Below are 115,343 nucleotides of genomic sequence, written 5' to 3' on the forward strand. Positions count from 1 at the left end.
TTAACAGAATTATATCAAGCAGTAGATAAACATCCGAAGATAAAAAAATCTTTTATTGGTAGTGGAATTCGACACGATATGTTAGTGCCAGAATTCAACAAAAATGCAGATCCAAAAGAATTGGATGCATACACAGAAGAGGTAATGACCAAACACGTTTCTGGACGTTTAAAAGTAGCTCCAGAACACACTTCTGATCCTGTTTTAAAATTGATGCGTAAACCTTCTTTTACTTATTTTCATAAATTTAAAGAACGTTTTGATAGAATAAACGTCAAGAAGAAATTGAACCTACAATTGATTCCGTATTTTATTTCTAGTCACCCAGCAAGTGAAGTAGAAGATATGGCTAATTTGGCTGCTGAAACTAAAAATATGGGCTTTCAGTTAGAGCAAGTACAAGGTTTTACACCCACTCCAATGACGGTTGCAACTGTAATTTATTATTCCGGCTATCATCCTTATACGTTAAAACCAACAAAAACTCCGAAGACAAAAAAGGAGAAAGAAGATCAGCATAAATTTTTCTTTTGGTATAAAAAAGAAAACAAAGATTGGATTAAAAACACTTTAAACAAAGTGGGTAGACAAGATTTGCTAAAAGTACTTTTACCAGAAAACAATTCTTGGCAAAAAAACAAAAAAGCAAAAACTGCTAAAAATACATTTGATGATGCTGTGCCTTTTAACAGAAGAAAGAAAAAAGTAACTAGAAGTTCTTCTAAAAAGAGAAGGAGGTAGGTTTATTTAATGTTTTTGTTCTCAAATTCAAAAACTATAGAATCTAGTTTTAGAATGTCTTCTTTTTTATATTTATTTTCTTGGCTTACATCATTCAGAATGCTCATGACATCGTAGAACTGATTATTAGTAGTTATTTTACCTCTTTCAAGAATTTTATCAATCCTATTATAGAAAGATTTGAAAATATCAATATCATAATTAGTTTTTTCTTTTAAGTAAGTATTGAATTTAAAATCCTTGGTTTCAATTGGCATTTCAGTAAAATCTCTAAACCATTGCTTTAATTTTGTTAATCGACCTCTTTTAAAATGTAATTCAATTTCTTTTTTCCATAGTAAACAATCCCTATCTGAAATAATATTTTCTATTGTATAAAACTCTTCATAATAATCTAATGTTGCTAATGTCAACTTTCGAAATTTAATGAGTTCGATTTGTTTTTCTTCTTTTGTCATATGCTTAAATTATAAATCAATTTATGATTTCTAACTTCAAGTTATTGTATTGGTTTCTGTTTAGTTCCTCTAAAATTAATAATTTCAATTAGTTGATTTTTATAGTCAGTTCGATAAATGATATAATTATTTTTATCAACTAAACCCTTGTGTAAGTTTTTATGTTTTGAAGTTGTAGGGCAGATTTTAGGATAAACACTGATTTTAGTTAAAAGGTTTTTTAAATTATTTTCAAGCTTTAGAATTTCTAAAATTGTCCATTCTTCTTCTAAATATTCTAAAACTTTTTCTAAGCCTTCATCAGCTTTCGGTGTCCAAAGAATTTTTAGTGCCATTTTTTAAAACGATTCATTACTTTGTCGTTTTTAATAAGATTACCTTTGTTAGCTTGGTCTAAACCTATTTTAATATCTTTTTTTTCTTCTTTTGATAATTCTAACCACCAATCTTGCGTTTCTTCTGAAGTATTGTTTTGGTAAGACATTTTCTCTGTTATTGTTTCTGAAACCATAGCCGTTTTTTTGTTGTCTAGTATGTATTCTTTGCTCTGAGCTAAGTTTTCTATTTGTTCAATAATTTTTATTTCATCTTTATTAAACTTACTTAATAAAAGAAGAAATTTATCGTAAGCTTCATCTTTGATATTTAATTGAATTCTTTTCATAAAACCGAATTTATCAAATATACGAAAAGCATTTAATTTGTTTTTTAGGAATAAAAACAAAAAGAAGTTAATATAAATACGTTTTTATTCAGGTAAAACTGTTAAATAAATTTTTAGAATACTTTCGTTAACATAATCTGCATCAGCAGTAAATGCTTTGATAATTAACATTGTATTTTGACCAATAAATTCTTTGTCAATCTTAAAGTTAAAACGATTAGAATCTTGTTTTATCTTTAGTTTACCAGTAAAGTGAGCCAGTTGGTATTCAATTTTTCTGTCTTTTGGATCATTAGCTTCTATCAATAATTCGTAATCATCACCAACTTTTAAAACAGGTTTTATCTTGTTATTTGCATCAGATTTTATCCACGAGTTGCCTAGATTATCAGAAATTTTTTGAATAGAGATAAAATATTCGTCGACTAAATTTTCTTTATTGTTGTAGATGGTAATTGCATTTTTTAAATCCATTACAATACCAGAAAGTAAATTTTCTTGACTTTGTATCAATTCATTTCCGCTATTGATTATTTTTCTAAAATGACTAACTTCTTTAAAAAATACTTGAAACCTTTTTTTATCAAACAAAACAGGTAAAAATTCTTTCCAGTTCTGTTCTATAATTAAAGCTAAATCTTCGAAATTGGCGTAAAAAATTAACCTTTTTTCAAATAAAAAGCCATCATTGTTCTTTTTTGCGTTGGTTCTTTTTGCAAACCATTTTTCTGTTATTTCTTTAGAAATGTTATAGTCACTTTTATCGTCATCACCAAGAACATCAATAATTAATTGTTTTAACGTATTTTCATATTGTTTTATCATTGCTTCTGATTAAAGGTAACTTATATAGCGAAGTTAATTTTTTAAAAGTTGATAAACAAATTAAAGGTCTTTTACAGACAAATTACTAAAGATATGTGCTTTTTAATTACTGTATTGTTTTTATTTTTTCGTTTTCTAAACTATAACAAAGTTCTGCTTTTTTTAACCCAAAAACTCTACCTTCTTTAGCTTCATAATTTGCGTACAAACTACCATTTTTTCTATAGGCTTGCTGTAATCCTTGTTCTTTCCCCATATTTAAATTCATTTTTTTAAATATTTCTCCTGTTACATACCATTTTTTTTGTTCTCCATGAGGTTTTCCAGAAACGAATTTATAATGTGCAACTAATGTATGCTTAATATCAGAAGACCAAATTTTTTTATCACCATGAATTTTACCATTTTTATATGCTGTTATTCGTTTGTAATGCCCATCAGCATACCATTGAATGTCTAAATTATGTTTTTTGCCTTTAAGGATGCCGATTTTTTCTTTAGGGAGTTTATTATCATAAAAATCTACTAAATAACCTGAGTATAAATTATTGTTTAGTGTCCAAGCAGATTTTGTTGCATCATAAAATAGTTTAGATTTAATGGTATAGATATTTGGAATTGATAAATTTTTATTTGATAATTCTTTCTTATCAATCCCATTTTTATTGGTGGTTTTTAAACAACCAAAAAACAAAAAAACAACGATTAAAATCAATAAAATTTTTTGATTCATTTTTAAATTTTAGAATAATTAGAACCAACTATAACTTGATTTGATAAATCAAGCTGTAGAGGTTCTTTTGTTTTTAAATAGCTTTATTATTTTATAAAATGGTATTTGGAGAGCCTTGTAAGTAGCCTGCAAAAAGAGTAATAACATTGCCAAAATAATATTCATTTATAATGTGATAGTGGTAAATTTCTACCCCATTACTATGAGGGGTTGCTCCATAATGACCTCCTGAAGCATCCAAATCACTAGGATAGGTTCCATCCATTTCTTTTCTACCATATATCAAAAACCCGTCAGCCATAATACCAACAAGTTGTTCGTCATTGTGAGAAAGAACAGTATTTTCTGTAACATCCATAGCCTCTATATGGTAATGATAACCACTTGGACCATTATGAGCTCCTGCATAGTCGAATGTTTCTGCAATTACTTCTTCTATTGGGTTGTTATTTCCTTCTTGATCATTAAAAATAGGCGCACCTGTTACAGCAATACCAATAGCGCCCAAACCTGTGGCTGTGCTTGTTGCTGCTAATTCAGGAGCTGCATCAACAGTTAAAGTATAACTTCGGTTGTCACTTATTCTACCAGGAGTTAGGGCAATTGCAACCACAGGTTCTATATACAAAGGACTAGTTTCTTCCCAATAAGGAGAAGTGTGATTTGGAACACCATTAGATTCTATTGTAATATTATCACCATCAAATGATATGGTGACTGAGTCTGAATTGAATTCTTCGAATGCAGAAATAGGAGTTGAAATTGCCTCAGATGTCTCTTCTTCATCGTCATCAGGTAAGGTAGTTTCGTCTTTGCTACAAGACATAAAAAATGTAATTACAATTAAATACAAGAGTGTTGTTAAATTGAATTTTTTCATAAAGTTTGAGTTAAACAAATTAAAAAGAAAAGTTGTTTACGATTCTTCTATTTGTTTGACCTTCAATTTCATCAATAGTTTTAATAATTAATTTTTTATTTAGAAATTACTATTCATTACTGCTTTTTTAAACTGTATTTAAGCTTACTTCTGCAGTACAATCATCATATGAGGACTAAAAGGCAATAAATACTCATCATTTTGAGTCAAATTTTGCAATGCTTTTAAAGTTTTAGATTTCTTTTTATCGAGCATATTTGCAAAATATTCATTGTCTAACCAAATCATTCCTTCAACAGCAAAAAGATTGATAAATTCTAAATCTTGCTCTAGAAATTCATTTTTTAATTCTTGAGGTTTATGATAAAAAGCGTCTGCTAGTAAAAATGGAAAATCTTTTGGTGCATTATGTATTCCAGTAGTTAATTCTTCTTTGCACATTTCAAAAAATGAATTGGCGTGAATCATTCCATTCATTAAACCAACTACAGTAGAAGCTGTAGAATTTATTGCAAAACCTAATATAATTCCTCCTTTTTTTAAAACTCGTTTTGCTTCATTTATAGCAGCAATTCTATCTTCTCTTTTTTGTAAATGATATAAAGGCCCGTGTAAAATTACCAAATCTGCAGTATCATTTTTATAAGGCAAGTTTTGGGCTATTCCTTTGGTTACCGAAAATGGATGTTCCAGTTTTTTTGATCTTTTTTCGGCTAATTTTATATGCTTTGCTACAGGTTCTATTAAGTGTATTTTATGGTTCTGTTGTGCTAACCATTCTGAGTATTTTCCTGTACCACCACCAACATCAATAATGGTTGAATTTGGCTTAGAAATATGCATTTTAATGAGTTCTTTAATACGCTCAAACTCAAAAATTCCCATTCCTTTTTCTAGTCTGGTTTCTTCTGAAGCTTTGTTGTAAAAGTCTTCTAGCTCTTTATTGATAAGCGGTTTGTTTTTCATCAAAAAAATAAATGTGTTTTATTAGCTAAAATTAGCAAAAGTGTCAAAGATAGAAATTACGTAATTACTTTTGTAGATAGTTTTTACTTCCGATTAAATTCTAGAGGTAATTATAAATTTTCTTTTAAAGAATATTATCTACATCTTGTTTTCCAATGATAGTCATTATTTCTACCATATTTTCGTTTATTTTAAAGAAAATACTATCAGAACCACAAACACAACGTCTGTATCCTTTTTTTATAAAATCTACTGATTCAAAAGAAAAAGGTCTTTGTGCAATAATTTCGAAATATTCGAAAAAAGAATTAAAGTATTTATCAGCTTGTTTTACTCCGAATTTTTGAACTCCAAAATGATGAATTCTAATCAAATCTTCTTTTGCTGTGTTGCTGATTCTAAAATTAGCCATTCAGTAAATCCTTAGATTGTTTTAGGATTTGTGCTTTAGTATCAGAAGTAAACCCACTTTTTTCAGCTTTTTCTAATTTGTTTTTTATCCAATCTATTTGCACTTGTTGATTTCTAGCTTGCCTAATTAAGTCGTTTACTAACTCACTTTTACTTGAGTATTCTTTATTATGAACTTGGTTTTTTAACCACTCATCATTTGGTTGTGTTAAAGAAATGCTTTGTCTTGCCATAAAATTATAATTTGATGTAAATTTACACCAAATACGAGTCGGTTACAAATTTATTTAAAATGATTAGAGTTAGAATGTAAATTTAAAGTCTTTCAATTTTTTTATTTGTTAATGTTCTATTTAAATGATGAATAGGTATGTTAAATAAAACCAACATAAGCAATTAATTATTATTTTAGTGCAACTAACCTTTTGCAGTATTATGAAAATTATCAAACACTTTTTTGCATTTCTCTTTACAATTACATTATTACAGAATTTAGAGGCTCAAGATTATTATTTTAAAGATAAAGCACCTTTTAATTCCGAAATTCCTACTCCAGAACAATTTTTGGGTTATGGAATAGGAGAGCATCACACAAGGCACGATTTAATTGTAGCATATCTTACAAAATTGGCTGAAGTTTCAGACAGAGCATCCATAGAAATTTATGGTAAAACCTATGAAAAAAGAAAACTGGTAATGTTTGCAGTTTCATCACCTAAAAACTTACAAAATTTAGATGCCATAAAAAGTGAACATTTAAAATTTGTAGATACAGAAACAACTGTTAAAAATTATGATGAGGTACCTGTAATTATTCAATTAGGGTATAATGTGCATGGAAACGAACCTTCGAGTTCAGAAGCGGCATTATTAACGGCTTATACTTTGGTGGCATCTAACAGTCCAGAAGTTTTAAACTACTTAGAAAAATCGGTTATTTTTATAGATCCAACTATTAATCCTGATGGAAGAGATAGGCACACACAATGGGCGAATCAATATCAAGCAAAAAATTTGGTTTCTGATAATATTGATGCAGAACATACAGAAGGTTGGCCAAGAGGAAGAACAAATCATTATTGGTTCGATTTAAATAGAGATTGGTTATTGGCTGTGCATCCAGAGAGCAAAGCAAAATTAAAATGGTTGCATTCTTGGTACCCAAATGTAGTGACTGATTTTCACGAAATGGGCACAAATAGTCATCACTTTTTCGAGCCAATGAAACCAATTGGTTCTTGGGATCCTATTATGCCAAAAGAAAATTATGAGGATTTAAACAATTTATTTGCGCCTTATTTTGCAACTGCTTTAGACAAAGTTGGTTCTTTATATTATACTAAAGAATCTTTTGATGGTACATATCCTGGTTATGGATCTTCGTATCCAGATTTACAAGGTGGTTTGGCTTTGTTGTTTGAGCAAGCAAGTTCTAGAGGTCATGTACAAGATACAGATTATGGAAAAATTACGTTTCCTTTTACCATCAGAAATCAATACATATCTACTTTTGCAACGATTACAGCAGCAGTAGAAAATAAAGGTTTTTTAAGAAAATATCAGCAAGAATTTTTTAAATCTGCAGTTACTAAAAAAGCAAAATCTGGTTTGGCAGGTTATGAATTTACTGTAGAAAATGATAAAAACAGAGAAAAAGCTTTTGTAGATCAGTTGCTTACTCATAAGATTAAAGTTTACAAAAAAGGAGATACGTATACAGTGCCTTTAAAACAGCCTCAACATAGAATGGTACAAACTATGTTCGAAACGTATAGCAAGTTTAGAGATAGTGTTTTTTATGATGCTTCAGCTTGGAGTTTAGCCAATTTTTATAACATAAAATACCAAGGTAAAAAAACGGTTAGTTTAGGAAATGAAATTACATCCACAGAAAATTTAATACAAAATTCTAAAATCAAAAAATCGAGTTATGCTTATATCATTGATTGGGATGATTATAACTCACCAGCTGCATTGTATTATATGCAAAGCAAAGGCTTAACTGTTGCTGCTGCTTTTAAACCATTTTCGATTAACACATCAGCAGGTGATAAAAGTTTTAATTATGGTAGTTTGTTGATACCTGTTAGTAAACAAAAAAAATCAAGTAACGAAGTTTTTAAAATTATAACTGAAGCTCAAGAAAAATTTGAAATTCCTGTTTTTGGAACAAATAGCGGATTTAGTTTAAAAGGAATTGATTTAGGAAGCAATAATTTTAGAGCTTTAGAAAAACCAAAAGTGGCAATGTTAATTGGTGAAGGAACAAATTCTTATGAAGCTGGAGAAGTTTGGCATTTATTAGATACTAGAATTCAGATGCCAATTACTAAAATTAGAATGTCTAATTACGGAAGAGCAAATTTAGATAAATACAATACTTTGGTAATGGTTTCTGGGAGTTATAGTGCATTAGATTCTATCCAAAGAAATAAATTAAAAGATTGGGCAGCTAAAGGAAATACTTTAATAACAATTGCAGGTGGTTCTAAATGGTTGATTGATAAAAAAATGGTGAAAGAAAGTTTAACGAAAAAGCCAAAGTCTAAAGAAAAAGACAAAAAAGAAATCAAAAGAATGCCTTATGTTGATGCTTCTGAAAATTCTGGAAGAGAAAGAGTAGGAGGTGCAATTTTTGAGGTAGATTTAGATGTAACTCATCCTTTAGGATTTGGATACAGATCTTCTAAATTACCAGTTTATAAAAATAATATGGTGTTTTTAGCGCCAAGTAAAAGTGCGTATGCTACAGTTGCAAAATATACAGAAAATCCACATATAGATGGATTTGTATCTAAAAATAACCTAGACAATTTTATTAAGCCATCAGCATCATTATTGGTAAGTCCTTTGGGTAGAGGTAGAGCAATATTATTTGCAGATAATCCTAATTTTAGAGGTGCTTGGTATGGAACAAATAAATTATTTTTAAATGCTTTGTTTTTAGGTAGTGAAATTAGAGTTCCTAGATAGAAAGCATTAACAATGAAACTTGAAATTAAAAATCCATACTGGTTATTTTTAAGCTCAATTCCATTTATTCTTTTAATAGGATTTATGGATAAACAAATTATGAGTGTTTCTATTCACAATGATTATTATGTTTTCTCAATAAGTGATTTTTCTGTTTTAATTTCTTATTTATTTGGTATCGTAGGTTTTGGTTATCTTATGATGAAAATATATAATAAGAAATTAATCAAATGGTTGAATTGGATGCATATTATTGTAAGTATTTCAGGAGCGTCAATACTTTTTATAGTACCCTATTTATATACTGAAAATGATTTGGTAACACCAAATACCATATTAATTTTAACAGGATTAGTTGTAATTTTTAGCCAACTATTTTATTTGATAAATATAATTATTTCAATATTTAGAAAAGATAAAAGTTTTAATTAACCTATTATAATATTTATCAATATTAATAATTAGTGTCACCTTGAGCGCAGTCGAAAGGTCTATTTTTAGGTTTCTCGACTGTGCTTTAAATGACTGAAATAGTTGTTATGATTTCAAATACTTATTAAAAAAAGCAATAGTTCTTTTCCAAGATAAATCTGCAGCGTCTTTATCAAATCTTGGAGTTGTATTGTTGTGAAATCCGTGGTTTGCATTTGGATAAAAATGAGCTGTATGTTCAATTTTATTTTCTTTTAAAACTTTTTCAAAAGCAGGCCAACCCGCATTTACTCTTTTGTCTAATTCACCATATTGTAATAATAATGGCGCTTTAATTTGTGCAGCCATTTCATCATTGGGTTGTCTACCATAATAAGGAACTGCAGCTCCTAAATCAGGTACTTGAACAGCCATCATATTAGAAATCCAACCACCAAAACAAAAACCTACAACACCAACTTTACCTGTACAGTTTTTATGATTTTTCACATAATTATAAGCAGCAATAAAGTCTTCTAACATTTCTAAACGATCTCGCTTTTTTTGCATTGTTCTTCCTTCATCATCATTTCCAGGATAACCACCTAAAGGTGTTAATGCATCTGGAGCCAAAGAAATAAAACCTTCTAAAGCAGTTCTTTTACCAACGTCTTTTATATACGGATTTAAACCTCGGTTTTCGTGAACTACAATAACTCCAGGAAGTTTACCCTTTGTTTCAGATGGCATAGAAAGTAATCCATCAATTTTTAATCCACCTTTAGGCGAATCATAAGTAATCATTTTAGAATCTATTCTTGGATCATCATCTTGAACTATAATAGAATCGATATAATTTGGAGACACAAAACTCAACAAAGCAGGCAAAGTAATTGCGCCAACTGCATATAAAGATAGTTTTTCTAAAAATTGTTTTCGTGTTAGTTTGTTGTGTGCATAATCATCATATAAATCAAAGACTTCTTGACTTATATCTTCTTTTTTTAGTTCAATCATGATAGAGAATTGTTTGTTAGAAATTTATCCCTCTAAGATAATTAAAAACTGATGATTTACTTTGTTAAATTAGTTACAAACTTTGCAATCTTCTTTTTCTTGAATTTCTCCAACTAAGTTGCCTTCTTTATTCATTACAAATCCACAGCAATCCATAAATCCTTGAGCAATTAATTTTCTTGCACGTTGAATTTGCGATTTTGTAGTAGATAAACTTTGTTTTAATTGATCAGCTACTTCTTGTTGTTTTAATCCTTTAATGTCTGATAAAAATAAAGGATCTCTATACTTTTTAGGTAGGTGTTTTAAAATACCTCTTAAACAATCTTGTTCTGTATGGGTATTTTCTGATATGGGTGTTTCAGCTTCAAAATTGGCAATTTCAAAGGTTTGATTGGTATTTTTCCAGTAATCTAAAATCGAATTTCTGGCTACAGTAAAACACCAAGATTTTAATTTAGTAATATCTTTTAAAGTATGAAGTTTGGTGTGGATTTTAATAAAAGTATCCTGTAAAATATCTTCAGCAATGGTTTTGTCTTTTACTTTGCTGATGATAAATCGTTTTAAATCTTCTGAATAAGAGGTCCAAACTTGTTTGGTAGTCATTGTTTTTATATTAAAAATGTTATTTCGACTTTAAGAGATAACTAATATTTACGGTTCTTTATAAAGTCGAAATAACAATGTAAAACTAACAGTTACAATTAGTACATGTACAGTTTGTGCAAGTACAATTTTTACAATTTCCGGTTGCACATCCTTCACAATTACACGTACATTCGTTTTTATTTTTCATCATATTTGTTTTTTATGTTCATATAATAGACTAAGAATGGTTTAAAAAGATGCATTAAATTAAAAATATTTTTTTAATTCTTTTCTAATGCTCATTGTTTTTAGTGGCGAAACATTAGAACCTCCAGTATTTCCTTTTGGAACCCAAATTTTTGTAAATAGAAGAGATGCTATAATTCTTGTTATTTGTCCGATTATTTCTTTAGCATTTTTAGTTTTTAATCCATAAACTAACATCCAATAATGACTTAAAGTATGTCTTTTTAAATGTTGCTGACCTAAAATATGTGCGTTTTCTAAATGATAAAAAGAAACTTTAAAATGGTGTTGTTTTAAGGCTATTTTGCCTAATTTTAATTGATGATAAAATGCTTTTTTTAAGTTATTTTGATGCATATTTTTTTAAAATAGACATCATTTCATCAAAAAAGATGCATTACTTAGATCTTGAACCCACAAACTGGTCTGATTTTACTTTAAACAAAACATTAAAAGTAGTTAAACTTCCATAAATTCTGGTGATGTATTGTTGCAAGTCTACTTTATCTTGATCGTCTAAAGTTTTGCTCGAATTTATCTTTTGTTCCATCACTCGAATTTTGTCTCTTACCATTACAATTTTATGAAAAAAAGTATCAATTGGTATTTCTTTATCAGCTAAATTAGCATCTGCAGGTCTAAAAATTAAGGTTCCATTTTTCCATCTGTCTGCTATGGTTGCAATTTGGGTTACATCGCTCCATTTTTGTAATAAATTTTTAAGTGATTTTTCAACTTCGTAAAAACTAATCGTGTCAACTTCGTCTTCTACAGCTTCAATTACTTCAAAATCACTATCGATATCAATAGTTTCTAAACCGTCTTTTATAAAAGTTACCCAATAATGTTTGCTAGTTACATTGGTTACTACACCTAAACCATATGTTGAGTGTTCTATTCTTGATCCTATTCCTAATAATTTCATTGTTTTTTTAATTTTAAACGAAAGATAAATAACTTATCAATGATATTAAATTATTTTATTTTCAATAATTATTGAAAGTTTAGAAATAAAGCGTATATTTGTTGTATGGAATTAGAAGCAGCAAAATTAAAATACATTCATACTTGGGGAAGTTTAGCTACTTCTTGGGGCGTAAATAAAACAATGGCTCAAGTACACGCTTTATTATTGGTGTCTACCAAACCTTTGTCTGCAGAAGATATTATGGAAACTTTACAGATTTCTAGAGGTAATGTAAATATGAATGTTAGAGCTTTAATTGACTGGGGAATTGTGCAAAAAGAATTGGTAATTGGTGAGCGAAAAGAGTTTTTTGTGGCTACTAAAGATATCTGGGAATTATTCAAACAGATTACCAAAGAGCGCAAAAGAAGAGAGGTAGAACCAGTATTAAAAGTATTGGCAGAATTACAAGAGATAAAAGATGATTCTGAAGAAGCTATGGAGTTTAAAAAGGTTTTAAACGATTTATCTAAAGTAACCACAACTGTAAATAATATTTTAGATAAAACAATAAAAGCTGATGAACACTGGCTTTTATCAAACTTTACCAAAATTGTAAAAAAGTAAAAAAATTTGACCATAAACTTTCAATTATTTCTGAAAGTTTTAAAAATAAATTATATTATGAAAACAAATATCTCAATAATGATTTGGATTAATAGGATTTTAATGTTTCCTTTTTTAATCTCTCTTATAATTTCAATTCTAGATTCAAGCTACCTATTCTATTCATTATATATTGCTTTTGCATTAGGTTGCTTTCAGGTTTTTTCGTCATTAATTACATTGTTTTACCATAAGAAATTAAAGAATTTTAAGCTTATACTTAAATATTTATTATCTGTTGTATTATATTTTTTTGGTGTTTTTTTGTTTTTTGAGTTAGAAAGTCACATTCCAATTAAAAATATAGTTATTATATTTTTTTGGATTTCTCCAATTCCTTTATCAATATTTTGGACATATATTTTAGAATCCATAAAAAAAGAATTATGAACCAATTCACTTACATATTCTATATTTTAATATCTAGTTGTATTGTAATTTATGTAGGGAATTTCTGCTACAAAAATGGAAAAATATACATTCTAAATTATTTTCCAGATGATATAAATTTTGGAAATGGAATCAATAAATTATTAAGAATAGCATACTATTTATTAAACATTGGTTTGGCAATTTGGAGCTTACATTCAATGCGTGAAATTTATAATTCAAAAGAAATGATTATAGAGGTTTCAGCAAGGTTAAGTTACATTTTATTAATAATTGGATCTCTTCATTTTCTTAATATTTATGTTGTGTATTTAATTCATAAACATTTAAAAAATCAATCAAAAACATCAATAAAGAATAACTAAAATTTTATTAATTAATATTAAATTCAACAATTATGAGCACTTCATTAGAATTAATCGCGTACATCATTTATTTGCCAATTGCAATAGGTTTAACAACAATGGTATCAGAGCATTTGTTTAAAAATAGTAAGATTTTTATGTTGGATATTTTTGGTCAGAAAATAGAAATTGCTATGGCTACAAATAAATTATTTAAAATAGGTTTTTATCTATTAAATATCGGGTTTGCATTGAGAATTATAAAAATTTCTGGATTGATAGATTATAAAGATTTAGTAGAAACTTTAAGTGGCAAAATTGGAGGTTTTTCTATTTATTTAGGAATTGTTATGATTGCTTTTATATTATTCTTTTTGAAGGGTAGAAAAGCGAGTAAAGAGAATAATAGAAAGATGGAAAAAGAAATGGTTTAACAACAAACCCCCTCAGGTTTTCAAAACCTGAAGGGGTAATTTATGTTATTATTTTGGAAGTAATGAGTCTTTCAAAATGTCATCAACATTTCCAAACTTAACACTATAATCTTTAAATTTCTCTGTTTTTAAATATTGATTAAAAGAAATCATAGAGTTGATTTCTATTTGTCTAATTAAAAAACAGTGATAATCATCAATGATTAAGTCTAATTTTTTAATATTTCTATTGAAGTACAAAAAAGTATCTATATCAATTAATGTTAAAGGTTTTATTCTATTTTTAAAGTTAAGATCTTTAGTTTCGTTATCAAAGTATTCATTTAATAATTTATTAAAACCAATAGATGAAAGAGTTTTATCTGTTACAACTAAAATAGGGTAAAATCTTAAATTTTCATACTTTTTTAAATCATCAAAAAAAGCATATTTTTTTTTAATAGTATTAGTAATATAACCAACAAGTTGTTTTATAGCTTTCTTTCTATTTTTATTTTTGTAAAATTTTTCTATTATTTCGTTTTCTATAATATTGAAATTTAAGTTAATTTTATTTGCATTAGAAAGGAAAGAGTTCTTAAATTCAAATAGCATAACTTTATTTCCATTTCTTATGTAATAATCAGGTATGCTTAAACTTTCAATTTTATTACCTTTTTCTTTGATTTTCTTTTCAGAAAATTGGATATAAGAATTTCTAAAAGTCGATTTTAACGCACTCTCTAGCAAATATTCCTCAGCAAATTCCTTACTGTATTTTTGATGAAAATTAATTTTAATTTCCTTACTGATTTTTATTAAATCGTGATAGACACCTGAGAAAAATTTATCAATTAAAAAAGTGTTGTCTAATATTAAATATTCTTCTAAATTTAATTTATAAATAGGATTAGATTTTAAGGAAATTAATTCATCCCAAGTATTTTTTTCAGTTCTTTTAGATAGGTATTCTAGTATAGTTTCTAAATCCTGGTTTTCAGAAGACCGAATGTAGTTTTCATTAATAGAAAATTTACTTAAATGGAATAATTTGTTAAAGTATTCATAGAGACTTTTTTCTTCTATTTTATTTAAAAAAATATTAACTAACTCAGAAAATTCATCTGATTTTCTAATCCATTTTTCAAAAATTAGTAATTTCAAGATTTCAGAAAAGAGTCTACTGAAAACTAAATTATCAGGCTCATATATAGACGTTAGACCTAAATAAAGGTGAAGTCTTATTTTATCAGTTTTAAACCATTTTTTAAAAACTAAGTTTTGTCTTTCATTAATTTCGTCATTTACTATTAAGTAAAGTTTGAATAAGTTTTCAAAGCTTACAGAATCCTTAATACTTTCTTGTTTTTTGTCAGTTTTTGTGAGTAATATTTGAATAGTTCTTAATGTTGCAAGTTTATTTATTATTCTAACACTACTAAAATCTATTTTTTTGATTTTAAGATCTTTATTTGAAAGATGCTTGCTGTACTCATCTAATATTTTATTCTTAAAGTTTTCATCTGATTGTATTAACCATTCTTTCAGTATAAATTTTATTTCAAAACCATCTTTGTCAGAGAATTTATAATTAAATAAATTTATATGAGAGAGTGTTTTTAAACCATCTTGGAAATTTATTTTTAATAGTAAATCCTTAACCTTAGGCTTGTCATTAAAAATATTTGAATAAGATAATTTTGTAATTATTTGTGTTGGCAATTTTTATTTAAAGTTATAAAAAAATCCACACAATTTGTGCGGATTTTATTTATAATTTATCAAAAGCCATTGCCTTCTACATATTTCGACGATACTGCCCACCAACTTTAAACAAAGCATCAGTAATTTGTCCTAAGGAACAAACTTTAGTAGCTTCCATTAATTTATCAAATAAATTTTCGTTTTGAATAGCAGCTTCTTGTAAAATACTTAATTGATGCTCAACTTCTGTTTTATGAATCGCATTCAGGTTTTCTTTGGTTTTAATTTGATGCTGCTTTTCTGTTTCAGTGGCACGAATAACCTCTGCAGGTAAAACAGTAGGCGAACCTTTAGAACTTAAAAAGGTATTTACACCAATAATAGGGAAATCTCCATTGTGTTTTAAGGTTTCATAATATAAACTTTCTTCCTGTATTTTAGAACGCTGATACATCGTTTCCATAGCACCTAAAACACCACCTCTTTCTGTAATTCTATCAAACTCTTCTAAAACTTCAGCTTCAACTAAATCTGTTAATTCTTCAATAATAAATGCACCTTGAATCGGGTTTTCGTTTTTAGCTAAACCCAATTCTTTATTAATGATTAACTGAATAGCCATTGCTCTTCTAACTGATTCTTCAGTGGGTGTGGTTATGGCTTCATCATAAGCATTGGTGTGTAGAGAATTGCAATTATCGTAAATAGCATACAAGGCTTGCAAGGTTGTTCTAATATCGTTAAAATCAATTTCTTGAGCGTGTAAAGAACGCCCTGAAGTCTGAATATGATATTTTAACATTTGTGCTCTCGGATTTGCTCCGTATTTATTTTTCATCGCTTTTGCCCAAATTTTACGAGCAACTCTACCAATAACAGCATATTCAGGATCAATTCCGTTAGAAAAGAAGAATGATAAGTTTGGCCCAAATTTGTTGATGTCCATTCCACGACTTAAATAATACTCAACATAAGTAAATCCATTAGATAAAGTCAATGCTAATTGGGTTATAGGATTTGCACCAGCTTCTGCAATATGATATCCAGAAATAGAAACAGAATAGAAATTACGAACCTGTTTTTCAATAAAATATTCTTGTACATCACCCATTAAACGCAAAGCGAATTCCGTAGAAAAAATACAAGTATTTTGTGCTTGATCTTCTTTTAAAATATCCGCTTGTACAGTTCCTCTAACTTGTGCTAACGTGTCTTTTTTTATCTGTTGATAAACTTCAGATGGTAAAACCAAATCTCCAGTTAAACCTAAAAGTAGTAAACCTAAACCATTATTACCTTCTGGTAAATCTCCTTGATATTTTGGTCTTTCTAAACCTTTATCATCATAAATTGCTGCAAATTTTGCTTCAACATCAGCCTCAAGATTGTTTTCTTTGATGTATTTTTCACAATTCTGATCAATAGCAGCATTCATAAAGAAACCTAATAACATGGGTGCAGGTCCATTTATGGTCATAGAAACTGATGTCATATGATGACTTAAATCGAAACCAGAATAGAGTTTTTTGGCATCATCTAAACAACAAATAGAAACCCCAGCATTACCGATTTTACCATAAATATCTGGTCTTACATCTGGATCATTACCATAAAGTGTAACAGAATCAAAAGCGGTAGAAAGTCTTTTTGCATCCATTCCTAAACTAACATAATGAAAACGTCTGTTGGTTCTTTCTGGGCCACCTTCGCCAGCAAACATTCTTGTTGGGTCTTCGCCTGTTCTTTTAAACGGATACAAACCTGCTGTGTAAGGGAACTCTCCAGGAACATTTTCTTGTAAATTCCAACGTAATACATCTCCCCAAGCTTGGTATTTTGGTAAAGCTATTTTTGGGATATCAGATTGCGAAAGTGATTTACTGTGTGTTTTTATGTTAATTTCTTTGTCACGAACTTTAAATGTGTAAACTGGTTTTTTGTATTTCTGAACTTTTTCTTGCCAATTTAAAATGATTTCCCAATGATGGGGATTTAAATTCATTTTTACTTTTTCGAATTGTGATATTAGCAGTTTAACAAATTGCTGATCGTCATCCTGAACTCCTGTACTGAGCGAAGTCGAAGTATGTTTCAGGATCATATCATTATCAAGTCCAGATTTCGTTAAAAGAGACTTCTCGACTGCGCTCGAAGTGACATTTGTTACTGACAAAATCGTTTGGTAAATTCCATATAATTTTTGAGCAACAATTACTTGCTCATCTACTTTATTATCATACGCTCTGTTACTTTCGGCTATTTCAGACAAATAACGAACTCTTTTTGGCGGAATTACAAATATTTTCTCAGACATGGCTGAGGTAATTTCCATTTTTGATTTTAAATCAGCTCCAGTTTTTTCAACTAATTTATCCATAATACTTTTGTACAAAGTATTCATTCCAGGATCATTAAATTGCGATGCTATTGTGCCGTAAACAGGTAAATCTTCTTGATTAATATGCCACAAATTATTGTTACGCATATATTGCTTTTTTACATCTCTAACAGCATCTAAAGCACCTCTTTTATCAAATTTATTAATGGCTACTAAATCAGCAAAATCTAACATATCAATTTTTTCTAACTGAGTTGCAGCTCCAAATTCAGGCGTCATAACATATAATGAAGTATCAGAATGTTCTATGATTTCTGTATCAGATTGTCCTATTCCAGAAGTTTCTAAAATAATTAAATCAAATTCAGCAGCTTTTAAAACTTCAACAGCTTCGTTTACGTGTTTAGATAATGCCAAATTAGATTGACGAGTTGCCAAAGAGCGCATATAAACACGAGGATTATTTATGGCATTCATTCTAATTCTATCGCCTAAAAGAGCACCACCTGTTTTACGTTTTGATGGATCTACAGAAATAATTCCAATAGTTTTTTCAGGAAAATCGATTAAAAAACGACGAACTAATTCATCAACTAAAGAAGATTTTCCTGCTCCACCAGTACCTGTAATTCCTAGAACTGGGTTAGAAGCCTCTACCAACCTCTCCAAAGGAGAGGAGTTCCAATCTTTGTTGAATATTTTTTGGAAATCTTCGTGATTGTTCTCTGCAAGTGATATTAATCTTGCAATTGTATTAACGTCTTTGTTTTTTAAATTTTCTAAAACTTTATCACTTCCTAATTCTAATAACCAATCTCCGTCTTCATTACAAACTTTCCCAATACTTTTTGAATCAGATTGGAGTTCCTTCCCTTTGGGAAGGCTAGGATGGGCTTCCGCTTTTATTACCAAATCATTTATCATTCCTTGTAAACCTAATTCTCTTCCATCATCAGGAGAATATATTCTTGTAATTCCATAATCCATCAAATCTTTAATTTCTTCTGGAAGAATTACACCACCTCCACCACCAAAAATTTTGATATGACCTGCACCTTTTTCTTGCAATAAATCGTACATATATTTAAAGTACTCATTATGACCTCCTTGATAAGAAGTCATTGCAATGGCATTTACATCTTCTTGAATTGCACAATTAACCACTTCTTCTACAGATCTATCATGGCCTAAATGAATAACTTCAACTCCTGTAGATTGTATAATTCTACGCATAATATTTATGGCAGCATCATGACCATCAAAAAGAGAAGCAGCAGTTACAATACGTACTTTATGTTTAGGTTTATAAGGAATTGTTTGTTTCATTCGTAATAAATGTTTATTTTTTGTGTTGCAATTTAAGGAATTTTCAAAATAAAGTTTAATTTTATGAATATTTAATTAAATTATTGCTTTTTGTTGCTGTGCATCATCAATTTGGCACATTTTTTGATAAATTATTGTTAAATTTAATATTATGAAAACTGTAAAATTATTATCATTATTTCTTCTAGTAGGTTTATATTCTTGTAATACAGTAAAGGTGGTTACTGATTATGATACGAAAGTAGATTTTAACCAATATAAAACCTTCGCATTTTATAAAACAGGAATTGACAAAGCTGATATTTCTAGTTTAGATAAAAAAAGAGTTTTACGTGCAATTGAATCTGAATTACTAGCTCAGGGTTTTACAAAATCTGAAAATCCAGACATGTTAGTGAGTATTTTTACAAAATCTAGAAGAAAAGTAAATATTAACCAAAATAACACTTGGGGTTATGGCTTTGGCTGGGGATGGAATCCTTATATGTGGAATGGTATGAACAATAATATTAATGTAAACGAATATACAGAAGGTACGTTGTTTATCGATTTTATAGACAAAGAAAAGAAAGAATTAGTGTGGCAAGGAATTGGTACAGGCGCTTTAAAATTAAGTAATGTAGAGAAAAAAGAAGAAAGAATTAAGCTGTTTGTAAAAGAGATAGTTTCAAGATTTCCTCCAGGACAAGAGAAAAAGTAAATGACTTTAAATCTATAAATAAAAAACTCCGAAATTTAAATTTCGGAGTTTTTATTTTTGTATCGTTTATTACTTAAAATCTAGCTAATATCTGCAGATTTAACAGTCTTAATAATTCTTCCTGCAATTTTGTAAGGATCACCATTAGAAGCTGGTCTTCTATCTTCTAACCAACCTTTCCAACCTTTCTCTACAGCAATAATTGGAATTCTAATTGATGCACCTCTATCAGAAACTCCCCAAGAGAAATCAGTAATAGCAGCAGTTTCGTGTAAACCAGTTAAACGTTGGTCGTTAAACTCACCATAAACAGCAATATGCTCGTCTACAACAGGTCTAAAAGCTTCACAAATTTTTCCATAAGTCTCTTCAGAACCACAAGTTCTTAAAACTGAGTTAGAGAAGTTTGCGTGCATACCAGAACCATTCCAGTCCATATCTTTACCTAATGGTTTTGGATGATAATCTATATAGTATCCATATTTTTCAGTTAATCTGTCTAATAAATAACGAGCAATCCAAATTTCATCACCAGCTTTTTTAGCTCCTTTTGCAAACAATTGAAACTCCCATTGTCCAGAAGCAACTTCTTGATTAATACCTTCGAAGTTTAAACCAGCATCAATACATAAATCTGCATGCTCTTCTACTAAATCTCTACCATGAGTATTTCTACCACCTACAGAACAGTAATACATTCCTTGTGGAGCAGGATAACCACCAACAGGGAAACCTAAAGGCAATTGAGTCTTTTTATCCATAATGAAATATTCTTGCTCAAAACCAAACCAGAAATCATTATCATCATCATCAATAGTAGCTCTACCATTAGAAACGTGAGGTGTACCATCTGCATTTAAAACCTCTGTCATTACTAAGTAACCATTAATTCTTGCAGGATCTGGATAGATTGCAACTGGTTTTAATAAACAGTCAGATGAACCTCCTGATGCTTGTTTAGTCGATGAACCATCAAAAGACCACATTCCTAGTTCTTCAACTGTTCCTTTGAAATCTTCATGCTCTTCTACTTTGGTTTTACTTCTCATGTTCTGAGTTGGAAAATACCCATCTAACCAAATGTATTCTAATTTAATTTTTGCCATAATTATTTATTGTGTGTGATGTTAATGATACAAAAATGGCTTTTTTTGTATTGATATCAAAAAAAATGGGGGTTAAAAATTGAAAATGAAGAGAAAATAATTTTATCCCTATTTTTTATGGGGTATATTTGTTTAAAAAATAAAAATTACCCTTTAAAAATCATATTATGTCAACAATTAGGTTTTCTGCGTTGCAAGAAATATTGAACAGAACTGCTAAAAAAGTGCTAGAAAATGAAAAAAGATCCGTTTTGTTTGGCAAAAATGTATTTAATAAACACGCTATGCAACAGTATCTTACAAGAACTGCATACGAAAGTGTAATGAATGCAATAGAAAAAGGGACAAGAATTGACCGTAAAATAGCAGATCAAGTTGCAGTGAGTATGAAAGATTGGGCAATCTCTAAAGGTGCTACTCATTATACACATTGGTTTCAGCCTTTAACAGGTGCAACAGCAGAAAAACACGATGCTTTTTTCGAATCTATAAACGGTAGTTTAGCCATAGAAAAGTTTGATGGTGAGCAATTAGTGCAACAAGAACCAGATGCCTCTAGTTTTCCAAATGGCGGAATTAGAAATACTTTCGAGGCTAGAGGTTATACAGCTTGGGACCCAACATCACCTGCATTTATTTACGAAACCACTTTATGTATTCCAACAATTTTTGTGGCATATACTGGTGAAGCATTAGATAATAAAACGCCTTTATTAAGAGCTTTACAAGCCATAGATATACACGCAACTGCAGTTTGTAAATATTTTGATAAAAATGCTACAAAAGTAAACGCAACTTTAGGTTGGGAGCAAGAATATTTTTTAATTGATGATGCACTTGCTTATTCAAGACCAGATATTTTAATGACAGGTAGAACTTTGTTAGGTCATATACCCGCAAAAGGTCAGCAGTTAGATGATCATTATTTTGGCAGCATACCAGCAAGAGCAATGAGTTTTATGCAAGATTTAGAGCAAGAATGTATGTTGTTGGGTATTCCTGTTAAAACAAGACATAACGAAGTTGCACCAAATCAGTTTGAATTAGCACCAATTTTTGAAGAAGCAAATTTAGCTGTAGATCATAATTCTTTATTAATGGATGTGATGCATAAAATCTCTAGACGCCATCATTTTAAAGTGCTTTTTCACGAGAAGCCATTTGTGGGTATAAATGGTTCTGGTAAACATAATAATTGGTCTTTATCAACCTCTGATGGTACAAATTTGTTAAGTCCGGGTAAAACACCAATGAAAAATTTACAATTCTTAACCTTTTTTGTAAACACCATAAAAGCGGTTCAAGAAAATGAAGAATTGTTAAGAGGTTCTATAGCCTCTGCGAGTAACGATCATAGGTTGGGAGCAAACGAAGCGCCACCTGCAATTATGTCTGTTTTTATTGGTAGTCAGTTATCTAGAGTTTTAGATGAGCTAGAAAATGTAACTATAGGTAAACTTTCACCGCAAGAAAAAACGGATTTAAAACTAAATATTATTGGTAAAATTCCTTTAATTTTATTAGACAATACAGACAGAAATAGAACATCTCCTTTTGCGTTTACTGGTAATAAATTCGAGTTTAGAGCAGTAGGTTCTTCACTTAACTGTGCAATACCTATGACTGTTTTAAACACCATTGTTGCCAAACAATTAAAAGAATTTAAATTAGAGGTAGATGCTTTAATAGAAGATAAAAATTTAAAAAAGGATGAAGCTGTTTTTAATGTATTAAGAGAATACATTAAAGCATCAAAAAACATTCGTTTCGAAGGTGATGGTTATGGAAATGCTTGGGAAAAAGAAGCAAAAAAACGAAAACTAAGTAATAATAAAACCACACCAGAAGCATTACAAGTAAAAATTTCTAAGAAAACAGTTGCTTTGTTCGAGGAAATGAATGTGATGAATAGTATAGAGCTAGAAGCAAGATATGAAATTCGCTTACAAGAATACACAAAACGTTTACAAATAGAAAGTAGAGTTTTAGGAGATATTGCCAGAAATCATATTGTGCCAACAGCCATTAATTATCAAAATACTTTATTAGAGAATACTAAGAATTTAAAAGAAATTTTTGGTGAAGAATATAAGAATATTGCCAAAGAGCAAATCGAATTGATTATGATTATCTCTAATCATATTACAGAAATTAATGCGTTAACCAACAAAATGATAGATGAACGCAGAAAAGCAAATAAGTTACAAGGATTAAAATCTGCACAAGCCTATTGTAATAAAGTAAAGCCGTTTTTCGATGATATTAGATATCATTGTGACAAGTTAGAAACAATGGTAGACGATAATTTGTGGCCTTTAACAAAATACAGAGAATTATTATTTACAAGATAAAATACTTTAAAGAGTCAAGTTTATAAGGTTTTGGGCGTTTTTACGGGCTTTCATTACTCGCTTTTTTCGATTTCGATTTTCATCAAATCTAAAAAGAGCTCAAACAAACCATTCAATCCCTAACGCAAATTGATAACTCAAAAGCCTGTTCTTTAAATAAACGAATAGAAACAGCAAACCTCACAGCACTAAAAACTGTGAGGTTTGTCAATAATTTATTATGTGTTTTTAATGTTTTTAGATAGTTAAAACTTTTAAAGACAAACTCATATTATTTTCAATCAAAAACCTAAATTTGCAATTCACAACACAACAAGTATGAGTCAAGAAGTTTCTAAAAGATACGCACAAAGAGGTGTTTCTGCATCAAAAGAAGATGTACACAATGCAATTAAGAATATAGACAAAGGTTTGTTTCCGAAAGCATTTTGTAAAATAGTACCAGATTATTTAACAAATGATGAAGATTATTGTTTAATAATGCACGCAGATGGTGCAGGTACAAAATCTTCTTTAGCTTATATGTATTGGAAAGAAACTGGAGATATTTCTGTATGGAAAGGCATTGCACAAGATGCTTTAATAATGAATGTTGACGATTTATTATGTGTTGGTGCAACAGATAATATTATGTTATCATCAACCATTGGTCGTAATAAAAGTAAAATTCCTGGCGAAGTTTTATCAGCAATTATAAACGGAACAGAAGAACTTATAGAAGATTTAAAAGGTTTTGGAGTTACCATACATTCAACAGGAGGAGAAACTGCTGATGTTGGTGATTTAGTACGCACAATAATTGTAGATTCTACAGTAACTGCAAGAATGAAACGTGCCGATGTAATTGATAATGCAAACATAAAAGCTGGTGATGTAATTGTTGGTTTAGAATCTTTTGGACAAGCAACTTACGAAACAGAATATAATGGAGGAATGGGTTCTAACGGATTAACATCTGCAAGACATGATGTTTTTCATAAATATTTAGCAGAAAAATATCCAGAAAGTTTTGATTCTGCTGTACCCAATGATTTGGTGTATTCTGGAAACACAAAATTAACAGATAAGGTTGCAGATTCTCCTATAGATGCTGGTAAATTAGTATTATCTCCAACAAGAACGTATGCACCAATCATCAAAGAAATTTTAAATAATTTTTCTTCGGATAAAGTACATGGAATGATTCATTGTTCTGGAGGCGCACAAACCAAAATTTTACATTTTGTAGATAATTTACACATTGTAAAAGACAATATGTTTCCAATTCCGCCATTATTTAAATTGATACAAGAACAATCAAAAACAGATTGGAAAGAAATGTATCAAGTATTTAACTGTGGTCATAGAATGGAAGTATATGTTTCTCCAGAAATTGCAGAAGACATTATTTCTATTTCAAAATCGTTTCATGTTGATGCTAAAATTGTAGGTAGGGTAGAAGCGTCAGAAACAAAAAAGTTAACGATTAAAAGTGAGTTTGGTGTTTTTGAGTATTAAAAAAATCAAACTTTAAAATATTTAAAAACCTCTAAATTATATCAATTTAGAGGTTTTTTTATGTGAAATAATTCTTAATTAGTTTTTTTGATAAGCTCCAGAAGAATAAGTTAACTCGTAACTGTGAGTGTAAATTTCAAAAACAATTCCAAAAGGATCTTCTACATAACACATTTTAAAAGGCTTATCTTTTGGGTAATATTCTCTAATTGGCATTCTTTGTTTACCACCATAAACCACAATTTTATCAATTAAATCTTCAATATTTGGGTCTTGAATACAAAAATGAAACAAACCAGTATTAAAAGGATTAAACTCTGGTGCTTCTTTAATTCCATGAGGAAAACAAAATAACTCAACTCCAACACCATCAGAAGTTGCTAAATGTGCAATTTCAAACTCTTGCCAATCGTTACCAAAAACATCAATACACATTTGGCCAATTGCAGTTTCAGCTTCTTTTTTAATAGTAGAGGGTTCCATAATAATATACCAACCCATAACTTCTGAGTAAAACTTTACAGCTTCTTTTATGTTTGGCACTGTTAAACCAATATGTGAAAATGATTTCGGGTAATTCTTATTTGTTGTCATAATATATAAATTAGATTACAAAATTAAATTATATTTACCTGTTGGGCAATAACTTACTAAAAAGTAGTATAGTTACCTAAATGAGTAAAATAATGATTATCAATAAAATAAATAATAAAAATTGAATACAAAAATTAAATGTCCTTTAAATTATACAATGAATTTAATAGGTACAAAATGGAAGCCATTAATATTGTTTCATTTATTAAAAGGTGATTTACGTTCTGGAGTTTTACAAAAACATATAGAAGGGATCTCTAATAAAATGTTTACGCAAACTGTTAGAGAATTAGAAAAAGATAAACTGGTTTTTAGAAAAGTGTATCCTGTAGTGCCTCCAAAAGTTGAATATGGTTTAACAAAAAGAGGTAAATCTTTAGAAAAAATTTTAAGAAATTTAGATAAATGGGGTTTAGAAGATTGTAAAAATCACGATTAGATTTAATTGTAGCTTACCTTTTTAAAGAGTTTTTAATTTTAATAGTATTTAGATTGCTGTTTCTTAAAAATTCAATTTACTTGTTAACTTTTAAGTGTTAATAAGTTTGTAACTTGCTGTAAATCATTGTTGTGTTGGTTTTTTTTGAAAACTTTATGACATTTATCATCTTTTAGGTTTTGTTTTTTGATGACTTTTATTTCTTCAAAATCAAATTAATCTACCTAAAACAATGAAATCTAAAACTGTAATTTCTCATCAAAAAACTTACTCAAGAGAGGAGGCTTTAAAAGCTGCTAACACCTATTTTAAAGGAGACGAATTAGCGGCTTCTGTTTGGTTAAATAAATATGCTTTAAAAGATTCTTTAGATAATATCTATGAAAAATCTCCTGATGATATGCATCAAAGAATTGCAAAAGAAATTGCAAGAATAGAACAGAAATATAAAAATCCATTAACAGAAAAAGAAATTTTCGAAGTCATTAAAAATTTCAAATATATAGTGCCACAAGGAAGCCCTATGGCCGGAATTGGAAATCCTTTTCAAATTGCTTCTTTATCCAATTGTTTTGTAATTGGTAATAATGGCGAATCAGATTCTTATGGTGGAATCATGAAAATAGACCAAGAACAAGTACAGTTAATGAAACGTAGAGGTGGAGTAGGTCACGATTTATCTCACATTCGTCCAAAAGGTTCACCAGTAAAAAATTCAGCATTAACATCAACAGGAATTGTTCCTTTTATGGAGCGTTATTCTAACTCAACCAGAGAAGTTGCGCAAGATGGTAGAAGAGGTGCTTTAATGTTATCGGTTTCTATCAATCATCCAGATGCAGAAGATTTTATTGATGCAAAATTAGAACAAGGTAAAGTTACTGGTGCAAATGTTTCTGTAAGAATAGACGATGCTTTTATGAAAGCTGTAAAAAGGGATGAAAAATACACTCAATTATATCCTACGTTTAGTAAAAATCCTTTGTATTCAAAAGAGATTGAGGCTACTAAAATTTGGAAAAAAATTGTACATAATGCTTGGAAATCTGCAGAACCAGGAATTTTATTTTGGGATACTATAATCAACGAATCTGTACCTGATTGTTATGCAGATTTAGGTTACAAAACGGTTTCTACAAATCCTTGTGGCGAAATCCCTTTATGTCCTTACGATTCTTGTAGATTATTGGCAATGAACTTGTTTTCTTATGTAGAAAATCCTTTTACTGATAAGGCTGAATTCAATTTTGAATTATTCAAAAAACATATTGTCATTGCTCAAAAAATGATGGATGACATCATTGATTTAGAATTAGAAAAAATTGATGGAATTTTAGTCAAAATTGATGCAGATCCAGAAACAGATAATGTAAAAGCAACAGAAAGAAATCTTTGGTTAAACATCAGAAAAAAAGCTTACGAAGGCAGAAGAACAGGAATAGGAATTACTGCAGAAGGAGATATGTTAGCAGCCTTAGGTATTCGTTATGGTAGCGATAAAGGAAATGAATTTTCTACAGAAGTTCATAAAATATTAGGTGTAGAAACTTACAGAGCATCAGTAAATTTAGCAAAAGAAAGAGGCGCATTTTCAATTTTTGATTCAGACAGAGAAAAAGACAATCCGTTTATTTTAAGATTAAAAGAAGCAGATAGTAAATTGTATTACGAAATGCTAGAATATGGTCGTAGAAATATTGCTTTATTAACCATTGCACCAACAGGAACAACAAGTTTAATGACCCAAACTTCTTCTGGAATTGAGCCTGTTTTTATGCCAGTTTACAAGCGTAGAAAAAAGGTAAACCCTAATGATAAAGGTGTACGCGTAGATTTTGTTGATGAAGTTGGTGATTCTTGGGAAGAGTATGTTGTTTTTCATCATCGTTTTAAACAATGGATGCAAGTAAATAATATAGATACCACTAAAAATTTTACGCAAAAAGAGATTGATGAATTGGTGAAAAAATCGCCTTATTACAAAGCTACATCAAACGATATTAATTGGGTAAGTAAAGTAACTATGCAAGGCGCAATTCAAAAATGGGTAGATCATTCCATAAGTGTAACTGTAAATTTACCAAATGATGTTACAGAAGATTTGGTTGGTGAATTGTATTTAAAAGCTTGGGAAGTTGGTTGTAAAGGTGTTACTGTTTATAGAGATGGTTCGCGTTCTGGAGTTTTAATTTCTGCGGATGACAAAAGTGATGAAAAAACAATAAATTCAGGGTTTCCTAAAAAAAGGCCTACTGAATTAGAAGCAGATGTTGTTCGTTTTCAAAATCAAAAAGAAAAATGGATTGCTTTTGTGGGTATTTTTGATAATAAACCCTACGAAATTTTTACAGGTTTAGTAGATGATGAAGATGGAATTTTAATTCCACGTTCAGTAGAAAATGGATTGATTATTAAAAGTAAAGATGAAAAAGGAGTTTCTCGTTACGATTTTCAATATAAAAATAAAAGAGGTTATAAAACTACCATAGAAGGCTTGTCTCATAAATTTAACCCAGAGTTCTGGAACTATGCAAAATTAATTTCAGGAACGTTAAGACATGGAATGCCTATTGATAAAGTAATAGATTTAATACAAAGTTTACAGCTAAATTCAGAGTCTATTAATACATGGAAAAATGGAGTGCAAAGGGCTTTAAAACGTTATGTAGAAGATGGCACAAAAGCCAAAGGACAAACTTGCGATAATTGTAATTCTACAGATTTAATTTATCAAGAGGGCTGTTTAACTTGCCAAGAATGTGGTTCTTCAAAATGTGGATAATCATTGATTATAAAAAAAACTTCAAATATTCATAATATTTGGAGTTTTTTATTGCAAAATGAAATAATTTAAAGCTTAAAATCGATTTAAAAATAAAGATTTAATTTGTTTTTATAATATTGTATCTTAGTAGATAATAATAGGTTACAAAAAAAAGGCGATTTTATGAGTAGTATAACTTCAAATGAGAAAGGAAATGAGGATTTTGAAAAACAAGAAGCAAATAAGATAATTCAACGTCAACTACGTTTTCAAAATTTATTAATTAGTATTTCTACAAAATATATTAATTCAGATTTATCAAATATCGATGAATTGGTGAATACTTCTTTAAAACAAATAGGCGAGTTTGTTCAAGCAGACAGAAGTTATGTTTTTTCTTATGATTTTATAAATAATACTTCTAGTAATACTTATGAATGGTGTGCAAAAGGTATTATTCCAGAAATTGAGAACTTACAAAATCTTTCTATAGAATATATTACACATTGGTTAGATGCACACAGAAAAGGACAGGCTTTTTATGTAGAAGATGTAAGTAAATTGCCTAAAGATGGTGATTTAGGTTTGCGAGCTATTTTAGAGCCTCAAGGCATACAAAGTTTAATAACGATACCTAAAATTAAAAACAATGAATTAATTGGTTTTATAGGTTTCGATTCTGTAAGAAAAATTAATAAGTATACAGAAAACGAACAAGAAATACTTTTTGTTTATGCCAATATGTTGGTTAATGTAATTCAACGAAAAGAACATGAAGAGGTTATTAGAAAACAAGAAGAGAAAAAAGAAGAGTTGTTAAAAAGCCTTTCCCATCAAAACGATGAGTTAAATAAATATGCGCATGCAGTATCTCATGATTTAAAAGCACCTTTAATCAATGTTCAGACCTTAATAGATTGGTTTATAGAAGATCATAAAGATACTATACAAGAAGATTTTTCTGAGCTTTTAAAAGAAATTTCTCTAAATGTAGAGAAAATGAATTTGCTAATTAAAGGGATTTTAGATTATTCAACAATAGATCGATTAGAAAACGACGACAGAGATATCGATTTTAATTCACTGTTAAATGGTGTTTTAAAAAGTCTTAAAATTCCAGAACATATTACCATTAAAGTTCATGAAAACTTACCAACTGTATATGGTAACATTTGGCGGTTTAAGCAAGTTTTTGTCAATTTAATAGATAATGCAATTAAATACAGTAATAAAGAAAAAGGAATAATAGAAGTTGGTGTAACAGATAAAAATGAATACTATGAGTTCTTTGTAAAAGACAATGGAATTGGCATTAATTCTGATTATTTTGATAGAATATTTAAGGTATTTACCAAGTTAGAAAGTACCAGTTTATCTTCTGGTGTAGGCTTATCTATTGTTAAAAAAATAGTAAATTATTACAATGGTAAAATTTGGATTGAAAGTGAATTAGGCTCAGGAACAACTTTTTATTTTACAATTTTAAAGTAATAACAGTTGTATTTTTAAAAAGAATTTTTAGTCTTTTCAAAAATAAAATCAATTCTAAAATCTTCAGCAGAAACAGAAGCTTTTAACTGTTTGTTGTCTAAAATGTATTTTATTCTATTAGGGAATTCATTTTTCGGGTTTTCGCAAACAAAAGAAGTGTCTGTCTGTTCTGTAAATTTAAATAAAGTTGGTTTTTCATTTACACCTTTAACCTCTAAATACAAAGTGTCTTTAATGGTTATAATACTCAAAATTTCTTGAAAAGACCTTTTTTTACCTTTCATTGTATAACCCATTCCTACTAAATTAGTATTCCACATTTCATAAGTTTGGCTACCAGGTTTATCATTTAAACGTTTCCATTCACCAATTAAAAAAGTAGGTTTTTGTGTTTTGTTGATATTACTATTACAAGAAAATATCAATAAAAACGAACATAAAATAAGTAGCTTTTTCATAAAAAAAAGATAGGTTTTTTCAAATATACCTATAAAAATTGTAAATTCGCAATCCAAGAAAAGAGGACAAGATGTTAGATAAATTAAGAATTGTAAAACAACGTTATGATGAGGTTTCTGATTTAATTATTCAGCCAGAAATCATTATGGATCAAAAACGTTATGCACAATTAATGAAAGAGTATAAAGATTTAGGTGATGTTGTTAAGAAAGGTGATGAATACAATACTCTAATGAACAACATAGAAGAAGCAAAAGAAATTATTGCTGATGGTTCTGATGCTGAAATGTCAGAAATGGCAAAAATAGAGATTGATGAAGCTAATACTCGAATTCCGCAATTAGAAGAAGAAATTAAATTCTTGTTAATACCTAAAGATCCAGAAGATTCTAAAAATGCAGTTGTAGAATTACGTGCAGGTACAGGTGGTGATGAAGCTAGTATTTTTGCAGGAGATTTATTTAGAATGTACACAAAATATTGCGAAGGTAGAGGTTGGAAAGTTTCTACTGTAGATTATTCTGAAGGTACAAATGGTGGTTTTAAAGAAATTCAATTTGAAGTAAATGGAGATGACGTTTACGGAATTTTAAAATTCGAAGCTGGCGTGCATCGTGTACAAAGAGTACCACAAACAGAAACACAAGGTCGTGTGCATACTTCTGCAGCAACTTGTATGGTTTTTCCAGAGGCAGAAGAATTTGATGTAGAGATTAATCCAAAAGAAGTAAGAATCGATTTTTTCTGTTCTTCAGGACCTGGAGGTCAGTCTGTAAATACTACATATTCTGCTGTTCGTTTAACGCATATTCCTACAGGTTTAGTGGCTCAGTGTCAAGATCAAAAATCGCAACATAAAAATAAAGAAAAAGCATTTAAGGTTTTACGTTCTCGTTTATACGATTTAGAATTGGCTAAAAAACAAGCAGAAGATGCTTTAAAACGTGGTTCTATGGTTTCTTCTGGAGATAGAAGTGCAAAAATTAGAACGTACAATTATGCACAAGGTCGTGTTACAGATCACAGAATTGGATTGTCTTTATACGATTTGCCTAATATTATGAATGGCGATATTCAGAAAATTATTGATGAATTAATGTTAGCAGAAAACACAGAAAAATTAAAAGAATTAGGAGACGGAATTTAATCTTCCTTTTCTTTCAAAATATCTAAAATCTCAAAATGAAAAATTTTGAGATTTTTTATTTGAGTTAATTTTTAATTGATATGAATCAATAAAGATTGCACCTTCCTTGTACTTTTGAAGTAACAAAAAAATAAATTATGATTGCTACAAAAATATTAGGACTTACTGCTGCAGTAAGTAAAAGTAAAAAACTAAAAATTGCTTTATTATTAGCTGAAGTAGCATTATTTGCCTTCGCTCTTAGAAAAGATAAAGATATAGATAAAAAAATGCTTGAAAAAAACTAAATTGCTAAAAGAAATTAAAAATTAATTATTTACGATTCCCCCTGTTATTATATTAAGATATTAATTAAACATGTAAATCATTAATTTATTACGAACAATATGGCTTCAAATTATTCTGAAAAGATATTTTGAGGCTATATTTTTGTTAAGAATACTCAGAAGTTAACTCATCTGTGATAAAACCATCTTCTAAGGTTTGTATAACGCCTAAAGCAGCTCTTTCTCCAGAAATTATTGCAGCGTTTAATGAACCATTTAAAAGTTGATCTCCAGCTAAAAATAAGGTAGATTTTAACTTGGTTTCTGAACTCGAAATTTCGTATTGTAAATTAGTTGTTGCTGGTAAAGCTTTCTTAATTTTATAGTGTTTGATAAACTTTTTTACATCTATGCCACAAAGTATTTTTAAATCTTCGGTTACTTTTAAAATTAAATCTAAATCATTTAATGAATGATTTTTTACTACGGTTACAGAAAGTAAATCTTTATCAGTTTTGTTTGATGAAGGTAAACTTGTATAATAAAAAATATTATTAATAAGTGCATTTTCATCAGCAATTAAACCAATTAAAGGTTTTTTTATAACTCTTTCATTAGTCTCAAAATATAAGGTGTCACAACTTGTCCAAGTAGTTTCTTGGTTTTTTAAGTTGCTAACTAATGGACTAGCATCAGTGGCGATAATGGTAATATGACTTTCAATTTTATCACCATTGTCTAAGATAATTTCTTTGTCCTTTACTTCTTTTACAAATGTATTAAACTTAAACGTTGTGTTTTTTAATTTGGCTTTTAACTGATTAGGGATTTCTTGAATTCCGTTTTTAGGTACAGCTGCAAATCCATTACCAAACATTTTATAAACAAATTCAAACATCCTGCTAGGAGTTGCTAAATCTGGTTCAAGGAAAATTCCGCTAAAAAAAGGTTTAAAAAAATCATTGATAATTTCTTTAGAAAAACCAAAACTTTGCAAATATTTTAAAGTCGATGTTTCATCAGTATTAAATATTTCATGAATGGTTTTCTTTTTTAAAATTGTGTTTAATTTTAAGATTTTTGTTTTGTCAGAAAAATTACCAATAGATGAAAAAAGCGTAGGAATTAACAAAGAAAAATTTCTTAAAGGATCTCCAATTGTTTGCGATTTACCATCTTTAAAAATTGCAGCACCAGGTAAAAACTTTTGTAAATCTAAAGCATCGTAATTCAAATATTTTTTTGCAGCTGGATAAGAAGTTAATAATACTTGAAATCCTAAATCTAAATTATGACCTTTAATCATTTCAGATTTTACACGCCCACCAACAGAATCTGAAGCTTCTAAAATTGTAGGATGATATCCGTGATTTTCTAAAATCTGAGCCGCAATTAAACCACTAATTCCTGCACCAATTATATTTATTTTATACGCTGATTTTTTCATTTTCTTTTTTCTTTAAATAAGAACCAATTATTCTCTGAATATCTCTGTTGTCTTTTTGGGGTTGTACAAAAAACTGATAATCTTCTGGATTAGTTAATTGTTTGGCTTGATCAATATCGACATAGCCAAAACCTTTGTATATTCCGTCTAAAATTAAGGCAAAACCAACTTCATTTTCAGTTCTTCCAGTTTCTTTAATTACCAAATTTTCGGCTCCAATTCCAATAGATTTTATCGCTTCTTTTACGCGTAAGTTATAATCTTCTACAGACTCTTTATCGCAACAAATACCTTTACATTCTTTAATTTGATAATGAAAACAAGTAGTAACATTGGTTTGTAAATGACAATATTTTGGACACAATTCAAATTCTTTACACAGATATTCTAAATGATTTCTAACTTCAGAAACATTGTAATATTTGGTTAACGCATTTGGCACTAGTTTTAAACGATTATAAGCCAAGTGTAAAATTCCTTTTTTGTCTTCGTAAGAAAATAAGCCTATAGCTTCTCCAGATTTTCTCTGAGCTCTATTGTATTTTGGGTAAATATGTTTTATTTCTGATGATTCATACAAAAGTGCTAGTAATTCACTGCCAGTTTCTACGTAAGAAATATCTGCAGTTTCTATACACATATTCTGTTCTTTCTTTTTTTTATCGTAAAAATGACTGATAACTCTCTGTTTTATATTATTAGCCTTACCAACATAAATAACTTCTTTGGCTAAATTTTTAAAATAATAAACGCCAAAAGTTTCGGGTAAATTGTCAACTACTTTTTTGTCTAAAAGTGGAGGTAAAGTAGCTTGTCGCGAACGCGGATTTAAAAAAGAATTGATAATAAAATTATCATCTCTTTCAATTAATCTTCTAAACAATTCTGTAGTAGCTTCAGCATCTCCTTTTGCTCTGTGTCTACCATTAATTTCAATGTTTTCATCAGTACAAATATTACCTAAACTATAAGAATTTAAACCAGGTATTATTTTTCTTGATAAACGAACTGTACAGAGTTTTTTGCGCTTAAAATCGAAACCTAAACTTTTGAATTCTGCCTGAATAATATTATAATCGAAGTTTACATTATGAGCTACAAAAATGGTGTTTTCTGTAATTTCTGCTACTTTTTTTGCTATCTCATAAAACTTAGGTGCATTTCTAACCATTGCATTTGTAATGCCAGTTAGATTGGTAATAAAAGGAGGTATATTTTGCTCTGGATTTACTAAGGATGTAAACTCATCTACCACAACTTTGCCATCAAAAACAAAAATGGATATTTCAGTTATTTTCTGACCTTTATATCCATTTCCTGTGGTTTCTATGTCTACGACTGTGTATAGCAATTATGCAATTATATTTTTTAAATCTGCAATAGTTTCTGTTGGGTTTTCTGCTCCAAAAACATAACTACCAGCCACTAAAACATTAGCGCCAGCTTCTATTAATTTGTTTGCGTTTTTGTTGGTAACCCCACCATCTATTTCTATTTGGCAAGAAGACTCTGTAAACTCAATTAAGTGTCTTAATTGACTCACTTTTTTATAAGTATTTTCTATAAATGATTGTCCGCCAAAACCTGGATTTACACTCATAATACAAACTAAGTCTAAATCTGCAATAATGTCTTCTAAAACTGCAATTGGTGTATGCGGATTTAAAGCAACTCCTGCTTTCATTCCTGCAGCTTTTATGGCTTGTATTGTTCTATGTAAATGTGTACAAGCTTCATAATGTACAGTTAAAATATCGGCACCTAAATCTGAAAAAGTTTGTATGTATTGGTCTGGATTTACAATCATTAAATGTACATCAATTGTTTTTGTAGCGTGCTTGTTTATTGCTTTTAAAACTGGCATTCCAAAAGAAATGTTTGGTACAAAAACGCCATCCATAATATCAATATGAAACCAATCTGCTTCACTATTGTTTACCATTTCTATGTCTTTTTGCAAATTGGCAAAATCTGCCGCTAAAATTGAAGGTGCAATTAAATTACTCATTAGTTTATTACTGTTTTTTGCAAAGATAATTAATTAGTTAATGAACTTAGTTTGAATTAAATCAAAATCTTTAGCAAACAAGTTTAGCCCTGATTGAACGATTTGTTTGAGCTCTTTTTGTTTTTTTACAAAAAAGCGAGTAGTGAAAGCAGGAAATAGCTTCAAATAAAAAAAAACTCCCAAAAATGAATTTGAGAGTTTTAAATTTTATAAATTTTTAATGATTAACCTAAGTAAGTCATTAAAATTTTAGATCTAGAAGTATGTTTTAATCTTCTAATTGCTTTTTCTTTAATTTGACGAACACGTTCTCTTGTTAAATCGAAAGTTTCACCAATTTCTTCTAATGTCATTGGTTGGTGTTCACCTAAACCAAAGTATAATTTTACAACATCTGCTTCTCTAGGAGTTAATGTTTCTAAAGCTCTGTTAATTTCAATTCTTAAAGATTCGTGTAATAAAACACGATCTGGATTTGGAGACTCACCAGAGTTTAAAACATCGTATAAATTAGAATCTTCACCTTCAATTAATGGTGCATCCATAGATACGTGACGTCCAGAATTTTTCATAGATTCTTTTACGTCATTAACAGTCATGTCTAATTTCTTAGCAATTTCTTCTGCAGAAGGAGGACGCTCGTTTTCTTGTTCTAAGAAAGCGTACATTTTGTTAATTTTATTAATAGAACCAATTTTGTTTAAAGGTAAACGTACAATTCTAGATTGTTCTGCTAAGGCTTGTAATATAGATTGACGAATCCACCAAACAGCATAAGATATAAATTTAAAACCACGAGTTTCATCGAAACGTTTTGCAGCTTTAATTAAACCTAAATTACCTTCATTAATTAAATCTGGTAAAGTTAATCCTTGATTTTGATATTGTTTTGCAACAGATACAACAAATCTTAAATTGGCTTTGGTTAATTTTTCTAATGCTCTTTGATCACCAGCTTTAATTAACTGTGCCAATTCTACTTCTTCATCTGCAGTAATTAAATCTACTTTACCTATTTCTTGTAAATATTTGTCTAGGGATGCAGTTTCTCTATTAGTAACCTGCTTGGTAATTTTAAGTTGTCTCATCTAATTCTCTCTGACTTTTTAAAGGATTAATGTATTGCTACAACTTATTATACGTAACAACTTATATAAATGTTACAAAATGCTTCATTTTTTTTTAAAAGATTAAAAAGATACATTCAACGTGTTAAAATTACTGATTAGCTTTTTTTTAAAAATTCTTGTGACTTATTACTTTCTTTTGTGTCTTAAAGATAATCAATATTGAAAACAAGTACTTTAGATAAGTTAACAGACGAAGAATTGGTCTTTAAAATAGTAGAAACAAACAACTCGCAATTGTTTGCTCTCTTATATGATAGATTTTCTAAAGTAGTTTATAATAAGTGTTATGGTTTTGCTAAAAGTAAAGAAGAGGCAGAAGATTTAACTCACGATGTTTTTATTCGATTATTTATTAAGTTAAAAACATTTAAAGGAAACTCTAAGTTTTCTACTTGGTTATATTCCTTTACGTATAATTTTTGTGTGAATTATGTGCAAAGAAATAATCATAAAAAACAAGAAAAAGTAACTGTAGTTACTGATGTTATTAAAGACGATGAAGTATCTCAAGAAATTGATGATGCTGCATTATTTGAATTAAAGTCAGATAAATTAGCCAAGGCTCTAGATTTAATGGAGCCCAAAGATAAGATGATTCTTTTAATGAAATATCAAGATGATATGAGTATTAAAGAAATTAAAGAGGCTTTAGATATTGGTGAAAGTGCAGTAAAAATGCGTATTAAAAGAGCTAAACAAAAAGTGGTAAGTATTTACGGCGAATTATAAAATATGGGGAATCCCTTTAAGAAAATATTGCATCATTATGAAGTGCCAGAAGTACTCAAAGAAAAAGTGCTGAATGACATTAATATGATAAAGCTAACAATTGATGTTGCTGATTTGTTTTTGGTGAAATACCCAAATACAATTGGCGATATTTTGGGTGCTAATAATCCCAAAAAAGAAGATAACTAACTAATAATACAGCAAAATGAATTCTCTATTAATTTCACTACAATCAGACTTTGATTTTAGTTTCTTGCAAAATCTGTGGTATGATTTTGTTAATTTTTTACCTCAATTATTAAAAGGACTTGCTTTTTTAATAATTGGTTGGCTTTTTATTAAATTTATTCTTTACATCATAAAAAAAGCTTTAGGCCTAACAAATATAGATGCCTTACCAGAAAAATTAAATGTCGATGAAATTTTTGGAAGTAACTCTGTAAAAATTCAGCCTACAAAAATTATTATTACAACTATAAAATGGATTTTAATTTTTGTTTTTGTAATTGTAGCTTCTGAATTATTAGGTTTAAAAATGGTTTCTGAGCAATTAAGTAACTTAATTGCCTATTTACCTAAACTAATAAGTGCATTAATTATTTTTGCAGTAGGTATTTATTTAGCAAATTTGGTTAAAAAGGCAGTAGCAAGTATGTTTGCTTCTTTAGAGTTAACAGGAGGCAGTTTAGTTGGTAACATTGTTTTTTACTTAATTGCAGTAATAGTAAGTGTTACAGCGTTAAATCAAGCAGGTATTAACACAGATTTGATTACTAATAATTTATCTATTATATTTGCGTCGATTTTAGCAGCTTTTACCATTTCTTTTGGCTTAGGATCTAGAGATATAATAAAGAGACTTTTGTTTGGATATTACTCTAGAAAGAACTTACAAGTAGGAAATAAAATAAAAACTAAAAATTATGAAGGAATTATACAGTCAATTGATAATATTTCAGTAATTTTAAAGGTCGAAAATAAAACAATTATTATTCCTGTAAAGGAAATCGTAGATAACGAGATTGAAGTGTTGCATTAGCAAGACTTAAAATCTGATAGAAAGTTGGGGGACTATCTATCATGCGTGAGTTAATCACAAAAAAAGAGACCGTTTTTTAACGGTCTCTTTCCTTTTATATAATACTATATTCTATTTAGTTTTCTTAAAAAAGACCATTTATTTGTGCATCAATTCTGTCAATAATATATCCTAAATCTTCTTGATTAGAAACAAAATCTAAATTATCTACATCTATTACTAATAGTTTACCTTTTGTGTAAGTAGAAATCCAAGCTTCATAACGCTCATTAAGTCTACTTAAATAATCGATGCTTATAGAGTTTTCGTAATCTCTACCACGTTTATGAATTTGCCCAACTAAGGTAGAAATATCTGCTCTTAAATAAATTAACAAATCTGGTGGTTGTACTAAGTTTTCCATCAACTCAAATAAAGAACTATAATTACCATAATCTCTATTGGTCATTAAACCCATTGCGTGTAAATTTGGTGCAAAAATATGAGCATCTTCGTAAATGGTTCTGTCTTGTATAATGTTTTTACCAGTTTCTCTTAATTCTAAAATTTGTCTAAAACGACTGTTTAAAAAGTAAACCTGTAAATTAAACGACCAGCGTTCCATTTCTCCATAAAAATCATCTAAGTAAGGGTTTTCATCTACAGACTCAAAATGGGGTTTCCAATTAAAATGTTTGGCTAAAAGTTTGGTTAGGGTGGTTTTGCCAGCACCAATATTTCCCGCAATTGCAACGTGCATATACTAAAATTATAAAAATTGAATAGAACTGCTAAATTATAAAAATTAAAGTTTTAAATAGTTAACAAATCAATTTATATCCAAAACCTCTAACATTTAAAATTTGAATGTTGGTGTCTTTCTTTAATTTTTTTCTGAGTTTACTTATAAAAACATCCATACTTCTGGCATTAAAAAAGTCGTTATTACCCCATAATTTGTTTAGAATAAAAGTTCTATCTAAAACTTCGTTTTTCTTTTCAAAGAGATAAAAAAGTAATTGAGCTTCTCTGTGAGTTAAGGTCTCTACAGCATTAGAATGTGCTAATGTTTGTTTGGTGAAATTAAAAATATATTCGCCAATTTTAATTGTTTCAACATTTGTTTTTAATTCAATTCTATTGAGAAGCGCTTTAATTCTAACAATTAGCTCTTCCATAGAGAATGGTTTTTTTAAATAATCATTACCACCAAGATTAAAACCATCTAAAACATCGCTAGTTTGCGATTTTGCTGTTAAAAAAATAATAGGAATTCCTTTGTTTTCTTGCCTTATTTCTTTGGCTAAAGTAAAACCATCTTTTTTAGGCATCATTACATCTAACACTAAAATGTCTGGTTTTTCTGTTTGATAAATTTTGTAAGCTTCTTCGCCATTTTCTGCGTGAAAAACTGTAAAATCTCTAGTTTCTAAGCTTTCTTTTACAATCATTCCTAAACTAGCTTCATCTTCTGCTAAAAGTACTTTTATTTTAGACATTGGGTATGGTTGTTTTAAAAATGGTTTGGTTTTTATCCGAAGAAAGAAAAATACTCCCAAAATGTTTTTCGATGATTTTTTTACAGTAATATAATCCAATTCCAAAACCTTTTACATCGTGCGTATTTCCTTTTGGTACTCTGTAGAATTTATCAAAAATCTTTTCTTGCTGATTTTTTTCAATGCCATTTCCATCATCAGCAATTGTTATTTCTGTTGAGTTTAAAATTGAATTTATATTGATGTCTATTGTGTTTCCACCATATTTTATGGCATTATCAATAAGGTTAGAAATTACATTTTCAAAATGAAAAACATCTACATTTAAATAAATAGGTTGCAAGTTCCATGAAAAGTTAAGTGTTTTTTTGTTTGCTAGTAATTGATGTTTATGCACTAATTTCTCTGTCATTTCTACCACATCAATAGTTTCTTTTTTTAAGAGTAATTGTTCGCTATCTAAAGTTGCGGTTTCTAACAATTTTTCTACCATTTGATGTAATTTTTTTAACTGAATTGATGACATAGAAAGGTATTTTTTTGTTTTTTCTTTATCTTCTAAAACATTAAAATTTTCTATGGCTTCTATGGCTGTAGAAACTGTGGCAATTGGTGTTTTAAATTCGTGTGTAATATTGCTGATTAAGTCGTTTTTTATGGTTGCTAACTCTTTTTGTTGATTAATGGTTTTTAACAAATAGAACAGGCAAGAAATAATTAAAAGAGATAAAATTAACGATAGAAAAATACCGCCAAAACTTCTTTTTAAAGCTTCGTAACTTGGGTTGCTGTAATATAATTTATATGCTTGATTGTCTTTTAAATAAGTAGATTTTGAGTTTACAGAAAAATTTTCATCAACCAAAGTAGTATCTTTTGTTCTTTTAAAAATAGTGTCTTTTTTTAAATGATAAAAGCTCGTTTTTAAGTTGATGCCTTTTGTACTTAATTGATTTTCTATTAAAGAATCAATTTTATGATAATCTAAAGATTGGTCTAAAAAAGAAATAAATATTGGTTTTAGGTTGGTCATTAGCTTTAAACTATCTGCAGCAGCTTTTCCTTTGTAGTATTTTACAGAAGATTTTTTGCCACTTTCATCAAAATGAACTCCGTTTTTATTATCGGTAAATTGGGTAAATGATTTAATTTTATCTGTGTTGCTTTGTGATAGTTTAATAGAATCTTGCTTATTATTTAATTCAGTTATCAATTCTTTGGTGTCTAGCATCATAGAATCTATTTTTTCTTGAGAAAAATTTTCATCCGAAGAAATTTGAATACTATTAATGGTAAATTTTGCTTGGTCTGTTTTAGTTCTGCTTTTTTTTAGTTTTTTAATGATAGAGTCAAAAGAATTATCAACAGAAACTTTTACATCCTTGTCGTTATTGTTAGACTTTATTATGGTAAGAAAATCGTTTTTTGCCAAAGTTGAAAAATATTCTTCTACAGCATTGTCTAAACTTAATTGAATTTCATTAGCAACGCGTTGTTTGTTTTCTTCGTAGTTTTTATAATTCCAATAGCATTGAACTGCAATTGTTGTAATAATTGTGGTGGTTATAAAATAAAAAATCCATTTGTGTTTCTGGGTATTCATAGTTCAAAGATAATCAGTAAAAATTATAAAATCAGTGGGTTAACACTCGTTAACATTCGTTAACCTAAATAACAATATTTCAATTGCATCTTTGTGGTGTAGTTATAAATCATCAAAAACAAATAAATTATGAAAACTATTATTATAATTCTTACAATATGTTTTGCTTTTTCTTTAAATGCACAAAATTTTACAGGTAAAGCAATTTATAAAACAAGCAGAAAATCGAATTTTAAAATCAATAATGAAAAAGGTGTAGATGATAAAATGCAAGAGGAATTAAGAAAAAGAATGCAGAAAATGAATCAGAAAACATTCACTTTAGAGTTTAATAAAACAGCATCTATATATAAAGAAGAAGTAAAATTAGATGCACCAAAACCGCAAGTTGGTGGTAATCAAATTGTGGTAATGTCTTTTGGAGGCTCTGGTAGTGGTAGTGTGTATTATAAAAATATTCAAGAAAAGCGCTATGTTAATCAAACAGAAATACAAGGAAAACGTTTTTTAATAAAAGATTCTTTACCAAATTACAATTGGCAATTAACTTCAGAAACTAAAAACATAGGTAATTACACTTGCTACAAAGCTATTTACACAAGAGAGCAAGAAAGTACAAGTATGAGCTTTATAAATGGAGAAACTAAAGAAGAGAAAAAAACAGAAACTATTGTTACAACAGCTTGGTATACACAACAAGTACCAATAAGTAATGGACCAGATGATTACCAAGGTTTACCTGGTTTAATTTTAGAGATTAATGATGGAAAGAGAATGATTGTTTGTACTGAAATTGTTTTAAATCCATCAGAAGAAATAAATTTACAAGAACCAGAAAAAGGTAAAGTTGTAGATCAAAAAAAGTTTGATGAGATTCAAGAACAGAAATCTAAAGAGATGATGGAGAAGTTTAAAAGCAGAAATGGTTTTGATATGGGCAATGGAGTTAGAGTAAAAATAGGAGGGTAGAGTTGTTAAAGTTTTCCCAATGCTTTTAAACTTTTAAACCTTTTTTAAGTCATACTGACCATATAACCGATATTTTTACAAAAAAATAGAAATGATGAAATCAGTATTTACTTTCGTATTAGTTTTAGCAACTAATATTTTATTTTCTCAAAACGACTTTCAGGGTAAAGCAACTTATATGTCTAAAACCACTATGGATATGAGTAGGTTTGAAGGAAGAAGTGAGCAAGAGAAAAAACAGATTATGGCTCGTATGAAAAACTTTTTAGAAAAAACCTACACCCTAAGTTTTAATAAAACAGAATCTGAATTTAAAGAAAATATAAAATTAGATGCTCCTGGAGGATCTTCTGGTCGAAGATGGGGTGCAAGTAATGGTAAAGGCTCTATTTACAAAAATTTAAAAGAGAAAGAAATGATTGAAGACGTAGAAATGTTTAGTAAACGTTTTCTTGTTGTTGAAGAAATGGAACAACCGAAATGGGAATTAAGTACAGAAACTAAAAAAATTGGACAATATACTTGTTATAAAGCAACTTTAGTAAAAGTAGATACAAGTGTAGATTTTGGAAGCATTTTTGGTAGAAGAGGTAGAGGTGGAGCTCCAAAGAGCGATAATAAAGAAGAGGAAAAAGAACCAGAAGTTAGAACTTTAGCAGTTACTGCTTGGTATACACCACAAATACCTGTTAGTTCTGGGCCAGACTCTTACTATGGTTTGCCAGGTTTAATTTTAGAATTAAATACGGGCAAAACTACAATGTTGTGTACAGAAATTGTATTAAATCCTTCTGAAGATTTAGAAATTGATAAGCCTAAAAAAGGTAAAAAAGTTAACAGAGAGGAGTATAATAAAATTATTAAAGTAAAAACAGACGAATTAAAAGAGCGCTTTCAAGGTGGTAATAGAGGTGGAGGTAGAAGATTCTAAAATTCTATAACTAACTTTTTTTAATTAAATTCAAACAAATCAAACATGAAAAAAATATTACTATTCACCATTTTAATGGTGTCATGGGTTTCTACTGCCCAAATTACTTTAAAAGGTGTTGTTAAAGATTCTATTGGTGAACCATTAGAAATGGCAAATGTTATTGCCTTAGATACAGTTGCAAAAACAATTAGCTCTTTTGGTTTTACAGATGCCAATGGTAACTTTAAATTAGATTTAAAACGAAATACTACTTACAATATAAAAATTAGTTATGTAGGTTTTAAAGAAATTAGCGAGTTTATTAAAACCAAAGAAACTAATATTACAAAGAACTATACAATGTTCGAAGACAATATGTTAGATGGTATTAATATTGTTGCAAAAATGCCAGTAACTATTAAAGGAGATACTATTGTATATAATGCAGATTCTTTTAAAAATGGTTCAGAAAGAAAGTTGAAAGACGTTTTAGATAAATTACCTGGAGTAGAAATTAACGATGATGGGCAAATAGAAGTAGAAGGTAAAGCTGTAGAAAAAATAATGGTAGATGGTAAAGAATTTTTTAGTGGAGATACTAAATTAGCCACAGAAAACATCCCTTCTAATGCAGTTGATAAAATTCAGGTTTTAAGAAATTATGGTGATGTTAGCCAATTAAGTGGGGTACAAAATAACCAAGATAGAGTTGCTATTAACATTAAATTAAAAGAGGGTAAAAAGAACTTTTGGTTTGGAGATGTTTTAGCGGGTGCAGGAGATTCGCCAGATACAGGTTTGTATTTATTTCAGCCTAAATTATTCTATTACACACCTAAATATACCATCAATATTATTGGTGATGTAAATAATATGGGCGAGGTTGTAATTAGTAGAAGAGATGCAAGAAGCTTTGGTGGTAGTTTTCAAAGTCAAAGTCCATCTAATGGAACCAACATTAATATTGCAGATGCAGGTATTGGTTTCTTAAACGCAAGTACCAGAAATGCAAATAGAATAGAAACTAAATTAGGAGCTTTTAACTTTACCTACTCTCCAAATCCAAAATTAGATTTAAGCGGATTTTTAATTTGGTCTGGTAATTCTAACGGTCAAAGAAATATAAATACTATCGATTATGTAGATCCAGATACTCCAGATGATATTGTAGATAATTCTACAGATCAAACTAGTAACACAGGTTTATTTAGATTTAGTACTATTTATAAAAAGAACATTAATAACCAATTAAACTATAATGTTTCTGGACGTTTTTCTAATGAATTTAGAACAGATAATGTAAACTCATTTGTTTTAAGTGATATTACAGAAACCGAAAAAGCAACACCATATACTATAAATCAGGATTTTAGCTATTTTTATACCGCTAGTGAAAAAAGTATTTTTGCTTTAGAAGTACAACACTTATTACAAGATGAAGATCCTTTTTACTTGGCTTCTTTAGAGAACGATCCTTTTAATAATAACCCAACTAACGATCCTGCTTTAGAAGATTCAGAAGATGGTTTTGATGACACTGCTGTTACATTAGGTTTAGATACTTCTAATATGTATTATAATTTAGAACAAGACAGACGAGTAAAATCGAATCAGTTAGATGCTAAATTTGATTATTATTATATTTTAAATGATAAAAGTAATTTAAATTTTGTTGCAGGTACAATATTAAGTTCACAGAATTACGATTCACGTTTTTTTCAAATTCTAGACAATGGAACTGAGTTTGAACCTAATCCATCAATTTCTGGAATTAATAGTTCAGAAACTACAAACGATACAGAATATAATTTTACAGACTTGTATGCAGGTTTAAGATACCGTTTAAAAACAGGAATTTTTACAATAACTCCAGGTTTTACAATGCACTCTTATAACTCTAATAATACACAATATGGTACAGAAACTTTTAAAGATACCTTCTTTAAAATTTTACCAGAATTCGAAACTATTGCTCAGTTTAAAAAAAGTGAGAGTTTAACTTTTACTTATAAACAAGAGGTTAATTTTACAGACGTAAACCAAATTGCAAGAGGTATTGTTGCCAATAGTTATAGTTCTTTTTATGCAGGTAATGCAGAGTTAATAAACGCAAGTTTTCATAATGTTAGTTTATTTTACAGAAGCTTTAACTTATTTAATAATAGTAGTGTTTTTGCAAGAGCAAATTACAGAAAAACAATAGATCAAGTAAATTCTAATACAATCTTCGAAGACAATTCTGTAGTTTCTAGTAGTACAAGCATAAACTCACCATTCGATAACGAAAACTTTACTGCTTTTGCAAGATTGAGTAAAACAATCAGAAAAATTACGGCTAGAGTTGGTGGTAACTTCTCTTATAACAAAAGTTATCAATTTATAAATTCTTTAGAAAATACTAATAAAAATATTTCAAGAGGGTTAAATACACAAATTGGTACCAATTTTAGGAAAGCACCAAATGTTAACTTATCTTATAACGTAACATTTAACGATCAAGCAAACAGTGCAAGAACAGAAGATATTAATACAGTAACTCATGCCCCAGCAATTAATTTTGATGCTTATATCTGGAACTCTTTAACGCTAACTTCAGATTTTACATTTAATGAGGTAAGACAAGAAGGTAGCAAACAAAGTTCTTTTAATATTTGGAATGCCAAAGTAGCATATAGAAAAGATAAAGATGCTAAAATGGAATATGAATTAGTGGGTAGTAACTTATTAGGTACTGGTTCAGAAACTTCTGTTGGGCAAAGTATTATTTCATTTAATGTAAATGAAAGATTTATTATGCCAAGATTTATCAGTTTAAGATTGCGTTACCAACTATAACAAAATATTTTTATTTATTTTTAAATGGCTCTTTTTTAGAGCCATTTTTTATTTAGTTTATTTACTTTTACAGTATGAGTTTATTAGCAACAAAATCATCTTTATACGCTACTTTTAAAAGCTTAGGATTGCTGTATTTATTTATTGCCTATGGTCTTTTTTTAGACGGTTTTTACATTTATAACATTACAGATAATGCACAGTTATATGCAAATATTAGTATGCTTTTGGTTTTTCCAATTATCTATTTTAAGGTAAATAAAAGATCTAAAGAACACTTAATTGCTGGAGTTTTAATCGGTTTTTTTGGTGAGTATCTTTTCTCTGTTTTACTAGGGATGTATACCTACAGATTAGAAAATGTACCACATTATATTCCTTTTGGGCACGCTTTAGTTTATTTGGCGGTTTTGTATTTTTCTAAGGCAGCTTCCATAATTAAACACAGAAAAAAGATTGAAGTATTTCTTGCCATTTTTATCTTTATTTATGCAAGCGTTTTTCTAATTTTTAAGTTTGATGTTTTTGGTTTTGTAATGACAATGGCAACCTTATATATTTTAAGAAACAAGCCAAGAGAACGTTTGTTTTATTTAACAATGTACGTTTCTGTTGCCTATTTAGAAATTATTGGTACAAGTCTTTTATGTTGGGAATGGCCACCAATTGCTTGGGATGTTATTCCGTTTTTACCAAGCCATAACCCACCAAGTGGAATTAGTTTGTTTTATTTTTTGCTAGATTTAGGTTGTTTGTGGGTGTATAAAAAACGTCATAAAATATCTTGGTTAAGAATGAAGAGTATTCGAAAAATACGTGAGCATAAAACTGTAGTTACAAACTAAAATAATAGTAAATTCGTTACATATAATAAACAAAAGCTAGATGTCAGGTTGAGCGTAGTCGAAACCTAAAAAGAAATAACAATTATATATGTCTATAAAAGTAGCATCAATAACAAAAACATATAAAACTCAAAAAGCATTAAATAATATTTCTTTTTCTGCGGATAAAGGTCAGATTATTGGTTTTTTAGGTCCAAATGGAGCAGGGAAATCAACAATGATGAAAATTTTAACGGGTTTTGTAAAACCAAATTCTGGTGAAGTTTTGGTTGATGATATAGATGTTTTACAAAATCCATTAGCTGCACAAAAAACAATTGGTTATTTGCCAGAACACAACCCTTTGTATTCAGATATGTATGTGCGTGAATATTTACAGTTTCAAGCAGCAATTTTTAAGGTTGATAAAAACCAAATAGAAGCTTGTATAAAAAAAGTTGGTTTAACTGCAGAAGCACATAAAAAAATACATCAATTATCTAAAGGTTATCAACAAAGAGTAGGTTTGGCTGCAGCAATTTTACACAATCCTTCAGTTTTAATTTTAGATGAGCCAACAACAGGTTTAGATCCTAATCAATTGATAGAAATTAGAGCTTTAATTTCTGAATTAGGTAAAGAAAAAACAGTACTATTCTCTACACATATTATGCAAGAAGTAGAAGCTGTTTGCGATAGAGTTATCATCATAAAAAAAGGAGAAATTTTAGTTGATAAAAACCTCGCTGATTTAAAAGAAAACAAGCAACAAACTATTATTGTAACTTTCGATTATAAGATAGAAGAACAATTTATAAATCGATTACCAAATGTGGTTTCTTATAAAAATAATTACGACAACACTTGGTACATCACCTTTGAAAGTGAAGAAGATATGAGATCCAAAATCTTTGATTTTGCTCAAGAAAATGGCTTGAAAATATTAGGTTTAAATACCGAGAATAAGAATTTAGAAACCTTGTTTAGAGAAGTAACTCAGTAGTTATTTTACTAAATATTGATAAGCTTCTAACAAAGTAGGGAAAACCAAAATACTACCAGCTTCTCTTAATTCTGCTTCAGAATATTGAGTTAGAATTCCTATAGGCTTCATTCCTGCAGCCTTTGCAGCCTTTGTGCCAGTTAAACTGTCTTCAAAAACCCAAAGATCTTTAAAATCTTTTTCTTTAAACCCTAAGGCTTTAGCTAAAGTTTTATAAGCTTCAGGATCTGGTTTTGGCTTTTCGTAATCTTGTACACCAAAAACAGTTGTAAAATTTAAGTTTAAATGGTGAATGCTGTTCTTTAAAAATTGTTTGGTAGCATTACTTGCAATACCATAAGGAATCTTTTCTTCGGATAATAAATCTGTAAATTCACGAACGCCAGGTAATAATTCAGGAACCGTAAAATATTGGTCTAAATGCTCATCTTTTAAATGATATAATTCTTCAGTTTGATGTTCTTTACCAATTACACTACAAAAATATTCAGCGATAATTAAAGGTGTTTTACCTGTATGACTTTTAGGAAAAGGAGCAATTTCTTCATTAAATAATTCTTTAAAAGCAGAAGTCCAAGCAGAATAATGACTGTTAAAACTATCTACAATAACTCCATCAAAATCAAATAAAAAACCTTTAGGCAGCAGTTTCATTTACAAGTGTTTTAGCGGCCACTAATTTAGTTAAATATGGATTTAAAAACTTGTTAGTTGGGTCTAATTTTTCACGGATTTCTTTAAATGCTCCCCACTTTGGATAAACCTTAGATAGTTGAATATCTTTAGCAGAAAAACGTTTGCCCCAATGAGGTCTTCCTCCGTGTTTTAAAAATATTTTTTCGATACTTTTAAATGCTTCATAAGTATCTGCAGTTGCTGCATTTCTAGAAACGCAACCCATTGTTACTGTATCTTGTTTATAAGCATAGCTTAGCCAACTATTATCTTGATAAACAAAACGCACATCCATAGGTATATGTATAAAAGATTTGTTACTCCACTTGTTAATTTCTGTTTTTAATTCATTAAAAACTTCTGGAAATTTATCTAAAGCAATTGTCCATTCTGCCAATTCTAAAGTAGAACCTCTAGATTTCGTGACTGTAGCCTGATATAAAGTACCTTTATGCTCTTTTTTAGAACTGAAAAATGCTTTTGCTAAAATTTTGTTTGCGATTGCAGTTATCCAGGGAAATTTGTGAGAATATTTATATAAAAATTTAGAAGTATTTCTTCTGTGTTTTAAATAATTTGGTCCTTTATTTTCTGTAATTTCTTTTTCTGGGTCAATTTTATCACCAGTAATAACATAGCCTTTGTTTGTATGTGGCAGCCATAAGATTCTTAAAAAGTCATGCTTTTTTAATCTGCTTTTTATTTTTGGTAACCATTCACTATCGTTTTCTGGTCTTTCTTTTATATGAAGTGTATAAGCAGGCTCACATTGAAAAGTAATGGTAGACATTACACCCAACATACCTAAAGAAACTTTTACAGCATCCATTAATTCGTCTTCTTTAGCAACTGTTCTTATTGTACCATCTGCAAGAATTAATCTACATTCAGTCATATATTCAGCCAACAATTTACCACTTGTACCATGAGTTCCTGTAGCCAAAGCACCACCAATAGTTATGGTGTTAATATCTGGTAAACAAGGAATACACCAACCAACAGACTCAATTGCTTCTAGTAATTCGCTTAAAATTAAACCAGATTCAACAGTAATTGTTTTTAAATTGTAATCGTAAGAAATAATTTTATTATAAGTGCTCATATTAATAATTGCATCTGTACCAGCTGCAATATCTGCTGAGGACTGTTTGCTACCAAAAAAACGTATTTTTTCATTATTAGCAATTACTTCTTGAAGTTCATCTTCTTTAGTAATGCTGTACATGGTTTTGTAGTTGTGTTTTAGGTTTTCGTTCCAGCTAACCCAAGTACCATTATTTTTTTGTTTCATAATATGTTGTATTCGTTAAACAAAATTACGAAATAATACTTTTTAAAACTGCCTTTAAAATGATAAAAATAATAAAATGAATTTCTGATAAATAAAAAGCACTATTTCATCATATTGATAAAAATAGCGTTCATAATACAAGAATGTGTTATTTTAATTCAATTTATAGTTAATTTGTTGGTTTTGAAGTGTAGCCAATAACTCATTAGAAACATTAACTTTTGTATTTCTACTAGGTAAGTTTACTTCAATTTTTTCTTTAGCATCCCAAATGGTAAATTTTAAAGACTGCTTACCACCATTTGTTCTAAGAATTCTCTGAAGGTTAGCAATGGTTTCCTCAGTTATATCATCAACAGAAATTTTAATGGTTAGTTTTTTACACAACTCATCCATAATATCGTGTAATAATTTCATTTCTGTAAATTTTAATCTTGGTTCGCCAGTAACACCTTCTTTGTTTGTCCAACCAGGTTGAATTGTTGCTCGAACAAACAAGAAAGAATTGGGTACTAAAAAGTGTTTCATTTTTAAGTAATCTTCACCAAAAATTCTAAACTCATTACTATCTCCATAATCTTCTATAGTAAACATTGCCCAACCTTTACCAGCTTTAGAAACTCTGTGTTGCACATCTGTAATAATACCTGCAAAAGACAAATTCATACCCACATATTTGGCCAAATCTTCTTTAAAATATTTTAAAGATGCATTACAAAAAATCATTTCGTTTTTAAAATCATCTAAAGGATGTGCAGAAATATAAATACCAATAACTTCTTTTTCTTGGGATAAAAGTTCCATGGTTCCCCAAGTTTCACACTCAGGAATATCTGGTTCAGGAAACTGAACTGTTGACGCTTCACCAAACATAGAAACCTGTGCAGAATTTTTGTTTTCTTGATATTTACTACCAAATTTCATAGCACGCTCTAAGAAAGTCAATCCTTTTTCATCAGTAGCAAAATATTGTGCTCTATGTGTATCTGTAAATGAATCGAAAGCACCTGCTTTAATTAAACTATCGAAAGATTTTTTATTAGCAGCTCTTAAATCAACACGTTTAGCTAAATCAAAGATAGAAGTGTAATTTCCGTTTTCTGTGCGCTCTTTAATTATGGCTCTTACAGCAGCAGCACCAACACCTTTAACAGCGGCCATTCCAAAACGAACAGCTCCATCTTTATTTACAGAAAATTTAAGGTAAGATTCATTTAAATCTGGACCCAAAACTTCTAATCCCATTCGTTTACATTCTTCCATAAAGAAAGAAACAGCTTTAATATCTTTCATATTATTAGAAAGTACAGAAGCCATATATTCTGCAGGATAATGTGCTTTTAAATAGGCAGTTTGATAAGCAATCCAAGCATAACAAGTAGAGTGAGATTTGTTAAAGGCATAACTTGCAAAGGCTTCCCAATCTTTCCAGATTTTTTCTAGCTTTTCTTCATCATGACCATTTTTACCAGCTTGCTCAATGAATTTTGGTTTCATTTTATCCAAAACCGCAATTTGCTTTTTACCCATTGCTTTACGTAAAACATCGGCTTCACCTTTGGTAAAATCTGCCAGTTTTTGCGAGAGTAACATTACCTGCTCTTGGTAAACTGTAATACCGTAAGTTTCTGCCAAATACTCTTCCATTGCTGGTAAATCGTACTCAATATCTTCTGTTCCATGTTTTCTGTTGATAAAACTCGGAATGTATTCCATTGGTCCAGGTCTGTACAAGGCATTCATTGCAATTAAATCTGCAAAAACGGTTGGTTTTAAAGAACGCATGTGTTTTTGCATCCCTGGAGATTCGTATTGAAAAATACCTACAGTTTCTCCTCTTTGGAATAATTCATAGGTTTTTTCATCATCTAAAGGAAAATTTTCTGGATCTAAATCAACATTGTGTTTTGCCTTTACAATTTTTACAGTGTCTTTAATTAAAGTAAGTGTTTTTAATCCTAAGAAATCCATTTTTAACAAACCTGCAGATTCTACTACAGAGTTGTCAAATTGGGTAACATACATATCAGAATCCTTTGCCAAAGCAACAGGAACATAGTTGGTAATATCTCCAGGAGTAATAATTACACCACAGGCGTGAATACCTGTGTTTCTTACAGAACCTTCTAAAATTGTAGCTTTATTAATGGTTTCAGAAACAAGATCAGAACCAAAAGACATATTTCTTAGTTCTTCTACTAATTGTTTTTCTTCTGCTCGTAAACCATCAACTTTACCTTTACTTTTTGGATCATCACCAAAAATATTTTTTAGTTTAATTCCTGGAATTAATTTGGCAATTCTATCCGCTTCAAAAAGTGGTAAATCTAAAACTCTGGCTGTATCTCTAATTGAAGATTTTGCAGCCATTGTTCCGTAAGTAATAATTTGCGCAACTTGATTTGCGCCATACTTATCAATTACATAATCCATAACTCGACCTCGACCTTCATCATCAAAATCGATATCGATATCTGGCATGGAAACACGCTCAGGATTTAAGAAACGCTCAAAAAGTAAATCGTATTTAATTGGGTCTATATTCGTAATCCAAAGACAATAAGCAACTACAGAACCAGCTGCAGAACCACGTCCAGGACCAACAGCAACATCCATTTTTCTGGCTTCGCGAATAAAATCTTCTACAATCAAAAAATAACCAGGGTAACCTGTTTTTTCAATTACTTCTAGTTCAAAATCTAAACGCTCTTTAATGGATTCTGTAATTTCTCCATAACGAATTTTTGCGCCTTCGAAAGTTAAGTGTTTTAAGAAATTATTTTCACCTCGTTTTCCTCCATCTTCATCATCTTTTGCATCTTTAAACTTTTCTGGAATATCAAAAGCCGGTAATAAAACGTCTCTTGCTAACGTGAAAATTTCAATTTTATCTACAATTTCTTGAATGTTGATAATTGCTTCTGGCAGGTCTGCAAAAAGGGTTTTCATTTCATCCGAAGACTTAAAATAATATTCTTCGTTTGGCAAACCATATCTGTAACCACGACCTTTTCCTTTTGGTGTAGCTTGCTTTTCACCATCTTTTACACACAATAAAATATCGTGCGCATTTGCATCTTTTTTCTCTAGATAAAATGTGTTATTTGTGGCAACAATTTTTATATCGTGTTTTTTTGAGAATTTTAATAAGGTTTCATTTACAATATTTTCATCTTGTTGATTATGGCGCATCAACTCAATGTAAAAATCATCTTGGAATTCTTCTTTCCACCAAAGCAAAGCTTCTTCAGCTTGTTTTTCACCAAGATTTAGAATTTTACTTGGTACTTCTCCATATAAATTACCAGTTAAAACAATGATATCATCTTTATATTTTTTGATGATTTCTCTATCAATTCTTGGCACATAATAAAATCCATCAACAAAAGCAATGGAAGACATTTTTGCCAAATTATGATACCCTTTTTTGTTTTTAGCCAACAAAACAACTTGGTAACCATTGTCTTTTTGCGATTTGTTTTTATGATCTTCACAAACATTAAATTCGCAACCAATAATTGGTTTTATTGGGTTTTCTGCACTTTTATTATGATTTAAAATGGCGCTTACAAAATGAAAAGAAGCCATCATATTTGCAGTATCTGTCATTGCAATGGCTGGCATGTTGTCTTTTGCAGCCGCTTTTACAATGTTGCCAATTTGCATTGTAGATTGTAAAACAGAATATTGTGTATGGTTGTGTAAATGTGCAAATTGTACATCTTTTAATTCGGCTAAACCTTCTGATGTAGATTTGGTTTCTTTAACGTCTTTTAATTTTTCTAGACGTTTACGAATCTTATCACTCTCTTTTTTAAGGTTGATGTGTTTTAAACCAATTACTTGTATTGGTTTTGGGTTTGCTTCTGAAAAATTTTTAAAATAATCAGCATCTACATCTAATTGTTCTTTGGTAAATTCTCTTAAACGAATTAATTCTAAGAAACAACGTGTAGTAGCCTCTACATCTGCAGTTGCATTGTGTGCTTCTCCAAACCCAACACCAAATAAATGATTGTGTAATTCTGTTAAAGTTGGTAGTTTAAATTTACCTCCTCTACCACCAGGAATTTGACACATTTGTGCCGTTTTTTCTGTACAAGTATCTAAAAGTGGCAGTTTTGTTAGGTTGTTTTCTACACCTAATCTATGAAATTCACATCCCATAATATTGATATCGAAACCAACATTTTGCCCAACAATAAATTTGGTTTTTTTAAGCGCTTCGTTAAAAAGATCTAAACCTTTATCTAAAGCAATACCTTGTTCTGCTGCTAATTCTGTAGAAATTCCGTGAATTCTTTCTGCATCATAAGGAATATTAAAACCATCTGGCTGAATTAAAAAATCGTTATGTTCTAATACATTACCCATTTCGTCATGCAATTGCCATGCAATTTGAATACACCTTGGCCAGTTATCTGTGTCTGTAATTGGTGCATTCCAACTTTTGGGTAAACCAGTGGTTTCAGTATCAAAAATTAAGTACATAAATGATTTTTTTTGCTCATTATTTTGGAGGGTTAAATGTACGAAATAAAGGAAGTTTAAAGGTTGAAAGGTAAAGAGACTTATCAACAAAAAAAGTCAACCCAATTAAGGGTTGACTTTCTAAAAACTAATTCAAATAATTTATTTTTATGCTAACTCTTCTTCTACCATTAAAGAGTTAATTGCAGATTGTATTTGTTGTCTTTGGGTTTCTAACATTTTTCTTGTTGATGGAGCAAAAGCATCGTCTTTTAAAATTTCAGAATATTCATCGTAACTTGCTTGCTCACCTCTAATTGCTTCTTCTAAAATAGCTTCTTCATCATTAGAGCTAAATAAAGATTTTAAAGACATCCAGTTTCTGTGCATTGTTCCTTGAAAAGTTCCTGACTCTTCTGGTATTTGTCCATAAGACAATATTTCTGTTCTTAAGTTTTTAGCAAACTCACTTCGTTCTGAGGCTCTATTTTTAAAGAAAATTTTTAATCGAGAACTATCAACATTTTCAGCGGCATTTAAATACCCTTTTTCTGCATCATAATTCTTTTCTAATAATTCGTTTAATTTGTTCGAAATTTTTTCTGTGTACTTCATTGTGTCATTTTCATTTTAAATTCCAATAAATTGTTTTGAGATGCGTATTGTTTCACATCTTATTTCTGATACAAATGTAAATAAGCTTTAAAGCCCTTATTGATGCATAAGGTTTCGATTTTAACTCATTTGAATTTTTAGTATTTATTTAAGATTTATACTATTGTTTTTTAATTGAATTAAAATATTTGTAACATTTTCGTAAATTGGCATACATATAAAAGAACTTTTAATTAAAATATTTAAAAATGAAAAAAATACTATTAGTAGCTGTTATGTTTTTAGGACTTGTTGCTAACGCGCAAACAGCAGATGAAATTTTAGCTACTTACTATGAAAACATTGGAGGAGTTGAAAACCTTAAGAAAATTAAAGGTCTTAAAATGACAGCAATTGTTAATCAGCAAGGAATGGAGATTCCTTTAGAAATTTATCAAATGGCTGATGGTAAACAAATGTCTGTTATTAATTTTCAAGGAAAAGAAATTAAACAAGGTGTTTTTGATGGCGAAACTTTATGGGGTCATAACTTTATGACAATGAAAGCTGAAAAAAGCGATGCAGAGGCTACAGCAAATATGAAGTTAGATATGAATGATTTTCCTGATGCTTTTGTTGATTATAAAGAAAAAGGTTATAAAGTAGAATTATTAGGTAAAGCAACAATTGATGGTGCAGAAACGTTTAAAATTAAACTAACAAAAGAACCTGTTACTATTGATGGTAAAAAAGAAGACAGTATTACATATTACTTTTTTGATACAGAAAATTTTGTACCTATTGCAATACAATCAGAAATAAAATCTGGACCAGGTAAAGGAATGATGTCAGAAATTACAATGAGCGATTATCAAGAAGTTGATGGTTTGTATTTTCCATTTTCAATGACGCAAGGAGTAAAAGGCCAGCCAGGTGCTCCATTAACAATTACTAAAATCGAGCTAAATCCAACAGTAGACGCAGCTTTATTTGCATTTCCTGAAGAAAAAGAGTAATCGAAAAATACTTTAAAAATCCTCAAATTTATTTTGAGGATTTTTTTTAATCACTAAAACCAAACAAAATGAAAAAACAATTTTTATTAGTGGCTGTTCTACTTTTATCTTTTTCTGTAAAGGTTGATGCACAAAGTAAAAACACAAAAGGAAAGCAATTATTTGGAGATTTAACTGCTAGGCATATTGGGCCAGCTTTAATGAGTGGTAGAATTAATGATTTAGAAAATCATCCAACAAATAATAGAATTATTTACGCAGGAACTGCAGGTGGTGGAGTATGGAAATCGAATGATGGTGGTGTTACTTTTAATCCTATTTTCGATGATTATTGTCAATCTATAGGTGCTATAGAAGTAGATCCAAACGATCCTGATAATACAATTTACGTAGGTACAGGAGAAACTTGGACAAGAAATAGTGTTTCTTATGGAGATGGGATGTATAAAACAGTTGATGGTGGAGTTACTTGGGATAAAATAGGGTTTGAAAACTCAGATCGTATTGCAAACATAATTGTTAATCCAAAGAATTCTAATGAAATTTATGTAGGTGTTTTAGGCGCTTTATGGGGAGATAGTGAAGAAAGAGGTGTTTATAAATCTTCGGATGCAGGTAAAACTTGGGATAAAATTTTATATACCAATCAAAAAACAGGTTGTGCAGATTTAACTATGGATCCTAAAAACCCAAATATTATATACGCTTCTATGTGGGAGTTTAGAAGAACAGGTTGGTCTTTTGAGTCTGGTGGTAAAGACAGTGCCTTGTACAAATCAATTGATGGTGGTGCAACTTGGAACAAAATTCATAACGGATTTCCAGAAGGTAGTTTAGGTAGATTGGCAATTGCAGTTGCGCCTTCTAATTCTAACATTCTTTACACGGTTATTGAAGCTGAAAAAAATGAAAGAAAAGGATTGTATAGAAGTGATGATGCTGGTGCTAACTGGAAACAATTAAATAACGATTTTGGTATTACAGTGCGTCCTTTTTACTTTTCTAGAATTGTGGTAGATCCTAAAAATCCAGATATAGTTGTAAAAGGTGGTTTAAGTGGTTCTATTTCTAGAGATGGAGGAAAAACATTTAAAAATTTAGGAAATATGCACAGTGATATTCACGATATTACTTTTGATATTCATAATTCTGATAGAATGTATGCTGGTACAGATGGTGGAGTTTATCGTTCTTTAAATGGAGGAACAACTATGGAAATTGTAGAGAATTTACCTATTTCTCAATTCTATCAAGTTAGTGTAGACGATGCAGAACCTTATAATATTTATGGTGGTTTACAAGATAATGGTTCTTGGTATGGACCTTCTTCTTCACCTGGTGGAATTGAAGCAAGAGACTGGAATTCTATTGGTGGAGGTGATGGTTTTAGAGTTTTAAAACATCCAAAGAAAAATATTATTTATTCAGAAATGCAAGGTGCAGAAAATGTTTGGAGATATGATGTAGATGCAAAAAGAGTAAAAACCATTCAGCCATTACCACAAAAAGGTTATGCTAAATTGCGTTTTAACTGGAATGCACCAATGGCTATAAGCGCACATCAGCCAGATCGTTTTTATATGGGAAGCCAGTTTTTACATAAATCTGAAGATTTGGGTGATACTTGGACAATTATTTCGCCAGATTTAACGACTAATGATCCTTTAAAACAAGATCAAGGCAATTCTGGTGGATTGTCTATGGATAACTCAGGAGCAGAAAATCATACAACCATATTCACCATAGCAGAATCTACTTTAGATGAAAATGTAATTTGGGTGGGTACAGATGATGGTAATGTACAAGTGACACAAGATGGAGGTAAAACTTGGACAAACACAATAGTAAATGTATCAGATTTACCAAAAAATACTTGGGCTTATCATATAGAAGCAAGTGTTTTTAATAAAGGTACTGCTTACGTTGTTTTTGACGGGCATACAATGAATGATATGAAACCATATACCTACAAAACAACAGATTTTGGTAAAACTTGGACAAGCATTATTACTAATGATGTAGTTGGTTCTGTTAGAAATATTCAAGAAGATTATGTAAACCCAGATTTATTATTTTTAGGTACAGAATTCGGTTTGTACATTACTGTAAATGGTGGTAAAAACTGGATAAAATTCACAAATAATATGCCTGCTGTAGCTGTACATTTTATAGAATTACAAAAGCAAACTAACGATTTAGTAATGGGAACACATGGTAGAGGAATTATTATTATTGATGATATTTCACCACTGAGAGAAATTAACGATGAGGTTTTAAAAGAGAAAGTACATTTCTTTACTTCAAAACCAACTGTAATTTTCGAAGAAGGTAGTTTTGCAGGAAGTTTTGGAGCAGAAACTCAATTTGTTGGTGCAAACCCAAGCAGAGCAGCACAAATAAAATATCATTTAAGCAGACGTCACACTTTTGGTAAAATGACTCTAGAAATTCAAGATGATAATGGAAAAGTAATTAGCAAATTAGGTCCTGGAAAATCAAAAGGAATAAATATTGTAAACTGGAATTATAGATTAAAAAACCCAAAAGTAGCAAAAGGGAAAACGTTTAGTTTTGGCGGGTTTACTTCGCCTTTAGTAGAAGCAGGTACTTATAATGTGGTTTTAAAGAAAGGTAAAGATACTTTTACAAAGAAGATAGCGTTAATCTACGACCCTAAATCAAATTTATCTGCATCAGATAGAGAAATGAAGCACAATACCACAATGAAAATGTATAATATGACAGAAGAATTGGCATATATGGTATATGAGTTAGATGCAATATTAGAAAAGGCAGAAGTGCTTAAAAAGAAAAAAATCGTAGAAAAGTTGACAGGGTTAAAGAAAACTTTGGTAATTACAACTGGAGACAATTATGTAGGCTCAGCAGAACCACAATTAAGAGAAAAAATGTCTGATTTATACAGTAAAATTGCAACAAGTTATGATAAACCTTCAAATTCTGAATTAGAGAGTTTATCTATAATTGAAGAACGATTTGAAGCAGCAAAAGCAGATTATCAGAAAATAAAAAAGAAAGTTAAATTCTTAGATGAATTAAATTTAAAGTCTTTTGAAGAATTTATAAAATAATTTTTATGCAGAAAAATCATTAATTTATAGGTTATTAGTGATTTAGTGTCAAAAAAAGTTAGTATTTTTGCGCCCACTTATCACGAGATGGTAAGATTTTTAATAATCAAGGTCGAGAACCTTAAAAAATTAACAAATTATGTCTGTAAAAATCAGATTACAAAGACACGGAAAAAAAGGTAAACCATTCTATTGGATCGTTGCTGCAGATGCCCGTGCAAAAAGAGATGGTAAATACTTAGAAAAAATTGGTACTTACAATCCTAATGTAAACCCAGCAGAAATTAACTTAGATGTTGATGGTGCTGTAAAATGGTTACAAAATGGTGCGCAACCAACTGATACTGCAAAAGCAATTTTATCTTATAAAGGTGCTATGTTAAAGAATCATTTAGTTGGTGGTGTAAGAAAAGGTGCTTTAACAGAAGAGCAAGCAGAAGCTAAATTTACTGCTTGGTTAGAAGAAAAAGCAGCTAAAATTTCTGCAAAAGAAGAAGGTTTAAGCGCAGCAGAAGCTGATGCAAAAGCGAAAGCTTTAGCAGCTGAAAAAGCGGTTAACGATGCAAGAATCGAAGCAGCTAAACCAGCTGTAGAAGAAGTTGCAGAAGAAGCATCTGAAGAAGTTGAAGCAGCAGCAGAAACTATTGATGAAGCAGCAGAAAAAGCAGCAGAGTAAATTATAAATTGATACGATAATGCGTAAAGAAGAGTGTTTTTATTTAGGCAAAATCGTAACTAAATATAGTTTTAAAGGTGAAGTTGTTATCAAATTAGATACAGACGAACCTGAGTTGTATAAAAATATGGAATCAGTTTATGTCGAATTCGGCACTAATCTGGTTCCATTTTTTATTGATAAAAGTTCTTTGCACAAAGGCAATCAATTACGTGTTCAGTTCGAAGATGTGTATTCTGAAGAAGAAGCAGATTCAATTTTAAAATGCGGCGTTTATTTACCTTTAGACTTATTACCAAAATTATCTGGAGATAAATTTTACTTTCACGAAGTAATTGGTTTTAAAGTTGTTGATTCAAATTTTGGTGAAGTGGGTAATATTGTTCATATCAATGATAAAGCAGCACAACCACTTTTTGAAATTGATAGAGATGGTAAAGAAATCTTTATTCCGATGATTGATGATTTTATCAAAAAAGTGGATCGAGAAAACAAACAAATACAAGTTGAAACTCCAGAAGGATTAATCGAATTGTATTTATAAATACAACTTGTCTTTTTTAAGATGATGTTGCTACAGTTTACAAAAAGAGAAAACTTCTACAGTAATTACAAAAATTAGAGAGGTGTCTGAGTGGTCGAAAGAGCTACCCTGGAAAGGTAGTATATGGGTAACTGTATCGAGGGTTCGAATCCCTTCCTCTCTGCATTTAAAAACTTCATCATATTGATTTTCAATAAGTTGAAGTTTTTCAGTTTCTTTATTTGTACGATTTTTGTATTGTGAATAAAATTTGACCTTTTATATTTCTTAAATTTAGGTAAATATTAATTTTTAGGGATTATTGTTTTATTAATGAATATTATTATAATTTGTATATTTATTAAAAAAAAAGATGTTTAAGAAAATTGTTGAGGATATATTCGAATTATTTTATCCTGATTCAAAAGAAACTTTTAGTACAAAATTATTTGTTTTCTTTTTTTTGATATTTACTATCATAACACTTTCTATTTTACTATAAGTATTTAGTAAAAGATAAAGTTCTTTTTAAGGCTTCATTTTATACATTTCGTGCATTAACTATTAAAATATACCTATGAAAATTTTTTCTACCTTATTAATAATTACTTTTTGCTTAAGTTCTTTTTCACAAAATACTCAATTAGAATATGATAACTTTAAGATTCAAGAAAATAAAAGTTTAAAATGGCAAAAAGTATTTGATTTGACAATTTCTAAAGATTCGATTGTTAAGTTATTAGAAGTTAATTTAAATAATAACAGTTTTTTTAATGAATTAAAATATTCAAAATATCGATTTACTGGTTTTTCAAACTATAAATTATTAAGTGATGTAAAAAAGCTTTATGGGGTTGCTTCAAATACACAATACAAATGTTTTATTGTGATTGATGTAAAAGATAATAAATATAGAGTTTCTGTAAGTGATATTACTTTTAAAAACATACCTGTTACTGTTGGTAATGTTACAGTAAATAACGAATATACTCTTTATAAATTAACAGTTAAAGGCAATAATAAAAATTTTAAAAAAGGTAAACTTGCAAAAAATACGCTACATTCTTTTAATAAAGATTTTATCGATTTATTTACAATTAAAGAAAATATAAAAACGGATTGGTAGTTTGTTGTTAAAGCTTCATTTTATACATTTCGTGCATTATTAATTTATTGTTTTTTATCTGATTCCGTTATTTAGATAGTAATAAACTTTCAATATCAGATTTATCGATGCTTTCAGCTTTATTTATTTGCTCTAAAAGTTTTAAATACTTCTTTGTCGGTTTTCCATTGTAGTATTTTTTAAAATGTTTACTGTATAATTCAGAATAGTGATTATCACTTTCAAAATATGCTCCATAAACCTTTTCTAATGACCTATAATATTTACTTCGTGTTTGGCTTGAATACATTCCAGTTTTTAAAATACTTCTATGTTGAAACCTACCATTAATCAAATGTAGTTTTCTGCATCTTATACCAGTAAATTTGCATTTAAAATACCAAATATCTGCATTATTAAGGTTTGATTTTATTGAGACTAAATCGACCTTATAATTATAAGATTTATCATTGCACGTATAAATAAATTCAACAAAATTATTATCATTAATTAAAGAGGTGTTAATGCTTATACTACCTGTAGATTCGCCTCTACTTTTCCAGTAAACATTACCATTAAAAGAAAGGTTTTTTTGTAGGTATTTTAATTTTTTTAAATCTGTTATCGATAAGCTTTTAATCTCATCAAATAAAATAGGAAACGTATAATTTTTTGCCATTGTCTAAAATTTAAAACCTAAATAATTAGGAAACTTTTTGTTTTGAATAATAATCAACCAAATCAGAACCATTCTGTAAGATTGTTTTTTCTAATAAATTACTAACTGCAATTTTAAAACCCTGATTGTTTAGTTCAGTTGCTTTATTATGCCAGTTTTCAAATTCTCCCTTATCAGGAAACGCAATACATTTTCTTTTTTTAAGTGGTTGCAATAAATCAAACTTAAAATTTGACTTGCTACCTGTGGCAATCCAAATAAATTCAGGTAAATAAATACTCATTATAATAGCAGTTTTTTCACTTTCTACGATTGCAATTTCTTTTTGATAGTCTTCATTAATGAGGTGTAAACCAAATAAACATTGATTGAGGTTAAAATCAGGCTCTTTAATAGCTTTATGTAACCAATTGATATGATTGTAAGGTTCTTTTATTCTTTTGCCTTTACAACTATTATAAAGCATAATTTTACAAGCGTGAATTTGCTCTTTGTGGTCTATTTGCCAAAATAAAGTTGCATTATTCCAAAAGTAATTTGCACCAGTTAAATAATATTTTTGCGTTGCTGTTTGCACCTCATCAACTGTAAATTGGCTCAATAAATAAGTAGTTAAATTGTCATTAAATTGTTGACTTTCATATTCTCTTATTATTTTATCCTGAAGCTGTAAACTGTGAAAACTTGGTTTAACTGATTGAGGTTCTTTTATTGCCTTAACTTCATTTATAATTTTAATATTATCAGAATTAAAATATTTGTTTTCATTGTTTGAATACTGAATATTTGAGTTCTTTAAATACCATTCAGTTATAAAACATTTGCTTTCTGTTTGCTTTAATATTTGCGAGGTTGGTATTATCGAAATAACGCCATTTACATCAACCAATTTACAAGCCTTATCACTTATCTTTTTTAACGTGAGAAAATCAATTAAATAGGCTTTTTTACCTTTTGGAGGTGCTTTATGATATCCACAATTTTGCTCTCTGTCGCATCTGCCATAATCAGTAGTTAAATATTTGCCCTGTTCTGTATCAACGTAATAAACAAACGTCTTTTTATTACAGTTTGGGCAAATAAATTTCTTACTACTTTTATCTAATGAATATCTAAAAGCTACCATTAAATTGATGTTTATTTGATATGATGTAAGCCACGTTTCCAATACTTTTACGTTCAACTACAATTTTAAAATGTCGTAAACGCTTCATAAAATTAGACTTGTTTACTGGTCTGAAACCGTCTTCAATACAGTACACTTTATATTTTTGATATAATTCGCTTATGGTAGTGTAATTTGTAGCCGTTTTATACTCATAGTCTTCAATAAACATTTTTACGCTGTCGCTTTGTTTTTCGTAATTACTACGAGCCATTTCAACGGCTTCACATTTACTGAATTTCTTTTGCTTTAAAACCCTGTCAAGTCCTTGCAATATCCAATTAAAAACGCCTGATAATTCGTTGTTAATTATCTTGTTTGCGAGTTCCTTATCTTGTTTGTTTTCTGCTATGGTTACATCAAAACCAATGATTAAAAAACGTCTAAAAAAAGCGTTGGTATGCTCTACATCTTTTGGTAATTCATTACAGTTGAAAATTAGCTTTGCGTAATCATTTAAAATAAACGGTTCGCCATAAGGTAAACGAACGCTTAACGGTTCTCCTGAAGCCATTTGTTTAAAAATATCAGTTTCCAATTTGCCATTTATTTCTGATGCGTAATTGACTAACTTACTGCCTATTTTCGCTCTATAATAGCCATTGTCATTTGTTAAGTCCTGTAAAGAATAACTACTAAAATTTTCAGTTCCTAAAAGTGCATTGAGTATCTCAAAAAATACGCTTTTACCATTTGCACCAGTACCATAAAGAATAAGCATTTTTTCAAGTTTTAAAACACTTGGTTTTATAAAAATGTATCCACAATATTCTGCAAATATTTTTTGTTTGTCTACATCAGGTAAAACCTCATCTAAATACTTTTTAAAAAGTGGTGCGGTTGCATCAGGTTCGTATTCAAAAGGTAGTTGATGCGTTAAAAAATCTTTTTTATCAAACGCTCTTAATTCTCTTTTTGTTGGTGTTATTTGATACGTTCCGTTTTGTAGATTGATTAATACATTTCTTTTATTAGCCTTTGGCGTTGGTAAATAAGCATCTGCCATAAACTGTTTAAATAACTCATCTTTAAACGTGTGAATTTTACCTTTGAATTTGTTAACCCCCATTTTTAAAGCGACGTTTCCTAAAAAGGACTGAAAGCTTTCTTTGTTGATTTCATTCCAGTAACTGCCATTATACAGATAAATAAAACCGTTCTTTTTGCATAAACCCCAGTTGTTTTGTTTGGCAATTTTAAGAAGTTGCTCAATACAAAGTATTAAAAAATGATTTTTAGTAAGCTTAAAACTATCTAACTTTTTAACGAGTTTTTTGTATTCTTTTTGCTCCTGTTTATTTTTAGTATTGAAACTGCCGTCTTCATTGTAAATAAAAGGTTGTAAGTCTTCAATTTGTTTTTTAACGATTTCAATATCAGGAAACGCCAATATTTGAAAATCTATTTTACTAATGCTGTTTGAAAGTTCCTGTAAAATTTCATCAGTTGTTTTTTCTATGGTTTGCAAACCGTCTGAAAGCTCGTTAATATTACTTTTAACAAGATTATTTATATTTTCTTTATTCTGCATAGCCTAAAACATTTTTAATTGATTAGACTTAAAAAACAAATCAGGATTTGTAGTGTAATAATTAACTACTCTTTTAGTTATTTTACAGATTCCTTTTTTTGCAATCTCTATTTTATTGGTTTTTCTTAAATCTCTACAAAACCAACAAATATTTGCTCTATCAATATTTAATTTTTCTGATAGCATCTTCATTGATTGTGGTTGTTCAAAAAAACCTTTGTAAACCTTGTTAAATTGGTCTTTAAAATCTTTATCTTTACCTTGCTTATAACTATTATAATTAAGGCTTTGTGTATTCGTGTTACTCATAGCCTTTATTTTTTAAGTTTTTGTAAACTGTTTAGTAATTCCGCTTTTTTGTAGTATCTGCGGTTTCCAATACCATAAGCTATGACTTTGCCTTTGTTAGTCCAAGCCCATAAGGTTGAACTATCAATTTGTAAGAATTTGCAAGTTTGCTCCCTTGTTAGTAACTCATCAGGATTGTGAGTTTGTAAAGTTTCTTTAAAGTCTTCTAATTGACTTTTAACGCCGTCTTTGATTAACTCCGTTAACCTTTCAGGACTTACATTTTGAAGTAAGATTGTGTTATTCATACATCAAAAGTATAAACAAAAACAATCTAATTAACTGTTAATCAGTTGTTTAAACTTGTTTACAAGTATAAACAAGTTGTACAAGTTGTTTTAATTTGTTTTATATTTGATAATCAAAGGGTTAAGTTTTTTCTGAATTACATCAATTATAATCGAATCAACCTCTTTAACGTTTTGAATACTGTTATAAGTTCCTATATTTCTATCAAAGACTAACCTTAATTGATTATAAAGTTGTTTAAATTCTTTAGTTCCATAAATTATAATATTATCAGATACTAATAAATCGATTACTGCTTTAATACTTTTACCTTTTTCAGTTGGAAATGTCTCTTTTAAATCTTTAATAAAGCTTTGTTTGTTTTCAATATTTATAATAAAATGCTCTAAATTTTTAGTTTCTTTTTGTTGAGGTTTTTCAAATTCTGTTTTTTCTAAATCTTTAAATTTTTCACTCAAATAAAGAGAATATCTTTTGCAGTATTTCAGTTGTTCTCTTTTAGCATTAAAAGTTCCGCTTTTATTTTTATCGATAAAATCTTCAATTCCGTTTTGTAACGTTTCAATTTTTTTGAGTTCAGATTTTAAAAACTCTATTGTTACTAATTTGGCATCAAAAAAAAGACTTGCAATATTTTTCTCATTTTTGAGATATTCTGCAAGTGCTAAATCATAATATTTCGGTATTAAATCAGGGAAATTAATAGGAAACTTTAAATTCCCTTTAGATAGGTATATTTTTTCAAAATATTGTCTACCTGTATACAATTCGTTTTCATAGCCTGAATAAAAGAAATTGCCCTCATTACATTGTGCTGAATAGTCTTTATTTTCATCTATACAAACAAATATTAATTTTATCGTGTTTTCAATAAATTCAATATCTGAATGATATAAGTGTCCTGTGAATTGGTGATTTGTAATTGGTGCTAAAGGAATACCAAAACCATTTATATTTAAAGTTTCAATATCTCTTTCAATATCATTAAAGAATTTATTTTCTTTTTTTCTTAATGAAATAATTAAATAAAGTTCTTTTTTTCTTTCATTGTAAAGACTTAAAAATTTTTGTTTGAAGTGTTCTAGTGTATTATTACAATTATCATAAAATTCAATTAAACTGAAATTGTGTTTTTTTTCAGCTTCTTTATGTTTTCTTATTAAGTAAAGTTTTAGTAATTCAGGATTTTTATAATATCCTGTTAACATCATATTTAAAAAATTAATTTCACTCATAACAATTTAATTAATGTACGAAATGTAAGAAATGCACGTTAAAAAACAACTTTATTTTTTATTAAAAATATTTAGTTATCTCGAGAGCTAAATCTTTATTGCTTTTGCCTATGTAGTTTAAAAACATTGCTTCAGTACTATGTCCTGTAATATAAATTAAATAGGTTGTTGGTATTGTACCGTAAAAATTGGTTGCAAAACTACGTCTGCCAATATGCGAGGTAACCAGTTCGTGTTTTTTGTAAGTTCCTGATTGCTTTCTAAAAATTTTACTACCTTTTTGGGTTTCAACCATTTTACTGCCTTTAGTTGGTTCGTTTATTTCTGCCAGTTCGCAAACATCTTTTATAAAGTCATTATACTTTTGGTCTGATATTTTATAAGGAAACGAGCCGTTTCTTTTATGAAGTATTTCTAAAACCTTTGGGTGCAATGGTACTGTCATAGTTTTATCAGTTTTTTGTTGAGTAAATTCGATTAAATGTTTACCGTTTTCAATTCTTATTTGTTCTTTGGTAAACCTCATAAAATCTGAAATTCTTTGCCCTGTATAACAACTAATAATTAACCAGTCTTTGGCGTTGTCTAAACTATCTGTTAATTTATCTTTACTGATGTTTTCAATTTTAGTTAAGTCTTCAAATGATAGGTAAATTTTAGCTACTTTTTCTTTTTCTAACATTAAACTATCCAACTGCGGATGCGTTTCAATACCTACAAATCGAGCGTGTTTACAAAACGTTTTTATTATTGCTAATTCTCTTTGTATTGTATTTTGTGCGTATGATTCGCTTTTACAGTAAGAAACAAATTCATTTTTAAAACTATCGTTTACATCTGCAATAAGTATTTGTTTTTTTCTGAAACTTTCAAGGCGTTCCAGTTTATGTTTGATAACTGTAAACTTACTTTTAGTTCTTTTTTTGATTTCGTGTTTACGGTACTCAATATAAAAATCAATATAATTGATTAAATCTTTAGGAATTGCTTTGTCTTCAGTCGGTGGGTTGTAATAATAATCTAATTGAGACGTTAACCAGTCTTTTGTAATGCTTTCAGGGTTTACAGAATTAAAAGCTTTTAAAACGTGATTTTCTATTTTGTTGAGTTCGTTGTTTATTTCAGTTTGTAAGTTTGTAATCTCAATATCTTTAGATTTATTTTTATGTTGTTTGCTCCAATAATATTTTGAAACCTCAACTTTTGTTTTTGCTCCGAAAACATAGTCTTTAGCATTATACCTGTATAAAAGCCTTAAATTTAAGTTTGCTTTGTCTTTAGTTGAACGATATAAGAAATTAATTGAAGCCATACAGATATATTTTAATAATACAAATATAAAATATTGTACGGTATTTGTACGATAAAAGTAAAATTAAAACAAACTACATCAAACTAAACAAAAAAGGAATATCTTTGTAAAACCTTTGTTTATTTGATTAATTAATATTTTTTCAATTTTTTAAGGTGGTTTGTTGAGGTGGTTGTTTGTGGTATTTGTAGTCCCTTCCTCTCTGCAATAACCCTCATGATTTATAGATTATGAGGGTTATTTTTTTATAGAGTACGAACAGGGGATTGTATTTTATAAAAAAAAGTTTTAGTAATTATTTACTTTTTAGAAGTACCAATCTTTGTACAATAAGCAAATTTCTTTTTATTTCCAGTTATTATTTTATAATTATAATTTAATTTGTTACAAAAAGACTCCATAGTCTCTTTGTCAATTTCCCTATCAATGTCATCAAAAATAATAGGTGTTTTAATTGATTTAAATAAATCTATATTTTGCAATATACCAGCGCGTAAATTTCCAGGAGGACCGTCAACAATAATAAGATCATAATCTATATTTAGTGCTTTTTTAACACTATGTTTTGTATACCAGTTTTTTTCAATGGGAGCCAATATAATATCATGATTCTCTCCTCTATTAATATTGAAATTCTCATCATGTTCTATACTTGTTACTTTATATTTTTCTAATAAAGCCTCAGTTCCTAAACCAGAACCAAACTCAAGAATTGATTCACCTTTCGATATAGTTTTATCAATAAAACTCAACATGTCTTTTTCAATAGACCAAGTTCCTAAAGAATTATTTCTTATAGCCATTTGTAAAGAGTATTTTAATAAATTATATAGTGATTTATTATTAAATAATTTTAGCTTCTTATTAGTTTCAAGTAGTTTATTACACCAATCTTCACATAAATCTAAATCATTATCATTTAGATACTTTTCTTTTATTAACCTTAAATGTAGATCAATTTCCTTTGTTGTTGGATTTAACTTAAATTGAGTTAATTGGTCCTTTCGGAAAATATCAGCAATTTTAACTTGTTCAACGGATTTATCAGTAGATATTTGGTTTGAATGTGATCTGTATTTTAATATTACCTCTTCTAAATTCCTAACAGGAAATAATTGGGCAGCTTTTACAAAAAAACCATAATCACTCGCATATCTATAATTTTCATTATAATAAAGATTATGTTTTTTTAATAAGTGAGTTCTAAACATGGCAGTTGGATGGCGTATAAAACAACTTTTTAAAAGCCAAGATTTTATATCTTTATAAGTTAATGGGTATTTAATTATTTTCTTTTCTTTATTCTTTTGAACCATAATCTCAAAAGCCCCTCCTAAACATCCAACATTTAAATGAGTCTCTAAAAAATTATATTGCAACTCCAAACGATTAGGTAGAGAAATATCATCAGAGTCCATAACGCAAATGTATTTTCCTTCAGCCGCTTTCATGCCAATATTTCTAGCTACATAATTCCCTTTGTTTATTGAACATTTAATATATTTAATTCTAGGGTCTTTGTATTTTTTTATTTCAAGTTCTGTATTATCTGTTGAACCATCATTAACAATTATAAATTCAAAAAAATTATAGGTTTGTGCAAGAATACTTTCTATAGCCTCGGCAACATAAGCTTCTCTGTTATAACAAGGCATAACTACTGAAATTGGTATTTTGTATTTCATTTTTTTTATATTTTAAATTTTCATAACAATTAATATTTAAAAATATCTTTAAACTTATAAAACATGCGTTCGGCAACACTAAGGTTTTCGGTAATAATTTCTGCATTTCCTAAAAGCTCTTGAGTAAATTTAAAATTTTTATTATAAGAGGTTTCAGTTCCGTTGGGTAAAGAAATAAAAACAGTATAATTATCTTCAGAATTTGGTGAAATAGAAAAATTAGTAACCTTGCCAATTAACATACCATATTGTTGATAAGGAAAATTATCTAGTTTTATAAAAACTTTTTGGCCTACAATTACTTTTCCAGCATTTTGAGCAGGTATAAGAAGTTTGCCAACCAATTTAGAAGTATCTGAAGGTAAGATTGAAAAAACAATATTTCCTGAGTTTACAAATTGGTTTTCCCCCCAATAATCTTGAAAACTAACGACTCCATTGATTGATGAAGTTAACACGTAATTATATTCCCAATTCCGTATAGCTTCTTTAAGTAGGTCATAAGATTGTATTAAGTTTTTTAAGAATTTACTATTGTCTTCTTGTTCATTAATACGTGTATTTTTTAATGTTTGATTAGCAGAAGAAATAGCTTCAGTCATTTGAGAAATAGAGATTGCCATGGCACTTATGTTCTTTTGCATTTGTATAAAACTCAACTGCTTTAATTCATATTCTCTTTGAGAAATAACTCCTTTTTTAAATAAGTTTTCATCTCGTTCAAAATCTGTTTGTTTTAGCTTGTATTCTTGTTCTAGTAATTTTTTTTGATTTACTTGGCTTTTTAGCCTGTTCCTCAATTCTTTAAGTGAAACTTTATTCCCATTTAGTTGATTTTTATAAGGATCTAAATCTTTTAATAAGTAGTAATCTATATAACTTTTTTCAAAACTAAAATAAGCTGTACTAATATCACCTAATATTAAGTAAGCAGTTTTGTCAAAAGGAAACTTAAATGTTTTAATATTAAAAGGAAGTGAATCAAGAATACTTTTTAATAAGTATACATCATTAAAGTTAGCCGTGTTTTTTATAACTGCCAATTTTTGATTTATAGTTACAGTATCTCGATTTTTAATAAAAATTTTCTCGAGCTGTCCAGAATATCTAGAAATTATTTTTTCTGTAGGTTGTTTTGTTGTTACCAATACTTTTGCAGTAACAAAGTCTGGATATTTAATCATGAAAGAAAGAGAAATAATGATACAAACAAACATGAAAATAAGTGTAATACCCCAACGAACAATCCATACAGGCGGATTTGATAAAATTTCTTGTACTTCTTCAGATCTTAAATCTAAATTATCTTTTTTCTCTTTTTTAGGCATCGTTATCTGTACTTAATTTTTCTAATTCTAATTGATTTTTAACTAAACTGTAATATGTGCCTTGTTGTTCTATCAACTCACGATGTTTTCCTGATTCTTTCACTTTTCCATCGTCAATTACAATTATCTGATCTGCATTTTTTACAGTACTTAATCGATGAGCAATAATAATAACGGTCTTGTTTTTGAAAAAATTATTTAAATTTTCCATAATAATTCTTTCGTTCTTTGCATCTAAAGCAGAAGTAGCCTCATCAAAAAAGAGCAATTCAGGGCTTTTATACACAGCTCTAGCAATAAATAAACGTTGTTTTTGGCCTGTACTTACACCAACACCTTCATTTCCTATTTTAGTATTAAACCCTAGAGGTAAAGATTGTATAAAGTCATAAATGTTAGCTACTTTTACTGCCTCTATTAAGCGTTCTTGGTCTATACTGTCCTCTCCAATAGCAATATTGTATGCAATAGTGTCATTAAAGATATAGCCCTCTTGCATTACTACCCCACAATTGGCACGCCACGATTTATGAGAAATAGCATTTAGATAATGCTCACCGTACATGATAGATCCTTTATCAATATCGTAAAATTTTAAAAGAATTTTCATTAAAGTTGTTTTACCACTTCCACTAGCCCCTACAATAGCTGTAATTTTATTTGCAGGAATTTGCATATTGATACCTTTTATAACATTCTCATCACTTCCTAAATATCTATATGTAATATTATTAATATTTAGAGACTGATTTGGTTTTATAGTTGAAACTAAGTGTTTGTCCTTACTTTCTTCATCTTCTTTGTCATGAATTTCCCCTAAACGTTCTAAACTTATTTTAGCATCTTGAGTAGATTGAATAAAGCCTACTAATTGACTAATTGGAGCATTTAATTGTCCAATAATATATTGAATGGACAACATCATTCCTAAAGTAATATTTCCTTCAATAACTAGGAGTGCTGAGGTAAAAGTTATTAAAATGTTTTTAGATTGATTTATAAAAGATGAACCTACACCTTGTGTTTGTTCCAAAGCCAAACTTTGCATAGAAATTTTAAATAATCTTGCCTGTACATATTCCCATTTCCAACGTTTTTGTTTTTCGGCATTGTTCATTTTTATTTCCTGCATACCATTAATAAGTTCCATAACGGTACTTTGTTCTTGGCTCATTTGAGAAAAACGCTTGTAGTCTAATTCTTTTCTACGTTTTAAGAAAAATAAAATCCAGAGTATATAAATAATGCTACCAACTGCAAAAATGAAAAAGATTGAAGTACTATAATAAATTAATACGGCACCAAATACAAATAGGTTTACCATAGAAAATAACGTATTTAAAGTAGAACCCGTTAGCAATCTTTCTATACGGCTATGGTCATTAATTCGTTGCATAATGTCACCTGTCATTCGAGTATCGAAATAAGCGATTGGTAGATTCATTAATTTTATAAAAAAATCTGAAACTAAAGAAATATTAATTCGGGTGCTTAAATGTAATAAGATCCAACTCCTAAAAACATCTACACTAGTTTGTCCAATAAAAAGCATAACTTGTGCTATTAATACCATATAGATAAAGCTAATATCTTGGTTTTGGATCCCTACATCTACAATACTTTGTGTTAAAAAAGGAAAGATAAGTTGCAGCATACTTCCAACAATTAAACCAATAATAAGCTGTAGAAGTAATTTTTTATATTTAAACAAATACTGAAACAAAAAGCGAAAAGATTTCTTATCTGCTTCCTCCCAATTAAGTTGTTTAAATTTAGGTGTAATTTCTAATAATAAGGCTATACCTTGCTTTGTTTCTGTGTTAGCGTTATGTCCTATCCAACGAGAGATAAATTCTTTTTTTGTGTAAGTAATAAGACCATAAGAAGGATCTGAAATGTAAACTACATCTTTTTTTATCTTATAAACTACTACAAAATGGTTTTTATTCCAATGTACAATTAATGGTAAAGGAGCCTCTTTTAATTTTTTAAAATCAATTTTTACGCCAAGAGATTTAAAACCGATTGTTTCAGCAGCGTCACTTAGTTTTAATAAATTACTTCCTATTCTTGTGGTTTCAGAAAGGTCTCTAATATCTTGTAAAGAAACTAGTTTGCCGTAGTGTTTTGCTATAATACGTAAACAAGTAGGACCACAATCTTTACTATCAGGTTGTTTGTAAAAAGGGAAGTTTTTTTTCAATATTTTATTATTTTAAATATTTGTCTATTAAGTTTCTTAAATCTTTGCTCTTTGGTTTTGGTGCGTAAGGAGCAACTATTTCTCCATTCTTATTAATTAAGATATATCTAGGTATGTATTTTAAGTTTATTTGTTTCATAAAATCTTTATTTTTCCCAGAAACAACATAACTATTTTTATAGTTGGTTAGTTTTTCTTTTTTAACTGCTTTTTTCCATTTATCTTTTTTTACATCTATAGATAAAAAGATGCATGTAAAATCTTTGTTAGAATATTCTTTAATTAGTTTATTTACGCTAGGAAAAGATATTCTACAAGGCTTACACCAACTAGCCCAAAAATCTATTAAAATGACCTTGCCTTTATTCTCTTTAATTATTTTATTTAACGAAACCCCTTTTTCATTATCTAATGAAGTTATATTTAAATTAAAGTTAGTTTTAATTTCTACAGGCTTGTCTCTAGATTCTGATAAATTTTTTAATAGGTAGTTGTAATAAGATTTAAAATCTAAATCGTCATATTCTTCCATATACCTGTTGTAATAGATTCTACCTGTGTCAATATTTTTAAAAGTAATATTTATAACAGAAAATTTTCTTGCAATTTTTAAATCTTCATTATTAAAATAAGTATCTAGTTTGTTATTTACTTCTATCGGATTATAACTAATTTTTTTATCGTTAATATGTATTGATAAGGATGTTACAAAATTTTTTATATATTCAATTTTAAAATTACTGTTGAGAAGAATTTTTTTATTTACATATTTGTCATCATATAAAGAATCTAATATAGAATGCGATTTAGTAGCCTGTAAGTCTCTGAAAAAGGCTAAATAATAACGATAGTTAATTTCATCTCTTATAGAATTTATTTTAATGGATTTATCATTATTTTTTATTAGGCTATCTATTAATTTTAGTTGAGAAACGTAAATAGCGTATTTTTTTTGGAGTATATCTGTATAAGTTTTATTAAATAATTGGGGGTTGTTTCTGTATTTATATAAGCTTTTTTTTATAGAATCTAATTCTCTATTTTCTTTAACTAAACTTATTTCTTTCAAGGTATTTGAATATTCTGTTCTTGACGAATTTGTGAAAAAGACAGAGTCTTTTTTTATTGTTGTGTTTATTTTAAGAGTATCATTAGAGAAAATATTAAGATTATATGCTAAATATGGACTGCTTCTACGCCTAATACTTGTTAAATTTCTTTTAGTTCTAATGCTTAAATAAGTTCTTTTATTTAATTTAATTTCAAAGGTATCATTTTTTACTTTTGAAATATTATAACTGGAGCCTTTGCTATTCGTGTATTCTAATTCCAACTTCTTTTCTAAAGGATTATTTATAATTATTATAGCCGAATTACTTTCAATTGGTTTTATATTTTCTTTCTTTTTAGAATTACAGGCTAGTAAAAACAAACTACTTAGTAATAAGTTAAAAAGAGATTTAATAAACACGTTTTTTGTTTTAATATATTCCATAAGCACAAGCAGAGGTTTAATATTTGATTAAAGTAAAATTATAAGAATAACTATATTAAATTATTAAAATAAAAAATAATTCTTATTTAAGAAGGAGGCTAAATAAATACTTAACCCCCTTCTTTTAAATGTTTAATTAGTTGCAGGACTGACATCTGTAGCCGGTAACAAGCCAATCTCCATTAAAACCTCCGCCACCATAACCACCAAAAAAGCCAGCATTGTACATACTTTGAGCCTCATCAACTGAATAGAGACAATCAGTCCAATACCCACTAGGATCTCCAGGTGAAGTATCAGCTGGTCTAACGTACACTTTACATGTTCCACCTGAGCCATAATCACCACCAAATACTGTCTTTAGTTGGTTTCGTTCAAGCATTTCACTTGCGTCTAATTTCAACTGTTTTAAACTTAATTTTTTCATAATAAAAAATTTAATAATATTATATTTGCCCTGAACATTTAAAGACACTCAAGGTTTGTGTCTGCCTTTTGCGCAAAGGGATATAATTTTGTAGATTATTCCTTATTTTCTATACCGTCGATAATTCTTTCAAAATTTTTTTGGTCTGAAGGCGATGGTGCACTATTCAATACTATTTTATTGTTTTTATCAAAAATAACATATCGTGGAATCTCTTTAACTTTAAAAGAACTTGCCAATGAAGACTTAAGTCCTTTTAAAAGAAAAAAGGAGTTATTAAAATTTAAAACATGTTCAAATTCTTTATTCTTTTTTAACCATTTTTGATAGTCCTTTTCAGGCGATATATAGATCCATTCAACATTATTTTCAACCTGAAGACGATCTTTAAAAGGTTTGCCTTCTTTAATTTGTTTTATACAAGGAGGACACCAAGTTGCCCAAAAGTCAATAACCTTTATTCTATTTTTTGAACGGGCAAAAATTTTATTTAAAGTCAAGGTATCTCCATTAATGTTGATAAACTTACTATTTAAAGCTGTTTCTGATAACTCGAAATCATATGATTTTAAATCTTCTTTTATATCATTCATATACTCAATATATGAGGGCTTTGTAAATTTATCCTCATATTCATTAATTGATTTTTCTAAAATTTCTATAGTGTTTATACTTTTACCAAATCCTTTTAAATGATAATTTCGTATCATTCTAGCAATGGCATAATTTTCTATTTCACCTTCAAAGTTTTTCTGAATAAATTCTTTTTCTGCTAAAAATTTTTCTTTTGAATATGCTAAAAATTTTGAGTTGAGGAAATAATTACTTATGTAGGTGTTAATATTATCTTTAAAGAAAACGCTATTATTAAGAGCATTTATATCTTTGAACTCTTCAACGAAAATATTCTCAAAATAGTTAGATAAATCAATAATAACTTCCGATTTTTTATCCGCCTCTTTTTGAGCTATTAGTATTACTCCATCACTGTCACTTAAGTAGTAACCCTCTGTCCTTGCTTTTATATTTTTTGGGTTGATAAGTGTAGATAAATATTCGTGTTTAAGATCAGTATTTATAGTATAAATAAATAATTCAGATTGTATATGATGTTTTTTAATATATTGATTTAAAAAAAAAACTTTTTTCTCATAAATAGATTTTACATTTTTTTTGTAAAGCTTTAAGTCTCCTCGATAAGGGGTTTTAGCATATTCAGGGGTTGCAATATTCATTTCTGACCAATAATTATTTAGAATAGCATTTTTACCAAAAAACTTCATTACTCCGTTTTTTATTTTTATATTGATTGTATCACCTGGAATTAGAAAAACCCAACCACGATATAAGATCTTATCTGAAAAAGCAACTATCTCTGAAAATAATGGTTTCTCAATTGAATTCAAAACCATATGTAATGAATCAGAAAAAATTTCTTTTTTTACATCTAGATGACTTCTACCAAATAAATAAGTATTATTCATAATATTTAAATACTTAAATGCGGTTATATCATCAGTTGTACCCGTTATAAGAACTTTATTTAATTTAGAGTCACTCTTTTCAATAAAGTTATTTGATGTTAAAGATTCTTTTTGGGGCAAAGTATTTTTCTTACAATTAAGTAATAGTGAAAAAACTATTAAATAAATAACATCTTTTAATTTCATAGTGCTAATTTAAATTTGAGTCAATAAAATACCTTGCAAAACTGGGGTAAAACCCCAGTTATTTTATACCGATTACTACCAACATGAACACCATGTCCAGCCAGTAGAATGACAAGCACCATCAGGAGCTCCATCACAATTTGGGATATTATAAGTGCTACCTTCTTCACCGGGATTTGAACTATTACATGTTACCCAACATGAATTAGAACCATAACTACCATCACCACCATAGCCACCAAGAATTGTTTTTAATTGGTTGCGTTCTAGCATTTCAGTAGCGTCTAATTTCAACTGTTTTAAACTTAATTTTTTCATAATAAAAAATTTAATAATAATTATATTTGCCCTGAACATTTAAAGACACTCAAGGTTTGTGTCTGCCTTTTGCGCAAAAGGGTACTGTTTATTGCCCAAAGTGTATGCTTTGGGCATTTTAATTTATTGCAATACTTCTGTTAGATCTTCTATCTTGTATTCTTTTGGTAATTGATTTCCATTAATAAAAATGGTTGGGGTAGCTGTTATATTTTCAATAGTACACCAAGAATTCATAGCTTTTATTTTTTCTTTTTGTTTTATTAATTCTGTTTTTATTGGGTGTTTATTTGCAAATAAGTCATACTCTTTTTTATTTGCAGAATACCAATCGTCTAATGCTTGTTGCGTTTTAGTTTTATTACCTTGTTCATCTATCTCTAAAAAATGAGCTACAGGTTTAAACTTTTTATCTTTTTCATCAGCTTTGGCCGTAAATAATACTTGTAGATTAATAATGCCTTTATGAACCAAGTCTTCTAAAATAGGATGTGCTTTTGCACAAGGACCACAATAGGGGTTACACACTTTTACAACATTATATTTTGCTGTTTTATTAGTAATAGAAATACCCAAACCTTTTGTTGGGGTTTCTATTTTTTTAGATTTTAGTAACAAGCCTTCAAGTACATTAGGATTGTTCTTTATTTTTTTAAGGGCTCTTTTGTGCAGATTAGTTTCCTTTTCTTGTTCTAATAGAGGTTTTATCTGTTTCCAAACTAAAATAGGAATTAATAATAGAACTAAAAAAATAGGAAGTGTTTCTAGTTGTAAACTTGATTTGTATAACTCTCCGAAAAACGAAATAAGAATTTCTGAAACTAAAACAGCTTGAGTAATGATACAAAATTTACACCATTGCTTAATAATTACAGCTTGATAGTATATAGAAATAATAATTATTGGTATAGCAGTAAAACTAAGTAGGCTACTTATAGATAGCGATGAATATGAAAATGCTGATATTATTAAAAAGAATAAAGTACCAAAAAAATAGGAAAAACTTAATTCACTTAAACTTAAAAAACCATTAAGTATTTTTGAATGTTTAGAGGTTAATACAGAATTACAATCTATTTTTTTATTACCACCTGTGCAGAAATTTTGTAAAGTAGGGTTGTATTGGTCAACATCAAACCACAGCAACATACCGCTTGTTATTAAGCCAATTATTTTTAGAATTGTATAAACTCCAATGAAACTTATGGATGTTAAAGTAGTGTTTGCTTCTGAGTTTCGTAAGTTAATTGATAACCAAAATAGTGTAAATACTACAATACATATTTTTAACCCTTTTAGAATCCTAGATGATAAGACTTTTTTCTCAATGTCAACTTCTTTAGAATCTTGATTTTTTTCAGCTAATAAACAAACACCAGTCCATTTTTTTGAAAAATCGTCTTTAGAAGTTTTTACAAGTTTGTTTTTGTCATCATAATATTCAATCTCATTTTCTAATATATTTTTTATAACAAAAAAGACAGATGTCCCATGATTTTTTACTTGCACAATAAAAGGTAAAGGTATACTGTCTAGTTTTTCTTTATCAATTTTTATCGCTAAAGTTTCTATATTGTATTTTTCTAGAGTATCAGAAACTACTAGTAAACTTGGATATTCTGGATGAGAAATTATATTGTCTTCTATGTATTTTTTAGTGTTTTTAACATTAAGAATATTTAAAATTCTTTTTGTAGCGTGTATGCAATTATCCATAATATTTTCTCTTTTTCTAGTTTTTTTCTCAAAAATACATAAAAAAAATAAGTGTAAAAATTACACTTGTTAAATTTTTGTTAAAAATTATATCATAAATCTGTATAATTTGCAATAGAATATTTAGTACATAAAAAGTTAAATAATTTTAGAAAATATAAAAAAAGTATAAGGTTATTTCATTTTTCTGTACACAGAAGGACTCATTTTTTTAATAGCTTTAAACTATATATTAAAGTTAGATATATTTTTGAAGCCAGATTTAAAAGCAATTTCTGCAAGTGTTAAATCTGTTTTAGAGATTATTAATTTGCAAGAATGTTCTATTTTAATTCGTTTAAAAAACGAAAATAATTTTTATTGGTTCTTTTTTTAAAGTATTTACAAAAAGCATTTTTGGTTAAAACAGCAACTTCAGAAATATCGTCTAGTGAAATGTCTTTTGTGTAATTTTGCATAGTAAACTCAAGAACATCTCTCATTCTTTTTCCTTCTACAGCAGTGTATTTTTTTTCGTAAATAAAAGAAGATAAACTTTCAAAATTAGATTTAGAAATTAATTTCATTAGTTTTAAAAGAAGTATAAATCTATCTAATTTTGAACTATCTCGTAATTTTAAAAATAAATTTTTAATTTTATTTTTACGAGATGTAGTTCTAAAACCATGTTTAGATTGTGTAAAAAATAGATAAGTGCAACACGATTTCTCAGATCTAAATGTGGATTTAATTCCTTTATTATAGTTTCCCATTTTAGAAATGTATAGCGTCTCGATATAAAAACATCTAATGACGCTATTGGCAACAATAAGTTATGAAAATACGCACCAAATTCATTTTGCTGAACCCAATTGGTAAATTCATCTCCTTGATAAACAATTTTATCTTTAGATGAGTATTCACCATCTACCGTAGGATACAACCAATATTTTCTCTTTTAGCTTCTATAGTTTTATAAAAGCTTTTAAAAATATCTCTACTATTACTTTTTAATGGAGTTAAAAAAGAATACGTATCCCAATCTGGGGTTTCCTTTTTTAATTGTGTAGTAACAATTTCTCCTAAGCTTTCAACAATACGATCTAAAATATATGTATTATCTAAACTATTATTAATCTCTTTTCTATTATTGGTGAGGTTAAAAGTAGCATGAATAATACAAGGTAAACTCGAGGGTACGTACGTCAGTTTTAAAATAGTTATAGAAGTAGCCAGCATCTTCCATATTATCCTGCCAAGCAATAGCATAATTAAATTTCACATTATCTTTATAAACCTGATCTTTTTTTCTGTAAACATTCCAAGTTTTATCATTAACAGTAATCAGTTGTTCGGTATCTACTGTTTTGTGGAGTTCCTTTATTGTTTCTCTATCTTTAACCACTACTATTTTTCTAATATTAGGAAGAAACAATAAAGTTTCTTCACTTATTTTTTCTAGTTGTTCTTCTATAGGCCCTAACTGCCCTTCTTTAAATTGAAGAATAACACTAGTTATATATTCTGCTTTTTTGTCTTTAAGCAATTCAGGAAAAGCTAAAGTCGCTATCGGGATTTCGTTCTTAAGAAGTCTTTTTTCTGTTATTTCCTTTACAATACGTGTTTGTATTAAAGTACTGCCTTGTAAATATTTTTCATAGAAACGTACTGAAAAATCTTTAAAAAAACGAAAATTTACATCTCTAGTTCTCACTTCAACCCAATTAACCCAACTTAATATATAACGAAAACCTAATCCTTTATTACCGATGTACTCAAACTTGTTTTTTGTAGATAGGCCTGTGAACATTAAAGACTCCACACCATCAAGACTAAAAGGCTCTCCATTGTTAGACACTGTTAGTTCTTGCCTTTGGGTATCTTATGCAATATAAACAACATCACTTTTGGCATCATCGGCATTTTGCATGAGCTCTAAAAGCTAACGCCCCCTCATAATCTGCTACCGTTTGGTTTTCTTGACTATAACACGATAATTGAAAAGATGGATTGTTAAGGTATGATTTTTTATATCTTTCTAATTAAATCTGTAATTCCAGTTTCACTTAATATTTCCATAAATTCTTAGATTTCTTTAAAACTTTTCTTAAAATGGATTTACTCTATTTTACAATCTTCTATATTGCGTTTTTTTTTGGTGTAATTGTTATTAAGTAATTTTAAATTTATAGTTTTACTCGTAAAAGCTTATCTACTTAGACAAATAAATATACAGTATCATATTCCTTTTTATTGCAATTTAGACAGGATGTACAAGAAAACCACTTAATAATTGCACATTTGATTTTTTCTTTTTTTTTAAGAAACTAAAAGTACTATAAAGTACTGATTCGTAATTATGGATTTCCATAATTCTAGAAATATATATAAACCCCGCTGGTGAGGATTTGAAATCCGTGCCTATTTTAATGAAATTGCACTCTATTTTCATAACCCCTTTTTTTATGATTTCTTTAGCAGCTTTCCTGTGTCGATTAACTATACGTGCATGGTTTGCAAACCCGCGTTAACATTCTCTAAAGAAACATATCCGTGCGGTCTGGGATAATCTAAATATTAAATACCGTTTGTAATCCCTATGAACAAAATTAAATTTAGTGCAATAGCAATAAACCTTTGCATTCTATGTCAATCCACGCTTCCTTTGCATAGTTGGTTTTATTTCACAATAGTTGTATCCAACGCTATAATGGCACATTTCTTTTTTTATTTGAAGCTAGTAATTTTTTTAAAAATAGGACAATAAAAAAAGCAAAGAGCCATTGCCAACGCTCAAACAACTATTTCGCCATAAAATCAACCCCAAGCTAAGTTACATAATGCGCAGTTATACTGCTCTTCCGTGAAAAACTCCAGGCACTATAACGCCATTATGTAAAATAGCCGCTCATCCAACGCGCATATAGGAAAGTAATAATAACAATTTGCTATTTTAATAACAAGAAGTAGTTAATGCATTTGTTTTTACAAGTGTTTATGGGTACAATAAATAGTAAGTAGTAAAATATCAATGTGTTCAGTAATATTCAAGTCTCTTTTAAAGCACCTATAAAATCAAAAAAAGCCAATAAGAGTATAAATTTTTATTTTTAAAACATCTAGGGGTTACCGTTTTCACTAAAAGTAAATGCGTTGGAATTTTTAAAGCATTAGGAAAATAATAGAAGTCAGTAATATAAAAAAGTTGTAGTAGCATTCACTTTTAATAGAACCTAATAAAAGTGGTTGAGTACAAATAAAAATTTACACACTTATTCTCGCTGCTGCCAACGCACTACGTCTTTAATTATTTTAAAAAAAAGAAACCCACTTCTGGCAAGAAGCGGGTTAAAATTGCGACTATCATAAATCTAAATATTTAGACTCATTTGAAAAAGTATTTAAATATGTGAAAAAAAAATATAAATTTTTTGATTTTCAAACCATTATTATGTAATTCAGTCGCCATTAGGCTCACATTTTTAAAGATTGATAAACTCCACGCACAAACCAGCCACTGTTTATCAATCTTTAAAAATGATAAAATCGAATCTATTTTTTCCTCACCTCATTCTTTAAGGAAAAAACATACATTATTTTTAGAATTCACTTTCGAAATTCTGAACTTTAATAATTATTTTTTTGCTTTTATTTTAATCTTGTTATGAATCCATTTTAAAATAACAGAAACAAAAAAACTCACAACAGCACCCACAATAGCCAAAACAATGGTAGTAATAATATCTTCAACACCTATATGAACAATTGAAGATAAAAATAAACCACCAAAAAAACTGGCTTTTGTATTATGATCCATTTTTTTCTGAAGTATCATCATTTTTTATCACTGCGTGACTAACTGCTGTGGCAACAGTTCCTGCCACTGTCATATAGGTAGCAATTGTAATGATGGTTGCAGGTATACTTAACGGAGCAGCAATAATTGCACCTCCTGCAGTAGCTAATGCAATACCAATATTTCTTAAAATTCTAAAAAATTTTGGAGTAGGTTTTTTATAACGTTCTATAATTTTTATAATTCTGTGATTTAATAATTAATAAGATTTTTTCTTTTCGGTCTTTAGCTTGATATGATAGTGATAATAATTTTTGCATTGCATTTTTCGAATAAACACCTCTACCAATACCACTTAAGTAGGTTACTGGAGCAATACATCTTTGTAAATCTCTTTTGGCACCATTTGCAGGATGAAATAAAATAAAGCTCCTTCCTTTCACATTTTTTAAAATCAAATTATGCTTGAAGCGTTTTGAAAATCTTGGTTCAATTTAATATGCTTCTTCAGGAATGCAAGAAATAGTTCGTTTGTTATTTTTCCAGGGCAACTCAATCGTATGACAAAGAAATTTGTCAGAACAAAAGAGAGTACCATTAGTACTCTCTTTAAAATAAGCTCTTTGAAGTAATAACTCCATACTTATGGCTTGTCAATAATAGTAACTGAAAGGGCATTATATGTACCGTTTTTTAAAGAGTACATTTCTCCATTTACCTCTTGATAAAACTCTACCCCTAAAACTTGAATCACAGGTAATGTTGAGTTTGCAGTAATGGTTGCGGATAGTGCAATAGCAGCTGTGTCAGCAGCAGTATAAGGTCGAATTGTAGTTTCATCATTTTCAAATGTTGAGGTTTCATTCTCAAAATCTAATTCCAATGCTCTCATTACTACTTTAAAATGTGTTTTTTCTGCAAGAGCTGCAATTCTAACAGTTGTAGAAAAAGCTGCTAAATCTAAAGTTGCTTCTTCAGTAACTCTATCAAATGCTTTGGTAAATGGAGCAAATAAAGTAGCACCTAATTTTCCATTCAAGTTAAATTCAAAAGCCTCTAAAAGGTTTGAATTTCTTTCTTGTAAAGTTCTTGAACCTCTCTCGTTAACAATATCTGTTTTGGTAATTGCAACCAAAATTTTTGTCAAACGAGAGACCACTCTTCTGTCTTTTGCATTTTGCAAAAACACACGAATCGCATTACGTAATACTTTACCTCCCTTTCCTGCTCGTCCAAATTCAGAGCCATTTTCACGTGTTCTTTGAAACGCAGGATCATTCTGAATTCTTTTTTTATCTACACCACCTTTTTCGTGAGCCAAATGCCCATCAGAAGTTTTGTAGAAAGAAATTCCATCAATAGTTCCCTTTAATTTGATAATTCCTGTTTATTTTGCTATGATATTATATTTTTATGTTTAGGCAAAAAACCATACTTTTAAATAAGAAATCAAAAATCAGTAGTCAGCCATTCCGATACAAGTTATTTTTTCCGATTTAGTATGGTAGCACTGTCTAAAAAGTATAGATAGAGCATAGATAAAGTATTATGAATCAAAAGAGAGCTTGTATTTATCCAAAAGACATTCAGCGCATCACAGGGCGCAGTGAACGCTATGGTCGCAAGTTATTAAATGATATCAAGAATTTTTTAGACAAAGAGCCTCATCAATTTTTAACTATAGATGAGTTTTCGGAATATTCTGGAATTCAGTTAGATATAGTAAATAAGTACATAGGAAATTAAATTGTAAGGGACTAATTAGGGGGTAGTCTAAATTTGTGTGCTTATAAATGCTTATGAACAAAGGAAAAAAAAGAATGGTGTTAGTCCCTTCCTCTCTGCAAATTTATGATGAAAAAAAATATAATTACAGAGCCATAATAAATTGCTGTCTTCCTAATTTATTAGAAATTTGTTGCTATAATGATGATTTTTAAACTATTTTGTTTTAAAATTTAATTTAAGGTTTTAGTAGATTCTCTTATAATTAAATCTGTTTCTAAAACCACATCTTTATGAGCAAATAGTTTATTCTGTTTTTTTGCTTTAATTTCTTTATATAATAATTTGAATGCATTTTTACCCATATCATATCCAGGTTGATTAATAGTTGTTAATGAAGGAGATATTACAGAAGACATAAACCAATTACTAAAACCAACAATACTTATTTCTTCAGGTACTTTAACACCTAATTTTACAAACTCTGTCATTGCTCCAATGGCAACTAAATCTGTGTTTATAAAAATACCATCTACATCTTTATGGTCTTTTAATAGTTGCCTTGCATTTTCCTTTCCTTCTTCAAAACTCATATCTCCACATTCATTAACGTACACTAAAGAAGGGTCATATTTTATGTTATTATCTAATAATGCTTTTTTATAACCTAGGAATCTGTCAATAGAATTTTGAGGCAATAAAGCTCCCCTAAAATGAGCAATTCGTTTACAGCCAATATCAATTAAATGTTGAGTTGCGTTATATGCGGCTTTTCTATCATCAATAATTACTTTAGAACACTTTACAATTTTAGCAATTTTATCAAACATCACCAGTGGTGTTTCTTGCTCAATTATATCTGTTAAATGTTTATAATCTCCTGTACCGTTTGCCAAGGAAATTAAAATACCATCAACTCTTTTACTTAATAATAAATCTACTTGCTTTTTTTCTAACTCGTAAGATTCATCAGATTGAAGAATAATTACTAAGTATCCTTTTTTTTCTGCTTGAGAAATTATTCCTTTAATAACACTAGAAAAAAAGTGGTGCACAATTACAGGGATAATTAAGCCAATTGTTTTAGACTCCTTTGTTCTAAGATTTACAGCAAAAGAATTTGGTTTGTAATTTAACAAACTAGCAGTTTCTCTTACTAATTTTCTAGTTTTTTTACTTACATCTGGGTATTCTTTTAAAGCTTTAGAAACTGTTGTTATAGAAATACCTAATTCTTCTGCTATTTGTTTGAGCGTAACCATAATAGTGCTTTAATATTGATTTAATTGTATGCTTTATTACCTTGCAAATATAGTAAATTAACTTTTTCGAAAACGTTTTCGACTTTTCGAAAACGTTTTCGATTTATTATTTAAATAAAAAAATGTGCTTATAATTTAATTTTGTTTAAAACAAAGCCTAAAAATTATTAAATTAATAAAACAGGCACAAAACTCAGTTACAACTAAATCAAAAATATGAATAAAAAAATAATAATCTGGTCTTTAACAACTGCACTAGCAGGTTTTTTATTTGGTTTTGATACAGTTGTTATTTCTGGTGCCGAAAAAAAGCTTCAACTAATTTGGGAATCTACAGATATGTTTCATGGATTGGTAATTATTGGCATGGCATTATGGGGTACAGTAATTGGAGCAATTTTTGGAGGAATACCAACTAATAAAATTGGTAGGAAAAACACCTTAATATGGATAGGTATTCTTTATACAATATCTGCAATTGGATCTAGTTTAGCTAATGATCCTTGGACTTTTGCCTTATTTAGGTTTATTGGAGGTTTAGGTGTTGGAGCATCTACAATTGCAGCTCCTGCTTATATTTCAGAAATTGCACCTGCTAAAGACAGAGGTAAATTAGTTGGCTTATACCAATTTAATATTGTGTTTGGTATTTTAATCGCTTTCTTTTCTAATTACTTATTAAATAATATAGGTGAAAATGCCTGGAGATGGATGTTAGGTATAGAAGCTATACCTGCAATTATTTATACTTTAATGATTTTATCTGTACCTAAAAGTCCTAGATGGTTATTAACGAAATCTAAAGAAGATGAGGCAAGAAAGGCATTAAAAATTATTAATCCAAAATTAAACTCAAATGCTTTGGTTGAGGAAATCAAACAAGAGATGAAAGATACTATACCTAATGAAAACATCTTTCTTAAAAAATACAGATTCCCTTTAATCTTAGCTCTTTTAATTGCCTTTTTTAATCAATTATCAGGTATTAACGCTTTATTATATTATGCTCCAAGAATATTAGAAGAAGCAGGTTTAGGAGAAAGTACTGCTATGTTAAGTAGTATTGGTGTTGGTGTTACAAATATGATATTTACATTACTTGGTATATTTTTAATAGATAAATTAGGTAGAAAACAACTAATGTATATAGGCTCTTTTGGCTATATTATATCATTATCATTAGTTTCTGCTGCCTTCTTTTTTAACTGGCAAGGAACCTATATGCCTATCTTCTTATTTATTTTTATTGCTGCACATGCAATCGGTCAAGGTACTGTAATATGGGTTTTTATTTCAGAAATATTCCCAAACCATTTAAGAGGATCAGGGCAAGCTTTCGGTAGTTCTGTACATTGGGTATTAGCAGCAGTTATTCCTTCATTAGTACCGGTATTATTTTCTACTATTGGAGCCAGCGTTGTCTTTCTGTTTTTTGCAGTTATGATGGCCATACAATTAATATTCGTAATCTTTATGATGCCAGAAACTAAAGGGGTTACACTAGAGGAGTTAAGTAAAAAACTAATCAAAAATAAAAATTAAGCAAATGAAATTCAAAAAACTAACTTTTATTGCTCTTGTATTGCTTGTGTTTTTCAACTGTAAAAACACAGTAATAACTAAAGAAAAAACTTCTAAAACAAATACAGAAGAAGAGCTTTACAGACCTAACTTTCATTTTACACCAAAAAAAGCTTGGATGAATGATCCTAATGGAATGTTTTACTACAATGGCTACTATCATTTATATTTTCAATACCATCCAGATAGTAATGTTTGGGGACCTATGCATTGGGGACATGCAATTAGCACAGATATGATTACTTGGTCAGAGCAACCTATTGCAATTTATCCTGATGAACTTGGAACCATTTTTTCTGGAAGTGCGGTTGTAGATATTAGCAATAGCTCTGGACTAGGAGAAGTTGAAAAATCTATTCCAATTATAGCTATGTACACAAACCATAAAGATTTTGGTAATGGAAAGGTTAAACAGGTACAAAGTATTGCTTACAGTAATGACGAAGGTAAAACTTTTAAGAAATACGAAAACAACCCAGTTATAGATAACGATACAATTAAAGATTTTAGAGATCCAAAAATTACTTGGGATGAGGATAGACATAAATGGATTATGTCTCTAGCAGCAGGAGATAAAATTATGTTTTACGATTCTAAAAATTTAAAAAACTGGAACTTACTTTCAGAATTTAAAAAAGACAAAAATTCTAAAGATGGAGTTTGGGAATGTCCTGATTTATTTAAACTACCAGTTAAAGGTACAGAAGAATTTAAATGGGTATTATTTGTAAGCATTGGAACTGGTGGTCCAAATGGAGGTAGTTCAACACAATATTTTGTTGGAGATTTTGATGGTACAAATTTTAAAATTGATAAAGAATTTGAAAAAAGCTTAAAAGAAAATCATAATTACTGGTTAGATTTTGGTAAAGATAATTACGCGGGTGTTTCTTGGTCTAACGCAAGAACAAAAGATGGTGCTAAATTAATGATTGGCTGGATGTCTAATTGGGATTATGCAGTAAAAGTACCAACAGAAACATGGAGAAGTGCAATGACAACTCCTAGAAAAGTAGCACTTAAAAAAGATGATAATGGTTATCGATTAATTTCTACTCCAGTACAAGATTTAAATAAATATAGAGGTACAAAGTTTAAAAAAGAAAATATTGCTGTAAACGGAATTACAAAAATTATTGGCTCAGAATCAATTGATTTAGCAAGTACTGAAATAAATTTTAATCTAAACAATTTAGATGATAAAAGCTTCACTTTTAAACTATCTAACAAAGTAAATGACACACTTTTATTTGGCTATAGTCATGCTAAAAAATCTTTTTTTATTGATCGTAAAAAATCTGGAAAAATAAAATTCTCGGAAAAATTTGCAAATAAAATTTCTTATGCTCCTAGAACATCAACTAATAAAAATTTATCAGGAACAATATTAATAGATAAAACTTCTATAGAATTATTCTTTGATGAAGGAGAAACTGTTATGACAGAAATATTTTTTCCAAACCAACCCTTTTCAACCTTTTCTATAGAAACTAAAAATCGAGAATTGCTTCTTGATTACATCGAAATAAATCAATTAAATATTAACTAAATTAAATTAAATTATGAGACGTAAATTACTCTTTTTACTAACAATATTTGCTCTTTTCAGCATATCCGCCCAAACTCAGGTTAAAGGTGTTGTTACTGATAAAGATGGAGATATGCCATTACCTGGTGTTTCAGTAATTATATCTGGTACTTCAGTTGGAACAACAACAGATTTTGATGGAAATTATACTTTAGCCAGTGCAAAAGGTGAAGACACCTTGATATTTAGCTACTTGGGTTACAAAACCGAAACCATAAAAATTAATGATAGAAGTGTTATAAATGTTGTTTTAACAGCAGAAGCAAGTCAACTAGACGAAATAGTAGTAACTGGTTACTCAAAAGAAAAAAAGGTAGATGTAACTGGTGCAATTTCTGTTGTAGAAATGGCTCCTATTCAAGGAGTTGGTTTAAGTACAGGTAGTGCCGTACAAAGCTTACAAGGTCAAGTTGCAGGTTTATTTATTGAGAAAAACGGAGACCCTACAGGTACAAGTAACAATATACTAATTAGAGGTGCAACTACACTTGGTAACAACAACCCATTATTTGTTATTGATGGTGTGCCTACACTAAGACAAGAAGTATTTGCTAGTTTAAACCCAAGTACAATAGAATCTGTTCAAGTACTTAAAGATGCATCTGCGTCTTCACTTTATGGAGCTCGTGCAGGAAATGGTGTGGTAGTTGTATCAACAAAAAACAGATCAAAAGCCGGTGGTGCAGAAAAATTTAAAATCAGTTTAAATTCAAACGTTTCAGTTTTATCAGAAAAAAAACAACGTTATAAAATGCTAAATGCATTACAAAGAGGGCAAGCATTATGGCAAGCATCTGTAAATGATGGTGCAGACCCAAATGGAGGTTATGGTGAAATATATAACTTTGATTGGAATGGTGATTTTAATAACCCTGTTTTAAATAGTGTAACTGTACAACCCTTTGTTGGAGGTGACACAAGTGTACCAGTTGGAGATACTGATTGGCAAGATGAAACTTACCAAACAGGATATTTATACAATAATGAAATTTCAATTTCTGGTGGTACAGATAATTCATTTCACTTAATAAACTTAGGTCATTTAAGTAATTCAGGTATATTAAAAAATACAGGTTACGAAAGAATTACAGCTAAACTAAACTCTAATTTTAATTTATTTGATAATAGACTAAGAGTTGGTGTAAATTCACAAATGTCTACTTCAGATGAAACTTTAGCTTCTAGAGATGTTGGTAGTGCATTTACAACCAGTTTAGCTATATCATTAGCTCCTACAATTCCTGTATATGATGCGAACGGAGAATTTGCTGGTCCTTTGGGTTCTGGTTATTCAGACAGAAACAATCCTGTATTAATGCAACAACTTAATAGTTGGGACAACACTAGTAGAACCACTTTTTTTGGAAATGTTTATGGAGAATTTGATATCGCAAAAAACCTAACCTATAGAACTAGTTTAGGTATAGACTATAATGTAGTTGATAGAAGAGATATTGAAAGAAAAGTTAATAATGGTTTTATAACAAGAGCTACAAATAGATTAATACAAGGTAATCAAAAGTTTACTAGTTTAGTATTTACAAACACCTTAAACTATAATGTAGAATTAGCGGAAAAACATAAAATAGGAGTGCTTTTAGGAGCAGAATCTATTAAAGACGATCAAGATAGCTTTATTGCGCAAGCAGATGGATTTGCAGTAGAAACAGAATCTTTCTTTCAGTTAGATGCAGCTACAGGTGCAAAAACAAACTTAGGATCTTCAACTGGTAGTAGATTGTTATCTCAATTTGCTAAGGTAAATTATGGTTACGAAGATAAGTATTTAGCTTCTGTAACTGTACGTAGAGATGGTTCATCTAGATTTGGAGCAGATAATAGATATGGTATTTTTCCTGCAGCAACAGTAGGTTGGAGAATTAGTAATGAAGATTTTTGGAAAGAAAATGATATAGTAAATTCTTTAAAATTTAGAGCAGGTTATGGTGAAGTTGGTAACCAATCTATTGGAGATTTAGCACGTTTTGGTTTATTCCAATCTAATTACGGGCAAAATCAATTACAAGCTACTGGAGACACTTTTTTCTTTAATACGTTTTATAATGTTGGTACCGCTTATGATCTAAACGGAAATAACACAGGAAATTTACCATCTGGTTTTGTATCAATTCAAGCATCAAACCCAGCTTTAAAATGGGAAACTACAAAAGAATTTAATTTTGGTGTAGACTTTTCTTTATTAAACAATAAAGTAACTGGTACTTTCGATTATTTTACTAGAGAAACTAGTGATATTTTAACAACACCGCCTATTGCATCTGTGGTAGGAGAAGGACAACAAAGAGTATTAAATGGTGCAACAACAGAAACAAACGGTTGGGAATTAGCTTTGGCGTACGCTAATACTTTTGAAAACGGATTAAAATTAACAGTTTCTACTAATTTCGGAGCTTTTAGAGATATAATTACAGCTTTACCAGATGAGGTTGTATCTTCTTATCCTGGTACTGTAGATAATTCTATTATTGGACATTCTCAATTTTCAATTTTTGGATATAAAACAGATGGCTTATTTCAAAGTCAAGCAGATGTAGATGCAAGCCCAATTCAAGTTGGAGCTAGACCTGGAGGATTAAAATTTCAAGATTTAGATGGTAATGGTAGTATAGATGCAAATGATAGAGATTTTATTGGTACAACTTTACCAGATTTAGAATATGGAATTAGAGTAAACTTAGAATATAAAAACTTCGACTTTTCTGTATTCGGCTCAGGTGTTGCAGGAAGAATAGGTTTAGACCCATATATATACTGGAATAATTTTGTGCAAGGTAGAGAAAATGCAGGAGTGGGTGTGTTAAATGCTTGGACACCAACCAACACAGGTTCAAATATTCCAGCAGCATCACTTGTAAATAACGATACAAGAATTTCTGATTATTTATATAGAAAGAATTCTTATTTCAAAATAAGAAACTTGTCATTTGGGTATTCATTACCAGAAGAAATTGTTAATAAATTAGCAGGTATGTCGAGTTTAAGATTTTATTTTCAAGGAGAAAATTTATTTTGGTTTACACCTAAAGACTATATAGGATCAGATCCTGAAAGAACAAATGTAGATAACATTCCTGTTCCAACAACATTATCACTTGGTCTTAACATTAACTTTTAAAAAATATTAAAATGAAGAATATAAAATTATTATTAGCGGGAATCTTTGCTACTATTTTAATAGCGGGATGTTCTGATGATTTCTTAGAATATGAACCAGAAGGTGTATTATCTAATGAAAACGTAGCAACAGCAGAAAATGCAGAAGCATTGGTTGTTGCAGCATATGCAGGAATAGCAAATGATGACATGGTAGGTCCACTTACTAACATGTGGGTTTACGGAAGTGTTAGATCTGATGATGCCTACAAAGGTGGTGGTGGTAGAGGTGATGTTGATATCGTAGATAGATATGAACAATACAATTTAACTATTGCAGACGACCCATTAGATTGGATGGGACCAAGAACTTGGACTAATTATTATAAAGCAATCTCAAGAGCTAACTTTGCATTAAAAGTAATTAATGATATACCAGATGCAGAATATGCAAACAAAGCTATAAGACAAGGAGAACTTCGTTTTTTAAGAGCACACTCTCATTTTATGCTTAAACTATTGTTTAAAAAAATTCCATATATCACAGAAGAATTAACTCAAGATGAAATTATTAAGGTTTCTAATGATGTAGATAATGATGCTTTATGGAACACAATTGCAGATGATTTTATATTTGCTTATGATAACTTACCTCAATCTCAAGATCAAGTTGGTAGAGCAGACAAAAATGCAGCAGCAGCTTATTTAGCAAAACTACGTTTATACCAAGCTTATGAGCAAAATGACACTCATGCAGTTACAAACATAAACATGTCTAGATTACAAGAAGTTATCGATTATGCAAATGATGTTACTGGTGCTTTAGAAGCAGATTATGGTAATAACTATTTAGATGGTTTTGATAATGGTTCAGAATCTATTTGGGCTGCGCAATTTTCTATCAATGACGGAACAACTGTTAGTAGAGTAAGTTTTGTAACCGGTTTAAATTCACCTCATGGTACTGGTTTATATGGATGTTGTGGTTTTCATTTAGCAAGTCACAATATGGTGAATGCATTTAAAACAGATGCTTCTGGTTTACCATTATTAGATACTTTTAATGATAGTAACATTTTTGATGTTGTAGATGCAAATGGAGAAACTGCTTTAGCTGCAGGCATTACATTAGATCCAAGAATCGATCATACAGTAGGTATACCAGGTCGTCCTTTTAAATACAGAAATACAGTAAATACTACTGGAGATATGATTTACAACTTTAGTTGGGCAAGAGATCCTGGAGTTTATGGTTATTTTGGTAATATGAAAGAGCAACAAGCACCAGATTGTGGTTGTTATGTAAAAGAAGGCCCATTTGTTGGAACATCAAAAAATGTAGATTTTATTAGATATGCAGATGTCCTTTTATTTAAAGCAGAAGCTTTAATTCAATTAGATCAAGTAGATGCTGGTGTTCAAATAATCAATCAAATTAGAAGAAGAGCTAAAGAAAGTACTCAAAGACAAATGGATGCAGGAGCTAGCAATGTATATAATGTAGGCGAATATGCTATGGGAATGTCTAAAGATGATGCTTTTAAAGCTTTAATGTTTGAAAGACGATTAGAGTTTGGTATGGAAGGTCCAAGATTTTTTGACTTAGTAAGATGGGGTATGGCAGAACAAGTTCTAAATGCATATTTAGCAGTTGAGAAAACAAGAAAAGATTTTTTAACAAATGCTAATTTTACTGCAGGTAGAGATGAATACTATCCAATACCTCAAAGAGAAATAGATTTTACAGGTGGTATTTATAAACAAAATCCTGGTTATTAATATAGTATTGATTGTTTTTTGAATTGAGTTAATTGGTATCAAGAGAGATTGACATTGTTTAATCTCTCTTGTTTTTATCAAAATTAAATTGTTTTATTTTAAATATTAAAAGATGTCAAAAGTAGTTTGTTTTGGAGAAGTTTTATGGGATGTATTTCCCACTCATAAAAAAATAGGAGGAGCTCCTCTTAATGTTGCAAACAGATTAAGTTCATTTGGTCATAACGTAACAATGATAAGTGCTTTAGGTGAAGATAATTATGGACAAAAAATAATTGAGTACCTTAAAGAAAATAAAGTTAAGACCAACCATATTCAAATAAACAAAGAGTTTCAAACAGGTAAAGTAAATGTACTAATAGATAAAAAAGGCTCAGCTTCTTATACTATAAATTACCCAAGTGCTTGGGATAAAATTTATTTTACTGAAAAAGCAAAAAGCGAAGTTGTAAACGCTGATGCTTTTGTTTTCGGTAGTTTAATTGCAAGAGACGAAACATCAAGAAATACATTGTATGAATTAATTGAAGCAGCAAAATATAAAATTTTCGATTTAAATTTAAGACAACCTCATTACACAACAGATGTATTACAATATTTAATGGAAAAAGCAGATTTTATTAAATTTAATGATGATGAATTGTATGAAGTTTGTAAAAAAATAGGTTCAAAATACAATTCACTTGAACAGAATATAAATTTTATTGCAGATAAAACGAATACAAAACATATATGCGTAACTAAAGGACATCATGGTGCTGTTTTATTATATAACGATGTATTATACTACAATAGCGGTTATCAAATAAATGTTAAAGACACTGTCGGCGCAGGAGATTCTTTTTTAGCCTCACTAACTAGTGAATTATTAAATAAATCAACCCCACAAAAAGCAATAAATTTTGCTTGTGCTATTGGAGCTTTAGTTGCTCAAAATGAAGGAGCTAATCCTAAAATATTACAATCAGAAATTGAAACTTTTATTAATCCATAGTAAAAGATAAATAATCCTAATTATTAGATAACTTACATTTTATGTCTTTAATAAAAAAGTATAGATTAAAATAAATTATGAAGTTCAAAAAACCTACTTTAAGCTTTTGGCAAATATTAAATATGAATGTTGGATTTTTCGGAATTCAATATAGCTTCGGACTTCAGCAAAGTGCAGTTACACCTATTTATGATTTTTTAGGAGCTAGTCCAGACCAAATTCCGATTCTACATCTTGCTGGTCCAGTAACAGGTTTATTAGTACAACCTATTATCGGAGCATTAAGTGATAAAACTTGGAGTCCTAAATTTGGGCGTCGTAAACCTTATTTCTTAATTGGTGCAATTCTTTGTAGTTTAACACTATTTGCTTTTCCTTTTAGTAGTTCTTTATGGATGGCTGCTGGTTTATTATGGATTTTAGATGTTGGTAATAATACAGCTATGGAGCCTTACAGAGCTTTAATTGCAGATAATTTAGAAGAAAAGCAACAGCCTTTAGGTTTTCAAATGCAAAGTTTCTTTACTGGTTTAGGTCAAGTACTCGCAAATTTATCATTATTTATATTTCCATTAATTTTTATTGGCACAACAGGCTCTTTACCAACTTGGGTATATGCATCTTTCTTTTTAGGCGCAGTTTGTTCAATAGCCACAATTTTATGGAGTATTAAAAAAACAAAAGAAATCCCTCCTACAAAGGAAGAACTAATAAAACTGAAAGAAAAAAGAAGTGTTTTAGAACCTTTAATTGAAATCTTTTCAGCAATAAAAGATATGCCAAAAGTAATGTGGCAATTAGCATTGGTTTACTTATTTCAATGGTATGCCTTATTTTGCTATTGGCAGAACTCCTCTAAAAGCGTTGCATTATCCGTTTGGAATGCAACTCCAGATAACAAAGAATTATATAGTGAAGCCGTAAGTTGGACAGGTTTAGTAAATGGCTGGTACAATGTAGTTACCTTTTTAGTTGCCTTTGCATTAGTAGGTTTTGCAAAAAAATACAGTCCTAAAAAAGTACACGCATTTTGTTTAATAATCGCAGCAATTGGTTTTTTAGCATTTCCACATATAGAAAACAAAAACTTATTATTTTTTGCTATAACTGGTTTCGGAATTGGTTGGGCAAGTATGATGGGAATACCTTATTTAATGGTAGTTTCAGATATTCCTAAAGAAAGATATGGTGTTTATATGGGTATTATTAATATGATGATTGTAATTCCTATGATTATACAAACGGTTTCCTTTGGTTACATCTTAAAAAACTTTTTAGGCAATGACCCCAGAAATGCGATCACTTTTGCTGGAGTTTTATTAGTCTTAAGCGCAATTTTTACACTTTTTATCAAAAGTAAAAATCAAGTAAAACAATAACAACAAAACAATATTTTGAAAAAAGATAATAAAGAAATAGATATATTATGTATTGGTGAAGTCTTAATCGATTTTATTGGTCATCAATCTGATGTATTAATAAATAATACTAGAGATTATCATAGATATTTAGGAGGTTCACCAACAAATGTGGCTATGAATACTGCTAGATTAGGTTTAAAACCTATAATGATTTCTTCAGTTGGTAATGATGGTTTTGGAGAGTATATTTTAAAACGACTGAATGAAGTTAATGTAAATACAGAATACATAAAAAAGCTAGATGATAAAGCTACAAGTGTAATTTTTGTATCTAAATCAAAAGGAACTCCTGATTTTATTCCTTTTCGCCAAGCTGATTCTTATATAACAGAAGACCAGATTACTACAGATACTTTAACGAATACTAAAATTTTTCATACTACTTGCTTCGCCTTAAGTAAGGGCCCAGCACAGGCTACTATTTTAAAGAAAGCTGAAGAAGCATTTAATTTAGGTTGTAAATTAAGTATCGATTTAAATTACGCTAAAAAGTTGTGGAAAAGTCAAGAAGAAGCACTAGAAGTAATCAAAACCTACTGCAGTTTTAATCCGTTAATAAAAATTAGCGAAGATGATATGTTGCGTTTATTTGAAAAGGAATTAGCTCATCAAGAAATTTTTGAGTTTTTTCATAATCTTGGCGTAGAAACAGTTTGTTTAACTTTAGGAGAAAATGGTGTAAAATTATCAGAAAAAAATAAAAAAATCATACAATTACCTGCCATAAAAGTAGAAAAGGTAATAGATACAACAGGTGCTGGAGATGCTTTTTGGTCTGGATTTTTATTCGCTTATATCAAAGAAAAACCAATACAAGAATGTTTAGAAATAGCATTAAAATTAGCAGCATTAAAGCTTCAAAATGTAGGAAGGCTGCCAGAAAATATCAATATTTTATCTAAACTTTTATAGTAATTAAATTATGAAAAAAGAAAGTAAAATAATTTCTAATGGAGTAATGCTAAATGCATACCCAGATAGTATTGGCAGTAATTTAAGTGATACAATTGCAATGCTTAAAATGCCAGAATTTAAAGATGTATTTTCTTTATTTTATGTGTTGCCCACTTTTTTTAATAGCGATTTAGATAGAGGATTTTCTATTATAGATTACAATTTAAATAAAGAACTAGTTTCTAAAGAAGATTTAAAAGCATTAGAAGAATTGAACATTATGTTGAAATTTGATATTGTTTTAAATCATTTATCAGTAGCTTCTCCTCAATTTAAAGATTTATTAAAAAACGGAGAAAAGTCTAAATACAAAGATTTTTTCATCAACTGGAATACTTTTTGGGAAGGCAATGGAATTAAAAACGAAAATGACATTGTAATTCCTCATAAAGAATTTCTAGATAAATTATTTATGAGGAAATCTGGACTTCCGATTTTAAAAGTTCCTTTTCCTGACGGATCTGAAAAACCGTATTGGAATACTTTTTATCAAAATATACATTATAACAAAATTACTAGTAAAGATGTTAGTGAAATAATCCCTCATATTTCACAAAATGCTGAATTGATTTGTAAAAAAATCAATTCAGCTATTACTAATAATTTAGACTTAAATTCGTTAGATTTCGAAGATTGTAACGAATATAAAGAAGAAATTTTATCAATTGTAAATAGAAAAGCAACCTATTTAGGTCAAATGGATGTAAATGCAAAATCTGAATTGGTTTGGGAATTTTACGAAGAAACACTTGCCAAAGTAAAAAGTTTTGGATGTAAAATATTACGTTTAGATGCTTTTGCATACTTGCATAAAGAAATTGGGCAAACCAACTTTTTTAACAAACCTGGCACTTGGAATTATTTAGATCGAATTAATGAAATTGCAAAGAAAAACGATTTAATTCTACTACCAGAAATCCATGCAGAATATGGGTTAAACTTGCATAATGAAGTTGCAGAAGAAAATTATCAAATCTATGATTTTTTTCTACCTGGTTTAATGATTCATACTTTAGAAACGGGTAATAATAACGCACTTTTACGTTGGATTTATGAAATCATAGAAAAAGGTTATAAAACCGTAAATATGTTAGGTTGCCACGATGGAATTCCTGTTTTAGATTTAAAAGGAAAAGAAGTAAATGGCACTTACAATAAAGGTCTTTTAGAAAATGAAGAAATAGAAACCATAATGAATACCATTATGGATCGTGGAGGAAGAGTTAAAAACCTTTATGATCCATCAGGCAAAAAGATTTCTTACTATCAAATTAACGCAACTTTTTTTAGCGCTTTAGGCGAAAATGAACAAAAATTATTATTGGCAAGAGCCATACAAATGTTTATGCCTGGTATTCCACAGGTTTGGTATTTAGACATTTTTGCTGGTAAAAATAACTATGCAGCTGCCGACAAAGGAGGTTCAGGAGGTCATAAAGAAATAAATAGAACTACGCTTACAAATACTGATATAAAAAACGGGTTAAAATCTGATATTGTAATAAATCAACTTAAAATAATGCGATTAAGAAATACATTAAAAGCATTTTCTGGAGATATTAATATTTTAAATAAATCTTCTGATATTTTAAGTATAGAATGGCAAAAGAAAGATTCTTGGGTATATTTAGAAGCAAACTTAAAAAATTATAATTTTAGTATTTCTTATTTAGATAAAGGTGTAAAACATAAATTAGTTTTTTAATTGCATTAAATGAATAAAATGTAAGAAAGTTTTGTGGATCCTTCCCCCAAAAAAAAGTAGAATTTTAAATCTTTATTTAAAATTCTACTTTTTTATAATTGAAGTTATTACTTGTTTATATATTTTCTTCCTTTAAAATATCGTAGTTAAATTCAATATTTATCCACTCAGATCCATCACCAGTTTTGCTTTCATCAATAATCAATTCATCATCAACATAAATTTTTAATGAAAGTTGTGTAGGAATAGAGTTTTTTCTATAAATATTTCCTTGAATAAATCTAAAATCGTAATCATCTAAAGTAATAACTACAGGTATTGCGTTGCCAGATGAATCATAATTAAACAGATATTCATTTAAAATATGTTTGTCTTCAATATAGTCATAATAATTAATCTGTACTGCGTCATTTTCTTGCAATGTATTTACTTCTATTCTAACTGTTTTATCTAAAACTTCTGTAGTTTCTTCTTCTGTTTGTATAGTGCCAGTGGTACAACTATAAACAACAAGTAGTAAAAGAAATAATCTTTTCATATTAAATGATTTTAGGGTAATGTACAAAAATACTGCAAACAGTGTAAAAATAAGAATTATTAGAAATAAATATTGTTAATTTTGCAGAATGGATTCAATATTTAAATTTAAAGACTTTTCAGTAAATCAAGATAAAACAGCTATGAAAATTGGCACAGATGGTGTTTTGTTAGGTGCTTGGTGCACTGTAGATTTTTACCCAGATTCAATTTTAGATATTGGTTCTGGTACAGGAGTTGTGGCATTAATGTTGGCACAACGTTCGGATGCAATGACTATTGATGCTGTTGAACTTGATGAAAATGCGTACGAACAATCTGTAGAAAATTTCGAACAATCTGATTGGGGAGATCGTTTGTATTGTTATAATGGCACTTTTCAAGAATTTGCTGATGAAATTGCTGAAGAAGAAGAAACTTACGATTTGGTTATTTCGAATCCGCCATTTTATACAGACGATTTTGAAAGCCAAGATAAAGCAAGGAATAAAGCAAGATTTACAAGCGCTTTATCTTTTGATGATTTAATAGTTGGAGTAGTAAAAATCTTATCCAAAAACGGAAAGTTTACAACGATTATTCCTTATAAAGAAGAAAAGAATTTTATCAACTTAGCGAACGAAAAAGGTTTATTTTTAAATCGAGTTTGTCAAGTTCAGGGTAATCCAACATCAGAAATAAAAAGAAGTTTATTAGAGTTCTCTTTTGATGATATTGATATTAAAAAAGAACATTTAATTATAGAAATTGAACGTCATCAATACACAGAAGATTACAACAACTTAACCAAAGATTTTTATTTAAAAATGTAATTTCAAATTTACTAATAAAACTAAAAATTGATAGTTCAGAGTTTCTCAGCGATATTCCTTTACACATCTTTATGGAAGTGTTACCCAGTAATATGATCAGGATTATAGCCTAAATATTTTACTTTTCTTTCGGTAAATTTAATTCCGTGATTTTCGAGTTCCTTTAAAATAGGTTTATACACTTCTTTAGTAATTGGTATTTGTACACCAGGTGTTTTTATATCTCCTTTTAAAATTTTTAAAGCTGCAATTGCAACAGGTAAACCTACAGTTTTAGCCATAGCTGTATAGGTTTGGTTTTCCCCTAAAACCATCAAGCTACTTTCTATTTGATGTTTTTCGCCATTAAATTCGTAGCCAAAAAGGTGTTGCATAACTATCATATCTTTATCATTTTCTTGTAATGTCCAAGAATCTTCTAAAATTTTCTGTAAAATTTGAGCAGGAGTTGCATTTACCAATTCAATTTTTTTCTTCGGATTAAAAAGGTCAAGTTCAACCAATTTTTCCCACATAATATCATCTTGATCAATTTTAAGATAAGAGCGTAATTTTAATTCAACAGAATCAGAAGGAGAATATGCTAAAAATAAGTTTACAAAATCGCGATAACTCATATTTTCAGAATCCTCAATGGTATAAGAATCGTCTGTCATCCCTAATTGCACAAAAATATTCCAAGCTCTAGAAAAACCAACACGTCTAATAGTACCTCTGTACATGGTTGGTATATCATCTAAACCATAAGCACTTCTATATTTTAAAGAATCTCGATTTGCGTAAGCTTCAAACTTTTGATTATCAATTTTTAAAAATTCTGTTCTTCTAAATAATTTGTGATAAGGTATGTATTTATAAGTGCTCTCTTGTATAAACATTGCAGCTCCTCCTTGGCCAGCCAAAACCACATTTCTAGGATTCCAAGTAAATTTGTAGTTCCATAGATTGGTATCACTCTCAGGAGCCACTAAACCACCACAGAAAGATTCGAACAACAGCATTTTTGCACCACTTTCTCTAATTTTATCTATGACTTGCATTGCACTCATATGATCTATACCAGGATCCAAACCAATTTCGTTCATAAAAACCAACCCATTTTCTTTGGCAGCATTATCTAGAGCTTTCATTTCTTTAGATACATAAGAGGCTGTAACCATATGCTTTTTAAATTTGATACAATCTTTGGCAACCTCTAAATGAAATCTTGCAGGTAACATCGAAATTACAATATCTGTTTTTTCGATTTCTTTTTCACGTGGATGAGCATCAAAAACATCTAATTGTATGGCTTTTGCATTTTTATGATTTTTAATTAATTTTAGCGCATTTTCTGTAGATATATCTCCAATCGTTAATCGTAAGTTTTCTTCATCAGATTTATCTAATAAATATTTAATTAAAGCTGAGCTCGATTTTCCTGCGCCAATTATTAGTATATTTTTCATAAAAGAAAGCTGTATTTTTGTGGAATATTATTTATCATTTTTAGATGATTCTAACAATTTAAAACAAAATGATAGGTTACGAAGATAATATTTTTGTTTAAAAATTAACAAAACTGATAATAAATGTTTAAAAATTTAATAATCACTTGCTTTTTAGGTTTATCAGCAGTTGTTTTAGGGGCATTTGGTGCACACGCTTTAAAAGAAAGTTTAACTCTAACAGAATTACAAAGTTTTGAAACTGCTGTTCGTTATCAAATGTATCATACCATTGTTTTGTTGTTTGTAAACACTTATGTTGGGTTTTCTTTAAAACAAAAAAATACAATTAGTTACCTTTTTTTCTTAGGAATTCTATTTTTTTCAGGCTCAATTTATTTAATTCAATTAACTAAAATTACGGCTAAATCCATTTGGTTTATTACCCCTTTAGGAGGATTGTTTTTTATAATTGCTTGGATTTCAATGATTATTATATTCGCAAAGAAATTTAAAATCAACTAAAAATATAATAATTTTTAGTATCAATATATAAGGGTTTTAAAATATTTATTAGTTTTGTATCATTGTTTAATATACAAAAATATTGGTATGGTAGATACAAGTACGAAATCGATTTCGTTAAATCATCTAGGAATCAAAAATGCAACAATTCGTTATCAGTTAACTTCTAATGAGTTACATCAAGAAATCTTACAAAAAGAACAAGGTGTTGAATCTTCTTTAGGTGCAATTGCAGTAAATACAGGAGAGTTTACAGGTCGTTCTCCTATGGATCGTTTTATTGTAAAAGATGCAATTACAGAAAATGAAGTTTGGTGGAGCAAGATAAATTTACCTTTCGAAGAAGACAAATTCGATAAATTATATACTAAAGTTGTTGATTATTTATCAGAAAAAGAAATTTTTGTAAGAGATAGTTATGCTTGTGCAGACGAAAATTATAAATTAAATATTCGTGTTGTAAACGAACATCCTTGGAGCAATATGTTTGCTTACAATATGTTTTTAAGACCAACAGAAAAAGAGTTAGAAAATTTTACGCCAGAATGGACCGTAATAAATGCGCCAGGTTTTATGGCAGATGCTGCTGTTGATGGAACTCGTCAACACAATTTTGCAATTTTAAATTTCACTAAAAAAATTGCTTTAATTGGTGGTACAGGTTATACAGGAGAAATTAAAAAAGGAATTTTTTCTGCCTTAAACTTTATCTTGCCAATTTATAAAAATACTTTGCCTATGCATTGTTCTGCAAATGTTGGTGCAGCTGGTGATACAGCTATTTTCTTTGGTTTATCTGGTACAGGAAAAACAACTTTATCTACAGACCCAAACAGAAGTTTAATTGGTGATGATGAACATGGTTGGACAGCCGAAAACACTGTTTTTAATTTTGAAGGTGGTTGTTATGCAAAAGTGATTAACTTATCGCAAGAACAAGAGCCAGAAATTTTTGCAGCCATTAAAAAAGGCGCAATTTTAGAAAATGTAATTTTAGATGATAATGGAGTAGTCGATTTTAAAGACACTTCTATCACTCAAAACACACGAGTTAGTTATCCTATTTATCATATAGATAATATTAAACAACCTTCTATTGGAGAAAACCCGAAGAATATTTTCTTTTTAACTGCGGATGCATTTGGAGTTTTACCTCCAATTTCTAAGTTAACACCAGCACAAGCAGCATATCATTTTATATCTGGTTATACAGCAAAAGTTGCAGGTACAGAAGCAGGAGTTACAGAACCAGTGCCAAGTTTTTCAGCTTGTTTTGGTGCGCCTTTTATGCCTTTGCACCCAACAAGATATGCAGAAATGTTAAGCAAAAAAATGACAGATGCAGGTGTAAATGTTTGGTTGATAAACACAGGTTGGTCTGGTGGTAAATATGGTGTGGGTAGAAGAATGCCATTAAAATATACAAGAGCAATGATTACTGCTGTTTTAAATGGAGATTTAGGCGATTATAGATACGAAGATTACCATATTCATTCAGTATTTGGTGTAGCACAACCAAGATCTTGTCCTGGCGTGCCAACAGAATTATTGAGTCCGAGAGCAACTTGGAATAACGATGAAGCTTATTATGAAACTGCGTTTAAATTATCGAATGCATTTAGACATAATTTTACGCAATTCGAAGAATTTGCTAATGAAGAAATTCGAAGAGGAGGACCTCAAAGATATGCTCATTAGTATATTAGTGATGTTAGTTTAAATAGAAACACCTCAATTTTGAGGTGTTTTTCTTTTTTTAGGTATATTTATAAAAAATATATTTAAATTGAAAGCTATGAAAACTCGAAAAATAATCTTATTGGTATGTCTAATTTCTATAATTTTTCAATCTTGTGAATCTGAAGAAGGTAATCCACCTGTAGAGGAGAGAATATCTGGAAAGTGGAAATTAAATCAAATTAAAACTATTGGAGAAAATGGTGCTAATTCTTTTCAATTAAAAGATTTTTCAGAATCAAACATTGTAATAGAGTTCAAGGATTTTGTTGATGTAAAACAGAGTTTTGAATTACATAATACAGGAACTTATGACTTTACATTTATATATGAAAATTATTTTGTTCTTGATAATGCTGATTTGCCACAGAATAATATTATCGAATTTGACAGTAAAAGATACTTAGTAGAAATTACAGAAACGAACAGCAATAGAGGATTGAAGCATCTCAATCTTACTTCTTACAATGCTTTTAAAACTCAATTATTGTTAGAAGAAGTAAAATAAGTTAATGCAACTTAATTCATAAAAGCGCTATAATTTTTCTTAAAACATAAGATGTTCTTGATACTTTAGTATCTTGTAAATTCTATATAATTTGATAAATTAAGTTTTTAGGATGTTAAAAAAATGGTTTCGAAATATTGGTCCGGGTACTTTAGTAGCTGCAGCTTTTATTGGTCCAGGTACTGTTACACTTTGTACTTTGGCTGGTGTAAATTTTGGTTTTAATCTGTTGTGGGCAATGTTTTTGTCTATTATTGCTACTATTGTATTGCAAGAAATGGCTGCAAGATTGGGTATTATTTCTCAAAAAGGATTATCTGAAGTTATTAGAGAAGAAATTAAAATTCCGTTTTTAAAACAATTTATAACCATTTTAATTTTAGCTGCAATTGTAATTGGTAATGCTTCTTACGAAGCTGGGAATATTAGTGGAGGAATTTTAGGTTTGGAAACCGTTTTTGGCGAGTTTAAACACAATTTTGGTGATTTAACCATTAATTTTATGAGTTTAATAATTGGTGTAATTGCTTTTGTACTTTTATTTATTGGTAACTATAAATTTCTTGAAAAAGCCTTAGTAGCTTTGGTTTTGCTGATGAGTTTTTCGTTTGTAATAACAGCAATTGTAACCAAACCTAATGTATTAGAAATTTTTAAAGGGATGTTTATTCCTAAGTTTTCAGAGAAAAGTTTGTTAACGATTATTGGATTAATTGGTACAACTGTTGTGCCTTACAATTTGTTTTTGCACGCCTCTTTAGTTAAAGAAAGATGGCATAAAAAAGAAGATTTAAAATTTGCCAAAAAAGATACTATTGTATCTATTATTTTAGGAGGAATGGTTTCTATGGCAATTATTATATCAGCAGCTTCAATACTTTCTAAAGACATTTTAAATGCAGCAGATTTGGCAGAAGGTTTGGCACCTTTGTATGGCGAATTTGCAAAATACTTTCTGGCTTTAGGTTTGTTTGCAGCAGGTATTACTTCAGCAATTACAGCACCTTTAGCAGCAGCTTATGTTGCAAAAGGTTGTTTGGGCTTAAAAGGAGGTTTACAATCTAAATCGTTTCGATTTGTTTGGATGATAGTATTGCTTTTAGGTGTTTTATTTTCATCAATTGGTATAAAACCGATTGAAATTATAAAGTTTGCGCAAGTTGCAAACGGAATGTTATTACCAATTATAGCCGGAATTTTATTATGGATTATGAATAAAAAGAATGTTTTAGGTGGTTTTGTAAATACTAAAACTCAGAATATTTTTGGATTCATAATTTTATTAATTGCTGTTTTTCTTGGTGTAAAAGGTATTTTAAAAGTGTTTAATGTATTCTAAAATGGTTGTTGATATTAATTGTGATGTTGGTGAAGGTGTAGAAAATGAGCATTTACTAATGCCTTACATTTCGTCTTGTAACATTGCTTGTGGAGGGCATTTTGGTAATGTGAATTCCATTGATAAAACCATACAATTAGCTCTAAAAAATAAGGTGAAAATTGGTGCGCATCCTTCTTTTCCTGATAAAGAAAATTTTGGTAGATTGTTAATGCAAATTTCTAATGAAGACTTAAAAAAGAGTATTCAAAATCAATTAGATTTATTTTTAGAAAGATTGTTTTTGTTTGATGCAAAATTACATCATATAAAACCACATGGAGCTTTATATAATGCAATTGCTGTTGATGAAAAGTTGGCTATTTTATTTATTGATGTTATAAAACCTTATTTAAATGATGCTTATTTATATGTGCCTTATAATTCTGTGGTAGAGAAAGTTGCTTTGAAAAATAACATCAAAATAAAATATGAAGCTTTTGCTGATAGAAACTATAATAACGATTTAACTTTGGTTTCTAGAAAGCAGAAGAATGCTTTGTTGATTGATAAAAGTGAAGTTTTGAATCATATTTTACAGATGATAAAGCATCAAAATGTAAAAACAATTTCAGGTTTAGAAATAGCAATAAAAGTGGATACTTTTTGTGTGCATGGAGATACCGAAAATGCAATTGAAATCGTAAAATTTATCAATCAAGAAATACAAAAATCAGGATTTACCGTTGGTTAAAAAGATTACATATAAATCATTTGGCGCAAATGCAATTCTTATTGAATGGCAATCTATTATTGATGATAAAATATTAGAAGACATTTTACTTTTTAAAGAAAAAATTACATCAACAGAGAAAACTGAAATTGTTGATATTATTCAAGCTTATAATTCTTTAACTGTAGTTTACAAAAACTATATTTCTAATTTTAATGATGAGGTCCATCAATTAAAACAAGTTTATAAATCAATTTTAAAAGAAGGCAAAGAAAACAACTTTCAATGGGAAATTCCTGTTTGTTATGATGTTGAGTTTGGCATTGATTTAGAAGAAATTTCTCAAAAATCAAATTTAGAAATTGATGAAATTATTCAATTGCATTCATCTGCTTTGTATAAAATTTATTTTATTGGTTTTTTACCTGGTTTCTTATATTTAGGTGGTTTAGATTCAAAAATTTATTTTGATAGAAAACCAAATCCGAGATTAAATGTGCCAAAAGGAGCTGTAGGAATAGGAGGTAAGCAAACTGGTGTTTACCCCAATAATTCTGCTGGTGGTTGGAATATTATTGGTAAAACTCCTGTTGATTTTTTTGATGTGGAAAAAGAAAATCCTTGTTTTGCAAAAGCTGGCGATTTTATAAAATTCAAATCCATTTCTTTGGATGAGTTTTATCAACTAGAAAAAGAGGTTCAAGAAAAAACATATCAATTAACTAAAACTTTATACAATGCTTAAAGTTTTAAAATCGGGCTTTTTTACAACTATTCAAGATAAAGGTAGAGTTGGTTTTGCCTCAGTTGGTGTGCCAATTTCTGGTGCAATGGATAGTTATTCGGCAGATTTAGCAAATAGTATTTTAAACAATTCTGTGCAAGATGCTGTAATAGAAATTACATTAGGAGCTTGTAAATTCGAATTTACAAAAACAACTACAATTTGTATTTCTGGTGGCGATTTTTCACCTACTAATAATAATATGCCAATTCCTTTAAATAAAAGGATTTTAATTCATCCAAATGATATTTTATCCTTTGGAAAAATTAACTACGGAATTCGTTGTTATTTGGCTGTTAATGGTGGATTTTTATCAGCTAAGAAATTAAATAGTAGAAGTTTTTATCCAAATATTACTAAAGACTTTTTGCTTAGAAAAGGAGATTTCGTTTCTTATAAAGAGAGAACTCATTCAATTACTACATCAAAATCATCAATCAAAATTAACAGTAATCATTTTAAAACTAAGGTAATTGAATGTTATTCGGGTCCTGAATTTGATTTGCTGAGCGATCATCAACAAAAACAAATCTTTAATACCACTTTTACTATTTCTAAAGACAATAGTAGAATGGGGTATAAGCTAAATGAAATTGTAGAAAATAATTTATCACAAATTTTAACTTCTGCAGTTTTAACAGGAACTGTGCAATTAACACCTTCTGGTAAATTAATTGTTTTAATGAGAGATTGCCAAGTAACAGGTGGTTACCCAAGAGTTTTACAACTTACTGAAAAAGCGATGAATCAATTAGCACAAAAAACTACGAGTGCTGCTTTTCAATTTTCATTAATTAGTATCTGAGTTAACATTCAATTTATTTGAGTTAAGTTCAACTTCACTTATCCTATACTTTTGTAGTGTATTCATTACATACTTAGTAATAATACAAAGAAATTAAGTTTAACCATTAAAAAAATACAAGATGAGTAATAGTAGTAACACATTAATTGGAATATTAGCAGGAACAGCAATTGGAGCAACATTAGGAATATTATTTGCGCCAGATAAAGGAACAAAAACTAGAAAAAAAATTGCTGATGAAGCTGTTCATGTAAAAGATATAATTGCTGATACAGCAGTAGATTTAAAAGAAAGAGCAGCCAGTACTTTAGAAGTGCAAAAAGAAAGTTTAGATACGCAAATAGAAAATGTAGTCTCTAATGTAAGTCATAAGACAGAAGATGTAATTACAACTCTAGAGCAAAAATTAAAAGAGTTAAAAGCTAAAAACAAAAAATTACAAAAGACAGCCTAAGAATATGAATATTTTTGAAGCTTTTAAAAGTAATTCTGAAGAAGGAGTAGATGCAGGTAAAGATTATGTAAATGCTTCTTTCGAATACGGAAAACTGAAAACTTTTCAGATTCTAACCTATTCTTTAAGTGCATTTACTAAACTTCTTTTAATTGGTAGTTTACTTGGTATAGGAGTAATTTTTGTGTCTGTGGCAGGTGCAATTGCCTTAGGTAATTATTTAGGTAATATTGCTTTAGGACACTTAATTGTAGGACTTTTTTTAGCTTTCTTAGGATTTTTAATTTACCTGCTAAGAAAAAGAATTATTGATAAAAAAATTATTAGTGAAATGTCTAATCAATTTTTTAAATCAGAAAAATAGTACCATTATGAAAACGTATACTTCTTTTATTGAAATAGAAAAAGATCTTAAAAAGTTAGAACTTGAAAGAGAAATTGCTAAAGAAGAACTAAAAATTGTAAAACACAATTTCGAAGGTATTTTAGAACCTATGAATTGGATTAATTCATTATTTAAAATGTTAAGTAAATATGGTGTTTTACTTATGATAAAGAAAATATTAAAATAAGTAGTTAAATTTTTTTTATAGTGGTTAGTTGATTTTAAGCCTTGGTATTTTATAATACCAGGGCTTTTATAGTAAAACTACTTTTAATTTCTTTTTAAATTGATTTGGTGTAATGTTGTATTTTTCTTTAAATATTTTAGAAAAATAACTTCTACTACTAAAACCAATACTATACACAATTTGAGAAATATTTAAATCGCTATTTTTTAGCATATCTCTCGCAGATTCTAAACGAACGTGTCTTATATATTCTGTAACAGTTCTATTGTATAAAAATTTAAACCCTTCTTGTAATTTTGCTTGAGTTAAACCAGATTTAAAAGAAAGCTGATTTAATGTATATGGTTTGGAAGGATTTTTTAAAATATCATTTCCAATTTTACGCACCAGTTTTAAATCACTTTTACTAATAGATTCAGGTATAGATTCACCAGCTAAAAGTCTATTGTGTTGTTGGATGTGCATGGATAGAATTTCATAAATTTTTGCTTCAATTTTTAAAATTCTAAGCATTCCTTTTGCCTTAATATTGTGCAGTTTTTTTATTAATTCTGCCATTTTAAGATCTAAAGTACCATAGCTCGAAAATCTGTTATCATGATCTGTATCTACAAAAACTTCATATAATTTTTGATTTAAAGTAGAAACGTTTGTAGTTCTCTTTTTTAAGAAATGTTTACGAACTATCTGAATTACATTAATTTTTAATTGTTGGTTTTTTGGAAAAATAATATCATTATAACCACCATCTTTATTTGTATAAATTAAAGATTGAAATTGACCTACTTCTTTAACATTGTTATGTATACCAAACTTATGTTTTATACTCCCTAAAGAAGGATATATAAAACGAATAGGATTAAAATCGTCATGAGATTTTGTGTGCATAAAAATCTCTTTATGAAATTTTATATCAAAATCTATTAAGTTTACACCCCAATCAAAAGGAATAAATCTTATGCTACCAATAGCATTTTCATTGTTTATTCTTAGTATAAATTCGCTCCAACGTTCTGTAACTTCACCTCCAATAGCTTCTTGTAGTTGCTCTAAAAAGTCCTTAGGACTATCAGCAATAATTTCAATATGTAACATAATTTGGTTATGATATAAATAATTGCTAAAGTATAGCGTTTGTTAATTTTAGTAAATGTAGTTTAAAATTTGCTGTATACAGTTAAATAAAAAATAATTTATTTGAGATGAGTTAAAATCTAAACGGCATGCACAAAGAACAACTAAGCAATATAGATACCTTTGAAGTGTAAGAGAAAGTTATATAAAACTTTTAAGATGTAAAGCATTTGGCATCTGTAAATGAAATAAGTGCTCACTAAAAAAAATATATATTATGTTACGTTGGACAATCACATTTGTAGTAATCGCTTTAATTGCAGGAGTTTTAGGTTTTGGAGGAATTGCAGGAGCTTCAGCAGGAATTGCAAAAATTTTATTCTTTATATTCTTAGTACTGTTTGTAATATCATTACTTAGAGGTAGAACAGTAAAATAAATTTAATAGGTTATTTATATAAAATAATCAGCTATCCAAATATAGCCAAACAATAAAAAAAGCACCCAATTTATGAATTAATTCATTTATTGAGTGCTTTCGATTTAAAAACACATTACTATTTTAAATGTTTTTTAGTTTGATGTTATTCTTTCTTTTCAACAATAACTTCAACTTGTTCTTTTACTTCGTTTTTATTTTTAGTAACATTTACAGAAACTATTTCTCCAGCTTCTTTAGCTTTTTGCTCAATTTCTTCAACAGTACCTTCAAATTTTTGAATGTCTTGAGTTATTTCACCATTTACAGTTTTAGTTGTAGTAATTGTTGCCATTGCTAAATCTCCAGAAGTTTGACTAATTTCTACTTTTACTTCTTTTTTAGTGTTATAATCAGATACATCAGCACTACTCATAGCAATACTAGGAGCAATTACTAAAGCTACTACAGACATTAACTTTAAAAGAATATTTAAAGAAGGTCCAGAAGTATCTTTAAAAGGATCTCCAACTGTATCACCTACAACTGCAGCTTTGTGAGCATCTGTTCCTTTTCTACCTTGCTCTTCAATTGTTTTCTTTGCATTATCCCAAGCACCACCTGCATTCGATTGAAAGATTGCCATTAAAACTCCACAAGTTGTTACACCAGCCAATAAACCTCCTAGCATTTCAGCACCACCAATAAAACCAACAGCAACAGGAACAGCAATCGCCAATAGACCTGGTAAAACCATTTCTTTAATAGATGCTTTAGTTGAAATATCAACACATTTATCATATTCTGCAACACCATCAGCTGCATCAAAGATTGCTCTTTGTGCTGCAGTTGCTTTTGTCATATCAGAATCTACTGCTCTCATCACTTCTAAAGCCGCTTTTAACTCAGGTATATCTCTAAATTGACGACGAACTTCTTCGATCATAGCCATTGCAGCCCTACCAACAGCATTCATAGATAAGGCAGAAAACACAAATGGTAACATACCACCAACTAATAAACCTGCCATAATTTTAGGCTGAGAAACATCAATAGCAATAACATTAGCAGTTTTCATAAAGGCAGCAAATAAAGCTAAAGCTGTTAATGCAGCAGAAGCAATGGCAAAACCTTTTCCAACAGCAGCAGTTGTGTTTCCAACAGCATCTAATTTATCAGTACGTTCTCTAACTTCACTAGGTAATTCTGCCATTTCTGCAATACCACCAGCATTATCACAAATAGGCCCATAAGCATCTACAGCTAATTGAATTCCTGTATTTGCAAGCATACCTACAGCAGCAATTGCAATACCATATAAACCTGCAAAATGATGAGATACAATAATTGCGGCTGCAATTAAAAGAATAGGAATAGCTGTAGACATCATACCTACACCTAAACCAGCAATTATATTTGTAGCAGCCCCTGTTTTAGATTGCTCTACAATAGAAAGTACAGGTTTTTTACCTGTAGCAGTATAATATTCAGTTACTTTACCAACAGCTAAACCAGCTACTAAACCAGCAATAGTTGCCCAAAATACACCCATAGCTCCAAAAGGTAACCCTTCTACAGCTTCAGGAATTAACGTATTAATTATAAAATATGAAGCTACTACCATTAAACCAGCAGAACCAAACTCACCAATATTTAAAGCAGTTTGCGGATTTCCACCATCTTTAACTCTTACAAAAAAGGTTCCCAAAATAGACATTATAATTCCTGTTGCAGCTAAAACTAAAGGTAAATAAACTGCTCCCATTCCATTTAAATCAGGAGTAATAATAAAAGCACCCAAAACCATAGTACCGATAATAGAACCTACATAAGATTCAAATAAATCTGCACCCATACCAGCAACATCACCAACATTATCACCAACATTATCTGCAATTGTTGCAGGGTTTAGAGGATGATCTTCTGGGATACCAGCTTCTACTTTACCCACTAAATCTGCACCAACATCTGCTGCTTTTGTGTAAATACCACCACCAACTCTTGCAAATAGAGCAATTGATGATGCGCCTAAAGAAAAACCAGAAAGTACATTTAAAACAAGTGTTAAGTTTTCTGCACCAGACCAAATGTTTTGATAGATCATAAATAAGCCACTCAATCCTAAAACACCTAAACCAACAACTCCTAAGCCCATTACAGCTCCACCTGCAAAAGCTACCTCTAAAGCTTTTCCTAAAGAAGTTCTTGCTGCTTGTGTAGTTCTAACATTTGCTTTTGTTGCAACTTTCATACCTATAAATCCTGCCAAGGCAGAACAAATTGCACCAATTATAAATGATACTGCAACAATACCACTAGAACCTTCTTCTGCAGAACCTTTAAAGTATAATAAGATAGCCACAGCTACCACAAAAATTGCCAAAACTTTATATTCAGCTTTTAAAAAAGACATTGCACCTTCTGCAATATTTTTGGCTATTCTTTTCATTCGGGCTTCACCTTCATCTTGCTTAGAAACCCAAGCGCTTTTAATGAACACAAACGCCAAGGCTAGAACACCAAAAAGCGGTAAAAATTTAACTATTGTTTCCATATTAGTTAGTTGATATTAATAAATTATTTTTAAACGAGGGTAAAAGTAATAAAATTAAATTGATAAAAAAAGAGCATTTTATTTAAAGATTATTTATTAAAAATATACTTAAATTATTATATTGATAAAACTATGACTTAAGTCAGCTTTTTTAGGAACGTTATCGAATTTTAATATGGTAATCAAATCGAGGTATAGGTTATATCTATGTAAAACTATTTTTTAAAATTAGAGCAAAAAAAAACACCTTAAAAATTAAGATGTTTTTTGAATTATTTTAGCCATTATTAAATGGTAAAAGTTCTTTTTTTCTTGTGTTCGCTTTCATCATAACGTTTTACACATTCATGATAAATATTTACAGCAGCTTCTGCATTTCCCCAACCACCAGTATCTACTTTTTTCTTTTCTAAATCTTTATAAACTTGAAAAAAATGTTCAATTTCCTTTAATCTGTGTGGGTTAATATCTGCAATATCTGTTTTTTTACTCCAAATAGGGTCAGAAACAGGTACACAAATTACTTTTTCATCTGGTCCTTTTTCATCAGTCATATAAAAAACACCAATTGGTCTTACTTCCATAACAACCATTGGGTAAGTTGGTTGATGACCTAATACTAAAACGTCTAATGGATCTGAATCTAAGGCTAAAGTTTCTGGAATAAATCCGTAATCTCCAGGATACATCATTGAAGAAAATAACATTCTATCGAAACGAATTTTGTGTAATGTAAAATCGTATTCGTATTTATTTCTACTTCCTTTAGGGATTTCTATTAGTACATCGAATGTAACTGGTTGCTTTTGTTCTTTGCTCATTATGTATTTTTAAATTTAACTGATTACAAACATAATGAATAAAGAGGTTTTTTCAATCGATTTAGAATAGAATTTACGCAATGGTTATAGTATTCGTAATTTTAATCTTAACAAGTAATTTAAAATTTAAAACGAATACCTGCTGTAATACCAAAGTTTCTAACTTCTGGTTTTTCTAAATAATTACCTCTAAAATTAAAGTCTACACGTAATAGCTTAAAAATATTAGACACCCCAACACTATATTCATAATAAGGTTCTGAGTTTGGTGCTATTAACGGAATTTCTATAGCGCTACCAGTGGTGTTAAGTGCCTTGTTTTGATCTGATAAACTTCCCCAAAATGTTTTAAAACCTACAATGGTTCTTAAATTGGTTTTTTTAAGAAACGGAATTCTAGAAAATAATCGGCCGTTAAAATTATGTTCTAAATGAAAAGAAGCATAAGTATCAGTTACAAATTCGTAAAAATCTAAAAGGTTAAAAGTATTATCGTAAATAAAGTAAGTTTGATTTCCTGGCGCTACACTTAAAAGAGATAAAGGAACTGCTCCATAAGTTTTACCTGTTTCTAAAGAAGTTTTTAATCTACCAAAACCACCAATTTCCCAAAGTCTAAAAAATGAAAATTGAACCTTAGTGTAATCAAAATCGCTGTTAAATGTGTTATTATATCCTTTGGTTATTTGTGTGTAAAATTGAGTATAATATGGGTTGGCTACTTCTCTGTGAACACCAAATCCAGACATTTTTCTTCCAGGATAAAATCCGACAGAAAAAATAGTTTCAAATTGATTTGTTTCTGATGATATTCCTGTTGGTGAATTCACATCATTATAATCTAAACTAAATGTATTAGATGCCGATCTTAGTGTTTTATAATTTGCAGATAATTTTAATTCGAAGTTTGGTTTTGGTTCTAAACCCAATGTAAAACTGGTTAAGTTTAACTTGGTTAATTTGTCATTAGTACCTGTACCTACTAAAGAAGAAGAGCCATCACTTTGCCCTAAAACATCTGTAGAAGCTGTAAGTGAAGCGCCTATTTGTTCTACATCATCTCTTTTACCAGCCGAAATTGTAAATCTATTTTTTTTGTTTAATAGCCATTTTGCTTGTACACCATATTTTAATTTTTGGTCCTTAAAACCATAAGCTCCATAACCTTCTACTCTAAATAAATCGTTTGCTGTTTTGTAAGTTCTACCACCTGCTCTTACACGTATACCTTCTACATCATTATAACCAAATGTTGAAAAAATAGGACCATAATCAAAATTTAAAGCTTCAATTAAAAAGTATCTAGAGTAGATAGATTGTCCTACTTTATTTATGGTTTTAAATTTTTTGACTGTTTTTAAAGTGTCTATTAGTTTATAAATACCTTGTTCATTTTTGCTTAATTCTTCGAACCTGTTTTCGTCCCAAAATTTTCTTGGTTTGTCGTATAAAGAATCGCTATTTGAGTTGTAAACTTTTTTATCGTAAAAATCTTTGTCTTTAATAGGCTTATTAAAAACATAATCTTTGTAAATAGTTGTTTTTTTACCATAAACTCCTCTTGATTTTTCTTTTTTAGAAAGCGAAAAATCAGACAAAAAATAATCTTTTTTTAGTACAAAAATAGAATCGTTTAACAATTTATATTCTTGTTCTATATAAACATCTTTTACCCAGTTTATATTTGCATTTTTTACAACTTGCAAATTAATTTTCTTTATGGCAAATGTGGTATCACTTACCCAAAAGTCTCCTTTAAAGGTGAGT

103 protein-coding genes, 1 tRNA gene and 1 pseudogene (2 of these 105 only partly in view) are annotated in these 115,343 nt (G+C 29.2%); 49 read left to right on the forward strand and 56 right to left on the reverse strand.

What is annotated here, in order from left to right; translation table 11 throughout:
* Window positions 1-741: the 3' end of a YgiQ family radical SAM protein gene (locus tag BW723_RS08105; RefSeq protein WP_068356293.1), read on the forward strand. 1,224 nt of this gene lie to the left of the window's left edge; the window shows 741 of its 1,965 coding nt (coding positions 1,225-1,965); its start codon lies beyond the left edge, outside the window; the stop codon is at window positions 739-741.
* A 2-nt stretch (window positions 742-743) separates the two neighbouring features.
* Here the strand turns inward: BW723_RS08105 and BW723_RS08110 are convergent, their stop codons facing one another.
* From BW723_RS08110 to BW723_RS08150, 9 genes are all read right to left on the reverse strand, one after another.
* Window positions 744-1,199, reverse strand: a complete 456-nt coding sequence (locus BW723_RS08110; protein WP_068356290.1) for a hypothetical protein — start codon at window positions 1,197-1,199, stop codon at window positions 744-746.
* 41 nt (window positions 1,200-1,240) lie between these two features.
* Window positions 1,241-1,534, reverse strand: coding sequence for a type II toxin-antitoxin system RelE/ParE family toxin (locus tag BW723_RS08115; RefSeq protein ID WP_068356286.1), 294 nt, complete (start codon window positions 1,532-1,534; stop codon window positions 1,241-1,243).
* Window positions 1,525-1,863, reverse strand: a complete 339-nt coding sequence (locus BW723_RS17965; protein WP_226789162.1) for a hypothetical protein — start codon at window positions 1,861-1,863, stop codon at window positions 1,525-1,527. The genes BW723_RS08115 and BW723_RS17965 overlap by 10 nt, the downstream gene beginning before the upstream one ends.
* 84 nt (window positions 1,864-1,947) lie before the next feature.
* Window positions 1,948-2,688: a hypothetical protein gene (locus tag BW723_RS08125; protein WP_068356284.1), complete on the reverse strand. Its 741-nt coding sequence runs from the start codon at window positions 2,686-2,688 to the stop codon at window positions 1,948-1,950.
* 106 nt (window positions 2,689-2,794) lie between these two features.
* Window positions 2,795-3,421: a toxin-antitoxin system YwqK family antitoxin gene (locus tag BW723_RS08130; RefSeq protein WP_068356280.1), complete on the reverse strand. Its 627-nt coding sequence runs from the start codon at window positions 3,419-3,421 to the stop codon at window positions 2,795-2,797.
* 91 nt (window positions 3,422-3,512) lie between these two features.
* Window positions 3,513-4,301 (reverse strand): YHYH protein, encoded by a 789-nt coding sequence (locus tag BW723_RS08135; RefSeq protein WP_068356279.1) that lies wholly within the window; start codon window positions 4,299-4,301, stop codon window positions 3,513-3,515.
* A gap of 144 nt (window positions 4,302-4,445) precedes the next feature.
* Window positions 4,446-5,267, reverse strand: a complete 822-nt coding sequence (locus BW723_RS08140; protein WP_068356278.1) for a class I SAM-dependent methyltransferase — start codon at window positions 5,265-5,267, stop codon at window positions 4,446-4,448.
* 124 nt (window positions 5,268-5,391) lie between these two features.
* Window positions 5,392-5,679, reverse strand: a complete 288-nt coding sequence (locus BW723_RS08145) for a type II toxin-antitoxin system RelE/ParE family toxin (RefSeq protein ID WP_068356275.1) — start codon at window positions 5,677-5,679, stop codon at window positions 5,392-5,394.
* Window positions 5,672-5,911 carry a ribbon-helix-helix domain-containing protein gene (locus BW723_RS08150; protein ID WP_068356272.1) on the reverse strand — a complete coding sequence of 80 codons (240 nt, stop codon included), beginning with the start codon at window positions 5,909-5,911 and terminating at the stop codon, window positions 5,672-5,674. The genes BW723_RS08145 and BW723_RS08150 overlap by 8 nt, the downstream gene beginning before the upstream one ends.
* Window positions 5,912-6,113: 202 nt before the next feature.
* Between BW723_RS08150 and BW723_RS08155 the strand changes: the two genes are divergently transcribed.
* Both BW723_RS08155 and BW723_RS08160 read left to right on the forward strand, forming a co-directional pair.
* Window positions 6,114-8,651: a M14 family zinc carboxypeptidase gene (locus BW723_RS08155; protein WP_068356269.1), complete on the forward strand. Its 2,538-nt coding sequence runs from the start codon at window positions 6,114-6,116 to the stop codon at window positions 8,649-8,651.
* Between the two features lie 12 nt (window positions 8,652-8,663).
* Entirely contained in the window at window positions 8,664-9,083 is a 420-nt protein-coding gene (locus BW723_RS08160) for a hypothetical protein (RefSeq protein WP_139059051.1), read from the forward strand.
* A 105-nt stretch (window positions 9,084-9,188) separates the two neighbouring features.
* Here the strand turns inward: BW723_RS08160 and BW723_RS08165 are convergent, their stop codons facing one another.
* The 4 genes from BW723_RS08165 to BW723_RS08180 form a co-directional block, all read right to left on the reverse strand.
* Window positions 9,189-10,079 (reverse strand): dienelactone hydrolase family protein, encoded by an 891-nt coding sequence (locus tag BW723_RS08165; protein ID WP_068356263.1) that lies wholly within the window; start codon window positions 10,077-10,079, stop codon window positions 9,189-9,191.
* 69 nt (window positions 10,080-10,148) lie between these two features.
* Entirely contained in the window at window positions 10,149-10,688 is a 540-nt protein-coding gene (locus tag BW723_RS08170; protein WP_068356260.1) for a sigma-70 family RNA polymerase sigma factor, read from the reverse strand.
* Between the two features lie 249 nt (window positions 10,689-10,937).
* Window positions 10,938-11,273 (reverse strand): DUF3703 domain-containing protein, encoded by a 336-nt coding sequence (locus tag BW723_RS08175; RefSeq protein WP_068356258.1) that lies wholly within the window; start codon window positions 11,271-11,273, stop codon window positions 10,938-10,940.
* Window positions 11,274-11,313: 40 nt separating this feature from the next.
* A complete protein-coding gene (locus tag BW723_RS08180) occupies window positions 11,314-11,841 on the reverse strand; it encodes a hypothetical protein (protein ID WP_068356256.1) in 528 nt (175 codons plus the stop codon).
* Window positions 11,842-11,946: 105 nt separating this feature from the next.
* Between BW723_RS08180 and BW723_RS08185 the strand changes: the two genes are divergently transcribed.
* The 3 genes from BW723_RS08185 to BW723_RS08200 all read left to right on the forward strand — a co-directional run bounded on the left by BW723_RS08185 (window position 11,947) and on the right by BW723_RS08200 (window position 13,657).
* Window positions 11,947-12,450: a GbsR/MarR family transcriptional regulator gene (locus BW723_RS08185; RefSeq protein WP_068356254.1), complete on the forward strand. Its 504-nt coding sequence runs from the start codon at window positions 11,947-11,949 to the stop codon at window positions 12,448-12,450.
* 425 nt (window positions 12,451-12,875) lie between these two features.
* On the forward strand, window positions 12,876-13,244 hold the full coding sequence (locus tag BW723_RS08195) for a hypothetical protein (RefSeq protein ID WP_068356246.1): 369 nt from the start codon (window positions 12,876-12,878) through the stop codon (window positions 13,242-13,244).
* 32 nt (window positions 13,245-13,276) lie between these two features.
* The gene (locus BW723_RS08200; RefSeq protein WP_068356244.1) at window positions 13,277-13,657 is read left to right on the forward strand and encodes a hypothetical protein; all 381 of its coding nucleotides are present in this window, start codon (window positions 13,277-13,279) and stop codon (window positions 13,655-13,657) included.
* A 48-nt stretch (window positions 13,658-13,705) separates the two neighbouring features.
* Here the strand turns inward: BW723_RS08200 and BW723_RS08205 are convergent, their stop codons facing one another.
* A complete protein-coding gene (locus tag BW723_RS08205) occupies window positions 13,706-15,358 on the reverse strand; it encodes a hypothetical protein (protein ID WP_068356242.1) in 1,653 nt (550 codons plus the stop codon).
* Window positions 15,359-15,434: 76 nt separating this feature from the next.
* On the reverse strand, window positions 15,435-19,004 hold the full coding sequence (locus BW723_RS08210; protein WP_068356238.1) for a methylmalonyl-CoA mutase family protein: 3,570 nt from the start codon (window positions 19,002-19,004) through the stop codon (window positions 15,435-15,437).
* Between the two features lie 151 nt (window positions 19,005-19,155).
* Here BW723_RS08210 and BW723_RS08215 point away from each other — a divergent pair, with 151 nt between their 5' ends.
* Complete coding sequence (locus BW723_RS08215; protein WP_068356228.1) at window positions 19,156-19,704, forward strand: DUF4136 domain-containing protein; 549 nt, start codon at window positions 19,156-19,158, stop codon at window positions 19,702-19,704.
* Between the two features lie 80 nt (window positions 19,705-19,784).
* Here the strand turns inward: BW723_RS08215 and BW723_RS08220 are convergent, their stop codons facing one another.
* Complete coding sequence (locus BW723_RS08220; protein ID WP_068356226.1) at window positions 19,785-20,810, reverse strand: glutamine synthetase beta-grasp domain-containing protein; 1,026 nt, start codon at window positions 20,808-20,810, stop codon at window positions 19,785-19,787.
* A gap of 167 nt (window positions 20,811-20,977) precedes the next feature.
* On the opposite strand from BW723_RS08220, the gene BW723_RS08225 reads away from it, so the two are divergent.
* Both BW723_RS08225 and BW723_RS08230 read left to right on the forward strand, forming a co-directional pair.
* Complete coding sequence (locus BW723_RS08225; RefSeq protein WP_068356224.1) at window positions 20,978-23,161, forward strand: glutamine synthetase III family protein; 2,184 nt, start codon at window positions 20,978-20,980, stop codon at window positions 23,159-23,161.
* A 318-nt stretch (window positions 23,162-23,479) separates the two neighbouring features.
* Window positions 23,480-24,658, forward strand: coding sequence for an AIR synthase related protein (locus tag BW723_RS08230; RefSeq protein ID WP_068356217.1), 1,179 nt, complete (start codon window positions 23,480-23,482; stop codon window positions 24,656-24,658).
* A gap of 78 nt (window positions 24,659-24,736) precedes the next feature.
* Here BW723_RS08230 and BW723_RS08235 read toward each other — a convergent pair whose 3' ends face one another.
* Window positions 24,737-25,252: a VOC family protein gene (locus BW723_RS08235; RefSeq protein WP_068356214.1), complete on the reverse strand. Its 516-nt coding sequence runs from the start codon at window positions 25,250-25,252 to the stop codon at window positions 24,737-24,739.
* A gap of 157 nt (window positions 25,253-25,409) precedes the next feature.
* Between BW723_RS08235 and BW723_RS08240 the strand changes: the two genes are divergently transcribed.
* The 3 genes from BW723_RS08240 to BW723_RS08250 all read left to right on the forward strand — a co-directional run bounded on the left by BW723_RS08240 (window position 25,410) and on the right by BW723_RS08250 (window position 29,946).
* A complete protein-coding gene (locus BW723_RS08240; RefSeq protein WP_068356211.1) occupies window positions 25,410-25,691 on the forward strand; it encodes a winged helix-turn-helix transcriptional regulator in 282 nt (93 codons plus the stop codon).
* A gap of 232 nt (window positions 25,692-25,923) precedes the next feature.
* Complete coding sequence (locus BW723_RS08245; RefSeq protein ID WP_068356208.1) at window positions 25,924-28,473, forward strand: adenosylcobalamin-dependent ribonucleoside-diphosphate reductase; 2,550 nt, start codon at window positions 25,924-25,926, stop codon at window positions 28,471-28,473.
* Between the two features lie 165 nt (window positions 28,474-28,638).
* Window positions 28,639-29,946 carry a sensor histidine kinase gene (locus BW723_RS08250; protein WP_068356204.1) on the forward strand — a complete coding sequence of 436 codons (1,308 nt, stop codon included), beginning with the start codon at window positions 28,639-28,641 and terminating at the stop codon, window positions 29,944-29,946.
* A gap of 14 nt (window positions 29,947-29,960) precedes the next feature.
* Here BW723_RS08250 and BW723_RS08255 read toward each other — a convergent pair whose 3' ends face one another.
* Window positions 29,961-30,404, reverse strand: a complete 444-nt coding sequence (locus BW723_RS08255; RefSeq protein WP_139059050.1) for a DUF6265 family protein — start codon at window positions 30,402-30,404, stop codon at window positions 29,961-29,963.
* A 71-nt stretch (window positions 30,405-30,475) separates the two neighbouring features.
* Between BW723_RS08255 and prfA the strand changes: the two genes are divergently transcribed.
* Both prfA and BW723_RS17700 read left to right on the forward strand, forming a co-directional pair.
* Window positions 30,476-31,552: a peptide chain release factor 1 gene (gene prfA, locus BW723_RS08260; protein WP_068356198.1), complete on the forward strand. Its 1,077-nt coding sequence runs from the start codon at window positions 30,476-30,478 to the stop codon at window positions 31,550-31,552.
* 137 nt (window positions 31,553-31,689) lie between these two features.
* Entirely contained in the window at window positions 31,690-31,839 is a 150-nt protein-coding gene (locus BW723_RS17700) for a hypothetical protein (protein WP_157578334.1), read from the forward strand.
* Between the two features lie 145 nt (window positions 31,840-31,984).
* Here BW723_RS17700 and BW723_RS08265 read toward each other — a convergent pair whose 3' ends face one another.
* The 4 genes from BW723_RS08265 to BW723_RS08280 form a co-directional block, all read right to left on the reverse strand.
* On the reverse strand, window positions 31,985-33,265 hold the full coding sequence (locus BW723_RS08265; protein WP_068356195.1) for an NAD(P)/FAD-dependent oxidoreductase: 1,281 nt from the start codon (window positions 33,263-33,265) through the stop codon (window positions 31,985-31,987).
* Window positions 33,246-34,616: an exonuclease domain-containing protein gene (locus BW723_RS08270; protein WP_068356193.1), complete on the reverse strand. Its 1,371-nt coding sequence runs from the start codon at window positions 34,614-34,616 to the stop codon at window positions 33,246-33,248. Before BW723_RS08270 ends, BW723_RS08265 begins: the two co-directional genes overlap by 20 nt.
* A complete protein-coding gene (rpe, locus tag BW723_RS08275) occupies window positions 34,617-35,273 on the reverse strand; it encodes a ribulose-phosphate 3-epimerase (RefSeq protein WP_068356191.1) in 657 nt (218 codons plus the stop codon). It abuts the gene before it with no gap.
* Window positions 35,274-35,497: 224 nt separating this feature from the next.
* Window positions 35,498-36,361 carry a sigma-70 family RNA polymerase sigma factor gene (locus BW723_RS08280; RefSeq protein ID WP_018942691.1) on the reverse strand — a complete coding sequence of 288 codons (864 nt, stop codon included), beginning with the start codon at window positions 36,359-36,361 and terminating at the stop codon, window positions 35,498-35,500.
* Between the two features lie 201 nt (window positions 36,362-36,562).
* Here BW723_RS08280 and BW723_RS08285 point away from each other — a divergent pair, with 201 nt between their 5' ends.
* The 3 genes from BW723_RS08285 to BW723_RS08295 are packed head-to-tail and all read left to right on the forward strand — an operon-like array spanning window position 36,563 to window position 38,171.
* Window positions 36,563-37,132, forward strand: a complete 570-nt coding sequence (locus tag BW723_RS08285) for an RNA polymerase sigma factor (RefSeq protein ID WP_068356190.1) — start codon at window positions 36,563-36,565, stop codon at window positions 37,130-37,132.
* 3 nt (window positions 37,133-37,135) lie between these two features.
* Entirely contained in the window at window positions 37,136-37,321 is a 186-nt protein-coding gene (locus BW723_RS08290; protein WP_068356186.1) for a hypothetical protein, read from the forward strand.
* Window positions 37,322-37,337: 16 nt separating this feature from the next.
* Window positions 37,338-38,171, forward strand: coding sequence for a mechanosensitive ion channel family protein (locus BW723_RS08295; protein ID WP_083139528.1), 834 nt, complete (start codon window positions 37,338-37,340; stop codon window positions 38,169-38,171).
* A gap of 124 nt (window positions 38,172-38,295) precedes the next feature.
* On the opposite strand, the gene BW723_RS08300 is transcribed toward BW723_RS08295, so the two are convergent.
* The 3 genes from BW723_RS08300 to BW723_RS08310 all read right to left on the reverse strand — a co-directional run bounded on the left by BW723_RS08300 (window position 38,296) and on the right by BW723_RS08310 (window position 41,252).
* Window positions 38,296-38,910: a deoxynucleoside kinase gene (locus BW723_RS08300; RefSeq protein ID WP_068356180.1), complete on the reverse strand. Its 615-nt coding sequence runs from the start codon at window positions 38,908-38,910 to the stop codon at window positions 38,296-38,298.
* A 61-nt stretch (window positions 38,911-38,971) separates the two neighbouring features.
* Complete coding sequence (locus BW723_RS08305; RefSeq protein WP_068356177.1) at window positions 38,972-39,649, reverse strand: response regulator transcription factor; 678 nt, start codon at window positions 39,647-39,649, stop codon at window positions 38,972-38,974.
* On the reverse strand, window positions 39,642-41,252 hold the full coding sequence (locus tag BW723_RS08310) for a sensor histidine kinase (protein WP_068356174.1): 1,611 nt from the start codon (window positions 41,250-41,252) through the stop codon (window positions 39,642-39,644). The genes BW723_RS08305 and BW723_RS08310 overlap by 8 nt, the downstream gene beginning before the upstream one ends.
* Before the next feature lie 129 nt (window positions 41,253-41,381).
* On the opposite strand from BW723_RS08310, the gene BW723_RS08315 reads away from it, so the two are divergent.
* The 5 genes from BW723_RS08315 (at window position 41,382) to gldA (ending at window position 47,796) form a co-directional block, all read left to right on the forward strand.
* Window positions 41,382-42,221, forward strand: a complete 840-nt coding sequence (locus tag BW723_RS08315) for a GLPGLI family protein (RefSeq protein ID WP_068356171.1) — start codon at window positions 41,382-41,384, stop codon at window positions 42,219-42,221.
* 91 nt (window positions 42,222-42,312) lie between these two features.
* Window positions 42,313-43,152, forward strand: coding sequence for a GLPGLI family protein (locus BW723_RS08320; protein ID WP_317197671.1), 840 nt, complete (start codon window positions 42,313-42,315; stop codon window positions 43,150-43,152).
* Between the two features lie 45 nt (window positions 43,153-43,197).
* A complete protein-coding gene (locus BW723_RS08325) occupies window positions 43,198-45,969 on the forward strand; it encodes a carboxypeptidase-like regulatory domain-containing protein (protein WP_068356160.1) in 2,772 nt (923 codons plus the stop codon).
* Window positions 45,970-46,043: 74 nt separating this feature from the next.
* The gene (locus tag BW723_RS08330; protein WP_068356157.1) at window positions 46,044-46,814 is read left to right on the forward strand and encodes a hypothetical protein; all 771 of its coding nucleotides are present in this window, start codon (window positions 46,044-46,046) and stop codon (window positions 46,812-46,814) included.
* Between the two features lie 88 nt (window positions 46,815-46,902).
* Window positions 46,903-47,796 carry a gliding motility-associated ABC transporter ATP-binding subunit GldA gene (gene gldA / locus BW723_RS08335; protein WP_068356155.1) on the forward strand — a complete coding sequence of 298 codons (894 nt, stop codon included), beginning with the start codon at window positions 46,903-46,905 and terminating at the stop codon, window positions 47,794-47,796.
* Here gldA and BW723_RS08340 read toward each other — a convergent pair whose 3' ends face one another.
* From BW723_RS08340 to BW723_RS08355, 4 genes are all read right to left on the reverse strand, one after another.
* The gene (locus BW723_RS08340) at window positions 47,797-48,450 is read right to left on the reverse strand and encodes an HAD family hydrolase (RefSeq protein ID WP_226789163.1); all 654 of its coding nucleotides are present in this window, start codon (window positions 48,448-48,450) and stop codon (window positions 47,797-47,799) included.
* Window positions 48,434-49,762, reverse strand: a complete 1,329-nt coding sequence (locus BW723_RS08345) for a D-arabinono-1,4-lactone oxidase (protein ID WP_068356152.1) — start codon at window positions 49,760-49,762, stop codon at window positions 48,434-48,436. Before BW723_RS08345 ends, BW723_RS08340 begins: the two co-directional genes overlap by 17 nt.
* A gap of 153 nt (window positions 49,763-49,915) precedes the next feature.
* Window positions 49,916-54,253: a DNA polymerase III subunit alpha gene (dnaE, locus tag BW723_RS08350; protein WP_068356148.1), complete on the reverse strand. Its 4,338-nt coding sequence runs from the start codon at window positions 54,251-54,253 to the stop codon at window positions 49,916-49,918.
* A 147-nt stretch (window positions 54,254-54,400) separates the two neighbouring features.
* On the reverse strand, window positions 54,401-54,847 hold the full coding sequence (locus tag BW723_RS08355; RefSeq protein WP_068356145.1) for a ferritin-like domain-containing protein: 447 nt from the start codon (window positions 54,845-54,847) through the stop codon (window positions 54,401-54,403).
* Between the two features lie 248 nt (window positions 54,848-55,095).
* Here BW723_RS08355 and BW723_RS08360 point away from each other — a divergent pair, with 248 nt between their 5' ends.
* The 6 genes from BW723_RS08360 (at window position 55,096) to BW723_RS08385 (ending at window position 61,259) form a co-directional block, all read left to right on the forward strand.
* On the forward strand, window positions 55,096-55,842 hold the full coding sequence (locus BW723_RS08360) for an outer membrane lipoprotein-sorting protein (protein ID WP_068356142.1): 747 nt from the start codon (window positions 55,096-55,098) through the stop codon (window positions 55,840-55,842).
* Between the two features lie 68 nt (window positions 55,843-55,910).
* The gene (locus tag BW723_RS08365; protein WP_068356130.1) at window positions 55,911-58,934 is read left to right on the forward strand and encodes a WD40/YVTN/BNR-like repeat-containing protein; all 3,024 of its coding nucleotides are present in this window, start codon (window positions 55,911-55,913) and stop codon (window positions 58,932-58,934) included.
* A gap of 139 nt (window positions 58,935-59,073) precedes the next feature.
* Window positions 59,074-59,610 (forward strand): 30S ribosomal protein S16, encoded by a 537-nt coding sequence (locus BW723_RS08370; RefSeq protein ID WP_068356126.1) that lies wholly within the window; start codon window positions 59,074-59,076, stop codon window positions 59,608-59,610.
* 19 nt (window positions 59,611-59,629) lie between these two features.
* Window positions 59,630-60,154 carry a ribosome maturation factor RimM gene (gene rimM, locus BW723_RS08375; RefSeq protein WP_068356123.1) on the forward strand — a complete coding sequence of 175 codons (525 nt, stop codon included), beginning with the start codon at window positions 59,630-59,632 and terminating at the stop codon, window positions 60,152-60,154.
* A 76-nt stretch (window positions 60,155-60,230) separates the two neighbouring features.
* Window positions 60,231-60,317: transfer RNA gene (locus BW723_RS08380), tRNA-Ser, on the forward strand.
* A gap of 393 nt (window positions 60,318-60,710) precedes the next feature.
* Window positions 60,711-61,259: a type II toxin-antitoxin system HigB family toxin gene (locus BW723_RS08385; RefSeq protein ID WP_068356120.1), complete on the forward strand. Its 549-nt coding sequence runs from the start codon at window positions 60,711-60,713 to the stop codon at window positions 61,257-61,259.
* 67 nt (window positions 61,260-61,326) lie between these two features.
* On the opposite strand, the gene BW723_RS08390 is transcribed toward BW723_RS08385, so the two are convergent.
* The 20 genes and pseudogenes from BW723_RS08390 to BW723_RS08490 all read right to left on the reverse strand — a co-directional run bounded on the left by BW723_RS08390 (window position 61,327) and on the right by BW723_RS08490 (window position 83,755).
* Entirely contained in the window at window positions 61,327-61,917 is a 591-nt protein-coding gene (locus BW723_RS08390; RefSeq protein ID WP_068356117.1) for a hypothetical protein, read from the reverse strand.
* Between the two features lie 25 nt (window positions 61,918-61,942).
* Window positions 61,943-63,043: a DUF6371 domain-containing protein gene (locus BW723_RS08395; RefSeq protein WP_068356114.1), complete on the reverse strand. Its 1,101-nt coding sequence runs from the start codon at window positions 63,041-63,043 to the stop codon at window positions 61,943-61,945.
* Window positions 63,030-64,613, reverse strand: a complete 1,584-nt coding sequence (locus tag BW723_RS08400) for a DNA primase family protein (protein ID WP_083139525.1) — start codon at window positions 64,611-64,613, stop codon at window positions 63,030-63,032. Before BW723_RS08400 ends, BW723_RS08395 begins: the two co-directional genes overlap by 14 nt.
* Before the next feature lie 3 nt (window positions 64,614-64,616).
* Window positions 64,617-64,922, reverse strand: coding sequence for a hypothetical protein (locus BW723_RS08405; RefSeq protein WP_068356111.1), 306 nt, complete (start codon window positions 64,920-64,922; stop codon window positions 64,617-64,619).
* A gap of 5 nt (window positions 64,923-64,927) precedes the next feature.
* Complete coding sequence (locus BW723_RS08410) at window positions 64,928-65,209, reverse strand: helix-turn-helix domain-containing protein (protein WP_068356108.1); 282 nt, start codon at window positions 65,207-65,209, stop codon at window positions 64,928-64,930.
* 90 nt (window positions 65,210-65,299) lie between these two features.
* Entirely contained in the window at window positions 65,300-66,445 is a 1,146-nt protein-coding gene (locus BW723_RS08415; RefSeq protein ID WP_076686354.1) for a hypothetical protein, read from the reverse strand.
* Window positions 66,446-66,506: 61 nt separating this feature from the next.
* On the reverse strand, window positions 66,507-67,757 hold the full coding sequence (locus BW723_RS08420; RefSeq protein ID WP_068356102.1) for a tyrosine-type recombinase/integrase: 1,251 nt from the start codon (window positions 67,755-67,757) through the stop codon (window positions 66,507-66,509).
* 299 nt (window positions 67,758-68,056) lie between these two features.
* A complete protein-coding gene (locus BW723_RS08425; protein WP_068356099.1) occupies window positions 68,057-69,442 on the reverse strand; it encodes a glycosyltransferase family 2 protein in 1,386 nt (461 codons plus the stop codon).
* 29 nt (window positions 69,443-69,471) lie between these two features.
* The gene (locus tag BW723_RS08430) at window positions 69,472-70,770 is read right to left on the reverse strand and encodes an HlyD family secretion protein (protein WP_068356096.1); all 1,299 of its coding nucleotides are present in this window, start codon (window positions 70,768-70,770) and stop codon (window positions 69,472-69,474) included.
* Entirely contained in the window at window positions 70,763-72,973 is a 2,211-nt protein-coding gene (locus tag BW723_RS08435) for a peptidase domain-containing ABC transporter (protein ID WP_068356086.1), read from the reverse strand. The genes BW723_RS08430 and BW723_RS08435 overlap by 8 nt, the downstream gene beginning before the upstream one ends.
* A 7-nt stretch (window positions 72,974-72,980) precedes the next feature.
* A complete protein-coding gene (locus BW723_RS08440) occupies window positions 72,981-74,468 on the reverse strand; it encodes a TlpA family protein disulfide reductase (protein WP_068356078.1) in 1,488 nt (495 codons plus the stop codon).
* Between the two features lie 136 nt (window positions 74,469-74,604).
* Entirely contained in the window at window positions 74,605-74,784 is a 180-nt protein-coding gene (locus BW723_RS17705; protein ID WP_139059049.1) for a hypothetical protein, read from the reverse strand.
* Window positions 74,785-74,990: 206 nt separating this feature from the next.
* Window positions 74,991-76,565 carry a TlpA family protein disulfide reductase gene (locus BW723_RS08450; protein ID WP_068356072.1) on the reverse strand — a complete coding sequence of 525 codons (1,575 nt, stop codon included), beginning with the start codon at window positions 76,563-76,565 and terminating at the stop codon, window positions 74,991-74,993.
* Window positions 76,566-76,640: 75 nt separating this feature from the next.
* A complete protein-coding gene (locus BW723_RS08455) occupies window positions 76,641-76,883 on the reverse strand; it encodes a hypothetical protein (RefSeq protein WP_139059048.1) in 243 nt (80 codons plus the stop codon).
* 123 nt (window positions 76,884-77,006) lie between these two features.
* Window positions 77,007-78,599, reverse strand: a complete 1,593-nt coding sequence (locus BW723_RS08460; RefSeq protein WP_068356067.1) for a cysteine peptidase family C39 domain-containing protein — start codon at window positions 78,597-78,599, stop codon at window positions 77,007-77,009.
* A gap of 323 nt (window positions 78,600-78,922) precedes the next feature.
* The gene (locus BW723_RS17710; protein ID WP_068356064.1) at window positions 78,923-79,165 is read right to left on the reverse strand and encodes a helix-turn-helix transcriptional regulator; all 243 of its coding nucleotides are present in this window, start codon (window positions 79,163-79,165) and stop codon (window positions 78,923-78,925) included.
* A 572-nt stretch (window positions 79,166-79,737) separates the two neighbouring features.
* The gene (locus tag BW723_RS08470; RefSeq protein WP_068356057.1) at window positions 79,738-80,436 is read right to left on the reverse strand and encodes a hypothetical protein; all 699 of its coding nucleotides are present in this window, start codon (window positions 80,434-80,436) and stop codon (window positions 79,738-79,740) included.
* 1,776 nt (window positions 80,437-82,212) lie between these two features.
* Window positions 82,213-82,416: a hypothetical protein gene (locus BW723_RS08475; protein WP_226789164.1), complete on the reverse strand. Its 204-nt coding sequence runs from the start codon at window positions 82,414-82,416 to the stop codon at window positions 82,213-82,215.
* Window positions 82,417-82,592: 176 nt separating this feature from the next.
* Window positions 82,593-83,015: pseudogene (locus tag BW723_RS08485) on the reverse strand (DUF5675 family protein).
* A 2-nt stretch (window positions 83,016-83,017) separates the two neighbouring features.
* Window positions 83,018-83,755 carry a hypothetical protein gene (locus BW723_RS08490; RefSeq protein ID WP_226789165.1) on the reverse strand — a complete coding sequence of 246 codons (738 nt, stop codon included), beginning with the start codon at window positions 83,753-83,755 and terminating at the stop codon, window positions 83,018-83,020.
* A gap of 167 nt (window positions 83,756-83,922) precedes the next feature.
* Here BW723_RS08490 and BW723_RS08495 point away from each other — a divergent pair, with 167 nt between their 5' ends.
* Window positions 83,923-84,120: a hypothetical protein gene (locus BW723_RS08495; RefSeq protein WP_076686360.1), complete on the forward strand. Its 198-nt coding sequence runs from the start codon at window positions 83,923-83,925 to the stop codon at window positions 84,118-84,120.
* Between the two features lie 212 nt (window positions 84,121-84,332).
* On the opposite strand, the gene BW723_RS08500 is transcribed toward BW723_RS08495, so the two are convergent.
* On the reverse strand, window positions 84,333-85,361 hold the full coding sequence (locus tag BW723_RS08500; RefSeq protein ID WP_068356041.1) for a LacI family DNA-binding transcriptional regulator: 1,029 nt from the start codon (window positions 85,359-85,361) through the stop codon (window positions 84,333-84,335).
* Between the two features lie 216 nt (window positions 85,362-85,577).
* Between BW723_RS08500 and BW723_RS08505 the strand changes: the two genes are divergently transcribed.
* The 8 genes from BW723_RS08505 to BW723_RS08540 all read left to right on the forward strand — a co-directional run bounded on the left by BW723_RS08505 (window position 85,578) and on the right by BW723_RS08540 (window position 98,497).
* On the forward strand, window positions 85,578-86,903 hold the full coding sequence (locus tag BW723_RS08505; RefSeq protein ID WP_068356037.1) for a sugar porter family MFS transporter: 1,326 nt from the start codon (window positions 85,578-85,580) through the stop codon (window positions 86,901-86,903).
* A 4-nt stretch (window positions 86,904-86,907) separates the two neighbouring features.
* Window positions 86,908-88,491, forward strand: coding sequence for a glycoside hydrolase family 32 protein (locus BW723_RS08510; RefSeq protein ID WP_068356030.1), 1,584 nt, complete (start codon window positions 86,908-86,910; stop codon window positions 88,489-88,491).
* A 13-nt stretch (window positions 88,492-88,504) separates the two neighbouring features.
* Window positions 88,505-91,666 carry a SusC/RagA family TonB-linked outer membrane protein gene (locus BW723_RS08515; RefSeq protein ID WP_068356028.1) on the forward strand — a complete coding sequence of 1,054 codons (3,162 nt, stop codon included), beginning with the start codon at window positions 88,505-88,507 and terminating at the stop codon, window positions 91,664-91,666.
* A gap of 11 nt (window positions 91,667-91,677) precedes the next feature.
* Window positions 91,678-93,423, forward strand: a complete 1,746-nt coding sequence (locus tag BW723_RS08520) for a RagB/SusD family nutrient uptake outer membrane protein (protein WP_068356026.1) — start codon at window positions 91,678-91,680, stop codon at window positions 93,421-93,423.
* Between the two features lie 112 nt (window positions 93,424-93,535).
* Window positions 93,536-94,417 (forward strand): carbohydrate kinase family protein, encoded by an 882-nt coding sequence (locus BW723_RS08525; protein ID WP_068356024.1) that lies wholly within the window; start codon window positions 93,536-93,538, stop codon window positions 94,415-94,417.
* Window positions 94,418-94,494: 77 nt separating this feature from the next.
* Window positions 94,495-95,796 (forward strand): MFS transporter, encoded by a 1,302-nt coding sequence (locus BW723_RS08530; protein WP_068356019.1) that lies wholly within the window; start codon window positions 94,495-94,497, stop codon window positions 95,794-95,796.
* A gap of 15 nt (window positions 95,797-95,811) precedes the next feature.
* Window positions 95,812-96,750, forward strand: a complete 939-nt coding sequence (locus BW723_RS08535) for a carbohydrate kinase family protein (RefSeq protein ID WP_068356016.1) — start codon at window positions 95,812-95,814, stop codon at window positions 96,748-96,750.
* A 10-nt stretch (window positions 96,751-96,760) separates the two neighbouring features.
* A complete protein-coding gene (locus BW723_RS08540) occupies window positions 96,761-98,497 on the forward strand; it encodes an alpha-amylase family protein (protein ID WP_068356008.1) in 1,737 nt (578 codons plus the stop codon).
* A 115-nt stretch (window positions 98,498-98,612) separates the two neighbouring features.
* On the opposite strand, the gene BW723_RS08545 is transcribed toward BW723_RS08540, so the two are convergent.
* Entirely contained in the window at window positions 98,613-99,035 is a 423-nt protein-coding gene (locus BW723_RS08545) for a hypothetical protein (RefSeq protein WP_068356002.1), read from the reverse strand.
* A gap of 88 nt (window positions 99,036-99,123) precedes the next feature.
* On the opposite strand from BW723_RS08545, the gene BW723_RS08550 reads away from it, so the two are divergent.
* A complete protein-coding gene (locus tag BW723_RS08550) occupies window positions 99,124-99,846 on the forward strand; it encodes a tRNA1(Val) (adenine(37)-N6)-methyltransferase (RefSeq protein ID WP_068356000.1) in 723 nt (240 codons plus the stop codon).
* Between the two features lie 80 nt (window positions 99,847-99,926).
* Here the strand turns inward: BW723_RS08550 and BW723_RS08555 are convergent, their stop codons facing one another.
* Window positions 99,927-101,294 carry a saccharopine dehydrogenase family protein gene (locus tag BW723_RS08555; RefSeq protein WP_068355996.1) on the reverse strand — a complete coding sequence of 456 codons (1,368 nt, stop codon included), beginning with the start codon at window positions 101,292-101,294 and terminating at the stop codon, window positions 99,927-99,929.
* A 123-nt stretch (window positions 101,295-101,417) separates the two neighbouring features.
* Between BW723_RS08555 and BW723_RS08560 the strand changes: the two genes are divergently transcribed.
* From BW723_RS08560 to BW723_RS08605, 10 genes are all read left to right on the forward strand, one after another.
* Complete coding sequence (locus BW723_RS08560) at window positions 101,418-101,798, forward strand: DUF423 domain-containing protein (protein WP_068355994.1); 381 nt, start codon at window positions 101,418-101,420, stop codon at window positions 101,796-101,798.
* A gap of 87 nt (window positions 101,799-101,885) precedes the next feature.
* Window positions 101,886-103,496, forward strand: coding sequence for a phosphoenolpyruvate carboxykinase (ATP) (gene pckA, locus BW723_RS08565; protein ID WP_068355992.1), 1,611 nt, complete (start codon window positions 101,886-101,888; stop codon window positions 103,494-103,496).
* 97 nt (window positions 103,497-103,593) lie between these two features.
* Window positions 103,594-104,043 (forward strand): hypothetical protein, encoded by a 450-nt coding sequence (locus tag BW723_RS08570; protein WP_068355990.1) that lies wholly within the window; start codon window positions 103,594-103,596, stop codon window positions 104,041-104,043.
* A gap of 112 nt (window positions 104,044-104,155) precedes the next feature.
* On the forward strand, window positions 104,156-105,382 hold the full coding sequence (locus BW723_RS08575; RefSeq protein ID WP_068355987.1) for an Nramp family divalent metal transporter: 1,227 nt from the start codon (window positions 104,156-104,158) through the stop codon (window positions 105,380-105,382).
* Window positions 105,372-106,115 carry a 5-oxoprolinase subunit PxpA gene (pxpA, locus tag BW723_RS08580; protein WP_226789194.1) on the forward strand — a complete coding sequence of 248 codons (744 nt, stop codon included), beginning with the start codon at window positions 105,372-105,374 and terminating at the stop codon, window positions 106,113-106,115. The genes BW723_RS08575 and pxpA overlap by 11 nt, the downstream gene beginning before the upstream one ends.
* On the forward strand, window positions 106,108-106,839 hold the full coding sequence (gene pxpB, locus BW723_RS08585) for a 5-oxoprolinase subunit PxpB (RefSeq protein WP_068355984.1): 732 nt from the start codon (window positions 106,108-106,110) through the stop codon (window positions 106,837-106,839). Before pxpA ends, pxpB begins: the two co-directional genes overlap by 8 nt.
* Window positions 106,832-107,683: a 5-oxoprolinase subunit C family protein gene (locus BW723_RS08590; RefSeq protein WP_068355976.1), complete on the forward strand. Its 852-nt coding sequence runs from the start codon at window positions 106,832-106,834 to the stop codon at window positions 107,681-107,683. Before pxpB ends, BW723_RS08590 begins: the two co-directional genes overlap by 8 nt.
* A 121-nt stretch (window positions 107,684-107,804) precedes the next feature.
* Entirely contained in the window at window positions 107,805-108,137 is a 333-nt protein-coding gene (locus BW723_RS08595; protein WP_068355973.1) for a YtxH domain-containing protein, read from the forward strand.
* Between the two features lie 4 nt (window positions 108,138-108,141).
* Window positions 108,142-108,501 (forward strand): hypothetical protein, encoded by a 360-nt coding sequence (locus BW723_RS08600; RefSeq protein WP_068355970.1) that lies wholly within the window; start codon window positions 108,142-108,144, stop codon window positions 108,499-108,501.
* 7 nt (window positions 108,502-108,508) lie between these two features.
* A complete protein-coding gene (locus BW723_RS08605) occupies window positions 108,509-108,709 on the forward strand; it encodes a DUF6327 family protein (protein WP_068355968.1) in 201 nt (66 codons plus the stop codon).
* A gap of 66 nt (window positions 108,710-108,775) precedes the next feature.
* Here BW723_RS08605 and BW723_RS08610 read toward each other — a convergent pair whose 3' ends face one another.
* A complete protein-coding gene (locus BW723_RS08610) occupies window positions 108,776-109,804 on the reverse strand; it encodes a helix-turn-helix domain-containing protein (protein WP_068355966.1) in 1,029 nt (342 codons plus the stop codon).
* Between the two features lie 256 nt (window positions 109,805-110,060).
* On the opposite strand from BW723_RS08610, the gene BW723_RS08615 reads away from it, so the two are divergent.
* Entirely contained in the window at window positions 110,061-110,222 is a 162-nt protein-coding gene (locus BW723_RS08615) for a DUF1328 domain-containing protein (protein WP_068355961.1), read from the forward strand.
* A 145-nt stretch (window positions 110,223-110,367) separates the two neighbouring features.
* Here BW723_RS08615 and BW723_RS08620 read toward each other — a convergent pair whose 3' ends face one another.
* The 3 genes from BW723_RS08620 to BW723_RS08630 all read right to left on the reverse strand — a co-directional run.
* Window positions 110,368-112,755 carry a sodium-translocating pyrophosphatase gene (locus tag BW723_RS08620; RefSeq protein ID WP_068355959.1) on the reverse strand — a complete coding sequence of 796 codons (2,388 nt, stop codon included), beginning with the start codon at window positions 112,753-112,755 and terminating at the stop codon, window positions 110,368-110,370.
* 287 nt (window positions 112,756-113,042) lie between these two features.
* On the reverse strand, window positions 113,043-113,576 hold the full coding sequence (locus BW723_RS08625; protein WP_068355957.1) for an inorganic diphosphatase: 534 nt from the start codon (window positions 113,574-113,576) through the stop codon (window positions 113,043-113,045).
* Between the two features lie 119 nt (window positions 113,577-113,695).
* On the reverse strand, window positions 113,696-115,343 hold the 3' portion of the coding sequence (locus BW723_RS08630; protein WP_068355955.1) for a DUF5686 family protein. It continues 863 nt past the right edge of the window; the window shows 1,648 of its 2,511 coding nt (coding positions 864-2,511); its start codon lies off the right edge, out of view; it ends in the stop codon at window positions 113,696-113,698.

It is taken from the genome of Polaribacter reichenbachii, from assembly GCF_001975665.1.
Classification (GTDB): Bacteria; Bacteroidota; Bacteroidia; order Flavobacteriales; family Flavobacteriaceae; genus Polaribacter; species Polaribacter reichenbachii.

What these genes read in the sequence shown, in the direction of transcription:
- BW723_RS08110 (WP_068356290.1), bottom strand. Translation starts at nt 1,199, where the DNA reads ATGACAAAAGAAGAAAAACAAATCGAACTCATTAAATTTCGAAAGTTG.
- BW723_RS08115 (WP_068356286.1), bottom strand. Translation starts at nt 1,534, where the DNA reads ATGGCACTAAAAATTCTTTGGACACCGAAAGCTGATGAAGGCTTAGAA.
- BW723_RS17965 (WP_226789162.1), bottom strand. Translation starts at nt 1,863, where the DNA reads ATGAAAAGAATTCAATTAAATATCAAAGATGAAGCTTACGATAAATTT.
- BW723_RS08125 (WP_068356284.1), bottom strand. Translation starts at nt 2,688, where the DNA reads ATGATAAAACAATATGAAAATACGTTAAAACAATTAATTATTGATGTT.
- BW723_RS08130 (WP_068356280.1), bottom strand. Translation starts at nt 3,421, where the DNA reads ATGAATCAAAAAATTTTATTGATTTTAATCGTTGTTTTTTTGTTTTTT.
- BW723_RS08135 (WP_068356279.1), bottom strand. Translation starts at nt 4,301, where the DNA reads ATGAAAAAATTCAATTTAACAACACTCTTGTATTTAATTGTAATTACA.
- BW723_RS08140 (WP_068356278.1), bottom strand. Translation starts at nt 5,267, where the DNA reads ATGAAAAACAAACCGCTTATCAATAAAGAGCTAGAAGACTTTTACAAC.
- BW723_RS08145 (WP_068356275.1), bottom strand. Translation starts at nt 5,679, where the DNA reads ATGGCTAATTTTAGAATCAGCAACACAGCAAAAGAAGATTTGATTAGA.
- BW723_RS08150 (WP_068356272.1), bottom strand. Translation starts at nt 5,911, where the DNA reads ATGGCAAGACAAAGCATTTCTTTAACACAACCAAATGATGAGTGGTTA.
- BW723_RS08155 (WP_068356269.1), top strand. Translation starts at nt 6,114, where the DNA reads ATGAAAATTATCAAACACTTTTTTGCATTTCTCTTTACAATTACATTA.
- BW723_RS08160 (WP_139059051.1), top strand. Translation starts at nt 8,664, where the DNA reads ATGAAACTTGAAATTAAAAATCCATACTGGTTATTTTTAAGCTCAATT.
- BW723_RS08165 (WP_068356263.1), bottom strand. Translation starts at nt 10,079, where the DNA reads ATGATTGAACTAAAAAAAGAAGATATAAGTCAAGAAGTCTTTGATTTA.
- BW723_RS08170 (WP_068356260.1), bottom strand. Translation starts at nt 10,688, where the DNA reads ATGACTACCAAACAAGTTTGGACCTCTTATTCAGAAGATTTAAAACGA.
- BW723_RS08175 (WP_068356258.1), bottom strand. Translation starts at nt 11,273, where the DNA reads ATGCATCAAAATAACTTAAAAAAAGCATTTTATCATCAATTAAAATTA.
- BW723_RS08180 (WP_068356256.1), bottom strand. Translation starts at nt 11,841, where the DNA reads ATGAAATTATTAGGAATAGGATCAAGAATAGAACACTCAACATATGGT.
- BW723_RS08185 (WP_068356254.1), top strand. Translation starts at nt 11,947, where the DNA reads ATGGAATTAGAAGCAGCAAAATTAAAATACATTCATACTTGGGGAAGT.
- BW723_RS08195 (WP_068356246.1), top strand. Translation starts at nt 12,876, where the DNA reads ATGAACCAATTCACTTACATATTCTATATTTTAATATCTAGTTGTATT.
- BW723_RS08200 (WP_068356244.1), top strand. Translation starts at nt 13,277, where the DNA reads ATGAGCACTTCATTAGAATTAATCGCGTACATCATTTATTTGCCAATT.
- BW723_RS08210 (WP_068356238.1), bottom strand. Translation starts at nt 19,004, where the DNA reads ATGAAACAAACAATTCCTTATAAACCTAAACATAAAGTACGTATTGTA.
- BW723_RS08215 (WP_068356228.1), top strand. Translation starts at nt 19,156, where the DNA reads ATGAAAACTGTAAAATTATTATCATTATTTCTTCTAGTAGGTTTATAT.
- BW723_RS08220 (WP_068356226.1), bottom strand. Translation starts at nt 20,810, where the DNA reads ATGGCAAAAATTAAATTAGAATACATTTGGTTAGATGGGTATTTTCCA.
- BW723_RS08225 (WP_068356224.1), top strand. Translation starts at nt 20,978, where the DNA reads ATGTCAACAATTAGGTTTTCTGCGTTGCAAGAAATATTGAACAGAACT.
- BW723_RS08230 (WP_068356217.1), top strand. Translation starts at nt 23,480, where the DNA reads ATGAGTCAAGAAGTTTCTAAAAGATACGCACAAAGAGGTGTTTCTGCA.
- BW723_RS08235 (WP_068356214.1), bottom strand. Translation starts at nt 25,252, where the DNA reads ATGACAACAAATAAGAATTACCCGAAATCATTTTCACATATTGGTTTA.
- BW723_RS08240 (WP_068356211.1), top strand. Translation starts at nt 25,410, where the DNA reads ATGAATTTAATAGGTACAAAATGGAAGCCATTAATATTGTTTCATTTA.
- BW723_RS08245 (WP_068356208.1), top strand. Translation starts at nt 25,924, where the DNA reads ATGAAATCTAAAACTGTAATTTCTCATCAAAAAACTTACTCAAGAGAG.
- BW723_RS08250 (WP_068356204.1), top strand. Translation starts at nt 28,639, where the DNA reads ATGAGTAGTATAACTTCAAATGAGAAAGGAAATGAGGATTTTGAAAAA.
- BW723_RS08255 (WP_139059050.1), bottom strand. Translation starts at nt 30,404, where the DNA reads ATGAAAAAGCTACTTATTTTATGTTCGTTTTTATTGATATTTTCTTGT.
- prfA (WP_068356198.1), top strand. Translation starts at nt 30,476, where the DNA reads ATGTTAGATAAATTAAGAATTGTAAAACAACGTTATGATGAGGTTTCT.
- BW723_RS17700 (WP_157578334.1), top strand. Translation starts at nt 31,690, where the DNA reads ATGATTGCTACAAAAATATTAGGACTTACTGCTGCAGTAAGTAAAAGT.
- BW723_RS08265 (WP_068356195.1), bottom strand. Translation starts at nt 33,265, where the DNA reads ATGAAAAAATCAGCGTATAAAATAAATATAATTGGTGCAGGAATTAGT.
- rpe (WP_068356191.1), bottom strand. Translation starts at nt 35,273, where the DNA reads ATGAGTAATTTAATTGCACCTTCAATTTTAGCGGCAGATTTTGCCAAT.
- BW723_RS08280 (WP_018942691.1), bottom strand. Translation starts at nt 36,361, where the DNA reads ATGAGACAACTTAAAATTACCAAGCAGGTTACTAATAGAGAAACTGCA.
- BW723_RS08290 (WP_068356186.1), top strand. Translation starts at nt 37,136, where the DNA reads ATGGGGAATCCCTTTAAGAAAATATTGCATCATTATGAAGTGCCAGAA.
- BW723_RS08295 (WP_083139528.1), top strand. Translation starts at nt 37,338, where the DNA reads ATGAATTCTCTATTAATTTCACTACAATCAGACTTTGATTTTAGTTTC.
- BW723_RS08300 (WP_068356180.1), bottom strand. Translation starts at nt 38,910, where the DNA reads ATGCACGTTGCAATTGCGGGAAATATTGGTGCTGGCAAAACCACCCTA.
- BW723_RS08305 (WP_068356177.1), bottom strand. Translation starts at nt 39,649, where the DNA reads ATGTCTAAAATAAAAGTACTTTTAGCAGAAGATGAAGCTAGTTTAGGA.
- BW723_RS08310 (WP_068356174.1), bottom strand. Translation starts at nt 41,252, where the DNA reads ATGAATACCCAGAAACACAAATGGATTTTTTATTTTATAACCACCACA.
- BW723_RS08315 (WP_068356171.1), top strand. Translation starts at nt 41,382, where the DNA reads ATGAAAACTATTATTATAATTCTTACAATATGTTTTGCTTTTTCTTTA.
- BW723_RS08320 (WP_317197671.1), top strand. Translation starts at nt 42,313, where the DNA reads ATGATGAAATCAGTATTTACTTTCGTATTAGTTTTAGCAACTAATATT.
- BW723_RS08325 (WP_068356160.1), top strand. Translation starts at nt 43,198, where the DNA reads ATGAAAAAAATATTACTATTCACCATTTTAATGGTGTCATGGGTTTCT.
- BW723_RS08330 (WP_068356157.1), top strand. Translation starts at nt 46,044, where the DNA reads ATGAGTTTATTAGCAACAAAATCATCTTTATACGCTACTTTTAAAAGC.
- gldA (WP_068356155.1), top strand. Translation starts at nt 46,903, where the DNA reads ATGTCTATAAAAGTAGCATCAATAACAAAAACATATAAAACTCAAAAA.
- BW723_RS08340 (WP_226789163.1), bottom strand. Translation starts at nt 48,450, where the DNA reads ATGAAACTGCTGCCTAAAGGTTTTTTATTTGATTTTGATGGAGTTATT.
- BW723_RS08345 (WP_068356152.1), bottom strand. Translation starts at nt 49,762, where the DNA reads ATGAAACAAAAAAATAATGGTACTTGGGTTAGCTGGAACGAAAACCTA.
- dnaE (WP_068356148.1), bottom strand. Translation starts at nt 54,253, where the DNA reads ATGTACTTAATTTTTGATACTGAAACCACTGGTTTACCCAAAAGTTGG.
- BW723_RS08355 (WP_068356145.1), bottom strand. Translation starts at nt 54,847, where the DNA reads ATGAAGTACACAGAAAAAATTTCGAACAAATTAAACGAATTATTAGAA.
- BW723_RS08360 (WP_068356142.1), top strand. Translation starts at nt 55,096, where the DNA reads ATGAAAAAAATACTATTAGTAGCTGTTATGTTTTTAGGACTTGTTGCT.
- BW723_RS08365 (WP_068356130.1), top strand. Translation starts at nt 55,911, where the DNA reads ATGAAAAAACAATTTTTATTAGTGGCTGTTCTACTTTTATCTTTTTCT.
- BW723_RS08370 (WP_068356126.1), top strand. Translation starts at nt 59,074, where the DNA reads ATGTCTGTAAAAATCAGATTACAAAGACACGGAAAAAAAGGTAAACCA.
- rimM (WP_068356123.1), top strand. Translation starts at nt 59,630, where the DNA reads ATGCGTAAAGAAGAGTGTTTTTATTTAGGCAAAATCGTAACTAAATAT.
- BW723_RS08385 (WP_068356120.1), top strand. Translation starts at nt 60,711, where the DNA reads ATGAAAATTTTTTCTACCTTATTAATAATTACTTTTTGCTTAAGTTCT.
- BW723_RS08390 (WP_068356117.1), bottom strand. Translation starts at nt 61,917, where the DNA reads ATGGCAAAAAATTATACGTTTCCTATTTTATTTGATGAGATTAAAAGC.
- BW723_RS08395 (WP_068356114.1), bottom strand. Translation starts at nt 63,043, where the DNA reads ATGGTAGCTTTTAGATATTCATTAGATAAAAGTAGTAAGAAATTTATT.
- BW723_RS08400 (WP_083139525.1), bottom strand. Translation starts at nt 64,613, where the DNA reads ATGCAGAATAAAGAAAATATAAATAATCTTGTTAAAAGTAATATTAAC.
- BW723_RS08405 (WP_068356111.1), bottom strand. Translation starts at nt 64,922, where the DNA reads ATGAGTAACACGAATACACAAAGCCTTAATTATAATAGTTATAAGCAA.
- BW723_RS08410 (WP_068356108.1), bottom strand. Translation starts at nt 65,209, where the DNA reads ATGAATAACACAATCTTACTTCAAAATGTAAGTCCTGAAAGGTTAACG.
- BW723_RS08415 (WP_076686354.1), bottom strand. Translation starts at nt 66,445, where the DNA reads ATGAGTGAAATTAATTTTTTAAATATGATGTTAACAGGATATTATAAA.
- BW723_RS08420 (WP_068356102.1), bottom strand. Translation starts at nt 67,757, where the DNA reads ATGGCTTCAATTAATTTCTTATATCGTTCAACTAAAGACAAAGCAAAC.
- BW723_RS08425 (WP_068356099.1), bottom strand. Translation starts at nt 69,442, where the DNA reads ATGAAATACAAAATACCAATTTCAGTAGTTATGCCTTGTTATAACAGA.
- BW723_RS08430 (WP_068356096.1), bottom strand. Translation starts at nt 70,770, where the DNA reads ATGCCTAAAAAAGAGAAAAAAGATAATTTAGATTTAAGATCTGAAGAA.
- BW723_RS08440 (WP_068356078.1), bottom strand. Translation starts at nt 74,468, where the DNA reads ATGGAATATATTAAAACAAAAAACGTGTTTATTAAATCTCTTTTTAAC.
- BW723_RS08450 (WP_068356072.1), bottom strand. Translation starts at nt 76,565, where the DNA reads ATGAAATTAAAAGATGTTATTTATTTAATAGTTTTTTCACTATTACTT.
- BW723_RS08455 (WP_139059048.1), bottom strand. Translation starts at nt 76,883, where the DNA reads ATGAAAAAATTAAGTTTAAAACAGTTGAAATTAGACGCTACTGAAATG.
- BW723_RS08460 (WP_068356067.1), bottom strand. Translation starts at nt 78,599, where the DNA reads ATGGATAATTGCATACACGCTACAAAAAGAATTTTAAATATTCTTAAT.
- BW723_RS17710 (WP_068356064.1), bottom strand. Translation starts at nt 79,165, where the DNA reads ATGAAATTAATTTCTAAATCTAATTTTGAAAGTTTATCTTCTTTTATT.
- BW723_RS08475 (WP_226789164.1), bottom strand. Translation starts at nt 82,416, where the DNA reads ATGATGATACTTCAGAAAAAAATGGATCATAATACAAAAGCCAGTTTT.
- BW723_RS08495 (WP_076686360.1), top strand. Translation starts at nt 83,923, where the DNA reads ATGAATCAAAAGAGAGCTTGTATTTATCCAAAAGACATTCAGCGCATC.
- BW723_RS08500 (WP_068356041.1), bottom strand. Translation starts at nt 85,361, where the DNA reads ATGGTTACGCTCAAACAAATAGCAGAAGAATTAGGTATTTCTATAACA.
- BW723_RS08505 (WP_068356037.1), top strand. Translation starts at nt 85,578, where the DNA reads ATGAATAAAAAAATAATAATCTGGTCTTTAACAACTGCACTAGCAGGT.
- BW723_RS08510 (WP_068356030.1), top strand. Translation starts at nt 86,908, where the DNA reads ATGAAATTCAAAAAACTAACTTTTATTGCTCTTGTATTGCTTGTGTTT.
- BW723_RS08515 (WP_068356028.1), top strand. Translation starts at nt 88,505, where the DNA reads ATGAGACGTAAATTACTCTTTTTACTAACAATATTTGCTCTTTTCAGC.
- BW723_RS08520 (WP_068356026.1), top strand. Translation starts at nt 91,678, where the DNA reads ATGAAGAATATAAAATTATTATTAGCGGGAATCTTTGCTACTATTTTA.
- BW723_RS08525 (WP_068356024.1), top strand. Translation starts at nt 93,536, where the DNA reads ATGTCAAAAGTAGTTTGTTTTGGAGAAGTTTTATGGGATGTATTTCCC.
- BW723_RS08530 (WP_068356019.1), top strand. Translation starts at nt 94,495, where the DNA reads ATGAAGTTCAAAAAACCTACTTTAAGCTTTTGGCAAATATTAAATATG.
- BW723_RS08540 (WP_068356008.1), top strand. Translation starts at nt 96,761, where the DNA reads ATGAAAAAAGAAAGTAAAATAATTTCTAATGGAGTAATGCTAAATGCA.
- BW723_RS08545 (WP_068356002.1), bottom strand. Translation starts at nt 99,035, where the DNA reads ATGAAAAGATTATTTCTTTTACTACTTGTTGTTTATAGTTGTACCACT.
- BW723_RS08550 (WP_068356000.1), top strand. Translation starts at nt 99,124, where the DNA reads ATGGATTCAATATTTAAATTTAAAGACTTTTCAGTAAATCAAGATAAA.
- BW723_RS08555 (WP_068355996.1), bottom strand. Translation starts at nt 101,294, where the DNA reads ATGAAAAATATACTAATAATTGGCGCAGGAAAATCGAGCTCAGCTTTA.
- BW723_RS08560 (WP_068355994.1), top strand. Translation starts at nt 101,418, where the DNA reads ATGTTTAAAAATTTAATAATCACTTGCTTTTTAGGTTTATCAGCAGTT.
- pckA (WP_068355992.1), top strand. Translation starts at nt 101,886, where the DNA reads ATGGTAGATACAAGTACGAAATCGATTTCGTTAAATCATCTAGGAATC.
- BW723_RS08570 (WP_068355990.1), top strand. Translation starts at nt 103,594, where the DNA reads ATGAAAACTCGAAAAATAATCTTATTGGTATGTCTAATTTCTATAATT.
- BW723_RS08575 (WP_068355987.1), top strand. Translation starts at nt 104,156, where the DNA reads ATGTTAAAAAAATGGTTTCGAAATATTGGTCCGGGTACTTTAGTAGCT.
- pxpA (WP_226789194.1), top strand. Translation starts at nt 105,372, where the DNA reads ATGTATTCTAAAATGGTTGTTGATATTAATTGTGATGTTGGTGAAGGT.
- BW723_RS08590 (WP_068355976.1), top strand. Translation starts at nt 106,832, where the DNA reads ATGCTTAAAGTTTTAAAATCGGGCTTTTTTACAACTATTCAAGATAAA.
- BW723_RS08595 (WP_068355973.1), top strand. Translation starts at nt 107,805, where the DNA reads ATGAGTAATAGTAGTAACACATTAATTGGAATATTAGCAGGAACAGCA.
- BW723_RS08600 (WP_068355970.1), top strand. Translation starts at nt 108,142, where the DNA reads ATGAATATTTTTGAAGCTTTTAAAAGTAATTCTGAAGAAGGAGTAGAT.
- BW723_RS08605 (WP_068355968.1), top strand. Translation starts at nt 108,509, where the DNA reads ATGAAAACGTATACTTCTTTTATTGAAATAGAAAAAGATCTTAAAAAG.
- BW723_RS08610 (WP_068355966.1), bottom strand. Translation starts at nt 109,804, where the DNA reads ATGTTACATATTGAAATTATTGCTGATAGTCCTAAGGACTTTTTAGAG.
- BW723_RS08615 (WP_068355961.1), top strand. Translation starts at nt 110,061, where the DNA reads ATGTTACGTTGGACAATCACATTTGTAGTAATCGCTTTAATTGCAGGA.
- BW723_RS08620 (WP_068355959.1), bottom strand. Translation starts at nt 112,755, where the DNA reads ATGGAAACAATAGTTAAATTTTTACCGCTTTTTGGTGTTCTAGCCTTG.
- BW723_RS08625 (WP_068355957.1), bottom strand. Translation starts at nt 113,576, where the DNA reads ATGAGCAAAGAACAAAAGCAACCAGTTACATTCGATGTACTAATAGAA.